110 protein-coding genes, 4 tRNA genes, 2 pseudogenes and 1 riboswitch (2 of these 117 cut by a window edge) are annotated in these 112235 nt (G+C 64.4%); of the genes and pseudogenes, 62 read left to right on the top strand and 54 right to left on the bottom strand.

From position 1 onward, the window contains the following. The 8 genes from CAG29_RS12595 to CAG29_RS12560 all read left to right on the top strand — a co-directional run. Positions 1–863, top strand: partial view of a 2-oxoglutarate dehydrogenase E1 component gene (locus tag CAG29_RS12595; protein WP_085577746.1) — the 3' end only. The gene continues 1969 nt to the left of window position 1, outside the view; 863 of the gene's 2832 nt are visible here — the last part of the coding sequence; its start codon lies beyond the left edge, outside the window; the stop codon is at positions 861–863. Between the two features lie 42 nt (positions 864–905). After that, positions 906–2129 (top strand): 2-oxoglutarate dehydrogenase complex dihydrolipoyllysine-residue succinyltransferase, encoded by a 1224-nt coding sequence (odhB, locus tag CAG29_RS12590; protein WP_085577745.1) that lies wholly within the window; start codon positions 906–908, stop codon positions 2127–2129. Between the two features lie 97 nt (positions 2130–2226). Continuing rightward, positions 2227–3663, top strand: a complete 1437-nt coding sequence (lpdA, locus tag CAG29_RS12585) for a dihydrolipoyl dehydrogenase (RefSeq protein WP_085577744.1) — start codon at positions 2227–2229, stop codon at positions 3661–3663. A gap of 200 nt (positions 3664–3863) precedes the next feature. Beyond that, entirely contained in the window at positions 3864–5030 is a 1167-nt protein-coding gene (gene sucC / locus CAG29_RS12580) for an ADP-forming succinate--CoA ligase subunit beta (protein WP_085577743.1), read from the top strand. Further along, on the top strand, positions 5030–5914 hold the full coding sequence (sucD, locus tag CAG29_RS12575) for a succinate--CoA ligase subunit alpha (protein ID WP_011333119.1): 885 nt from the start codon (positions 5030–5032) through the stop codon (positions 5912–5914). The genes sucC and sucD overlap by 1 nt, the downstream gene beginning before the upstream one ends. Before the next feature lie 379 nt (positions 5915–6293). Continuing rightward, on the top strand, positions 6294–7607 hold the full coding sequence (gene brnQ / locus CAG29_RS12570; protein ID WP_085631181.1) for a branched-chain amino acid transport system II carrier protein: 1314 nt from the start codon (positions 6294–6296) through the stop codon (positions 7605–7607). 207 nt (positions 7608–7814) lie between these two features. After that, on the top strand, positions 7815–8552 hold the full coding sequence (locus CAG29_RS12565) for a DUF599 domain-containing protein (protein WP_085577741.1): 738 nt from the start codon (positions 7815–7817) through the stop codon (positions 8550–8552). Continuing rightward, positions 8552–8953, top strand: a complete 402-nt coding sequence (locus CAG29_RS12560; protein WP_085577740.1) for an MAPEG family protein — start codon at positions 8552–8554, stop codon at positions 8951–8953. Before CAG29_RS12565 ends, CAG29_RS12560 begins: the two co-directional genes overlap by 1 nt. Positions 8954–9039: 86 nt before the next feature. Here CAG29_RS12560 and CAG29_RS12555 read toward each other — a convergent pair whose 3' ends face one another. Next, complete coding sequence (locus tag CAG29_RS12555) at positions 9040–9276, bottom strand: hypothetical protein (RefSeq protein ID WP_065260459.1); 237 nt, start codon at positions 9274–9276, stop codon at positions 9040–9042. A gap of 157 nt (positions 9277–9433) precedes the next feature. Here CAG29_RS12555 and CAG29_RS12550 point away from each other — a divergent pair, with 157 nt between their 5' ends. The 4 genes from CAG29_RS12550 to CAG29_RS12535 all read left to right on the top strand — a co-directional run bounded on the left by CAG29_RS12550 (position 9434) and on the right by CAG29_RS12535 (position 13135). Further along, positions 9434–9910 (top strand): PaaI family thioesterase, encoded by a 477-nt coding sequence (locus tag CAG29_RS12550; protein ID WP_085656702.1) that lies wholly within the window; start codon positions 9434–9436, stop codon positions 9908–9910. Beyond that, positions 9907–10356 (top strand): PaaI family thioesterase, encoded by a 450-nt coding sequence (locus tag CAG29_RS12545; RefSeq protein WP_085577738.1) that lies wholly within the window; start codon positions 9907–9909, stop codon positions 10354–10356. The genes CAG29_RS12550 and CAG29_RS12545 overlap by 4 nt, the downstream gene beginning before the upstream one ends. 81 nt (positions 10357–10437) lie before the next feature. Beyond that, positions 10438–12339 carry a molecular chaperone HtpG gene (gene htpG, locus CAG29_RS12540; RefSeq protein WP_085577886.1) on the top strand — a complete coding sequence of 634 codons (1902 nt, stop codon included), beginning with the start codon at positions 10438–10440 and terminating at the stop codon, positions 12337–12339. A 67-nt stretch (positions 12340–12406) separates the two neighbouring features. Further along, positions 12407–13135: a dienelactone hydrolase family protein gene (locus CAG29_RS12535; protein ID WP_085577737.1), complete on the top strand. Its 729-nt coding sequence runs from the start codon at positions 12407–12409 to the stop codon at positions 13133–13135. 179 nt (positions 13136–13314) lie between these two features. On the opposite strand, the gene CAG29_RS12530 is transcribed toward CAG29_RS12535, so the two are convergent. After that, positions 13315–14178 carry a pirin family protein gene (locus CAG29_RS12530; protein WP_085631183.1) on the bottom strand — a complete coding sequence of 288 codons (864 nt, stop codon included), beginning with the start codon at positions 14176–14178 and terminating at the stop codon, positions 13315–13317. A 60-nt stretch (positions 14179–14238) separates the two neighbouring features. Then, complete coding sequence (locus tag CAG29_RS12525) at positions 14239–14655, bottom strand: OsmC family protein (RefSeq protein WP_085577735.1); 417 nt, start codon at positions 14653–14655, stop codon at positions 14239–14241. Positions 14656–14974: 319 nt separating this feature from the next. Here CAG29_RS12525 and CAG29_RS29030 point away from each other — a divergent pair. Together CAG29_RS29030 and CAG29_RS29025 are read left to right on the top strand one after the other, a co-directional pair. Next, positions 14975–15697, top strand: a pseudogene (locus CAG29_RS29030) (MCP four helix bundle domain-containing protein); the annotation flags it as partial. A 39-nt stretch (positions 15698–15736) separates the two neighbouring features. After that, positions 15737–16600: a methyl-accepting chemotaxis protein gene (locus CAG29_RS29025; protein WP_371856084.1), complete on the top strand. Its 864-nt coding sequence runs from the start codon at positions 15737–15739 to the stop codon at positions 16598–16600. Positions 16601–16697: 97 nt separating this feature from the next. Here the strand turns inward: CAG29_RS29025 and CAG29_RS12515 are convergent, their stop codons facing one another. From CAG29_RS12515 to purM, 3 genes are read right to left on the bottom strand one after another with little or no spacing between them, the layout of a single operon-like run. Further along, positions 16698–17411, bottom strand: coding sequence for a DUF3108 domain-containing protein (locus CAG29_RS12515; RefSeq protein ID WP_085577733.1), 714 nt, complete (start codon positions 17409–17411; stop codon positions 16698–16700). A gap of 8 nt (positions 17412–17419) precedes the next feature. Continuing rightward, positions 17420–18070 carry a phosphoribosylglycinamide formyltransferase gene (purN, locus tag CAG29_RS12510; RefSeq protein ID WP_085577732.1) on the bottom strand — a complete coding sequence of 217 codons (651 nt, stop codon included), beginning with the start codon at positions 18068–18070 and terminating at the stop codon, positions 17420–17422. Further along, complete coding sequence (purM, locus tag CAG29_RS12505; protein WP_085577731.1) at positions 18070–19128, bottom strand: phosphoribosylformylglycinamidine cyclo-ligase; 1059 nt, start codon at positions 19126–19128, stop codon at positions 18070–18072. Before purM ends, purN begins: the two co-directional genes overlap by 1 nt. 375 nt (positions 19129–19503) lie before the next feature. On the opposite strand from purM, the gene CAG29_RS12500 reads away from it, so the two are divergent. The 5 genes from CAG29_RS12500 (at position 19504) to CAG29_RS12480 (ending at position 24176) form a co-directional block, all read left to right on the top strand. After that, positions 19504–20556 carry a DUF2066 domain-containing protein gene (locus tag CAG29_RS12500; protein WP_085694597.1) on the top strand — a complete coding sequence of 351 codons (1053 nt, stop codon included), beginning with the start codon at positions 19504–19506 and terminating at the stop codon, positions 20554–20556. A 36-nt stretch (positions 20557–20592) separates the two neighbouring features. Continuing rightward, on the top strand, positions 20593–21666 hold the full coding sequence (locus CAG29_RS12495; protein ID WP_085577729.1) for an AI-2E family transporter: 1074 nt from the start codon (positions 20593–20595) through the stop codon (positions 21664–21666). A 209-nt stretch (positions 21667–21875) separates the two neighbouring features. After that, positions 21876–22580 carry a DnaA regulatory inactivator Hda gene (gene hda, locus CAG29_RS12490; protein ID WP_085577728.1) on the top strand — a complete coding sequence of 235 codons (705 nt, stop codon included), beginning with the start codon at positions 21876–21878 and terminating at the stop codon, positions 22578–22580. A 223-nt stretch (positions 22581–22803) separates the two neighbouring features. Beyond that, the gene (locus CAG29_RS12485) at positions 22804–23421 is read left to right on the top strand and encodes a C40 family peptidase (protein WP_085577727.1); all 618 of its coding nucleotides are present in this window, start codon (positions 22804–22806) and stop codon (positions 23419–23421) included. A gap of 218 nt (positions 23422–23639) precedes the next feature. Next, positions 23640–24176: a C40 family peptidase gene (locus CAG29_RS12480; protein ID WP_085694596.1), complete on the top strand. Its 537-nt coding sequence runs from the start codon at positions 23640–23642 to the stop codon at positions 24174–24176. Positions 24177–24244: 68 nt separating this feature from the next. Here CAG29_RS12480 and CAG29_RS12475 read toward each other — a convergent pair whose 3' ends face one another. Both CAG29_RS12475 and CAG29_RS12470 read right to left on the bottom strand, forming a co-directional pair. Further along, positions 24245–25558 (bottom strand): sorbosone dehydrogenase family protein, encoded by a 1314-nt coding sequence (locus tag CAG29_RS12475; RefSeq protein WP_085694595.1) that lies wholly within the window; start codon positions 25556–25558, stop codon positions 24245–24247. Positions 25559–25624: 66 nt separating this feature from the next. Continuing rightward, the gene (locus CAG29_RS12470; RefSeq protein WP_085694594.1) at positions 25625–26209 is read right to left on the bottom strand and encodes a hypothetical protein; all 585 of its coding nucleotides are present in this window, start codon (positions 26207–26209) and stop codon (positions 25625–25627) included. 166 nt (positions 26210–26375) lie between these two features. Further along, a riboswitch (cobalamin riboswitch) is annotated at positions 26376–26608 on the top strand. An 80-nt stretch (positions 26609–26688) separates the two neighbouring features. On the opposite strand from CAG29_RS12470, the gene cobO reads away from it, so the two are divergent. The 14 genes from cobO (at position 26689) to CAG29_RS12405 (ending at position 38137) form a co-directional block, all read left to right on the top strand. Continuing rightward, on the top strand, positions 26689–27300 hold the full coding sequence (gene cobO, locus CAG29_RS12465; protein ID WP_085577723.1) for a cob(I)yrinic acid a,c-diamide adenosyltransferase: 612 nt from the start codon (positions 26689–26691) through the stop codon (positions 27298–27300). After that, positions 27297–28664 carry a cobyrinate a,c-diamide synthase gene (locus CAG29_RS12460; RefSeq protein WP_085577722.1) on the top strand — a complete coding sequence of 456 codons (1368 nt, stop codon included), beginning with the start codon at positions 27297–27299 and terminating at the stop codon, positions 28662–28664. The genes cobO and CAG29_RS12460 overlap by 4 nt, the downstream gene beginning before the upstream one ends. Then, positions 28661–29311 (top strand): 5,6-dimethylbenzimidazole synthase, encoded by a 651-nt coding sequence (gene bluB, locus CAG29_RS12455; RefSeq protein ID WP_085577721.1) that lies wholly within the window; start codon positions 28661–28663, stop codon positions 29309–29311. Before CAG29_RS12460 ends, bluB begins: the two co-directional genes overlap by 4 nt. After that, entirely contained in the window at positions 29308–30216 is a 909-nt protein-coding gene (gene cbiB / locus CAG29_RS12450; RefSeq protein WP_085694592.1) for an adenosylcobinamide-phosphate synthase CbiB, read from the top strand. The genes bluB and cbiB overlap by 4 nt, the downstream gene beginning before the upstream one ends. Continuing rightward, positions 30209–31216, top strand: coding sequence for a threonine-phosphate decarboxylase CobD (gene cobD / locus CAG29_RS12445; protein ID WP_085577719.1), 1008 nt, complete (start codon positions 30209–30211; stop codon positions 31214–31216). Before cbiB ends, cobD begins: the two co-directional genes overlap by 8 nt. Beyond that, a complete protein-coding gene (locus tag CAG29_RS12440; protein WP_085694590.1) occupies positions 31213–32664 on the top strand; it encodes a cobyric acid synthase in 1452 nt (483 codons plus the stop codon). Before cobD ends, CAG29_RS12440 begins: the two co-directional genes overlap by 4 nt. Before the next feature lie 78 nt (positions 32665–32742). Next, positions 32743–33264, top strand: coding sequence for a bifunctional adenosylcobinamide kinase/adenosylcobinamide-phosphate guanylyltransferase (gene cobU, locus CAG29_RS12435; RefSeq protein WP_085640207.1), 522 nt, complete (start codon positions 32743–32745; stop codon positions 33262–33264). Then, positions 33261–34316 carry a nicotinate-nucleotide--dimethylbenzimidazole phosphoribosyltransferase gene (gene cobT / locus CAG29_RS12430; protein ID WP_085631197.1) on the top strand — a complete coding sequence of 352 codons (1056 nt, stop codon included), beginning with the start codon at positions 33261–33263 and terminating at the stop codon, positions 34314–34316. Before cobU ends, cobT begins: the two co-directional genes overlap by 4 nt. Then, positions 34313–34888, top strand: coding sequence for an alpha-ribazole phosphatase family protein (cobC, locus tag CAG29_RS12425; protein ID WP_085577715.1), 576 nt, complete (start codon positions 34313–34315; stop codon positions 34886–34888). The genes cobT and cobC overlap by 4 nt, the downstream gene beginning before the upstream one ends. Before the next feature lies 1 nt (position 34889). Next, complete coding sequence (locus tag CAG29_RS12420; protein ID WP_085577714.1) at positions 34890–35621, top strand: adenosylcobinamide-GDP ribazoletransferase; 732 nt, start codon at positions 34890–34892, stop codon at positions 35619–35621. A 105-nt stretch (positions 35622–35726) separates the two neighbouring features. Further along, positions 35727–36131 carry a MarR family winged helix-turn-helix transcriptional regulator gene (locus CAG29_RS12415; protein ID WP_085577713.1) on the top strand — a complete coding sequence of 135 codons (405 nt, stop codon included), beginning with the start codon at positions 35727–35729 and terminating at the stop codon, positions 36129–36131. Between the two features lie 61 nt (positions 36132–36192). Further along, positions 36193–37392, top strand: coding sequence for an MFS transporter (locus CAG29_RS12410; RefSeq protein ID WP_170930047.1), 1200 nt, complete (start codon positions 36193–36195; stop codon positions 37390–37392). Beyond that, positions 37389–37511 (top strand): hypothetical protein, encoded by a 123-nt coding sequence (locus CAG29_RS28770; protein ID WP_256575694.1) that lies wholly within the window; start codon positions 37389–37391, stop codon positions 37509–37511. Before CAG29_RS12410 ends, CAG29_RS28770 begins: the two co-directional genes overlap by 4 nt. Positions 37512–37576: 65 nt before the next feature. Continuing rightward, positions 37577–38137, top strand: a complete 561-nt coding sequence (locus CAG29_RS12405; RefSeq protein WP_085656326.1) for a glutathione peroxidase — start codon at positions 37577–37579, stop codon at positions 38135–38137. A gap of 252 nt (positions 38138–38389) precedes the next feature. Here CAG29_RS12405 and CAG29_RS12400 read toward each other — a convergent pair whose 3' ends face one another. The 3 genes from CAG29_RS12400 to CAG29_RS12390 form a co-directional block, all read right to left on the bottom strand. After that, entirely contained in the window at positions 38390–39661 is a 1272-nt protein-coding gene (locus tag CAG29_RS12400) for an OmpP1/FadL family transporter (RefSeq protein WP_085577710.1), read from the bottom strand. 146 nt (positions 39662–39807) lie between these two features. Next, complete coding sequence (locus CAG29_RS12395; RefSeq protein WP_085577709.1) at positions 39808–40290, bottom strand: hypothetical protein; 483 nt, start codon at positions 40288–40290, stop codon at positions 39808–39810. Positions 40291–40563: 273 nt separating this feature from the next. After that, positions 40564–40785 carry a hypothetical protein gene (locus CAG29_RS12390; RefSeq protein WP_085640198.1) on the bottom strand — a complete coding sequence of 74 codons (222 nt, stop codon included), beginning with the start codon at positions 40783–40785 and terminating at the stop codon, positions 40564–40566. Between the two features lie 959 nt (positions 40786–41744). Here CAG29_RS12390 and CAG29_RS12380 point away from each other — a divergent pair. Beyond that, positions 41745–42068, top strand: a complete 324-nt coding sequence (locus CAG29_RS12380; RefSeq protein ID WP_085577707.1) for a hypothetical protein — start codon at positions 41745–41747, stop codon at positions 42066–42068. A 175-nt stretch (positions 42069–42243) separates the two neighbouring features. Continuing rightward, positions 42244–43608, top strand: coding sequence for a DNA recombination protein RmuC (rmuC, locus tag CAG29_RS12375; RefSeq protein WP_170930046.1), 1365 nt, complete (start codon positions 42244–42246; stop codon positions 43606–43608). Between the two features lie 151 nt (positions 43609–43759). On the opposite strand, the gene CAG29_RS12370 is transcribed toward rmuC, so the two are convergent. Beyond that, positions 43760–47230, bottom strand: a complete 3471-nt coding sequence (locus tag CAG29_RS12370) for a hybrid sensor histidine kinase/response regulator (protein WP_085577705.1) — start codon at positions 47228–47230, stop codon at positions 43760–43762. Positions 47231–47497: 267 nt separating this feature from the next. Then, positions 47498–48040, bottom strand: coding sequence for a TetR/AcrR family transcriptional regulator (locus tag CAG29_RS12365; protein ID WP_085577704.1), 543 nt, complete (start codon positions 48038–48040; stop codon positions 47498–47500). Positions 48041–48131: 91 nt separating this feature from the next. Here CAG29_RS12365 and CAG29_RS12360 point away from each other — a divergent pair, with 91 nt between their 5' ends. The 4 genes from CAG29_RS12360 (at position 48132) to CAG29_RS12345 (ending at position 52925) form a co-directional block, all read left to right on the top strand. Beyond that, positions 48132–49319, top strand: a complete 1188-nt coding sequence (locus tag CAG29_RS12360) for an MFS transporter (RefSeq protein WP_085656324.1) — start codon at positions 48132–48134, stop codon at positions 49317–49319. 52 nt (positions 49320–49371) lie between these two features. After that, entirely contained in the window at positions 49372–49683 is a 312-nt protein-coding gene (locus tag CAG29_RS12355; RefSeq protein WP_085577702.1) for a cupin domain-containing protein, read from the top strand. Between the two features lie 105 nt (positions 49684–49788). Then, the gene (locus tag CAG29_RS12350) at positions 49789–50940 is read left to right on the top strand and encodes a TDT family transporter (RefSeq protein ID WP_085577701.1); all 1152 of its coding nucleotides are present in this window, start codon (positions 49789–49791) and stop codon (positions 50938–50940) included. A gap of 107 nt (positions 50941–51047) precedes the next feature. Continuing rightward, positions 51048–52925: an MFS transporter gene (locus CAG29_RS12345; RefSeq protein ID WP_085577700.1), complete on the top strand. Its 1878-nt coding sequence runs from the start codon at positions 51048–51050 to the stop codon at positions 52923–52925. A gap of 38 nt (positions 52926–52963) precedes the next feature. Here the strand turns inward: CAG29_RS12345 and sugE are convergent, their stop codons facing one another. The 3 genes from sugE to rdgC form a co-directional block, all read right to left on the bottom strand. Next, a complete protein-coding gene (gene sugE / locus CAG29_RS12340) occupies positions 52964–53278 on the bottom strand; it encodes a quaternary ammonium compound efflux SMR transporter SugE (RefSeq protein WP_085577699.1) in 315 nt (104 codons plus the stop codon). Between the two features lie 118 nt (positions 53279–53396). Then, positions 53397–54359 (bottom strand): bile acid:sodium symporter family protein, encoded by a 963-nt coding sequence (locus CAG29_RS12335; protein WP_085694588.1) that lies wholly within the window; start codon positions 54357–54359, stop codon positions 53397–53399. 147 nt (positions 54360–54506) lie between these two features. Then, on the bottom strand, positions 54507–55427 hold the full coding sequence (rdgC, locus tag CAG29_RS12330; RefSeq protein ID WP_085631205.1) for a recombination-associated protein RdgC: 921 nt from the start codon (positions 55425–55427) through the stop codon (positions 54507–54509). A 159-nt stretch (positions 55428–55586) separates the two neighbouring features. Here rdgC and CAG29_RS12325 point away from each other — a divergent pair. From CAG29_RS12325 to CAG29_RS12310, 4 genes are all read left to right on the top strand, one after another. After that, positions 55587–55662, top strand: a tRNA-Val gene (locus CAG29_RS12325). 19 nt (positions 55663–55681) lie between these two features. Further along, positions 55682–55758: transfer RNA gene (locus tag CAG29_RS12320), tRNA-Asp, on the top strand. 195 nt (positions 55759–55953) lie between these two features. Further along, positions 55954–56029: transfer RNA gene (locus CAG29_RS12315), tRNA-Val, on the top strand. Positions 56030–56048: 19 nt separating this feature from the next. After that, positions 56049–56125, top strand: a tRNA-Asp gene (locus CAG29_RS12310). A 128-nt stretch (positions 56126–56253) separates the two neighbouring features. On the opposite strand, the gene CAG29_RS12305 is transcribed toward CAG29_RS12310, so the two are convergent. Then, positions 56254–57420: a catalase family protein gene (locus tag CAG29_RS12305; protein ID WP_085694586.1), complete on the bottom strand. Its 1167-nt coding sequence runs from the start codon at positions 57418–57420 to the stop codon at positions 56254–56256. Further along, entirely contained in the window at positions 57417–59225 is a 1809-nt protein-coding gene (locus CAG29_RS12300; protein WP_085577695.1) for a di-heme-cytochrome C peroxidase, read from the bottom strand. Before CAG29_RS12300 ends, CAG29_RS12305 begins: the two co-directional genes overlap by 4 nt. A 270-nt stretch (positions 59226–59495) precedes the next feature. On the opposite strand from CAG29_RS12300, the gene CAG29_RS12295 reads away from it, so the two are divergent. From CAG29_RS12295 to CAG29_RS12275, 5 genes are all read left to right on the top strand, one after another. Beyond that, complete coding sequence (locus CAG29_RS12295; RefSeq protein WP_085577694.1) at positions 59496–60212, top strand: FKBP-type peptidyl-prolyl cis-trans isomerase; 717 nt, start codon at positions 59496–59498, stop codon at positions 60210–60212. Between the two features lie 294 nt (positions 60213–60506). Further along, positions 60507–60962: a YkvA family protein gene (locus CAG29_RS12290; protein WP_085694584.1), complete on the top strand. Its 456-nt coding sequence runs from the start codon at positions 60507–60509 to the stop codon at positions 60960–60962. 114 nt (positions 60963–61076) lie between these two features. Next, a complete protein-coding gene (locus CAG29_RS12285; RefSeq protein ID WP_085577692.1) occupies positions 61077–61418 on the top strand; it encodes a helix-turn-helix domain-containing protein in 342 nt (113 codons plus the stop codon). Next, positions 61415–61786, top strand: a complete 372-nt coding sequence (locus CAG29_RS12280) for a hypothetical protein (RefSeq protein ID WP_003223109.1) — start codon at positions 61415–61417, stop codon at positions 61784–61786. The genes CAG29_RS12285 and CAG29_RS12280 overlap by 4 nt, the downstream gene beginning before the upstream one ends. Further along, positions 61787–62194: a sel1 repeat family protein gene (locus CAG29_RS12275; protein WP_085577691.1), complete on the top strand. Its 408-nt coding sequence runs from the start codon at positions 61787–61789 to the stop codon at positions 62192–62194. A 98-nt stretch (positions 62195–62292) separates the two neighbouring features. On the opposite strand, the gene CAG29_RS12270 is transcribed toward CAG29_RS12275, so the two are convergent. Next, positions 62293–64083 (bottom strand): bifunctional diguanylate cyclase/phosphodiesterase, encoded by a 1791-nt coding sequence (locus CAG29_RS12270; protein WP_085656319.1) that lies wholly within the window; start codon positions 64081–64083, stop codon positions 62293–62295. A gap of 132 nt (positions 64084–64215) precedes the next feature. Continuing rightward, positions 64216–66300: a carboxy terminal-processing peptidase gene (locus CAG29_RS12265; RefSeq protein ID WP_170929972.1), complete on the bottom strand. Its 2085-nt coding sequence runs from the start codon at positions 66298–66300 to the stop codon at positions 64216–64218. 180 nt (positions 66301–66480) lie between these two features. On the opposite strand from CAG29_RS12265, the gene CAG29_RS12260 reads away from it, so the two are divergent. Continuing rightward, positions 66481–67443, top strand: a complete 963-nt coding sequence (locus tag CAG29_RS12260; RefSeq protein ID WP_085694582.1) for a zinc-binding dehydrogenase — start codon at positions 66481–66483, stop codon at positions 67441–67443. A gap of 56 nt (positions 67444–67499) precedes the next feature. On the opposite strand, the gene CAG29_RS12255 is transcribed toward CAG29_RS12260, so the two are convergent. From CAG29_RS12255 to CAG29_RS12230, 6 genes are all read right to left on the bottom strand, one after another. Then, positions 67500–68153, bottom strand: a complete 654-nt coding sequence (locus tag CAG29_RS12255; protein ID WP_085577687.1) for an HAD family phosphatase — start codon at positions 68151–68153, stop codon at positions 67500–67502. Between the two features lie 34 nt (positions 68154–68187). After that, entirely contained in the window at positions 68188–69177 is a 990-nt protein-coding gene (locus tag CAG29_RS12250; RefSeq protein ID WP_085694580.1) for an ABC transporter ATP-binding protein, read from the bottom strand. Beyond that, positions 69174–69974 (bottom strand): ABC transporter permease, encoded by an 801-nt coding sequence (locus tag CAG29_RS12245; protein ID WP_085577685.1) that lies wholly within the window; start codon positions 69972–69974, stop codon positions 69174–69176. The genes CAG29_RS12250 and CAG29_RS12245 overlap by 4 nt, the downstream gene beginning before the upstream one ends. Then, positions 69961–70797, bottom strand: a complete 837-nt coding sequence (locus CAG29_RS12240) for an ABC transporter permease subunit (RefSeq protein WP_170930369.1) — start codon at positions 70795–70797, stop codon at positions 69961–69963. Before CAG29_RS12240 ends, CAG29_RS12245 begins: the two co-directional genes overlap by 14 nt. Positions 70798–70802: 5 nt before the next feature. Further along, positions 70803–71609 carry an alkaline phosphatase family protein gene (locus tag CAG29_RS12235; protein ID WP_085577683.1) on the bottom strand — a complete coding sequence of 269 codons (807 nt, stop codon included), beginning with the start codon at positions 71607–71609 and terminating at the stop codon, positions 70803–70805. 120 nt (positions 71610–71729) lie between these two features. Beyond that, the gene (locus CAG29_RS12230; RefSeq protein WP_085577682.1) at positions 71730–72794 is read right to left on the bottom strand and encodes an ABC transporter substrate-binding protein; all 1065 of its coding nucleotides are present in this window, start codon (positions 72792–72794) and stop codon (positions 71730–71732) included. 351 nt (positions 72795–73145) lie between these two features. Here CAG29_RS12230 and CAG29_RS12225 point away from each other — a divergent pair, with 351 nt between their 5' ends. Next, positions 73146–73859 carry a UTRA domain-containing protein gene (locus CAG29_RS12225; RefSeq protein WP_085577681.1) on the top strand — a complete coding sequence of 238 codons (714 nt, stop codon included), beginning with the start codon at positions 73146–73148 and terminating at the stop codon, positions 73857–73859. 112 nt (positions 73860–73971) lie between these two features. On the opposite strand, the gene CAG29_RS12220 is transcribed toward CAG29_RS12225, so the two are convergent. From CAG29_RS12220 to minC, 8 genes are all read right to left on the bottom strand, one after another. After that, positions 73972–76131: a mechanosensitive ion channel family protein gene (locus tag CAG29_RS12220; protein ID WP_085577680.1), complete on the bottom strand. Its 2160-nt coding sequence runs from the start codon at positions 76129–76131 to the stop codon at positions 73972–73974. A 75-nt stretch (positions 76132–76206) separates the two neighbouring features. After that, positions 76207–76383, bottom strand: coding sequence for a hypothetical protein (locus CAG29_RS28505; protein ID WP_007965354.1), 177 nt, complete (start codon positions 76381–76383; stop codon positions 76207–76209). Positions 76384–76574: 191 nt separating this feature from the next. Further along, the gene (locus CAG29_RS12215) at positions 76575–77864 is read right to left on the bottom strand and encodes a M18 family aminopeptidase (RefSeq protein ID WP_085577679.1); all 1290 of its coding nucleotides are present in this window, start codon (positions 77862–77864) and stop codon (positions 76575–76577) included. A 282-nt stretch (positions 77865–78146) separates the two neighbouring features. After that, positions 78147–79247, bottom strand: coding sequence for a hypothetical protein (locus CAG29_RS12210; protein WP_085577678.1), 1101 nt, complete (start codon positions 79245–79247; stop codon positions 78147–78149). 52 nt (positions 79248–79299) lie between these two features. Then, positions 79300–79935, bottom strand: a complete 636-nt coding sequence (locus CAG29_RS12205) for an RluA family pseudouridine synthase (protein WP_085577677.1) — start codon at positions 79933–79935, stop codon at positions 79300–79302. Positions 79936–80026: 91 nt separating this feature from the next. Further along, positions 80027–80281 carry a cell division topological specificity factor MinE gene (gene minE / locus CAG29_RS12200; RefSeq protein WP_007960071.1) on the bottom strand — a complete coding sequence of 85 codons (255 nt, stop codon included), beginning with the start codon at positions 80279–80281 and terminating at the stop codon, positions 80027–80029. Continuing rightward, the gene (gene minD / locus CAG29_RS12195) at positions 80281–81093 is read right to left on the bottom strand and encodes a septum site-determining protein MinD (protein ID WP_085577676.1); all 813 of its coding nucleotides are present in this window, start codon (positions 81091–81093) and stop codon (positions 80281–80283) included. Before minD ends, minE begins: the two co-directional genes overlap by 1 nt. 169 nt (positions 81094–81262) lie before the next feature. After that, complete coding sequence (gene minC, locus CAG29_RS12190; protein ID WP_085577885.1) at positions 81263–82000, bottom strand: septum site-determining protein MinC; 738 nt, start codon at positions 81998–82000, stop codon at positions 81263–81265. Positions 82001–82117: 117 nt separating this feature from the next. On the opposite strand from minC, the gene CAG29_RS12185 reads away from it, so the two are divergent. Together CAG29_RS12185 and CAG29_RS12180 are read left to right on the top strand one after the other, a co-directional pair. Further along, positions 82118–83050, top strand: coding sequence for a lipid A biosynthesis lauroyl acyltransferase (locus tag CAG29_RS12185; protein WP_085577675.1), 933 nt, complete (start codon positions 82118–82120; stop codon positions 83048–83050). Between the two features lie 36 nt (positions 83051–83086). Next, positions 83087–84259: a patatin-like phospholipase family protein gene (locus CAG29_RS12180; protein ID WP_085577674.1), complete on the top strand. Its 1173-nt coding sequence runs from the start codon at positions 83087–83089 to the stop codon at positions 84257–84259. A 222-nt stretch (positions 84260–84481) separates the two neighbouring features. On the opposite strand, the gene CAG29_RS12175 is transcribed toward CAG29_RS12180, so the two are convergent. The 8 genes from CAG29_RS12175 to puuE all read right to left on the bottom strand — a co-directional run bounded on the left by CAG29_RS12175 (position 84482) and on the right by puuE (position 92658). Continuing rightward, positions 84482–85267 carry an outer membrane protein OmpK gene (locus tag CAG29_RS12175; protein WP_085577673.1) on the bottom strand — a complete coding sequence of 262 codons (786 nt, stop codon included), beginning with the start codon at positions 85265–85267 and terminating at the stop codon, positions 84482–84484. A 385-nt stretch (positions 85268–85652) separates the two neighbouring features. Beyond that, positions 85653–86438, bottom strand: a complete 786-nt coding sequence (locus CAG29_RS12170; protein WP_085577672.1) for an outer membrane protein OmpK — start codon at positions 86436–86438, stop codon at positions 85653–85655. 159 nt (positions 86439–86597) lie between these two features. Next, complete coding sequence (locus CAG29_RS12165; RefSeq protein ID WP_085577671.1) at positions 86598–87956, bottom strand: nucleobase:cation symporter-2 family protein; 1359 nt, start codon at positions 87954–87956, stop codon at positions 86598–86600. 166 nt (positions 87957–88122) lie between these two features. After that, positions 88123–89436 (bottom strand): urate hydroxylase PuuD, encoded by a 1314-nt coding sequence (locus CAG29_RS12160; protein ID WP_085577670.1) that lies wholly within the window; start codon positions 89434–89436, stop codon positions 88123–88125. A 51-nt stretch (positions 89437–89487) separates the two neighbouring features. Next, entirely contained in the window at positions 89488–89991 is a 504-nt protein-coding gene (locus tag CAG29_RS12155; protein WP_085577669.1) for an ureidoglycolate lyase, read from the bottom strand. A 135-nt stretch (positions 89992–90126) separates the two neighbouring features. Then, positions 90127–91128 carry an allantoicase gene (alc, locus tag CAG29_RS12150; protein WP_085577668.1) on the bottom strand — a complete coding sequence of 334 codons (1002 nt, stop codon included), beginning with the start codon at positions 91126–91128 and terminating at the stop codon, positions 90127–90129. 91 nt (positions 91129–91219) lie between these two features. Beyond that, positions 91220–91735 carry a 2-oxo-4-hydroxy-4-carboxy-5-ureidoimidazoline decarboxylase gene (gene uraD / locus CAG29_RS12145; RefSeq protein WP_085577667.1) on the bottom strand — a complete coding sequence of 172 codons (516 nt, stop codon included), beginning with the start codon at positions 91733–91735 and terminating at the stop codon, positions 91220–91222. After that, positions 91732–92658: an allantoinase PuuE gene (gene puuE, locus CAG29_RS12140; RefSeq protein WP_085577666.1), complete on the bottom strand. Its 927-nt coding sequence runs from the start codon at positions 92656–92658 to the stop codon at positions 91732–91734. The genes uraD and puuE overlap by 4 nt, the downstream gene beginning before the upstream one ends. Before the next feature lie 429 nt (positions 92659–93087). Here puuE and uraH point away from each other — a divergent pair, with 429 nt between their 5' ends. Then, the gene (uraH, locus tag CAG29_RS12135) at positions 93088–93441 is read left to right on the top strand and encodes a hydroxyisourate hydrolase (RefSeq protein ID WP_011333195.1); all 354 of its coding nucleotides are present in this window, start codon (positions 93088–93090) and stop codon (positions 93439–93441) included. Between the two features lie 209 nt (positions 93442–93650). Here uraH and CAG29_RS12130 read toward each other — a convergent pair whose 3' ends face one another. The 3 genes from CAG29_RS12130 to CAG29_RS12120 form a co-directional block, all read right to left on the bottom strand. After that, on the bottom strand, positions 93651–94277 hold the full coding sequence (locus CAG29_RS12130) for a LysE family translocator (protein WP_085577665.1): 627 nt from the start codon (positions 94275–94277) through the stop codon (positions 93651–93653). Positions 94278–94349: 72 nt separating this feature from the next. Beyond that, a complete protein-coding gene (locus tag CAG29_RS12125; protein ID WP_085577664.1) occupies positions 94350–95699 on the bottom strand; it encodes an NCS2 family permease in 1350 nt (449 codons plus the stop codon). 368 nt (positions 95700–96067) lie between these two features. Next, positions 96068–96514, bottom strand: a complete 447-nt coding sequence (locus CAG29_RS12120) for a MarR family winged helix-turn-helix transcriptional regulator (RefSeq protein WP_085577663.1) — start codon at positions 96512–96514, stop codon at positions 96068–96070. 81 nt (positions 96515–96595) lie between these two features. Between CAG29_RS12120 and CAG29_RS12115 the strand changes: the two are divergent. Beyond that, a pseudogene (locus CAG29_RS12115) lies at positions 96596–97743 on the top strand (PLP-dependent aminotransferase family protein). Between the two features lie 98 nt (positions 97744–97841). Here the strand turns inward: CAG29_RS12115 and CAG29_RS12110 are convergent. The 6 genes from CAG29_RS12110 to CAG29_RS12080 all read right to left on the bottom strand — a co-directional run bounded on the left by CAG29_RS12110 (position 97842) and on the right by CAG29_RS12080 (position 102080). Further along, positions 97842–98213: a glutathione S-transferase N-terminal domain-containing protein gene (locus CAG29_RS12110; protein ID WP_085577661.1), complete on the bottom strand. Its 372-nt coding sequence runs from the start codon at positions 98211–98213 to the stop codon at positions 97842–97844. A 102-nt stretch (positions 98214–98315) separates the two neighbouring features. Continuing rightward, complete coding sequence (gene folE, locus CAG29_RS12105; protein ID WP_218189694.1) at positions 98316–98861, bottom strand: GTP cyclohydrolase I FolE; 546 nt, start codon at positions 98859–98861, stop codon at positions 98316–98318. 414 nt (positions 98862–99275) lie between these two features. Next, positions 99276–99806: a hypothetical protein gene (locus CAG29_RS12095; protein WP_085694576.1), complete on the bottom strand. Its 531-nt coding sequence runs from the start codon at positions 99804–99806 to the stop codon at positions 99276–99278. A gap of 599 nt (positions 99807–100405) precedes the next feature. Continuing rightward, the gene (locus CAG29_RS12090; RefSeq protein ID WP_085577658.1) at positions 100406–100963 is read right to left on the bottom strand and encodes a Smr/MutS family protein; all 558 of its coding nucleotides are present in this window, start codon (positions 100961–100963) and stop codon (positions 100406–100408) included. Positions 100964–101037: 74 nt separating this feature from the next. Next, positions 101038–101358: a hypothetical protein gene (locus CAG29_RS12085; RefSeq protein WP_085577657.1), complete on the bottom strand. Its 321-nt coding sequence runs from the start codon at positions 101356–101358 to the stop codon at positions 101038–101040. A gap of 131 nt (positions 101359–101489) precedes the next feature. Then, positions 101490–102080 (bottom strand): cysteine hydrolase family protein, encoded by a 591-nt coding sequence (locus CAG29_RS12080; protein ID WP_085577656.1) that lies wholly within the window; start codon positions 102078–102080, stop codon positions 101490–101492. Between the two features lie 239 nt (positions 102081–102319). On the opposite strand from CAG29_RS12080, the gene prmB reads away from it, so the two are divergent. After that, a complete protein-coding gene (prmB, locus tag CAG29_RS12075; RefSeq protein ID WP_085694574.1) occupies positions 102320–103228 on the top strand; it encodes a 50S ribosomal protein L3 N(5)-glutamine methyltransferase in 909 nt (302 codons plus the stop codon). Positions 103229–103280: 52 nt separating this feature from the next. Here prmB and CAG29_RS12070 read toward each other — a convergent pair whose 3' ends face one another. After that, entirely contained in the window at positions 103281–104072 is a 792-nt protein-coding gene (locus tag CAG29_RS12070; protein WP_085577654.1) for a hypothetical protein, read from the bottom strand. A 103-nt stretch (positions 104073–104175) separates the two neighbouring features. Then, the gene (locus tag CAG29_RS12065; RefSeq protein WP_085577653.1) at positions 104176–105126 is read right to left on the bottom strand and encodes an alpha/beta hydrolase; all 951 of its coding nucleotides are present in this window, start codon (positions 105124–105126) and stop codon (positions 104176–104178) included. Positions 105127–105256: 130 nt separating this feature from the next. On the opposite strand from CAG29_RS12065, the gene aroC reads away from it, so the two are divergent. The 5 genes from aroC (at position 105257) to mtnC (ending at position 109472) form a co-directional block, all read left to right on the top strand. Further along, positions 105257–106348 carry a chorismate synthase gene (gene aroC, locus CAG29_RS12060; RefSeq protein ID WP_085577652.1) on the top strand — a complete coding sequence of 364 codons (1092 nt, stop codon included), beginning with the start codon at positions 105257–105259 and terminating at the stop codon, positions 106346–106348. Between the two features lie 33 nt (positions 106349–106381). Continuing rightward, entirely contained in the window at positions 106382–107527 is a 1146-nt protein-coding gene (locus tag CAG29_RS12055) for an MFS transporter (protein WP_085577651.1), read from the top strand. Continuing rightward, the gene (locus CAG29_RS12050) at positions 107524–108144 is read left to right on the top strand and encodes a methylthioribulose 1-phosphate dehydratase (protein WP_085577650.1); all 621 of its coding nucleotides are present in this window, start codon (positions 107524–107526) and stop codon (positions 108142–108144) included. The genes CAG29_RS12055 and CAG29_RS12050 overlap by 4 nt, the downstream gene beginning before the upstream one ends. Positions 108145–108238: 94 nt before the next feature. After that, positions 108239–108784, top strand: coding sequence for an acireductone dioxygenase (locus CAG29_RS12045; protein WP_085638259.1), 546 nt, complete (start codon positions 108239–108241; stop codon positions 108782–108784). 4 nt (positions 108785–108788) lie between these two features. Beyond that, complete coding sequence (gene mtnC / locus CAG29_RS12040; protein ID WP_085577648.1) at positions 108789–109472, top strand: acireductone synthase; 684 nt, start codon at positions 108789–108791, stop codon at positions 109470–109472. Positions 109473–109542: 70 nt separating this feature from the next. Here the strand turns inward: mtnC and CAG29_RS12035 are convergent, their stop codons facing one another. Then, positions 109543–109821: a DUF3509 domain-containing protein gene (locus CAG29_RS12035; RefSeq protein ID WP_085577884.1), complete on the bottom strand. Its 279-nt coding sequence runs from the start codon at positions 109819–109821 to the stop codon at positions 109543–109545. A gap of 391 nt (positions 109822–110212) precedes the next feature. On the opposite strand from CAG29_RS12035, the gene CAG29_RS12030 reads away from it, so the two are divergent. After that, entirely contained in the window at positions 110213–112051 is a 1839-nt protein-coding gene (locus tag CAG29_RS12030) for a long-chain-acyl-CoA synthetase (RefSeq protein ID WP_085577647.1), read from the top strand. A 96-nt stretch (positions 112052–112147) separates the two neighbouring features. Continuing rightward, positions 112148–112235, top strand: partial view of an ankyrin repeat domain-containing protein gene (locus CAG29_RS12025; RefSeq protein WP_085577646.1) — the beginning only. The gene runs 431 nt beyond the window's last position; 88 of the gene's 519 nt are visible here — the first part of the coding sequence; it begins with the start codon at positions 112148–112150; the stop codon falls past the right edge of the window.

The raw sequence follows: 112235 nt of genomic DNA, 5'->3' as shown, positions 1-112235 counted from the left end.
AGCCGCGTTTCGAGCTGTACGACTCGTTCCTGTCGGAAGAGGCCGTGCTGGCGTTCGAATACGGCTACTCGACCACCACGCCGAACGCGCTGGTGATATGGGAAGCCCAGTTCGGCGACTTCGCCAACGGTGCGCAGGTCGTGATCGACCAGTTCATCACCAGCGGCGAGCACAAGTGGGGCCGCCTGTGCGGTCTGACCATGCTGCTGCCGCACGGCTACGAAGGCCAGGGCCCCGAGCACTCCTCGGCACGCCTTGAGCGTTACCTGCAGCTGTGCGCCGAGCACAACATCCAGGTGTGCATGCCGACCACCCCGGCCCAGATCTACCACCTCCTGCGTCGCCAGGTGATCCGTCCGCTGCGCAAGCCGCTGGTGGTCCTGACGCCGAAGTCGCTGCTGCGCCACAAGCTGGCCATCTCGACTCTGGAAGATCTGGCCGAAGGCTCGTTCCAGACCGTTATCCCGGAAATCGATGCACTGGACCCGAAAAAGGTCGAGCGCGTTGTCCTGTGCAGCGGCAAGGTCTATTACGACCTGCTGGAAAAACGCCGTGCCGAAGGTCGTGAAGATATCGCCATCGTGCGTATCGAGCAGCTGTACCCGTTCCCTGAGGACGACCTGAAGGAAGTCCTGGCGCCTTACACCAACGTGAAACACGCCGTTTGGTGTCAGGAAGAGCCTATGAACCAGGGCGCCTGGTACTGCAGCCAGCACCACCTGCGTCGCAGCGTCGGCAACCTCAACAAGTCTCTCGTACTCGAGTACGCGGGCCGTGAGGCATCTGCCGCACCTGCATGCGGTTACGCATCGATGCACGCCGAGCAGCAGGAACAACTGCTGCAAGACGCGTTTACCGTTTAACGCCTTCGCGCACCTGAAACCGAATTTAAGGAACCACAGACAATGGCTATCGAGATCAAAGCCCCCACTTTCCCGGAATCGGTCGCCGACGGCACCGTTGCCACCTGGCACAAGCAACCGGGCGACGCCGTCAAGCGTGACGAACTGATCGTCGACATCGAGACCGACAAGGTCGTGCTGGAAGTGCTGGCCACCGCCGACGGCGTGCTGGGCGCAATCGTCAAGAACGAAGGCGACACCGTTCTGTCCGACGAAGTGCTGGGCTCCATCGTTGAAGGCGGCGCCGCCGCCGCCGCTCCTGCTGCCGCTGCTGCTCCGGCCGCCGCTGCCGCTGCCCCGGCTGCCGCCGACGGCGAAGACGACCCGATCGCTGCACCGGCCGCACGCAAGCTGGCTGAAGAGAACGGTATCAACATCGCTTCCGTTGCCGGCACCGGCAAGGGCGGTCGCGTGACCAAGGAAGACGTGGTGGCTGCCGTTGCCGCCAAGAAGGCCGCTCCGGCCGCCGCACCTGCCAAGGCTGCCGCACCTGCCGCCGCCGCTCCGGTGTTCGCTGCCGGCGACCGCGTCGAGAAGCGCGTTCCGATGACCCGCCTGCGTGCCAAGGTCGCCGAGCGTCTGGTCGAAGCCCAGTCGAACATGGCGATGCTGACCACCTTCAACGAAGTCGACATGACCGAAGTCATGGCCCTGCGTTCGAAGTACAAGGATCTGTTCGAGAAGTCCCACAACGGCGTGCGCCTGGGCTTCATGTCGTTCTTCGTGAAAGCCGCCACCGAAGCCCTGAAGCGCTTCCCGGCCGTGAACGCGTCGATCGACGGTTCGGACATCGTCTACCACGGTTATGCCGACATCGGTGTCGCCGTTTCCAGCGACCGTGGCCTGGTGGTGCCGGTTCTGCGCAACGCCGAACTGATGAGCCTGGCTGAAATCGAAGGCGGCATCGCCACCTTCGGCAAGAAAGCCCGTGACGGCAAACTGTCGATGGAAGAGATGACCGGCGGTACCTTCACCATCACCAACGGTGGTACCTTCGGTTCGATGATGTCGACCCCGATCGTCAACCCGCCGCAGGCCGCGATCCTGGGCATGCACAACATCATCCAGCGTCCTATGGCCGTCAACGGTCAGGTCGTGATCCGTCCGATGATGTACCTGGCGCTGTCCTACGATCACCGTCTGATCGATGGCAAAGAAGCTGTGACCTTCCTGGTGACCATCAAGAACCTGCTGGAAGATCCGGCTCGTCTGTTGCTGGATATCTGATAGAAGCAGTCACGCGCTGCAGGCTTCAGGCTGCGAGAAAACGCAGCTTGGCTTGCGGCGCGCGGCTTGAAGCTTTTCGCTCAAGAGGATTTTTTGAATGTCGCAGAAATTTGACGTAGTAGTGATCGGCGCGGGCCCTGGCGGCTACGTGGCTGCCATCAAGGCCGCACAGCTGGGCCTCACCACTGCCTGCATCGAGAAGTACACCGATGGCGAAGGCAAGCTGGCCCTGGGCGGCACCTGCCTGAACGTAGGCTGCATTCCTTCCAAGGCGCTGCTGGACAGCTCCTGGAAATACAAGGAAGCGAAAGAGAGCTTCAACGTCCACGGCATCTCCACCGGCGAAGTCAAGATGGACGTCGCCGCGATGGTCGGCCGCAAGGCCGGCATCGTCAAGAACCTGACCGGCGGTGTTGCCACCCTGTTCAAGGCCAACGGCGTCACTTCGATCCAGGGCCACGGCAAACTGCTGGCCGGCAAGAAAGTCGAAGTCACCAAGCCTGACGGTTCGGTGGAAGTCATCGAAGCCGAGAACGTGATCCTGGCTTCCGGCTCCCGTCCGATCGACATTCCGCCGGCTCCGGTCGACCAGAAAGTCATCGTCGACTCCACCGGCGCCCTGGAATTCCAGACCGTGCCTAAGCGTCTGGGCGTGATCGGCGCCGGCGTGATCGGCCTGGAACTGGGTTCGGTCTGGTCGCGTCTGGGTGCTGAAGTCACCGTCCTGGAAGCCCTGGACACCTTCCTGATGGCCGCGGACACCGCCGTTTCCAAGGAAGCGCTGAAGACCCTGACCAAGCAGGGCCTGGACATCAAGCTGGGCGCCCGCGTGACCGGCTCCAAAGTGACCGGCGACGAAGTCGTCGTGAACTACACCGACGCCAACGGCGAACAGTCCATCACCTTCGACAAGCTGATCGTAGCCGTCGGTCGCCGTCCGGTGACCACCGATCTGCTGGCCGCCGACAGCGGCGTGACCATCGACGAGCGTGGCTTCATCTTCGTTGACGACCACTGCGCGACCAGCGTGCCGGGCGTTTACGCCATCGGCGACGTGGTTCGTGGCATGATGCTGGCGCACAAGGCGTCGGAAGAGGGCATCATGGTCGTCGAGCGCATCAAGGGCCACAAGGCTCAGATGAACTATGACCTGATCCCTTCGGTTATTTATACTCACCCGGAAATCGCGTGGGTCGGCAAGACCGAACAGGCCTTGAAAGCCGAAGGCGTTGAAGTTAACGTCGGCACCTTCCCGTTCGCGGCCTCCGGCCGTGCCATGGCGGCCAACGACACCGGCGGTTTCGTCAAGGTCATCGCCGACGCCAAGACCGACCGCGTCCTGGGCGTGCACGTGATCGGCCCGAGCGCTGCCGAACTGGTTCAGCAGGGCGCGATCGGCATGGAATTCGGCACCAGCGCTGAAGACCTGGGCATGATGGTATTCTCCCATCCGACCCTGTCCGAAGCCTTGCACGAAGCTGCTTTGGCCGTGAATGGCGGCGCCATCCACGTGGCCAACCGCAAGAAGCGTTAAGACACAATAAGAAACCACGGCGGTATCGGCCCGTCGTGAGCCTTGCGTGCAAGACTCACCGCGGAATGTCCGCTGGACGCAGTCTTGCGTAGCTGCACCGGGTATCCGGAAAGGCTGCGCAAGCAGCAGTCACAGGTGGCGCGGCACTCATAAAGAGCGCAGCGCCGAATGCGCAGTACCTAACGAAGACGGTAAAAAGCATGAATCTTCACGAGTATCAGGGTAAGCAGCTGTTCGCTGAGTACGGCCTGCCAGTATCCAAAGGCTACGCGGTAGACACCCCGGAAGAAGCGGCAGAAGCTTGCGACAAGATCGGCGGCAACGAGTGGGTCGTCAAAGCCCAGGTTCACGCCGGTGGTCGCGGTAAAGCGGGCGGCGTCAAGCTGGTTCGCAGCAAAGAAGACGCCAAGGCCTTCGCACAGCAGTGGCTGGGCAAGCGTCTGGTGACCTACCAGACTGACGCCAACGGTCAGCCGGTCACCAAGATCCTGGTTGAATCGTGCACTGATATCGCTAAAGAGCTGTACCTGGGCGCTGTCGTTGACCGTTCGAGCCGCCGCATCGTGTTCATGGCTTCCACCGAAGGTGGCGTGGACATCGAGAAGATCGCTCACGACACTCCAGAAAAAATCCTGAAGGCCACCATCGATCCGCTGGTCGGCGCTCAGCCGTTCCAAGGCCGCGAGCTGGCGTTCCAGCTGGGTCTGGAAGGCAAGCAAGTTGCCCAGTTCGCCAAGATCTTCACCGGTCTGGCCAAGCTGTTCAAGGATCACGACCTGGCCCTGCTGGAAGTGAACCCGCTGGTGATCAAGGCCGACGGCGACCTGCACTGCCTGGACGCCAAGATCAACATCGACGCCAACGCAATGTACCGTCAGCCTAAGCTGAAGACCTTCCACGATCCGTCGCAAGACGATCCGCGCGAAGCGCACGCCGCCAAGTTCGAACTGAACTACGTGGCCCTGGAAGGCAACATCGGCTGCATGGTCAACGGTGCCGGCCTGGCCATGGGTACCATGGACATCGTCAACCTGCACGGCGGCAAGCCAGCCAACTTCCTCGACGTAGGTGGCGGCGCGACCAAAGAGCGCGTGACCGAAGCGTTCAAGATCATCCTGTCCGACAGCAACGTCGCTGCAGTGCTGGTCAACATCTTCGGCGGCATCGTTCGCTGCGACATGATCGCCGAAGGCATCATCGGCGCCGTGAAAGAAGTCGGCGTGAAAATCCCGGTTGTTGTTCGTCTTGAAGGCAACAACGCTGAACTGGGCGCTAAAGTACTGGCAGAAAGCGGTTTGAACATCATCGCTGCTACCAGCCTGACCGACGCTGCTCAACAAGTCGTTAAAGCTGCGGAGGGCAAGTAATGAGCGTCCTGATCAATAAAGACACCAAAGTAATCTGCCAGGGCTTCACCGGCGCGCAGGGTACTTTCCACTCCGAACAAGCCATTGCCTACGGCACCAAGATGGTTGGCGGCGTGACTCCAGGCAAAGGTGGCACCACTCACCTGAACCTGCCTGTGTTCAACACCGTGAAAGAAGCTGTAGAAGCCACCGGCGCCACCGCCAGCGTGATCTACGTTCCGGCTCCTTTCTGCAAGGACTCGATCCTGGAAGCGGCTTTCGGCGGCATCAAGCTGATCGTCTGCATCACCGAAGGCATTCCTACCCTGGACATGCTGGACGCTAAAGTTAAGTGCGACGAGCTGGGTGTTACCCTGATCGGCCCTAACTGCCCAGGCGTGATCACTCCGGGCGAGTGCAAGATCGGCATCATGCCTGGTCACATCCACTTGCCAGGCAAGGTCGGTATCGTTTCCCGTTCCGGCACCCTGACCTACGAAGCTGTGAAGCAGACCACCGACGCCGGTTTCGGCCAGTCGACCTGCGTCGGCATCGGCGGTGACCCGATCCCGGGCTCCAACTTCATCGACATCCTGAAGCTGTTCCAGGAAGACCCGAAGACCGAGGCGATCGTGATGATCGGCGAGATCGGCGGTTCGGCTGAAGAAGAAGCGGCTGCCTACATCAAGGCCAACGTGACCAAGCCGGTTGTTTCCTACATCGCTGGTGTGACTGCTCCTCCGGGCAAGCGCATGGGCCATGCTGGCGCAATCATCTCCGGCGGCAAAGGCACTGCAGACGAGAAATTCGCTGCGCTGCAAGACGCAGGTGTGAAAACCGTGCGTTCGCTGGCGGACATCGGCAAGGCCCTGGCCGAGCTGACTGGCTGGGAAGTGAAGAAGTAAGCTTCGGCTGACCTTCTGGCTCCAGCAAACAAAGGCCACCTTCGGGTGGCCTTTGTCGTTGTGGGGATCCGGATCGACTCTGGGGCCTGAGAAGACGCCGGTTGGGCGCATTTCAATTCGTCAGCGTGATGGCGATTTATAAGCATCTGTCCAATTACATGCAAAAACGCGACACAGAAACGTCGCGTATCGGATAGTTCGCCCTCAAACAGTGCGTTTGTCAGACAAATTCGTTAGGCTAGCAGCCATTTTTGCGTCTGCCGCCCACAAGGCATGCAACGCGCTAAACGGGTCAGTCTCATACGGACTGACAGCATTTCCCTCACCCAACAGGGAAATCCCTCTCTAAATTCCGATTCAGTAGTGTGGTATTTCCTTGATGAAAGTTTTGAAAGGCCAGGACATCCTGGCACTTGGCTTCATGACATTTGCCCTGTTCGTCGGGGCCGGCAACATCATTTTCCCGCCTATCGTCGGCCTGCAGTCCGGACCCAACGTCTGGATGGCGGCGCTGGGCTTCCTGATCACGGCAGTCGGCCTGCCGGTGATCACCGTCGTGGCGCTGGCCAAGGTCGGCGGGGCGATGGATTCCTTGAGCAGCCCGATCGGCAAGATCGCCGGCGGACTGCTGGCGGCGGCCTGCTACCTGGCGGTGGGCCCGCTGTTCGCGACCCCGCGCACCGCGACCGTGTCCTTTGAAGTGGGCCTGGCGCCGTTGACCGGCGAGAGCCCGCTGGCGCTGTTCCTCTACAGCTCCGTCTACTTCCTGCTGGTGTTCTTCATTTCGCTCTATCCGGGCCGCCTGCTGGACACCGTGGGGCGCTTCCTGGCGCCGCTGAAGATCATCGCCCTGGCGGTGCTCGGCATCGCCGCGTTCGCGCTGCCGGCCGGCGACATCGGCCAGGCGACGCCTGAATACGTCGCGGCGCCGTTCTCCCAAGGGTTCATCAACGGTTACCTGACCATGGATACCCTCGGCGCGCTGGTGTTCGGCATCGTCATCGTCAATGCGATCCGTTCGCGCGGCGTCGAGTCGCCGGCGCTGATCACCCGCTACGCGGTGATCGCCGGTCTGATCGCCGGCGTCGGTTTGGCGCTGGTGTACGTCAGTCTGTTCCGCCTCGGCTCCGGCAGCCATGAAGTCGCGGTTGGCGCGACCAACGGCGCGGCGGTGCTGCATGCCTATGTGCAACACACCTTCGGTTCGCTGGGCAGCGGCTTCCTCGCGGTGCTGATCTCCCTGGCGTGCCTGGTGACCGCCGTGGGCCTGACCTGCGCCTGCGCCGAGTACTTCAGCCGCGTCGTGCCGCTGTCCTACAAGACCCTGGTGATTATCCTGGCGGCGTTCTCGCTGCTGGTGTCCAACCTGGGCCTGACCAAGCTGATCGCGTTCTCGATCCCGGTGCTGACCGCCATCTACCCGCCGTGCATCGTGCTGGTGGCCCTGAGCTTCTGCAAAGATTTCTGGCATGAGCACGGCCGCATCCTGGGTCCTGTGATGCTGGTGTCGTTCCTGTTCGGCACCATCGACGCGCTCAAGGGCGCCGGCCTGGCCGACTGGATGCCGTCGCAGCTGGCGCACCTGCCGCTGAGCGAGCAAGGCCTGGCGTGGCTGGTGCCGTGCGTGATGACGCTGGTGGTCGCCGTGGTGTGCGACCGTCTGCTGGGCAAGCGCAGCGAAGCGATCGCCTGACGCTGACCGGCCCGCCAAAAGCGGGCCTTGAGCGATTCAACAGAAATGCCCCGCATCAAAAGATGCGGGGCATTTTTTATGGGCGTGAGGCCGTGTCTTTTTCCTTGAGCTAACGTCGAAGCACTGCAACGCATTCCTGCGGGAACCTGCCGGCAGGCCGGCTCCCGCCGGAAACCGGTACTGCGCTCATACTCCACAGGGAATTGCATGTCGTTCATCCAAGCCAACCTGATCCACCTGCTCGCCGCGCTCTGGTTCGTCATCTGCTGGGGCGGCTATACCCGCTACGCCACCTGGAAGGGCCGCGACACCGCGTGCCTGGCCAGCGTCCTGCACCTTTACCGCGAAGACTGGATGCGCCGCATGCTGCTGCGCGACAACCGCATCGCCGACGCCAGCGTGATCGGCAACCTGGAGCGCAACGCGTCGTTCTTCGCCTCCAGCACCCTGATCATCTTGGCCGGCATCCTCACCGTGCTCGGCGCGTCCGAGCGTGCGGTGTCGCTGTTGGCGGACATCCCGATGGTGCAGCAGGCGTCCCAGGGCATGTCGGAAATCAAGCTGCTGTGCCTGGCGCTGGTGTTCGTCTATGCCTTCTTCACCTTCAGCTGGTGCATGCGCCAGTACAACTTCGCCGCGGTGCTGGTCGGCTCGGCGCCGATGATCGGCGAGCGGCAGGTGTCGGAGCAGGAGCGCAAGGCGTTCGCCTCGCGGGCGGCGCGGGTGATTTCGATGGCGGCGAACCAGTTCAACTTCGGGCTGCGCTCTTACTACTTCGGCATGAGCATGCTGGCCTGGTTCGTCAGCCCATGGCTGTTCATGTTGATGAGCGCCGGTGTGGTGCTGGTGCTGTATCGCCGGGAGTTTCACTCGGACGTCCTCGACGTGATGGTCTATACCCCTACAGAGGCACCATCGCCCGAGGCAACCAAAGAGGCCGCTTGATGAGTATTCCGTTCTGGTGTGTGTTTATCAGTGCGCTGCTGATTTATGTGGCGCGCATGCCGGTGGCCAAGGCCATGAAGGAGCAGGGCGGCTACGACAACCACCAGCCGCGCCGTCAGCAGGCGCAGCTGACCGGGCTCGGCGCCCGGGCGCTGGCGGCCCACCAGAACAGCATCGAGGCATTCATGCTGTTTGCGGTGGGGGTGCTGATGGCGCACACCACGCAAACGGCCGGATGGCTGATCGATACGCTGGCGATCGTCTTCGTGATCGCCCGAGTGGTTTACTTGTTGTGTTATTGGGCCGATCTGGCCTGGCAGCGCAGTCTGGTCTGGGTGATCGGTTTAGTGTGTTCCTTGTTGCTGATGATCAGTCCGACATTCAGGACAGTTTTGCTCTAACAAGGCACTTCGGCGTATGGCCGGAACATGACAGGCAAAAGAAAACCCGCACTTGGCGGGTTTTCTTTATTGCGGCGAAGAGCAGGTCATTGCTTCTTGGCGGCTTCGTCTGCGGCGGCTGCGTTCGATTCAGCCTGATCTTTGGCGGCTTCGGCGTTTTCTTTTGCCGCTTCGTTCACTTTATCCTGAGCTTCATTCATTTTCTGCTGAGCTTGTTCAGCGTGTTGGTTGGCATCTTGAGCTTTGTCCTCGGATTTTTTATCGCAGGCGGCGAGACCGAGGGAAGCGGTCAACATCAAGGCAATAGCTAAAGTCTTACGCATGGGGTGTTTCTCCTGGTGGAAAAGAACTACTGGCCTTAAGAACGCGCTGCCCAAGGTTAAGTTCCTCATTTCTCACAGATATATAAGTTTGTTATGAGAAGGAACTTTTCTTGTTCTTTCCAATACTGGCGACAGGCACTGACGAGAGCATTTATCCATGGGCGAAAACCCCGTTTTCGAGCGAGCGACAAGATTTCTCTCGGCCCTGCGCCACTGCCAGGTATTGGGGCTGCGCGTGCACAGCGCCGACAGCGAAGGCCTGACCGTGCTCTTGCCGTACAGCGCAAGCATCGTCGGCAACCCGCAGACCGGCGTCATCCATGGCGGTGCCCTGACATCGCTGATGGACACCGCGTGCGGCATGGCCACGCTGTGCGTGCTCCCGGAATTCGAAGTGTGTCCGACCCTCGACCTGCGGATCGACTACATGCACGCCGCGCAGCCGCACAAGGATGTCTATGGTTTTGCGCAATGCTACCGGGTCACCACGGACGTGATCTTCGCCCGGGGCTTCGCCTACCAGGACGACCCGCAGCAGCCGATCGCCCACGTCGTCGGCACGTTCATGCGCATGGGCAAGGGGCTCAAGGGCACCCAGGGCTTCGGCGGCAAGATCAAGGGGGAGGGGCAATGAGCGACCTCAAGCAACAACTGGAGCAGGCCCACGCGCAGGGCGACTACGCGCCCTTGCTGAAGCTGATCCCGTATGCCGGGCTGATCGGCATCGAATGTTCCCGGGTCGGCGACGAACTGCTGTTCCGGCTGCCGGCCAACAAGGACAACATCGGCAACCCGCTGCTGCCGGCGATCCACGGCGGGGTGATCGCCGGGTTCATGGAACTGGCCGCGGCCCTGCACCTGCTGATCTTCACCGGGGCGCCCGGCGTGCCGAAGATCATCGACTTCTCGCTCGACTATCTGCGCGCCGGGCAGTTTCGCGACACCTGGGCCAAATGTCAGGTCTGCCGCCAGGGCCGGCGGGTGGCGAACGTGGCCGTCACGGCCTGGCAGACCACCGAAGGCGAACCGATCGCCACGGCCCGCGCACACTTCAAGATCGATGACCCCTTGAAATCCTGACGCGCGTCCCCAACTCAGAGAACAACCCGCCGCCGACCGGCAAGGTCGCGGCCAATGCCATCTGATTGGAGTTTGATGACCATGAGTGTGGAAACTCAAAAGGAAACCCTGGGCTTCCAGACCGAGGTAAAGCAGCTGCTGCACCTCATGATCCATTCGCTGTATTCCAACAAGGAAATCTTCCTGCGCGAATTGATCTCGAACGCCTCCGACGCCGTGGACAAGCTGCGCTTCGAAGCGCTGGCCAAGCCTGAGCTGCTCGAAGGCGACGCCGACCTGAAAATCCGTGTGAGCTTCGACAAGGACGCCAAGACCGTCACCCTCGAAGACAACGGCATCGGCATGAACCGCGACGACGTGATCACCCACCTGGGCACCATCGCCAAGTCGGGCACCGCCGATTTCATGAAGAACCTCACCGGCGACCAGAAGAAGGACTCGCACCTGATCGGTCAGTTCGGCGTCGGTTTCTACTCGGCGTTCATCGTCGCCGACAAGGTCGACGTGTACAGCCGCCGTGCCGGCACCGCCGCCAGCGAAGGCGTGCACTGGTCGTCGAAGGGCGAGGGTGACTTCGAAGTCGCCACCCTCGACAAGGCCGAGCGCGGCACCCGCATCGTCCTGCACCTGAAGTCCGGTGAAGACGAGTTCGCCGACGGCTGGCGCCTGCGCAACATCATCAAGAAGTACTCCGACCACATCGCGCTGCCGATCGAGCTGCCGAAAGAGGCTGCCGCCGCCGAAGGCGAAGAGAAGCCGGCGCTGGAGTGGGAAACCGTCAACCGCGCGAGCGCCCTGTGGACCCGTCCCCGTACCGAGATCAAGGACGAGGAATACCAGGAGTTCTACAAGCACATCGCCCACGACTTCGAAAATCCGCTGAGCTGGAGCCACAACAAGGTCGAAGGCAAGCTGGAATACAGCTCGCTGCTGTACGTGCCGGCCCGCGCGCCGTTCGACCTGTACCAGCGTGAAGCGCCCAAGGGCCTGAAGCTGTACGTCCAGCGCGTGTTCGTGATGGATCAGGCCGAATCGTTCCTGCCGCTGTACCTGCGCTTCATCAAGGGCGTGGTCGACTCCAACGACCTGTCGCTGAACGTGTCGCGGGAAATCCTGCAGAAAGACCCGATCATCGATTCGATGAAGTCCGCGCTGACCAAGCGCGTGCTGGACATGCTGGAGAAACTGGCGAAGAACGAGCCTGAGCAATACAAAGGCTTCTGGAAGAACTTCGGTCAGGTCATGAAAGAAGGCCCGGCCGAAGACTTCGCCAACAAGGAAAAGATCGCCGGCCTGCTGCGCTTCGCTTCGACCAACGGCGACGACGAGCAGATCGTCGGCCTGGCCGACTACCTGGCCCGTGCCAAGGAAGGTCAGGACAAGATCTACTACCTCACCGGCGAGTCCTACGCGCAGGTCAAGAACAGCCCGCACCTGGAAGTCTTCCGCAAGAAAGGCATCGAAGTGCTGCTGCTGACCGACCGCATCGACGAGTGGCTGATGAGCTACCTCAGCGAATTCGACGGCAAGGGCTTCGTCGACGTGGCTCGGGGTGACCTGGACCTGGGCAGCCTGGACTCGGAAGAGGACAAGAAGGCCGCGGAAGAAGTCGCCAAGTCGAAGGAAGGCCTGGTCGAGCGCCTCAAGACCGCCCTGGGCGAGTCCGTGGCCGAAGTCCGCGTTTCCCACCGCCTGACCGATTCGCCGGCGATCCTGGCCATCGGCGAACAGGACCTGGGCCTGCAGATGCGCCAGATCCTCGAGGCGAGCGGGCAGAAGGTGCCGGATTCCAAGCCGATCTTCGAATTCAACCCGAACCACCCGTTGATCGAGAAGCTCGACAGCGAGGCCAGCGAGGAACGTTTCGGCGACCTGTCGCACATCCTCTTCGACCAGGCGGCCCTGGCCGCCGGCGACAGCCTGAAAGACCCGGCCGCCTACGTGCGCCGTCTGAACAAGCTGCTGGTCGAGCTGTCGGCTTGACCCCAACCTGAATAAACCCGCTTCGGCGGGTTTTTTCATTCCGGCGTTTAATCATCAGGAGTCAGAAATGAGCCAAATCACTGTGCGTTCCGTGGTCTATCAGATTGACGGCCAGGCCTATGAAGGCCGGTTGGCGTTCGACGCAGAACACAAGGGCACCCGTCCGGGCCTGTTGATGGCACCGAACTGGATGGGTGTCAGTGCCGGGGCCGAAGAGATCGCCAAGTCAGTGGCGGCCAAGGGCTATGTGGTGCTGATCGCCGACGTGTACGGGCAGGCCGTGCGTCCGCAGAACGCCGATCAGGCGGGCGCGGCGATGATGCCGCTGAAGAACGACCGGGCCTTGCTGCGCAAGCGTCTGCAGGTGGCCTTTGAACAATTGCAGAAGCAGGGCGAGGCGGCGGTGGACACCGCGAAGCTGGCGGTGTTCGGCTTCTGCTTCGGCGGTTGCTGCGCCCTGGACCTGGCCCGCACCGGCGCGCCGGTGAAGGCGGCGGTGTCGTTCCACGGCACACTGGATTCGCCGAACCCGGCGGACGCGAACAACATCAAGGGCTCGGTGCTGGTGCTGCACGGGGCGTCCGACCCGCTGGTGCCGAAGGAGCAGTTGCCGGCGTTCGAGGAGGAGATGAACGCGGCGGGCGTGGACTGGCAGTTGCTCAGCTATGGCGGCGCGGTGCACTCGTTCACCGACCCGCACGCCAATGTGCCGGGCAAGATGATGTACGACGCGAAGACCGCTGCGCGGGCGTTCAAGTCGATGCATGACTTGCTGGACGAAGTGTTCAAGGCCTGACCTGGCCTTCAAAACCGGTAGACCGGCCTCCGCAGGGAATTGCAGGTTCGCATCGCAAAGTACTGTGGGAGCTAGCCTGCTGGCGATGAGGCCAGTACCGTCGATGCTTCGGCGCCTGTCCCACCGCCATCGCCGGCAGGCCGGCTCCCCCAGGGGCCTTGCCTGCAAGCGCTCAAGACCTACGGCAATTCGATCCGCTCGGTTTCCCCCTGCACCGTCGGCCAATCCCCGGCCGCCCACTTGCGCCGTGCCTCGTCGATCGCCGCCGGATCGCTGGCGACGAAGTTCCAGTTGATCCGCCGAGGCCCGTCCAGCGATGCGCCGCCGAACAGCACGGCATGGGTGTCGCTGTCGGCGAACAGGCTCATTTCCTCGCCGGGCGGCAGCACCGCCAAGGCATGGGGCTCCAGACTCTCGCCATTGAGCTGCACATCGCCGCTCAACACGTACACCGCCCGCTCTTCGTGTTCGGTGGGGATCAGCAGCGTGGTCGCGGTCTGCATCTTCAGTTCCGCGTACAGCGTCGGCGACAGCACCGGCACCGGCGATTCAAGGCAGAAGCCTGAGCCGGCGATCATGCGGATCTGCACGCCCAGGCTGTCGCTGACCGGCAGCGTCGCCGCCGGGTGATGGCTGTAGTGCCCCGGCCCGTGTTCGTGGTGCTTGGGCGACGCCAGCCAGATCTGCAGGCCATGCATCTTGAAGCTTTGCTCCCACAGCGGCGCAGGCGTGCGCTCGACATGGGCGATGGCGCTGCCGGCGGTCATCCAGCTGACGTCGCCGGCGCTGACCACCTGATCGGAACCCAGGCTGTCCTTGTGCTGGATCTGGCCTTCAAACAGATAGGTGAGGGTCGACAGGCCGATGTGCGGATGCTGGCGGATGTTCATGCCTTTGCCGGCCGGGTAGACGGTCTCGAGCATGTGGTCGAAAAACACGAAAGGCCCGACGCTGCGGCATTTGGCCGACGGCAGCGGGCGCAGGATCGGCTGCCCTTCGACGTCTTCGGCGCGCGGGCGGATGATCAGGGGTTGCTTGTCCATGGTGCGTTCCAGGCTGGGCGGGTGACGCGAGGAGCATAACCCGCCGCGCACCCGGGAGGATCATTGGCTGTCGAAGCCTTGCGGCGCGTGGGTTTCGATGCTGACTTCGCTGGTGGTCATCAGTTTGTGGATCGGGCAGCGGTCGGCGACCCGCAGCAGTTCCTCGCGCTGGGCATCGGTGAGCACGCCCTTGAGGGTGAGGGTGACATGCAGGGCGTACTTGCCTTTCTGCTCCTGGCTGTTGTCGCGTTTGACTTCGACGCCGACGCCGGTCAGCGGAATGTCCTTTTTCTTGGCGTACAGCTTCAGGGTCAGGGCCTTGCAGGCGCCGAGGGCGGCGTCGAAGTAATCGTGCGGCTCGGGAGCGGAGCCTTCGCCGCCGACGCTTGCGGGCGCATCGGTGAACAATTCGTGGTCATCGATCTGGACGGTGTGGCGAAAACCTTCGGCGGAGACGGTATTGACGGTGACAGTCATGGGAACCTCGCAAGCGGTGGGAAAAGCCATTCGATCAAAAAGAACCTCGCAGGTATAGAACATGTGTGCTGAGTCGGCGTTCCACTTTATTGTCGTCGCGTAAGTTGGCGACGACATCGCATGAACCTTCCTATAGTGAACGTGCGGCGAACGGCGCTGAAGTCCGGGTAACCGTCGCTGAATCGTTCATGCCGAGGGTTCGAAGTATCAAGGCCTTTTGATATCACTTTTTCGTCTTACGCAAATTTCCGCCGGGCCGATACCTTCTAAAGCAGCCAGCTGCAGGGTTGATGCAGCGCTTTTGGAAGGAACCAGAGCAATGAGTATCCGTAGCCTCAATATCGCCCCCCGGGCCGGCCTCGGTTTCGGGGTGCTGGCGCTGATGGTGTTTGCGCTCGGGGCGTTCGCCCTGCTGCAGATGTCGAACATGCGCGCCCAGTCCGACGAGGTCGACAACAATTGGCTGCCCAGCGTGATGGCGGTCGGCGAGATGAGCCAGGACATGCTGCGCCTGCGGGCGCTGACCATGCGTCTGCTGCTCAACCGCGACCCGCAGGCGCTGGCGCAGAACGTCGCCAAGCTCAACGAGCTGCGCGGCGTGCTGAGCGAAGCCCAGCAGCGCTACGACGCCTTGATCGTGCTGCGGGAGGAGCGGGCGCTGTTCGACCGGTTCAAGGTCGCCGAGCACAAGTACCTAGAGTTCCAGGCGCAGGTGATGGCGCTGTCCGCGCAGGACAAGGTGGAAGAGGCGGCGGCCATCCTCAATGGCCAGATGAGCCCGTTGGCGGACGACATCGCCGTTACCCTCAGAGAGCTGGTCGAGCTGAACAAGCACAACGCCAACCTCGCCACCGAGGCGGCGCGGCTGGTGTTCATCAATTCGCGGGTGTGGGTCGGCGTGATGATCGGCATCACCGCGCTGATCACTGTTGCGCTCGCGCTGTTGCTGACCCGCAGTATCGTGCTGCCGCTCTCGCAATCGCTGAACGTCGCGGAGGTGGTGGCCGGGGGCGACCTGACCGGCGACATCAGCGTGTCCGGCAAGGACGAGCCGGCACGGCTGCTGCACGCGCTGCGCAGCATGCAGCACAGCCTGCGCGATACGATCCGGCGCATCTCCGAATCCTCCAGTCAGCTGGCGTCGGCCTCGGAAGAATTGAGTTGCGTGACCGAAGACGCCACCCGCGGCCTGCATCAGCAAAGCCTGGAGATCGAGCAGGCCGCCACGGCGGTGAACCAGATGACGGCGGCCGTCGAGGAGGTGGCCAGCAACGCCGTGGCCACGTCCGAGGCGTCGCGGGAGTCCGACCGGATCGCCCAGCACGGCCGCGAGCAGGTGCAACAGACGGTGTCCTCCATCGAATCCCTGGCCGAGGACGTCACGGCCAATGCGACACAGGTCGAAGACCTGGCCCAGCAGGTCTACAGCATCAGCAAGGTGCTGGATGTGATCCGCTCGATCGCCGAGCAGACCAACCTGCTGGCGCTGAACGCGGCCATCGAGGCAGCCCGCGCAGGCGATGCCGGGCGCGGTTTCGCGGTGGTGGCGGATGAGGTGCGGGCGCTGGCCCATCGCACCCAGCAGTCGACCCAGGAGATCGAGCAGATGATCGGCGGCATTCAGCAGGGCACGGATGCGGCGGTCAGTTCGATGCAGCAAAGCAACCTGCGCGCCCGCTCGACCCTGGAGCTGGCCAAGGCCGCCGGCACGGCGCTGGAGGAGATCGCCTCGGCGTTCACCCGGATCAACGAGCGCAATCTGGTGATCGCCAGCGCGTCGGAGCAGCAGGCGGCGGTGGCGCGGGAGGTCGACCGCAACCTGATGAACATCCGCGACCTGGCGATGCAGACCTCGGCCGGGGCCAACCAGACCAGTGCCGCCAGTCAGGAGCTGTCGCGGCTGGCGGTGGACCTGAACAACATGGTGGCCAAGTTCTCGGTGTGATTCGCCAGGCCCGGCGGGAGCAAGCGCCCTCGCCACAGGTGGAACGCCAGGCAAAGAAAAGCCCCGCATTTGCGGGGCTTTGCGATGGTGCGGCGGGTCAGCTGCCTTTGACGGTCTTGCCGTTGACGGTGCCGTCCTGGAGCATGATGTTGTACTCCTTGCCGTCGGTTTCGACCTGTTGCAGGCGAACCAGCAGGTAATCCCAGTCCTTGGCGAACCAGAGCACGGTGATGCGCTTGCTCTGCGTCGGATCGCGCACGCGTTCGACCTTGATCGCATCGATCTGGCCGGCCTTGGTCTCGACCTTCTCCGAGCCCAACACGCGGAAATCGTAGGTGTCGACTTCGCCGCCGTCGACCACCTGATAACTCATGGTCTTCTTGCCGGCGGCCACGTCATGCTGCAGCGCCAGCTGGTAGGTCGACTTGTCGACCATGCCGCGGTTCAGCGGGATCTTCACCGCGTCGCCACGATCGGTGCCGGTGACGAGCTTGTTGGCCCAGTCGAAGTCCAGGTCAGCCTTTTTCGCCTTGCCCAACCCGCCGCGCTCGAAGTGGTAGGACTGAGGCAGCAGCGTGTCCTTGTCCAGGGTCAGGGTGCTTTCCTCGGACAGGCTGGCGATCATCATCGACGCCTTGAAGCTGAGTTTCCAGGCGCCGTTGGCTTCCTTGGTCAGGCTGCGTTCGGCGGTGCCGCTCATGGGCAACTGCTTCCAGTCGGCGGTGTAGCTGGCGGAGAACGGTTGAAGGTCTGCAGCCTGCGCGAAAGGCAGGGCGAGCAGGGCGCAAGCGAAGAGCAGGGCGCGACGCATAGAATCTCCTAGTTTCGAATCAAGTGGCCGGTGGCCGCGAGTGCCTGGCCATCCAGTAAAGCACCTTGTTCGCCAAGGGCCAGCCGTCCTTCGGCAAACCAGCGCACGGCCATCGGGTAGATCAGGTGTTCCTGAACGTGGACCCGCTGCGCCAGGCTCTGCGGCGAATCGTGCAACTCTACCGGTATCACTGCCTGTACGACCAGAGGCCCGCCATCGAGTTCCTCGGTGACGAAGTGCACGGAGCAGCCGTGTTCGGCGTCGCCGGCCTCCAGCGCGCGCTGATGGGTGTGCAGCCCCTTGTACTTGGGCAGCAGCGACGGATGGATGTTGAGCAGGCGACCCTGGTAGTGGCGCACGAACCCTGCGCTGAGGATGCGCATGAAGCCGGCCAGCACCACGAGTCCGGGATTGAATTCGTCGATCAGTTCGATCAGTGCGGCATCGAAGGCTTCGCGGCCTTCGAAGGCCTTGTGGTCCAGGGAGCGGGTTTCGATGCCCGCGTCCCTGGCGCGTTGCAGGCCGTAGGCGTCGGCGCGGTTGGAGATCACCGCAGCGATGCGGACCGGGCTGTCGCCGGTCCGCGTGCTGTCGATCAGGGCCTGCAAGTTACTGCCGGTGCCGGACAGCAGCACCACGACATCACAGGTGCTCGGCATCAGTGAGCCTTGAGGTTCTTCAGTTCGACCTGGGCGGCGCCTTCGGCGGCCGCGGCGATCTGGCCGATGACCCAAGGCTGCTCGCCGGCTTCGCGCAGGACGTTCAGGGCCGACTCGACGTGTTCCTGGGCCACGCAGATCACCATGCCCACGCCGCAGTTCAGCACGCGGTGCATTTCGGTCTCGTCGACGTTGCCTTTCTCTTGCAGCCAGTCGAACACCGCAGGGCGGGTCCAGCTCGCCACGTCGACCACGGCCTGGGCGCCTTTTGGCAGTACGCGCGGGATGTTGTCCAGCAGGCCGCCGCCGGTGATGTGGGCCATGGCCTTGACGGCGCCGGTGTCCTTGATCAGCTTGAGCAGCGGTTTGACGTAGATGCGGGTCGGGGCCATCAGCAGGTCGGTCAGCGGTTTGCCGTCGAGCTGGGTGTTTTCGATGTCGGCGCCGGACACTTCGATGATCTTGCGGATCAGCGAGTAGCCGTTGGAGTGCGGGCCGGAGGACGGCAGGGCGATCAGGGCGTCGCCGGTGGCGACCTTCGAGCCGTCGATGATTTCCGACTTTTCCACCACGCCGACGCAGAAGCCGGCCAGGTCGTAGTCTTCGCCTTCGTACATGCCCGGCATTTCAGCGGTTTCGCCGCCGACCAGGGAGCAGCCGGACAGTTCGCAGCCGGCGCCGATGCCGGTCACCACCTGGGCGGCGGTGTCGACGTTGAGCTTGCCGGTGGCGTAGTAGTCGAGGAAGAACAGCGGCTCGGCGCCGCACACCACCAGGTCGTTGACGCACATGGCGACCAGGTCGATGCCGATGCTGTCGTGCTTGTTCAGGTTCAGCGCCAGGCGCAGCTTGGTGCCGACGCCGTCGGTGCCGGAAACCAGCACGGGCTGCTTGTAGCCGGCCGGGATTTCGCAGAGGGCGCCGAAGCCGCCCAGGCCTCCCATGACTTCCGGGCGCGCCGTGCGCTTGGCGACGCTCTTGATGCGTTCGACCAATGCTTCACCGGCGTCGATGTCTACACCGGCGTCCTTGTAGCTCAGGGAGGGTTGCTTGCTCATGATCCAGGCCTTTGTAAGGGAGGGATTTCTGGGTAACGACCGATTTCTGCGGGACACCGAAACCGGTGGGGCGGATGCCTCACGCGTCATTCGGGTGGCCCGGCGGTTGCCGGTCTGCGAAGGCGCGCGATTTTATCAGGCTTGAGGGGCAGCGGCCATCCTCGCGCCGACGGGCAGGGGCATATCGCCTGAAAAAAATTGCAATTGAATGGTCGGTGAGCGCGCCGCTGCCTGTATAAGGGAACCGTCTATCGTTAGGGCTGTGCAAAAACTTACCGCCAGCGTGTGAATGTTTTGCGGCGGCCTGTGGTCACAGGCTTGCTCTGGCCGGTTCACGCGGCCTGTTCCAGCCGCTCTTGTCGACGGGAATTCTCCATGCGTCTTTGCAAATTGCTGTTTGTGGGCTGTCTGTCTCTGGTCAGCCTGGCGAGTCACGCCGAAAACCTCAAAGGCCTGTATCAGGTGCGCGAGCCGGTCAACGGTCAGGCGCCCGAGGAGCGCGACCGCGCCACGCAGGCGGCGCTGGACACCCTCGTGCTGCGCCTGACGGGGGATCCGAAGGCGCCGCAGAATCCGGGGCTGGCGGCGATCCGCAAGGATCCGCAGCAGATCATCAGCCAGTACGGTTTCGATGCCGGCCCGCCGGAGGTGCTGAAAGTCGATTTCGACCCGGGCACCACCGAGCAGGCGTTGCGCCGTGCGGGGCTTTCGTTGTGGGGCGCCAACCGTCCTTCGATCCTGGGCTGGTGGCTGAACGATTCCGCTGAAGGTTCGAGCCTGGTGGGCGACGGCCAGACCAGTGCCGCGCCGTTGCGCCGGGCGGCCCAGCACCGTGGCCTGCCGCTGCGCTTGCCGCTGGCGGACCTGAGCGAACAGTTGGTGGCCACCGCGCCGACCCTGGAGGGCACCGACCCGGCGCCGTTGCGCGGCGCATCGGAGCGCTACGGCGCCGACGCCTTGCTGGCGGTGCATGCCCGCGAGGAGGGCGGCCAGTGGCAAGCCAAATGGCACCTGTGGCTCGGCGACCAGAAGGAGGCGGGCAGCGTGCAGGGCGCCGATCAGGCGGCGGTGGCCGATGCGGTCATGCTGGCGGTCGCCGGGCGGCTGGCGCCGCGCTTCGTCGCAAAACCAGGAGCCGCCGGGCAACAGACCGTGGATGTGCAGGGCATGAACCTTGAGCATTACGCCGCCCTGATGCGCTTGCTCGAACCGTTTGGCGTGCGTCTGCAGAGCGTCGATGCCGATCGCATCGTGTACCGGGTCAACGGCAGCGCCGATCAGTTGCGTGCGCAACTGGCGCTGGCGAAGCTGCAGGAGCTGCCGGCCGAGGCGCCGGCGCCTGCCGCGGCTCCCCAGCCGACGGCGCCGGGCGCGGCGCCCGTTCCGGCGGCGACCCCGGCGGCTCCGGCCCTGCGGTTTCGTTGGTAAGTCGTTCTTTCCTATATAAAAGCAATGGAGTTTTACATGGCCGATACGCGGCGTTGGTTCTGGTTGGGCGGGGTGGCCCTGTTGTGTGCGTTCGTCTGGTTGCTGCACCCCATCCTCACGCCGTTTCTGGTGGCGTTGCTGCTCGCGTACCTGTTCGACCCGCTGGTGGACCGCCTGGAGCGGATCGGGCTGTCCCGCACCTGGGGCGTGATCGCGGTGTTCGCGCTCTTTACCCTGATCGTGACCACGCTGTTGCTGGTGTTGGTGCCGATGCTGGCCCGGCAGTTGCTGCGACTGTACGAGCTGGCGCCGCAGATGCTCGACTGGCTGCAGCACACCGCGTTGCCGTGGGCCCAGGCGAAGCTGGGGCTGGCGGAAGGGTTCTGGAAGTTCGACAAGGTCAAGGCGGCGATCAGCGAGCACGTCGGGCAGACCACCGACATCGTCGGTGCGGTGCTGACGCAGGCGACGGCGTCGAGTCTGGCGTTGATCGGCTGGCTGGCGAACCTGGTGCTGATTCCGGTGGTGAGCTTCTACCTGCTGCGGGACTGGGACGTGATGATGGCCAAGATCCGCAGCCTGCTGCCCCGAGACCGGGAGGAGCGCATGGTGGCGCTGGCTGGCGAGTGTCACGAGGTGCTGGGCGCGTTCGTGCGCGGTCAGTTGCTGGTGATGGTGGCGTTGGGCGTGATCTACGCGGCGGGCCTGATGATCGTCGGCCTGGAGTTGGGCCTGTTGATCGGCCTGATTGCGGGGCTGGCGGCGATCGTGCCGTACATGGGCTTCGTGATCGGCATCGGTTCGGCGCTGATCGCCGGGCTGTTCCAGTTCGGCGGCGATCTGTATCCGATGATCGGCATCGTTGCGGTGTTCATGGTCGGCCAGGCGCTGGAGGGGATGGTGCTGACGCCGCTGCTGGTGGGCGACCGGATCGGCCTGCATCCGGTGGCGGTGATTTTTGCGATCCTGGCCGGCGGTGAGTTGTTCGGCTTCACCGGCGTGCTCCTGGCGTTGCCGGTGGCGGCGGTGATCATGGTGCTGGTGCGGCATGTCCATGACCTGTACAAGGACTCCGAGATCTACAGCGGCGTGGACGAGCCTGAATTGTGACGCAGGCGGCGGGCTGCCCGGCGGATCGCCGGGTTGGCCCGGCTCATGCAGGCGCAGCCGCCAGAGAAACTGCCATGAAACCAAGGTGTTAACGCAAACCTTTGATTTTGCTTGGGGTCTGTCGGATTGTGCGCTCCGCTTCACGGGTATAAACTTCGCACACTTTACACAGAGGTCACTAATGGTTCCCCGGGAACCGTTCAGTCAGCATGAAACCGATTCAGCTGCCCCTAGGTGTGCGTCTGCGTGACGATGCCACCTTCATCAACTACTACCCAGGCGCCAATGCCGCTGCACTCGGCTATGTCGAGCGCCTCTGCGAAGCCGACGCCGGTTGGACCGAAAGCCTGATCTATCTGTGGGGCAAGCACGGGGTAGGGCGTACGCATCTGTTGCAGGCCGCCTGCCTGCGTTTCGAGCAGATGGGGGAGCCGGCGGTCTACCTGCCGCTGGCGGAGCTGATGGATCGCGGCATCGAAATTCTCGACCACCTTGAGCAGTACGAGCTGGTTTGCCTGGACGACCTGCAAGCGGTGGCGGGCAAGGCGGACTGGGAAGAGGCGTTGTTTCACCTGTTCAACCGCCTGCGCGACAGCGGCCGGCGCCTGCTGATCGCCGCTTCGACCTCGCCTCGCGAACTGCCGGTGAAGCTGGCTGACCTGAAATCCCGCCTGACCCTGGCGCTGGTGTTCCAGATGCGCCCCCTTTCCGATGAAGACAAGCTGCGGGCGTTGCAACTGCGCGCATCCCGTCGCGGCCTGCACCTGACCGACGAAGTCGGCCATTTCATCCTGACCCGGGGCACCCGCAGCATGAGCGCGCTGTTCGATCTGCTCGAACAGCTCGACCAGGCTTCGCTGCAGGCCCAACGCAAGCTGACGATCCCTTTCCTGAAAGAAACCCTGGGCTGGTGAAAGCCTTCAAGGCCGCGGCTTTCAGCCTGGGTCGGCAGATTTCAGGCGCCAGAAAACCCGCTTTCCTGAGCGCTGCTCAGGCTGCGTATCGATTCAAATAGGCTTAAGCGCTTAGATGTAAACGAGAAACCGGGAAGTCACAAAAAGATCGATTGAATTTGCAAATGAGGCCGATAGCGGGCATAGTCTCGGCTTCTTTACAACTTCAGCCACGGTCGTGCCCATGCTAAAGCGCTTCGCACCCCTCGTGCCTCTCGCACTCGTCACCCTGCTGTTCGGTTGCGCTGCTCATTCACCTGTTCAAGAGCAGCAACAGCAGTACAAGAATTCCGCTACCGCCCAGTCTTCCGTCATTTACCAGGAAGAGCTGGACACCGAAAAGGAACTGGCCGACTTCAACGGCAAGAAGCCTTATCAGCTGCCGGTTCTGGCCGACAGCATCCTTGAGCGCGGCATGTCCCTGATCGGTACCCGTTACCGTTTCGGCGGCACCTCCGAAGCCGGCTTCGATTGCAGCGGTTTCATCGGCTACCTCTTCCGCGAAGAGGCCGGCATGAACCTGCCCCGTTCCACCCGTGAAATGATCAATGTGGATGCCCCGCAAGTCTCGCGCGGCAACCTCGAACCGGGCGACCTGCTGTTCTTCGCCACCAACGGCCGTCGCGGTCGTGTGAGCCACGCAGGCATCTACCTGGGCGACAACCAGTTCATCCACTCCAGCAGCCGCCGCAGCGGCGGTGTGCGCATCGACAGCCTGGGTGACAGCTACTGGAGCAAGTCCTTCATCGAGGCCAAGCGCGCCTTGGCGATGGCGCCGACCGTGGTCACCGCCCGCAAGTGATGCCTTCCTTGTCGCCACGTCCGTGGCGACAAACGGTCGCGGTCAAGCAGTAGACGTAAACTTTACAAGGTGAAGTTAAAGTCTTACTTGAAGTTTGCCGCGTAGCCGCTAGAATTCTGATCTACTTTGATGGCAAACCGCCTGCGTTCCGACGCAGGCGGTTTTGTTTTCTGTCGAATCGGCAGTGAAAGCCGCAGCCAGATCAGGATGTTCTGCTTATGACGATGTCGGCCCGCCTCGCCTTGATGATGTTCGCAGCGCTGCTCAGCGGCTGCGCCAGTCGCACACCGCCACCCGCGCCGGCGGTGCGCGCGCCGGTCGTGTTCGGCTCCTCCCAAAGCTTTTCTCCGGCTGCCGAAGACGTGCTGTTCCGCGCGCTCGGCCTGGTCGGCACGCCCTATCGCTGGGGCGGCAATACACCGGACTCGGGCTTCGATTGCAGCGGTCTGATCGGCTTCGTCTACCGCGACGCCGCCGGCATCACCTTGCCGCGCTCCACGCGGGAGATGATCGTGATGCAGGCGCCGAACGTCGGCAAGGAAGGGCTGCAGACCGGCGACCTGATTTTCTTCGCCACCAACGGTGGCTCCCAGGTCAGCCATGCCGGGATCTATGTCGGGGAAGGGCGCTTCGTCCATGCGCCGGCCACCGGCGGCACCGTGAAGCTGGACAGCCTGTCCAAGGCCTATTGGCAGAAGGCGTACCTGAGCGCCAAGCGCGTCCTGCAGCCGGAGCACCTGGCGCACAACCCTTAGTCGTCAAGACAACCTGTAGGAGCGAGCCTGCTCGCTCCTACAGTGGTTTTTGGGGTGGCCTCAGGGGATCACTGAGCTGCAGACACCCGCCACACCTTGTTCCCCACGTCGTCGGCCACCAGCAGCCCGCCTTGCCGGTCGACCGCCACGCCCACCGGCCGGCCCATGGCGTTCTCGTCCTTGTCGAGGAATCCGGTCAGCACATCCACCGGGATGCCGTTCGGCTTGCCGTTCGCGAACGGTACGAAGATCACCTTGTAGCCGCTGAGCGGCTTGCGGTTCCACGAGCCGTGCTGGCCGATGAACGCGCCTTCCTTGAACGCCGCCGGCAGGCGGTTGCCTTCGGCGAAGGCCAGGCCCAGCGAGGCGGTGTGCGGGCCGACGGCATAGTCCGGGGCGATGGCCTTGGCCACCAGATCCGGGTTCTGCGGCTGCACGCGCACATCGACGTGTTGGCCGTAGTAGCTGAACGGCCAGCCATAGAAGCCGCCGTCCTTGACCGAGGTGATGTAGTCCGGCACCAGGTCGCTGCCGATCTCGTCGCGCTCGTTGACGGCCGTCCACAGGGCGCCGGTCCGTGGTTCCCAGGCCAGGCCGTTGGGGTTGCGGATGCCTGAGGCGAAGATGCGATGGTTGCCGGTGGCGCGGTCCACCTCCCAAATGGCTGCCCGGCCTTGTTCCTGATCCAGACCGTTTTCGCCGACGTTGCTGTTCGAACCCACGGTGACGTAGAGCTTGCTGCCGTCCTGGCTGGCGATGACGTTCTTCGTCCAATGGTGGTTCAGCGTGCCGCCGGGCAGGTCCGCGACCTTGATCGGTTGCGACTTGATGTCGGTCGCGCCCGGTTCGTAGTGAAAGCGCAGCAGGCGATCGGTGTCGGCGACATACAGGTCGTTGCCGACCAGGGTCATGCCGAACGGTGAGTTGAGGTTTTGCAGGAAGACCGTGCGGGTTTCCGCCACGCCGTCATGATCGGCGTCACGCAGCAGGGTGATGCGGTTAGCGCTCGGCACGCCGGCGCCGGCACGGCCCATGACCTTTTTGGTGATCCAGCCTTTCAGGCCGCTGCTGTCATCGGGTTTGGGCGGGGCGTTGGTCTCCGCCACCAACACGTCGCCGTTGGGCAGCACGTAGAGCCAGCGTGGGTGGTCGAGGTTGTCGGCGAACGCCGCCACTTGGGTGCCTGCCGCCGGCGTCGGTTTGGCGCCGCTCGGCCAGCCCACCGCCGGAGCGATGTTCACCGTCGGGATCAGGGTCTTGTTCGGTTCGGGCAGTTTGGGCGACGGGCCGGTGCCGTCGGAGACTTGCAGGCTGGAGGTTTCGCCGCAGGCAGCGAGGCCTGCGGCGACCGCGATGACGAAAACGAACGGGGGCTTGCGCATTGCTTGTCTTCCCTATGAATGCATTCTCAATCATAGAGGCATGGGCGACCCCGATGGTTCAAGCGTTCAGCCGCGCGCCTCCTTGAACAGCACGGCGATGCCCGGATGGTAGTTGCCGGCTTCGCTGCGCAATTTTCGGTAGGCGTACGGGAAGTACCAGGCCACAGCGCAGGTGTGTTCCTTTTGCAGGTCGTCGACCATGTCCTGCAGTTCTTCGGGGCTGGCGCTGTGCTGGGCCTTTTGCGGCGAGACGAACAGGCAGCCGAGCTTGAGGTCGCTGGCGTAGCTGATGCGTTTGGCGTCGCTGGTGATGTCGTGCAGCGCCTGGGTCAGGTTGAGGCTGTTGACCCGGGGCCAGCGCTGGGTGGCCTGGATGTAGGCGCGGTCGTCGGTGCCGGCCAGGAACAGGTCGGCGCGGGCGTTGCGTTCGCCGTCCTCGTTCTGCTTGCGGGTGGCGGTGTCGCGCAGCGTCACCAGCTCGGCCATCCAGGCGGCGGCGGAGAGCAGACCCAGGTTGGCCTTTTCGTCGTGCCAGTAAGGGGTGTCGTTGTCGCCGCGCACGGCGTTGTAGCGGTCGATACAGTCAAACCAGCGTTCCAGCACCGGGCGCAGGAATTCCAGCCGCGGATTGCTGATGATCATGCCTTGCATGGTGCGCTCCCTTGTTATTGTGATGTGCTCTCTGCAGTCAAAAAGCATGGCTCTTTGATATCACTCATGGCAGTGTGGCACAAGATTGGCGTCAGTTAATTGATCGGCGGCATTTTTTCGTCGCCCCAGGCCCGCTTCATTTGACGCTCCACCCCCAACCCTCTAACCTTCGCGGCTTGTTTCAGGTGCTCTGTGGCGGCTGTCGACAGAGTGAAACAGGGAAGCCGGTGAGGGTCGCATGTCCACAGTGGAGCGACCGCGATCCCGGCGCTGCCCCCGCAACGGTAAATGAGTGAAAGCTGTGCCTGATGCCACTGCGTCCGACGACGCGGGAAGGCGCGCAGCCTGGCCTTGCGCCGCTCATGAGCCCGGAGACCGGCCTGATCCATCCAACGGCATCACGGTGGGCGATGCCAGGCTTGTCGCCGTCTATTCTTGTGCCCGCCCGCCGTTACCCAGCCTCAACGGAGAGCTCCCCCATGACTGATACCACCGAGCGTGACGAGCGCCACCTGGCGCGCATGCAGCGCAAAAAAGCCGTGATCGACGAACGCATCGCCAATTCGCCGAACGAGTGCGGCCTGCTGCTGGTGCTCACCGGCAACGGCAAAGGCAAGAGCAGCTCGGCGTTCGGCATGCTCGCCCGCGCCATGGGCCACGGCATGCAGTGCGGCGTGGTGCAGTTCATCAAGGGCCGCAACAGCACCGGTGAGGAACTGTTCTTGCGCCGCTTCCCCGAGCAGGTGCGTTTTCACGTGATGGGCGAAGGCTTCACCTGGGAGACCCAGGACCGTCAGCGCGACATCGCCGCCGCCGAAGCCGCGTGGGAAGTCTCCCGTCAGTTGCTGCGCGATCCGTCCATCGGGCTGGTGGTGCTCGACGAACTGAACATTGCCCTCAAGCACGGCTACCTCGACCTCGATCAGGTGCTCAGCGACTTGCAGGCCCGTCCGCCGATGCAGCACGTGGTGGTCACGGGGCGCGCGGCCAAGCCGGAAATGATCGAGATGGCCGACACCGTCACCGAAATGGGCATGGTCAAGCACGCCTTCCAGGCCGGCATCAAAGCCCAGAAAGGCGTCGAACTTTGAATCAGCCTCGTCACTGCCCGGCGGTGCTGATCGCCGCGCCGGCCTCGGGCCAGGGCAAGACCACCGTCACCGCCGCGCTGGCCCGCCTGCACCGCAATCACGGGCGCAAGGTGCGGGTGTTCAAGTGCGGCCCGGACTTTCTCGATCCGATGATCCTCGAGCGCGCCAGCGGTGCGCCGGTCTATCAGTTGGACATGTGGATGGTCGGCGAGCAGGAAAGCCGCCGCCTGTTGTGGGAAGCCGCCGCCGAAGCCGACCTGATCCTGATCGAAGGCGTGATGGGCCTGTTCGACGGCACGCCGTCCAGCGCCGACCTGGCGCGGCATTTCGGCGTGCCGGTGCTCGGCGTGATCGACGGCACCGCCATGGCCCAGACCTTCGGTGCGCTGGCCCTGGGCCTGGCGCGCTATCAGCCGGACCTGCCGTTCGCCGGGGTGCTGGCCAACCGCGTCGGCACCGTGCGCCATGCGCAACTGCTGGAAGGCAGCCTCACCGAAGGCCTGCGCTGGTACGGCGCGCTGTCCCGGGAAACCGGGATCGAGCTGCCGAGCCGTCACCTCGGCCTGGTGCAGGCCAGCGAGCTCAATGACCTGGACCTGCGCCTCGACGCCGCTGCGCAGGCCCTGGCGGACAGCTGCGAGGTCGCGCTGCCGCCGCCGGTCGAATTTGCCGCCCCCGAGCCGCTGGAGGTCGAACCCCTGCTGCAAGGCGTGCGGATCGCCGTCGCCCGGGACGAGGCGTTTGCCTTCACCTACGGCGCCAGCCTCGATCTGCTGCGGGCGATGGGGGCCGAGCTGCGCTTCTTCTCGCCGATCCGCGATGCGGCGCTGCCGGATGCCGACAGCCTCTATCTGCCGGGCGGCTACCCCGAACTGCACCATGAGGCGCTGGCGCAGAACACGCCGATGCTGGCGGCGATCCGCGCCCATCATGCCGCCGGCAAACCGTTGCTCGCCGAATGCGGCGGCATGCTTTATCTGCTCGATTCGCTGACCGACGTCAGCGGCACCCGTGCCGAACTGGCCGGCCTGCTCAGCGGCGATGCGGTGATGCAGAAGCGTCTGGCGGCGTTGGCCCTGCAGGCCGTCGACCTGCCGGAAGGCACGCTGCGCGGCCACACCTACCACCATTCCCTGACCACCACCGGGCTTGCGCCCATCGCTCGCGGCCAAAGCCCCAACGGCGGGCGCGGTGCCGAGGCGGTGTACCGGGAAGGGCGGATGACCGCGTCCTACGTGCACTTTTATTTCCCGTCCAATCCGTCGGCGATCGCCGCGTTGCTGGCGCCCGACCGCCAGGCTGCGGCCGTCCCCGGCGAGCCGCGATCCGCAGTGGGAGCGAGCCTGCTCGTGCAGCGGCCATGAGCGACAACGCCTACACCCCGGCCGAACGCGACGCCGTCTACCGCGCCATCGCCGAACGCCGCGACATGCGCCACTTCACGGGCGGCACGATCGAGCCCGAACTGCTGCGCCGCCTGCTGGAGGCCGCCCATCAGGCGCCCAGCGTCGGCCTGATGCAGCCGTGGCGCTTCATCCGCATCAGCGACCGCACGTTGCGTGGCCGGATCCAGGCGCTGGTGGAAGAGGAGCGGGTGCGCACCGCCGAAGCCCTGGGCGAGCGCAGCGACGAGTTCATGAAGCTCAAGGTCGAAGGCATCGGCGACTGCGCCGAAGTGCTGGTGGCCGCGTTGGGGGATGACCGCGAGCGGCACATCTTCGGCCGCCGCACGCTGCCGGAAATGGACCTGGCGTCGCTGTCCTGTGCGATCCAGAACCTGTGGCTGGCCGCCCGCGCCGAAGGCCTGGGCATGGGCTGGGTGTCGCTGTTCGAGCCCCAGGCCCTGGCCGACCTGCTCAACCTGCCGGCGGGGGCCAAGCCGTTGGCGGTGCTGTGCCTGGGGCCGGTCAAGACATTCTATCCGGCGCCGATGCTGGTGCTCGAAGGGTGGGCGCAGGCGCGTCCGCTCGATGAGCTGCTGTACGAAAACCAATGGGGAGTGAATCAATGAGTGTGGCGTTGTTGAGTGTCGCCGCCGTGGCGCTGGATGCGCTGCTGGGTGAACCGAAGCGCTGGCATCCGCTGGTGGCGTTCGGCCGTTTCGCCGGGCGCGTCGAACAACGCTTCAATGCCGCAGGCCGCGGCTGGCGTAGCCATGGCGTGACCGCGTGGGTGATCGTGGTGCTGCCGTTGACCCTGCTGGCCACGGCGCTGTCGTGGGCGCCTTACATGGGCTGGATCGTGGAGATCCTCGCGCTGTATTGCGCCCTCGGCATGCGCAGCCTCGGCGAGCACGTCGAGCCGGTGGCCAAGGCCTTGCGCAGCGATGATCTGGAGGAGGCGCGCAAGCGCGTGGGGTATCTGGTCAGCCGCCAGACCAGCGAGCTGGACAGCACCGCCGTCGCCCGCGCCGCCACCGAATCGGTGCTGGAGAACGGCAGCGATGCCGTGTTCGCCGCGCTGTTCTGGTTTGCTGTGGCCGGCGCGCCGGGCGTGGTGCTCTATCGCTTGAGCAACACCCTCGACGCCATGTGGGGCTACCGCAACGAACGCTTCGAGCGCTTTGGCTGGGCGGCGGCGAAAATCGACGATGTGCTCAACTACATTCCCGCGCGGTTGGTGGCGTTGACCTACGCGCTGCTGGGCAAGACCCGGTTGGCCCTCAAGTGCTGGCGCACCCAGGGGCCGAAGTGGGACAGCCCCAACGCCGGCCCCGTCATGGCCGCCGGCGCCGGTGCGCTGGGCGTGGAGCTGGGCGGCCCTGCGGTCTATCAGGGGGAACTGCACGAGCGCCCGCAGTTGGGCGAGGGCGTGCCGGCGGATGCCGATTCCATCGACCGTGGCTGGCAATTGGTGCAGCGCGGGGTATGGTTGTGGCTGCTGATCCTTTGCGTGGGGGCTGAATTCTATGCTTGAGCACGGCGGCCGGTTGCGCAGGGCGGCGATCGAGTACGGCATCGCCGAGCCGGAGTGGCTCGACCTGTCCACTGGCCTTGCGCCGTGGCCGTTTGCGGTGCCGGACATTCCGCTGCGGGCCTGGGCCCGGTTGCCGGAAACCGACGACGGCCTGGAGCAGGCCGCCTGCGATTACTACGGCGCCGCGCACGTGCTGCCGGTGGCCGGCTCGCAGATGGCCATCCAGTTGCTGCCGCGCCTGCGCCGGGCCGGCAAGGTCGGCGTGCTGTCGCCTTGCTACGCCGAGCACGCCGAAGCCTGGCGCCGCAGCGGCTACATCGTGCGGGAGGTGCTGGAGCAGGAAGTCGATTTCTTTCTCGACAGCCTCGATGTGCTGGTGGTGGTCAACCCGAACAACCCCACCGGGTTGAGCCTGACCCCGGCGCGGCTGCTCGACTGGCACGCCAGGCTGGCCCAGCGGGGCGGCTGGCTGGTGGTCGATGAAGCGTTCATGGACAACACCCCCCAGCTGAGCCTGGCGCCCCATGCCCATCAGGTCGGCCTGATCGTGCTGCGCTCGTTCGGCAAGTTCTTCGGCCTCGCCGGGGTGCGGCTGGGGTTTGTGCTGGCCGAGCGCAAGCTGCTCAGGCTGTTGGCCGAACAGGTCGGCCCGTGGGCGGTCAGCGGCCCGACCCGGGTGCTGGGCCAGGCGTGCCTGCTGGACACCGAAGGCCACACCCGCCAGCGCATCCGCAGCGACGAGGCCAGCGAACGGCTGGCCGCGCTGCTGGAGCGCTACGGCTTCAGGCCGCAGGGCGGTTGTGCCCTGTTCCAGTGGCTGATCACCGAACACGCGGCCGCGCTGCATGAGTTCATGGCCCGGCGCGGCATCCTGCTGCGCCTCTTCACCCACAACAGCAGCCTGCGATTCGGACTGCCCGCCGACGCCGCCGACGAGGCGCGGCTCGAACAGGCGTTGCAGGCGTTCGCCAAGGATCGCCCCATGGATACACCGGCATGACCACGCTCATGGTGCAAGGCACCACTTCCGATGCCGGCAAAAGCACGCTGGTGACCGCGCTGTGCCGCTGGGCGACCCGCCAGGGCGTGGCGGTGGTGCCGTTCAAACCGCAGAACATGGCGCTCAACAGCGCGGTGACCGCCGACGGCGGCGAGATCGGCCGTGCCCAGGCGGTGCAGGCGCAGGCGTCGCACCTTGAGCCGCACACTGACATGAACCCAGTGCTGCTCAAGCCCAACAGCGACACCGGCGCCCAGGTGATCATCCACGGGCGCGCCGTCACCACCATGAATGCCGTGGCCTACCACGACTACAAAGCCATCGCGATGCAAGCGGTGCTGGCCTCCCACGAACGGCTCAGCGCTGCGTATCCGCTGGTGATGGTCGAAGGCGCCGGCTCTCCGGCGGAGATCAACCTGCGGGCCGGCGACATCGCCAACATGGGCTTCGCCGAGGCGGTGGACTGCCCGGTGCTGCTGATCGCCGACATCAACCGCGGCGGCGTGTTCGCCCACCTGGTCGGCACGCTGGAGCTGCTCTCGCCCAGCGAGCAGGCGCGGGTCAAGGGCTTCATCATCAACCGCTTCAGGGGCGACCTGGCCTTGCTGCAGCCGGGCCTTGACTGGCTGGAGCAGCGCACCGGCAAACCGGTGGTCGGCGTGTTGCCCTACGTGATGGACCTGCACCTGGAAGCCGAAGACGGCATCGACCGGCGCCAGGCCGACAAGGCCGAACAGGTGCTGAAAGTGGTGGTGCCGGTGTTGCCGCGGATCAGCAACCACACCGATTTCGATCCGCTGCGCCTGCATCCGCAGGTGGATCTGCAATTCATCGGCCCCGGCCAGGCGATCCCGCCGGCGGATCTGATCATCCTGCCGGGCTCGAAGAGCGTGCGCAGCGACCTGGCTTATCTGCGTGCCAACGGCTGGGAAGCGGCTATCTGTCGGCACCTGCGTTACGGCGGCAAACTCCTGGGTATCTGCGGCGGCCTGCAGATGCTCGGCGAGCAGGTGCATGATCCGCTGGGCCTGGAAGGCGCGCCGGGCTCCAGCGCCGGGCTGGGGTTGCTGGCGTTCGAGACGCAACTCGAAGCCCAGAAGCAGTTGCGCAATGTCCGTGGACGCCTGGCGCTGGAAGACGCCGAGGTCAGCGGCTACGAGATCCATGCCGGCGTGACGACGGGGCCGGCCCTGGAACAGGCCGCCGTGCACCTGGACGATGGCCGTTGCGACGGCGCGCAAAGTGCCGACGGGCAGGTGTTCGGCACCTACCTGCACGGCCTGTTCGAGTCGCCGGCGGCCAGTGCGGCGCTGCTGCGCTGGGCGGGCCTGTGCGAGGTGCAGGCGGTGGATTACCACGGCTTGCGCGAGCGGGACATCGAACGGCTGGCGGACCTGGTGGACAAGCATCTGGATACCGCGTTGTTGCGCCAGCTCTGTGGGATCTGATTCGCCCGTGCCGGGCCTTTCGCGGGTGAGCCTGCGAAAAGCCCGGGTGCCTCACCGTACATTGTTCAGGATGTCCTCATGCTCCAACTGATCCTCGGCGGCGCCCGCTCCGGCAAAAGCCGCCTGGCGGAAAAACTCGCCACCGACAGCGGCCTGGCCGTCACCTACATCGCCACCAGCCAACCGCTGGACGGTGAAATGAGCGAGCGGGTGGCCCATCACCGCGCCCGCCGTCCCGCCGAATGGGGCCTGATCGAAGAGCCGCTGGCGCTGGCCCGCGTGCTGCGCGAGAACGCCGGCGCCGCGCGCTGCCTGCTGGTGGACTGCCTCACGCTGTGGCTCACCAACCTTTTGATGCTCGACGACGCCGAACGCCTGGCCGCCGAGCGCGAAGCCCTGCTGGACTGCCTGGCGACGTTGCCGGGCGACATCGTTTTTGTCAGCAACGAGACCGGAATGGGTGTCGTGCCGCTGGGCGAATTGACTCGCCGCTATGTCGATGAAGCCGGTTGGCTGCATCAAGCCCTGGCCGAACGTTGTCAGCGTGTGGTGCTGACGGTCGCCGGCCTGCCCCTGACTCTGAAAGGACCTGCCCTATGACCCAAGCCTGGTGGTGCGCCCCGTGCCGACCCGTGAATGCCGACACCGTTGCCGAGGCGGCGGCGCGACAACAGCAACTGACCAAGCCCGCCGGTTCCCTCGGCCGTCTCGAAGCGGTGGCGGTGCAGCTGGCCGGGCTGCAGGGGCAGGTCAAGCCGTGCCTCGACCGGTTGTGGATCGCGATCTTCGCCGGTGACCACGGGGTGGTGGCCGAAGGGGTTTCCGCCTATCCGCAGGAGGTCACCGGGCAGATGCTGCTGAACTTCGTCAGCGGCGGTGCGGCGATCAGCGTGCTGGCACGAAGGCTCGATGCGCAGTTGGAAGTGGTGGACCTGGGGACGGTGACGCCGGCCCTGGAGCTGCCGGGCGTGCGTCATTTGAACTTGGGTCCAGGCACCGCGAACTTTGTCGAAACTTCGGCGATCACCCGTGCCCAGGGCGAGCAGGCCTTGCAGGCCGGCCGCGACAGTGTGCTGCGGGCCAAAGCCGCAGGGACGCAACTGTTCATCGGCGGCGAAATGGGCATCGGCAACACCACGGCGGCCAGTGCGCTGGCCTGCGCCTTGCTCGATTGCCCGGTGGCGCACCTGACCGGGCCCGGCACCGGGTTGAACGCCGAGGGCGTCAGCCACAAGGCGCAGGTGATCGAGCGGGCGTTGGCCTTGCACAAGGCCCAGCGCGGCGATGCGCTGCAGACCTTGTTCAACCTGGGCGGCTTTGAGATCGCCGCGCTCGTCGGTGCGTACCTGGCGTGTGCCCAGGAAGGCGTCGCGGTGCTGGTGGACGGTTTCATCTGCACCGTCGCCGCGCTGGTCGCCGTCCGTGTGAACCCGGCCTGCCGCGAGTGGCTGCTGTTCGGTCATCGCGGCGCCGAGCCGGGCCACCGGCATGTGCTGGAAGCCCTTCAGGCCGAACCGCTGCTGGAACTCGGCCTTCGTCTGGGCGAGGGCAGCGGTGCCGCGCTGGCGGTGCCGTTGCTGCGCCTGGCTTGCGACCTGCACGGGCAGATGGCGACGTTCGCCGAAGCGGCTGTGGCGGATCGCCCCGCATGACCTTGCGCCTGGATCTGCTGCGCCACGGTGAAACCGAGCTGGGCGGCGGCTTGCGCGGCAGCCTGGATGACGCGTTGACCGACAAGGGCTGGGCGCAGATGCGCGCGGCGGTGGTTGGGCGCGGGCCGTGGGATCGCCTGGTGAGCTCGCCGTTGCAGCGCTGCGCGCGGTTCGCGCAAGAGCTGCGTGGGCAACTGGATCTGCCGCTGACGTTGGACGGGGCTGTGCAGGAACTGCACTTCGGCGCCTGGGAAGGGCAGAGCGCCGCAGCCCTGATGGAAACCGATGCCCAGGCGCTGGAGCGGTTCTGGGCCGATCCGTACGCATTCACGCCGCCGCAGGGCGAGCCGGTGAGCGATTTTTCGGCGCGGGTGCTGGCGGCGGTGGCGCGGTTGCAGGCGGCCCACGCCGGCGAGCGGCTGCTGCTGGTCACCCATGGCGGCGTCATGCGCTTGCTGCTGGCCAGGGCCCGTGGCTTGCCGCGTGAACAACTGCTTACCGTCGAGGTCGGTCATGGCGGCTTGTTTTCGTTGATCGTCGAGGCCGACGGATCGCTTCGGGAAGTGGACTGACATGCTGCCGTTCTGGATCGCCCTGCAATTCCTCAGCAGCCTGCCGGTGCGCTTGCCGGGCATGCCGGCGCCTCAGGCGCTGGGCCGTTCGCTGCTGTTCTATCCGTTGGTGGGCTTGCTGTTCGGCGTGATCCTGTGGGCGCTGGACCTGGCGCTGGCCGGTGCGCCGCCGCTGTTGCACGGTGCGCTGCTGCTGACGGCGTGGGTGCTGCTCAGCGGCGCCTTGCACCTCGACGGGCTGGCGGACAGCGCCGATGCCTGGCTGGGCGGTTTCGGCGACCGGGAGCGCACGCTGACGATCATGAAGGATCCGCGCAGCGGGCCCATCGCCGTGGTGACGCTGGTGCTGGTGTTGCTGCTCAAGTTCGCTGCGCTGCTGGCGGTGATCGGGCAGGAGCAGGGCTTGGTGCTGATCATCGTCCCGCTGATCGGGCGTGCTGCGTTGCTGGGGCTGTTTCTGACCACGCCTTATGTGCGTGCCGGCGGCCTGGGTCAGGCGTTGGCCGATTACCTGCCGCGCAGGGCCGGGTGGTGGGTGTTGGCGGCCTGCGCGCTGGCGTGCGTGGCAGTGGCCGGGCTTGAGGGCGCTGTGGCGCTGCTGGTGGCGGTCGGGGTGTTCGTCTGGGTGCGGCGCTTGATGGTGCGGCGGCTGGGCGGCACCACGGGCGATACGGCCGGGGCGTTGCTGGAATTGACGGAGATGGCGGTGCTGGTGGGGTTGGCGCTGGTCTGAAGGCCCCGCACCGGATCGATCGGCCCCTTCGCGGCCATCGGAAATGTTGTTGAACAAAACCACATGTAACTTGATTTAACAGAGTCGCGGGTATATACACGCATCATGCTTCCTTCCCAATGTTTGTGCACCAACCTGCGTCGCGCCGCCCGTGGCGTCAGCAGGCATTATGACGGCGCCCTCGACGGCTTCGGGATCAACGTTGCCCAGTATTCTCTGCTCTGCAACCTGCAGCGGCTGGATCAACCGAGCATCTCCGAACTGGCCGAGGCCATGGGCCTGGACCGCAGCACCCTGGGCCGCAACCTGCGGGTGCTGGAAGGCGAGGGCCTGGTGGCGCTCACCGAGGGCGAAGACATGCGCAACCGCATCGTCAAGCTCACCGACACCGGTGCGCAGCGGCTGGCGGCGGCGCTGCCGGCCTGGGAAGCGGCGCAGCAGCGGTTGATCGACCGACTGGGCGCCGAGAAGCGTGAAACCTTGCTGAGACTGCTGGACGAACTGGCGTGACGCCGGTTTTTCCGACTTTAAGCGGGTATATACCCGTGACTGGAGAACAACAATGAGTTCGATGTGGCGTGCGTGCGGTTGGGTGTTGCTGGGGAGTGCGCTGATTCTGGCGTTGTCGTTGGGCGTGCGGCATGGCTTCGGCCTGTTCCTGTCGCCGATGAGCGCCCAGTTCGGCTGGGGACGTGAGGTGTTCGCCTTCGCCATCGCCTTGCAGAACCTGATCTGGGGCCTGGCGCAACCGTTCACCGGTGCGCTGGCCGACCGCTTCGGTGCGGCGAAGGTGGTGCTGGTCGGCGGCGTGCTCTACGCGGTCGGTCTGGTGTGCATGGGGCTGTCCGACTCGGCGCTGAGCCTGTCGCTGAGCGCGGGGCTGCTGATCGGCATCGGCCTGTCCGGCACCTCGTTCTCGGTGATCCTCGGCGTGGTCGGCCGGGCCGTGCCGCCGGAAAAACGCAGCATGGGCATGGGCATCGCCAGTGCCGCAGGCTCTTTCGGCCAGTTCGCCATGCTGCCCGGCACCCTCGGGCTGATCGGCTGGCTGGGCTGGTCGGCGGCCTTGCTGGCGCTGGGCCTGCTGGTGGCGATGATCGTGCCGCTGGTGGCCATGCTCAAGGACAAGCCGCTTCCGGTCCACGGCCATGAGCAGACGCTGTCCGAAGCCCTGCGCGAAGCCTGTTCGCACTCTGGGTTCTGGTTGCTGGCGTTCGGCTTCTTCGTCTGCGGTTTCCAGGTGGTGTTCATCGGTGTGCACCTGCCGGCCTACCTGGTGGATCAGCATTTGCCGGCCACCGTCGGCACCACGGTGCTGGCGCTGATCGGCTTGTTCAACATCTTCGGCACTTACACCGCCGGTTGGCTCGGCGGGCGCATGTCCAAGCCGCGCCTGCTCACCGTGCTCTATCTGTTGCGCGCGGTGGTGATCGTGCTGTTCCTGTGGCTGCCGGTCACCACCACGTCGGCCTACCTGTTCGGCATGGCGATGGGCTTCCTGTGGCTGTCGACGGTGCCGTTGACCAACGGTACGGTGGCGACCTTGTTCGGCGTGCGCAACCTGTCCATGCTGGGCGGCATCGTGTTCCTGTTCCATCAGCTCGGCTCGTTCCTAGGCGGCTGGCTGGGCGGGGTGGTGTATGACCGTACCGGGAGCTATGACTTGATCTGGCAGGTGGCGATCCTCTTGAGTCTGCTGGCGGCGGCCCTGAACTGGCCGGTGCGCGAGCGCCCTGTGGCGCGCCTGCAAGCGGGCATGAGCGCCGCATGAAGCGCCTGTGGCCGCAGGTCGCCATCATCGCGCTCGGCGCCGCGCTGCTGGCGCTGGTGTGGTGGGGCTGGCTGCGGGGCGGCCTGGCGCTGATGCAGCTGGGCATGAGCGTCTGCTAGCGCTTGCGGGGAGGCTTGGTGGGCGAGTAACGTCGGGGTCTGACGACTGCCCGAGGAAGCCCGACATGCTGATGCGCTGGTGTGCTGTTCCTGCGTTGCTGATGGCGTTGACCGGAGTGGTTCGGGCGGCGGACTGCCCGGACCTGCTGCAAGGCTCCTTGCCCAAGCTGCGGGCCAAGGAGTCCATCGACCTGTGCCAACGCTATGCCGACAAACCGCTGGTGGTGATCAACACCGCCAGCTTCTGCGGGTTTGCCCCGCAGTTCGAAGGCCTTGAAGCCCTCAATCAACGCTACAAGGCGCAGGGCCTGGAGATGCTCGGCGTGCCGTCCAACGACTTCAAGCAGGAGTCCAAGGACAGCGCCGAGACCGCCAAGGTCTGCTACGCCAACTACGGCGTGACCTTCACCATGACCGAACCGCAGAAGGTTCGCGGCGACGGCGCCACCCACCTGTTCCAGGTGCTGGCCAAGCAGAGCAGTGCGCCGAAGTGGAATTTCTACAAGTACGTCGTCGACCGCCAGGGCAAGGTGATCGCCAATTTCTCCAGCCTGACCAAGCCGGATGATCCTGAGTTCCTGGCGGCGATCGAGAAGGCGATTGCGTCCAAGCCGCTTGGGCAGTGAGCTGCGGCTGCGCCCTGACTGACGCCATCGCCAGCAGGCTGGCTCCTGGAGTTTCGGGTGAATGCGGGGGGCTGTGGTCACCGCAGAACCCTGTGGGAGCCAGCCTGCTGGCGATGGCGGTCGGTCGCGGATCGAGGCCGGATCCACCGCCTCCAGCGCGAGCAGGCCAAACATCGCAGGCATGAAAAAGCCCCGCGTCCACAGGACAGCGGGGCTTTTTTGTGGGCGAGGGGTGAGCCTCGCCGCAGGCCATCAGAAGCGGTAGGTCGCGCCGATGCCGAAGCCGTTGGCCGAGTTGTCGTACTTGGAGCTGTAGGACTGGCCACGGTCGTTGCTGTTGTTGATCTTGACGGTCTCTTCCTTCAGGTAGGAGTACGCGACGTCGATGGTCAGGTCGTCGGTCGGGCTCCAGCCGGCGCCGATGCTGAAGATGGTCCGGTCGCCGGTCGGGATGCGTGGCGAACGGTCGACGTTGTTGGTCGGCGACTGGTCGAAGGTCAAGCCGGTGCGCAGCACCCATTCCTTGTTCAGCTGGTACGAAGTACCGATGGCGTAGGCCCAGGTGTCGTGCCAGTTCTGCTCTTCGGTGATTTCGCCGAACTGGCCGGCCAGCAGCGGCTGCACGCCGGAGTTCTTGACGGTGATCTTCTCCAGCTGGCTCCAGCGGGTCCAGGTGGTGCCGGCGTAGACGTTCCACTGATCGTTGATCGCCTGGGTGACCGAGAGGTCGGCGGACTCAGGGGTGGTGATCTTCAGCGAAGCGTCGTACTTCTGGCTGGCGCCCAGGCCGATTGCGCCCAGCACGCCGTAGTTGACCTTGGTGTCGCCTTCGAGCTTGTAGTCGACCTTGGAGTGGTAGGTCAGGCCGACGCGGGTGCTGTCGGTGGCCTGCACCAGCACGCCGATGTTGTAGCCCAGCGCGGTGTCGTCGCCCTTGATCTTGACCTTGCCGTCCGGCGCAGCCTGGGTGATCGACAGGTTGGATTCCAGCGAGCCGTCGATGCGGTTGATGGTCGGGCCGAAACCGATCGACACCTTGTCGTTGAAGGCGTAGCTGACGGTCGGCTGCAGGGTGATGACCTTCACTTCCGACTTGCTGCCGAAGTAGCGGCCGGCGAAGCCGTTTTCGTAGTCGGTGATCAGGCCGAACGGCACGTACATGCCGAGGCCGAAGGCCCAATGCTCGTCGATCGGCTTGACGTAGTAGCCCATAGGTACGGAGGTGAAGGGCACCATGTCGCCTTTGTTGCTCCCGCTGTTCGGGCTGGAGCTGCCGTGGCTGATGTCGGTCGAGGCGTCGAGGAACGCAACGCCGCCGGTGACCTGTTCGCGCTTGATGCGCGACATGCCGGCAGGGTTGCCGTAAACGGTGCTTGCGTCGTCGGCAGAAGAAGATCGCCCGGCGTACCCAGTCCCCATCCCGCTGATGCTGTGTTCGTTGATGGCGAAGCCACTTGCGAAAAGCTGGGTGGATGCCAAGGAAACGGCAAGGCTAAGGGTGGTTTTGAGCATGACTTTTTTCATTATTAGAACTCCTGGTGATCACCGGGGCGAAAATTACCAACATTTTCGTCCGGGCGCCAGAGCCCGTATACCTTGAGTTAGAGCGGTTTTGTAGGACAATCCGACCAGATTGGCGTCGTGATGGACGATCTTCCGGAACCGGCGGGTCAGCAAGCGACTTGATTCAGCGGTGAAACACAGGCCTGCCAGGCGCAGGTGAAATCCCGCAGGCGACCCTGGGGCTGGAAGGTCTGGCGCCAGATGCGCGCCATGCCCAGCAGGTCGTCCGGGTCGGGGAGGGTAGGGTTCTGTTCTTCCACCAGCAGCCAGGCGATGGCGGTGGCATAGCGCAGGTTGACGGTCAGTTCCAGGTGCGGCCCGCTGAGGAAGGCATGCTGGCTGGCCAGGCCGCGCACCAGGCTGGCGCGTTCCGGATCCAGCGCCAGGTAATGATCCCAGAGGGCCTGGTGACGGTGCTCGGCGATCCGGTAGAGCCCGTGGCCCCGGCGGTCATGCAGGGCGGAGCCGAGGGCGGACTGGCTGGCGGCGATGCCCAGCAGCAGGGATTCGGCGGTGGCGCAGTGGCGTCCCAGGTAAATCAGCGTGGGACGGATCACGAAACGGCACAGTTCGCTTGCGGCGATACCCATAAAGCCCTCGGATCGTTGGAGTGGCGGCGGGCCTGACCGGGTGCTTGGCAGCTGTGGAACGAATCAGGCCCGCCGGAAGCGGTTCATGCCGCTTGAGTTGAAGTGTAGTGTCATATTCAGGGCGTAAAGGCCTGTTTTTACAATATTTCCGAACGGCCGTTATAACCGTTATGCCGGATCGGACTTAACCGGTTCGGCCCCATCGGGAAACATCGGGCAATAAAAAGCCCCGCGTTATCGGCGGGGCGTTGGCTTTTGCGGCGTTGCGACCGTTCAGGCGATCAGTGCCTGGCGGGTGCGGTCGATCACGGCCTGCAGCGGTTCGGCGCTGGAGTATTGATCGGGGTACAGACGCTCGCTGTGGCGGGCGATCCCGTGTTCGTTGACCAGGGTGAAACTGAAGCAGCCTTTGCGGGCGGCCAGGATCAGGCAGTTCATCGGTGCAAAAGCGTTGGTGAGGGTGCGAATGGCATCCTGAGTCTGGATATGAGACATGTTATGGGTGTTCCTGCATATGACACGGATCAGATCCGTGCAACGTTAAAACGTTCCAGTAACGACGACCGCCATCGGTCGAACGAAGAACCCGGCTGGAACAAGGCAGCCAGTTTGAAGCGCTATACGGTTTGGCGCGCTCGGGCTGGCAGGTAGGTACTTAGGAGGACAGGCAACACAGCAAGGGCAGAGGTCCATGGCCCAGGGTGAAGATCCTGATCAATCTGCAGGTTGGTTCGGTCAGAGTAACGCTGTGTCGCGACACGCTTGGCCTTCGTTCGAGGCTGTGCCGGCGCAGGATTTACCTGGAAACCATCGAGGGGTCGATCCTGTTTTTTCGGTGGAGGCTTCTTTGGGAGAAGGCTGACCGCGAGGATGTGTTCGACCGGAATTGACTTTCAGCTTGGTACTAACGGCGCGGATGCTAACCGAACCGGTCGCGCAATGCAAACCGAAAGACACAAAAAAGTCCTTGCGCAGGTCAGCCAGCGCCCATTCCGGAAAGGCTCGCCCCGAAATCGCCCGCCTTCCGACCGGCGGTCGCGCAAAGGCGTCGCGCGAACGAGCGGGCCAGAGCGGTCGCGAAGGCCCGGCTGCCGAAACGACCCGAAACGGCGCATCCATATAACCGCCCAACCGGTACTTGTGCACATTAGTTGCGCAGACTGTCACCGCGCTGTCACAACGATCCTGACCCCGGTGGCTGCCTGCGTCGAAAGTTTAAGTCAATGAAAAACATCGCTTTTTTTTGCTGGTGAAAAAATCGTCAGTTTGACTGCGAGCCCCGTTCCACAAGGCTTTGCGGGGGTTGGAGGGCGGTTGTCCACTGAGTTATCCACAGCTTCTGTGGATTGTCCCTAGCGCTTGCTCTAGCACGGGCGTGCCGGGATTTTTTCGGCTTTACCTGTGCGAAAAAAAGAGTAGAGTGGCGCGCCTTCCGATTCGTCCCACAGTGCTTTATGAAGTTTCGCTCAGTATCAGACGCCGTTCCTTCCCCATCTCCCCGTGTCACCGCTCCCAAGCGATTTTCCGTCCGTGTGGCCGAATGGCTGCTGGACAGCCCGCGCCTGAGCGACAGCCGCAACGCCAAGCACCTGGCCGGCCGCTTGCTCAAGCAGCCGGCGCGCGAAGGGGTGGTGGCCGCGCAGAGCCGGCTCGGCCAGTTGATGTGCCGCGAGTGCGGCAATGCCCGGGACCGTCGCATCGGCCAGGACCTGTTGCGCCAGGCTGCCCGCGCCGGGGATCGCCGCGCGCAGCGCGAGCTTGGCTTGCTCGAAGACTGAGCTGTCCAAGACCGGACGCCTTGGTTAACCTTCAGGCTTTATCTGATCGGCGGGAATGACGATGGCGATGGACGTGACCAGCCTGCTGCTGGGCCTTGCGGGCGCAGGCCTGCCGCTGCTGGCGCTGGCCTGGCGGCTGCAGCGCCGGGCCAGTATCGGTCAGGCGGATATCGCGCTGCTCGAGGAACGGTTGGCGATGGCGCAGATGGCCCAGGACGGCCTCAACGCGCAGCTCGATGCCTGCCGTGACGAAATCGTCGACCTCGGCCAGGCCAACACCGCCAAGCAGGTGGAACTGGCCGCGCTGCGCCGGGAAGTCGAACTGTTGCAGATCGACCGCGACGACGCTCGTGACGCCGCCCATGCCTGGAACCTCGAACGCGCCGGCAAGGACGCCGAGCTGCGCCGCCTGGACGCCCAGGCCGCCTCGCTGGGCGCCGAGCTGCGCGAACAGCAGGACAGCCACCAGCAACGCCTCAATGACCTGCAGGGTTCCCGCGACGAGCTGCGGGCGCAGTTCGCCGAACTGGCGGGCAAGATCTTCGATGAGCGCGAGCAGCGCTTCGCCGAAACCAGCCAGCAGCGCCTGGGCCAGCTGCTCGATCCTTTGAAGGAGCGCATCCAGTCCTTTGAGAAGCGCGTCGAGGAAAGCTATCAGGCCGAGGCCCGCGAGCGTTTCTCGCTGGCCAAGGAACTGGAGCGGCTGCAGCAGTTGAACCTGCGCCTGAGCGACGAAGCCACCAACCTGACCCGCGCCCTCAAGGGCCAGAAGACCCAGGGCAACTGGGGCGAGCTGATCCTGGAGCGGGTGCTGGAGCACGCTGGGCTGGAGAAGGGCCGCGAGTACCAGACCCAGGTCAACCTCAAGGGCCCCGACGGTGAACGGTTCCAGCCGGACGTGATCATCTACCTGCCGGGCGACAAGCAGGTGGTGGTCGACTCCAAAGTCAGCCTGACCGCCTATCAGCAGTCCGTCGCCGCCGACGATGAGGGCCTGCGCCAGGCCGCCATGAAACAGCACGTCCTGTCCCTGCGCAGCCATGTCAAAGGCCTGGCCGGCAAGGACTACAAGCGTCTGGAGGGCCTGCACAGCCTCGATTTCGTTTTGCTGTTCGTGCCGATCGAAGCGGCGTTCTCCGCTGCGTTGCAGGCCGAGCCTACGCTGTTCCAGGAGGCCTTCGACCGCAACATCGTGATCGTCAGCCCGACCACGCTGCTGGCCACCCTGCGGGTGATCGACAGCCTGTGGAAGCAGGAGCGCCAGAGCCAGAACGCCCGGGAAATCGCCGAGCGCGCCGGGTGGCTGTACGACAAGTTCGTGCTGTTCATCCAGGACCTGGACGAGGTCGGCAACCGCCTGCAGCAACTGGACAAGGCCTACAGCGCCGCGCGCAACAAACTGACCGAGGGCCGGGGCAACCTGGTCAGCCGCAGCGAACAGCTCAAGCTGCTCGGCGCCCGGGCCAGCAAGAGCCTGCCGGCGGACCTGCTGGAACGCGCCATGACCGACGCGGACGGCCTGGTCGAATTGCCGGAATAGGCCCACAGGCCTTCGCCGCCGCCATCGCTGGCAAGCCAGCTCCCACAGGGATTAGTGGTGTGCAGGAACCCTGCGGCCACCCGCGGTCCCTTGTGGGAGCCAGCCTGCTGGCGATGGCGTCCGTACTGCCGCCACCTAACCCGGCTGACCGCTACAGCGGCAGGTACCGACTCAACAACGCCCGCAGCGCCGCCGGCTTCACCGGTTTGGCCAGGTAATCCAGTCCCGCTGCATGCACCTGCGCCACCGTCTCCGGATGGCCGTCGGCGCTGATCACCACGCCGGGCACCGGTTCGCCCAGGTTCGTGCGCAGCCACGCCATCAGGTCGGTGCCGGTGTCGCCGTGATCCAAGTGGTAATCCACCAACGCCAATTGCGGGCGGATGCCCTCGCGCAGCAGCGCTGCGCACTCATCGCGGTTGCGCGCCGTCCACACCTGGCAGCCCCAGCGGGTCAGCAGGCTGTTCATGCCGATCAGGATGCTGTCCTCGTTGTCGATGCACAGCACCTGCGCGCCGCCGAGCGGCTTGCCGTTGAGCTCGGGCACGACGCCCGGTTGCGCCGCTTGCGTGCGGGCCAGCGGCACGCTGACGCTGAACACGCTGCCGCGTCCAGGCCAGGAGCGCACGCGCAGCGTGTGGCCGAGCACCCGGCACAGGCCGTCGGCGATCGCCAGGCCCAGGCCCAGGCCCTTTTCGGCGCGGGTCTGGTGGCTGTCGAGGCGCTTGAATTCCTCGAAGATCACTTGCTGCTTGTCCAGCGGAATGCCCGGCCCGCGGTCCCACACCTCCAGGCATACTTCGTCCGCCTGGCGGCGCACGCCCAGCAGCACCGGGCCCTTGGCGTAGCGGAAAGCGTTGGTGAGGAAGTTCTGCAGGATCCGCCGCAGCAGCTTGCTGTCGCTGTCGATGCGCAGGCGGCTGCCGCGCACGCGGAAATTCAGGCCTTGTTCCTGGGCCAGCGCCTTGAACTCGGCGCCGAGGGTGTCGAACAGTTCGTTGACCGCAAACGGCTTGCGGTCCGGATTGATCTTGCCGTTCTCCAGGCGGGAAATGTCCAGCAGGTCGCTGATCAGGTCCTCGGCCGAGCGCAAGGAGCTGTCCAGGTGCTGCACCAGTTTCTGCGCCTCCGGGCTCAGGCCGTCGTCCTGGTGGGAGAGGGCGGCGGAGAACAGCCGTGCCGCGTTCAGCGGCTGCATCAGGTCGTGGCTGACGGCGGCCAGGAAACGGGTTTTCGACTGGTTGGCCGCCTCGGCGGTGCCCTTGGCTTCGGTCAGCGCCACGTTGAGCTGCGACAGCTCCTGGGTGCGCTCGCTGACCCGCTGCTCCAGCCATTCGTTGGATTTGGTCAGGGACTGTTCGGCTTCGCGGAACGCGGTGATGTCGGTGAAACTCATCACGAACCCGCCGCCGGGCATCGGGTTGCCGATCAGTTCGATCACCCGGCCGTTGGGGAACAGGCGCTCGGAGGTGTGGGCGCGGCCCTGGCGCATCCAGTGCAGGCGCCGGGCGACGTGGACTTCCGCCTCGCCTGGGCCGCACAGGCCGCGCTCGGCGTTGTAGCGGATGATGTCGGCGATCGGCCGGCCGACGCTGATCAGCCCGTCCGGGTAGTTGAACAGTTCAAGGTAGCGACGGTTCCAGGCCACCAGTTTCAGGGACTGGTCGACCACGCTGATGCCCTGGGTGATGTTCTCGATGGCGCCTTGCAGCAGCGCACGGTTGAACTGCAGGACTTCAGAGGCTTCGTCGGCGATACGCACGACGTCCTCCAACTGCATCTCCCGGCCTTCGATGGCCGCCTTCACCACCGCCCGGGTCGATGAGGCGCCCAGCACACCGGCCAGCAGGCGCTCGGTGTGGGCGATCCATTCGCCGTCGGCGTTCTGGTTCGGGTTGAAGCCCTTGCCCTGGCGATAGGCGAAACGGATGAAGCTCTGCCGCGCCCGCTCTTCGCCGACGAACCGCGCCGCCAGTTTCAAGAGGTCGTCGATCTGCACCGCCAGCATCGAGCGGGCGCTCTGCCGTGCGCTGATTTCCTGGCCGATGAAGCGTCCGGCCTGCCAGTGTTCCGACACCCGCGTGCGGGACAGCACCGAGACCCAGGCGAACAGGGTGAAGTTGCCCGCCAGCGACAGCACCACGCCTTGGGTGAGCGGGGTGATCGGCAGGTTCAGCGGGTTGCTGGCCAGCCATGCAAGGCCCGGAAAGCTGTCCAGCGACCAGCCCAGGCTGCGGGCGGCGATGGGCAGGATCAAGGTGTAGAACCACAGGAATGTGCCGGCGGCGAGGCCGGCGAACACGCCGCGGCGGTTGGCCTGCTTCCAGTACAGCGCGCCGAGCATGGCCGGGGCCAGTTGGGTGACGGCGGCGAAGGCGATCTGGCCGATGGTGGCCAGGCTCGCGGTGGAGCCGAGCAAGCGGTAGCTGACGTAGGCCAGTAGAAGGATCGCCACGATGCTGACCCGCCGCACCGACAGCATCCACTGGCGGAACACTTCGAACGGCCGCTCGGCGTTGTTGCGGCGCAGCAGCCAGGGCAGCAGCATGTCGTTGGAGACCATGGTCGACAGCGCGACGCTGGCGACGATCACCATGCCGGTGGCCGCCGACGCGCCGCCGATGAACGCCAGCAGCGCCAGCGCCGGGTGCGCCTCGGCCAGCGGCAGGCTGATGACGAACGAGTCGGGAATGACCGAGTTCGGCAGCATCATCTGACCGGCCAGGGCGATCGGCACCACAAACAGCGCCGCCAGGGCGAGGTAGGCCGGGAACACCCATTTGGCCAGGCGCAGGTCCTGCGGGTCGATGTTCTCCACCACCGTGACGTGGAATTGCCGGGGCAGGCAGATGATCGCCATCATCGCCACGCCGGTCTGCACCACCATCGACGGCCAGTTGATGGTTTCCTTCCAGTATTCCTCCAGGCGCGGGGCGAGCATGGCCTGGTTGAACAGGTCGTCGAAGCCGTCGTACAGGCCGAACGTGACGAACGCGCCCACCGCCAGGAACGCGAACAGCTTGACCAGCGACTCGAACGCGATCGCCAGCACCATGCCGCGGTGGTGCTCGGTGGCATCGAGGTTGCGCGTGCCGAACACGATGGTGAACAGCGCCAGCACCAGCGACACGATCAGCGCGGTGTCCTGGGCGCGGGTGCCCATGGCGTCGGCGCCGGCGCCGATCAGCAGGTTGACGCCCAGCACGATGCCTTTGAGTTGCAGGGCGATGTAGGGGAGGACGCCGACCAGACAGATCAGCGCCACGACCACCGCCAGAGATTGGGATTTGCCGTAGCGGGCGGCGATGAAGTCGGCGATGGAGGTGATGTTCTCCTGTTTGCTGATCATCACCATTTTTTGCAGCACCCACGGGGCGCCCAGCAACAGCAGGATCGGCCCCAGGTAGATCGGCAGGAACGACCACAGCTGTTCGGCGGCCTGGCCGACCGCGCCGAAGAACGTCCAGCTGGTGCAATAGACCGCCAGCGACAGGCTGTACACCCAGGCCCGCATCCGCGGCGGCAGCGGCGCGCTGCGGCGGTCGCCGTAGAACGCGATGGCGAACATGATGGCCATATAGGCCAGGGCGACGATGGCAATCAGCCCGGTGGACAACGACATGAGCACTCCCGACAGAACACGCCCGGACCTGTGCCCGGTCAGACAGTCTGGCACGAGTGCCGCGGTTAGTCAGTGTCGACCAAGGTCGTGGCGCGGCGGGGTGTCGCAGGCGGGGAACCGGGCGGTTCTGCGGTGAGCGCATCGACACGTGCGCGCCGCATTTCAATGTGGGAGCGAGCCTGCTCGCGATGGCGGCGGCCCATCCGGCATCGATGTGTCAGGCAGGCCGTCATCGCCGGCAGGCTGGCTCCCACAGATTCTGCGGTGTCAGTCCTGGCGCAGCGCGATGTCGATCAGCCGGTGCAGTGCTTCCACTTCCAGCGGCTGGGCCGCGAACAGGATGCGGAACACCGTCGGCGACACCACCAGGTTGATCAGGTGATCCACCGAGGGCGGCGAGTCGTCCGGATAGCGGTCGACGATGGTCTGCAACTGGTCGGCGATGATCGCGATGCAGAACCCCGGCGTGGCGCTGGCCTGCACGTCGCGCATGACGTTGCGCCCCGGCTCGGAGCTCATCTCGTCCAGATACTGCTCGGCCCACGCGCGGAGGTCGCCGCGCAGGCTGCCGGTGTCCAGCGGATCGCTTTCGGGGCGCAGGCGGGCGAGGGCGACGTCGGCCAGCAGGGCCGCCAGGTCGCCCCAGCGCCGGTAGATGGTGGAGGGCGTGACCCCGGCCCGCGCAGCGATCTGCGGGACGGTCACGGTGGAGCGCTCCTGTTCCTGGAGGAGCGCGCGCACGGCGCAGTGGATCGATTCCTGCACCCGGGCGCTTCGGCCGCCGGGGCGGCTGCTTTCTTTGATAGGCATGGCGGCGACCTTAACACAAAGAATTTGCTTTAAGCGAAAACCGGGCGCACACTCCGCAAAAGCAAAAAATTAGCTTTTAAGGAGCGTGCCCATGACCAGCCCTGTTTCGAACCGTTCCAGCCTGTGGTTTCTGGCGATCACCCTGCTCAGTTTTCTCGCCGCTTCCACGGCGCCGACGCCGCTGTACCACCTGTACCAGGATCACCTGCACTTCTCGGCGGCGGTGCTGACCCTGATCTTCGGCGTGTACGCCTTGAGCCTGCTGGCGGCGCTGCTGACCGTCGGCTCGCTGTCGGACCACTTGGGACGCAAGCCGGTGATCTTCGCCGCCGCCGTGCTCAACGCCCTGGCGATGCTGGCGTTCATCTATGCCGACAGTGTGGCCTGGCTGATCGGTGCGCGGGTCTTGCAAGGCTTCGCCACGGGCATGGCCACGGCGGTGTTGAGCGCCACGTTGCTGGACACCGACCGCGTGCAGGGGCCGCTGATCAACAGCGTGGCGCCGTTGCTGGGCATGGCGGCAGGCGCCATGGGCTGCGGCGTGCTGGTGGAGTTCGCCCCGGCGCCGTTGCAGCTGACCTACTGGCTGCTGCTGGCGCTGTTTGTGTCGCAGGCCGCGTACGTCTGGCGCCTGCCTGAGAGCGTCACCCCGCAGGCCGGGGCCTGGGCTTCGCTGCGGCCGACCCTGCATGTGCCGGTCCAGGCCCGGTCGACCTTGTGGCGGGTGCTGCCGCTGAACACCGCCACCTGGGCGCTGGGCGGCTTCTACGCTTCCTTGGCCCCGTCGCTGGTGCGCACGGCGACCGGTTCCACCTCCAACCTGATCGGCGGGGCAACCGTGGCCGCGTTGACCGTGACCGGCGCCCTGATGATCTTCACCCTGCGCAACCGGCCCGCAGGCCGGGCGCTGCAGCTGGGCGCCAGCCTGTTGCCGAGCGGTGTGGTGCTGATGCTGCTGGGGGTGCACAGCGCCAGCCTGTCGCTGTTCTTCTTCGGTACGTTGGTGGCCGGCTGCGGATTCGGCGCAGGTTTCCTCGGCGCAGTGCGCAGCCTGGTGCCGCTGGCGTTGCCCCACGAGCGGGCCGGGCTGATGTCGTCCTTTTATGTGCTCAGCTATTTGGCGTTCTGCCTGCCGGCGCTGTTGGCGGGGCACTTCACCCGCAGCCTGGGCCTGCTGGCCACCACCGACGGTTACGGCGCGGTGCTGATCGTGCTGGCGGTGGGCGCGCTGCTGGTCAGCTTCCGTCCCCAGGCGGTGAAGGCGTGCGGCGTTCCATAAGCGCGGCGGATTCGGTTAGCCTTGGCCGGCCACTTCTCTCACGGAACGACCCATGAAGATCATCCGCAGCAAGGCGTTCACCGCCGAACGCGCCTGGGGCGCCCTGGACATCGCCAGCATGAACGGCATCACCACGCGCCTGCACTGGACGGATCAGCCCTACAAATGGCACGTCAACGATGGCGAGGAAGTGTTCGTGGTGCTCGATGGCCGCGTGCAGATGCGCTACCGCGAACAGGGCCAGGAGCAGCAGGTGCTGCTGGAGGCGGGCGACATTTTCTACGCCTCGGTCGGCACCGAGCATGTCGCCCATCCTCAGGGCGAAGCGCGGATTCTGGTGATCGAAACGGAAGGCAGCGTCTGATTGCTTATCTGTAGAACAGATAACAGATAGAGAAATTACCCGTTATATAGATATTCGATCCGGATCTATCATGGTTCCAACCTCACCAGAGGACAGGAGTTCATGATGACTTGCCCCAACACCGCCAAACCCGGCATCAAACCCTTCAGCCACCTGCAGCACCCGCGTGAGGCGATCCGCCAGTTCACCCCGAACTGGTTCGCCGCCACCATGGGCACCGGCGTGCTCGCCCTGGCGCTGGCGCAACTGCCGGTGTCCGTTCCCGGCCTGCACGCCGTGGCCGAAGGGCTGTGGCTGTTCAACATCCTGTTGTTCACCTTGTTTACCGTTGCCTACGCCGCGCGCTGGGTGCTGTTCTTCGACGAGGCACGGCGGATCTTCGGGCACTCCACGGTTTCGATGTTCTTCGGCACGATTCCCATGGGGCTGGCGACGATCATCAACGGTTTCCTGGCGTTCGGCCTGCCGCGCTGGGGCGAGGGGGTGATCCACCTGGCCGAGGCGCTGTGGTGGCTGGACGTGGCGATGTCGCTGGCCTGCGGTGTGCTGATCCCGTACATGATGTTCACCCGCCAGGAACACAGCATCGATCAGATGACCGCCGTCTGGCTGCTGCCGGTGGTGGCGGCGGAAGTGGCGGCGGCCAGCGGCGGCCTGCTCGCGCCGCATCTGGCCGACGCCCACGCGCAACTGGTGGTGCTGGCGACGAGCTACGTGCTGTGGGCGTTTTCCCTGCCGGTGGCGTTCAGCATCCTCACCATCCTGCTGCTGCGCATGGCTTTGCACAAACTGCCCCACGAAAGCATGGCCGCGTCGAGCTGGCTCGCCCTCGGTCCGATCGGCACCGGCGCTTTGGGCATGCTGCTGTTGGGCGGCGATGCGCCGGCGATCTTCGCCGCCAACGGCCTGCCGGGCGTCGGCGAGGTCGCCTCGGGGCTGGGCTTGGTGGCCGGCATCACCCTATGGGGCTTCGGCCTGTGGTGGATGCTGATGGCGCTGCTGATCACCGTGCGTTACCTGCGCGACGGCATCCCGTTCAACCTCGGCTGGTGGGGTTTCACCTTCCCGCTGGGTGTGTACTCGCTGGCGACCCTGAAACTGGCCGGCACGCTGCACCTGGGCTTTTTCAGCGTGGCGGGCTGCCTGCTGGTGGCGCTGCTGGCGGTGATGTGGCTGATCGTCGGCAAACGCACCCTGCAGGGCGCCTGGCGCGGCGAGCTGTTCGTGTCGCCCTGCATTGCAGGTTTGAAGAAATGACCGGCAAAGTTTAGGTAAGGTGTGGCCTGGATCGCGGTTCGAGACTCCAATAACCGTATCCAGGCCGTTCTCTACCTACTCCCTACAAAAAACAGGTCACACGGAAGATGAGTCACCCCTCACAGTTCAACCTGCTGCGAACCCGGCGCTTCCTGCCGTTCTTCATCACCCAGTCGTTGGGGGCCTTCAACGACAACGTGTTCAAGCAATCGCTGATCCTGGCGATCCTCTACCGGCTGACCATCGAAGGCGACCGCTCGATCTGGGTCAACCTGTGCGCGCTGCTGTTCATCCTGCCGTTTTTCCTGTTTTCGGCGCTGGCCGGGCAGTTCGGGGAGAAGTTCGCCAAGGATTCGCTGATCCGTCTGATCAAACTCGCGGAAATCGCCATCATGGCTGTGGGATCGGTCGGCTTCCTGTTCGATCACCTGTCGCTGATGCTGGTGGCGCTGTTTGCCATGGGCACCCACTCGGCGCTGTTCGGGCCGGTGAAGTACTCGATCCTGCCCCAGGCCCTGCACGAGGACGAGCTGGTGGGCGGCAACGGCCTGGTGGAGATGGGCACGTTCCTGGCGATCCTGGCCGGCACCATCGGCGCCGGGATCATGATGTCGTCGGCGCACTATGCGCCGGTGGTGTCGGCCGCGATCGTCGGCATCGCCGTGCTGGGCTATCTGGCCAGCCGCAGCATCCCCAGGGCGGCGGCCGCCGACCCGCAGCTGCGCCTGAACTGGAACATCTTCAGCCAGTCCTGGGCCACCCTCAAGCTGGGGCTGGGCCAGACGCCGGCGGTGTCGCGCTCCATCGTCGGCAACTCGTGGTTCTGGTTCGTCGGGGCGATCTACCTGACGCAGATCCCGGCCTACGCCAAGGAGTGGATGCACGGCGACGAAACCGTGGTGACCCTGATCCTCACGGTGTTCTCGGTCGGCATCGCCGTCGGTTCGATGCTGTGCGAGCGGCTTTCCGGGCGCAAGGTCGAGATCGGCCTGGTGCCGTTCGGCTCGTTCGGGCTGACCGTGTTCGGCCTGCTGCTGTGGTGGCACTCCGGCGGGATCCCGGACAGCGCGAGCGGGCACAGCTGGACCCAAGTGCTCGGCTTCGGCCACGCCTGGGCCGTGCTGATCGACATCCTCGGCCTCGGCATCTTCGGCGGTTTCTACATCGTGCCGCTGTACGCACTGATCCAGTCGCGCACCGCCGAGAACGAGCGGGCGCGGGTTATAGCCGCCAACAACATCCTCAATGCGCTGTTCATGGTGATTTCGGCCATCGTGTCCATCGTCCTGCTGAGCCTGGTGAAACTGTCGATCCCGCAGCTGTTTCTGGCGGTGTCGCTGCTGAACATCGGCGTCAACGCCTACATCTTCAAGATCGTGCCCGAGTTCAGCATGCGTTTCATGATCTGGCTGCTCAGCCACTCCATGTACCGCGTCGAGCACCGCAACCTTGAAGCGATCCCCGATGAAGGCGCGGCGCTGCTGGTGTGCAACCACGTGTCGTTCGTCGATGCCTTGCTGATCGGAGGCGCGGTGCGTCGGCCGATTCGCTTCGTCATGTACTACAAGATCTACAACCTGCCGGTGCTGAACTTCATCTTCCGCACGGCGGGGGCGATTCCCATCGCCGGCCGCCAGGAAGACATCCAGATCTACGAAAAGGCCTTCACCCGCATCGCCCGGTATCTGAAGGACGGTGAGCTGGTGTGCATCTTCCCGGAAGGCAAGCTGACGGCGGACGGCGAAATCAACGAGTTCAAGGGCGGGCTGACGCGGATTCTCGAAGAGACGCCGGTGCCGGTGATCCCGATGGCGTTGCAGGGGCTGTGGGGGAGTTTCTTCAGCCGGGATCCGGACAAAGGGTTCTTCCACCGTTTGTGGTCGCGGGTGACGCTGGTGGCGGGGGCGCCGGTGGCCGTGGAGGCGGCGCAGCCGGCGCAGTTGCAGGCGTTGGTCGGGGAGTTGCGCGGGACGGTCAGGAAGTGACGCCCGCGCCCGTCATGCACCGGGAAGGGGCCAGTGCTTTAAGCGCTGGCCTTGAGCCCGATCAGCCCGGCCACGATCAGCGCAACGCTGATCAGGCGCACCAAGGCCATCGACTCGCCGAACAGGATGATGCCCGCGATCACCGTGCCCACGGCGCCGACCCCGGTCCAGATCGCATAGGCCGTGCCCAGCGGCAGTTCCTTCATCGCAAGGCCGAGCAGGCCCAGGCTGATGGCCATGGCGGCGACGGTGAGGGCGGTGGGGAGCGGGCGGCTGAAGCCGTCGGTGTACTTCAGGCCGACGGCCCAGCCGACCTCGAACAGGCCGGCGAAAAACAGAATGATCCAGGACATGCGGGACCTCCATCGATTGACGGGGTCGTCCCCAGGATGATGACTCGTGCGAGCCGCAGGGTCGTCCCTGCTTTGGGCGCTATAGTGCCCAGCATCGACCGGGGGATCAAGTTCGCGCTCAGTCGGTCTGCTGGACGAGTGTCTCGCGCCCATCCTTCTCGTCCATGCGCCGGAACCAGGTGGCCAGCAGCGCCCCGGAAATGTTGTGCCACACGCTGAACAACGCGCTCGGCACCGCCGCCAGCGGCGAGAAGTGCGCGCTGGCCAGGGCGGCGCCGAGGCCGGAGTTCTGCATGCCGACCTCCAGCGCCAGCGATTTGCGCTGGGCCAGCGGCAGGTTGAACAGGCGCCCGGTGAAGTAGCCCAGCAGGTAACCGAAGCTGTTGTGCAGCATCACCACCGCCATGATCAACAGGCCGGATTCGGCGATCTTCGCCTGGCTGGCGGCCACCACCGCGGCCACGATGACCACGATGCTCACCACCGACACCAGCGGCAGCACCTCCACCGCGTGACGGACCTTGTTGCCCAGCAGGCGTTGGGCAACCACGCCCAGCACAATCGGCAGCAGCACCACCTGCAGGATCGACCAGAACAGCTCCATGAACGACACCGGCAGCCAGGCCGACGCCAGCAGCCAGATCAGGGCCGGGGTCAGCAGCGGGGCGAGGAGGGTGGTCACGGCGGCGATGGCCACCGACAGCGCCAGGTCGCCGCGGGCCAGCCAGGTCATCACGTTGGAGGCCGTGCCGCTCGGGCAGCAGCCCACCAGGATCACGCCGACGGCGATTTCCGGCGGCAGGCGGAACACCTGGCACAGCAGCCACGCCATGCCTGGCATGATCACGAAATGCGCCACCACGCCCAGCGCCACCCGCCACGGATGACGGGCGACGGCGGCGAAGTCGTCGAGCTTGAGGGTCAGGCCCATGCCGAACATCACCAGGCCCAGCAGCGGCACGATCGCGCCCTTGAGGCCCAGGAACCAGGCCGGCTGCAGGAAGGCGAGCACCGCGAAAGCCAGTACCCAGTAGGCGAAGGTGTTGCCGACGAAACGACTCAGTGCTGCCAGTGCGCGCATGGCCTGATCCTTATTGTTTATGTGCACCACAAAACGACTGCAGGAGCGAGCCTGCCCGCGATGGCGGACGTTCAGTCAACCCTTTCGTTGAATGTCGATCGCCGATCGCGAGCAGGCTCGCTCCTACAGGTTGTACATCGTCCGGCCTCAGATGCCCTGCGGCGTCTCTTCACCGCCCAACGCCTCGACCAGCGCCGGCAGGAAGTCGCCGAAGGTCAGCATCATCAGGGTGAAGCTGGCGTCCAGTTGGCCCAGGGCCTCGTCGCCGCCGTCCTGTTCCGCCTGATCCTGCAGCAGGTCTTCGAACTTCAGGCGCTTGACGGTCATCTTGTCGTCGAGCATGAACGACAGCTTGTCCTGCCAGGCCAGCGACAGTTGGGTGACCACCTTGCCGGTGCTCAGGTGCAGCTGGATCTCTTCGCTGGTCAGGTCCTGACGCTTGCAGCGCACGATGCCGCCGTCTTCGTGGGTGTCGCGCAGTTCGCATTCGTCGAGGACGAAGAAGTCCGGGGCGGCCTCTTGGGTGGTGACCCATTGGGTCATCACGGCGGTCGGTGCGGTTTTCACGGTCAGCGGGCGGACCGGCAGGGTGCCCAGCACTTCACGCAGGGTGGACAGCAGGTCTTCGGCGCGTTTCGGGCTGGCGGAATTGACCAGGATCAGGCCTTGCTTCGGCGCGATGGCGGCGAAGGTCGACGAGCGGCGGATGAAGGCGCGCGGCAGGAACGCCTGGATGATCTCGTCCTTGATCTGGTCGCGTTCCTTCTTATAGACCTTGCGCATCTGCGCCGCTTCGATCTCTTCGACCTTCTCCTTCACTGCGTCGCGCACGACGCTGCCCGGCAGGATGCGTTCTTCCTTGCGGGCGGCGACCAGCATGAAATCACCGCTGACGTGCACCAGCGGCGCATCCTCGCCCTTGCCGAACGGTGCGACGAAACCGTAGGTGGTCAACTCCTGGCTTGCACATGGACGCGCCAGTTTGGTGGCCAGTGCGGTTTCCAGCGCCTCGGCATCGACAGGCAGGTCTTGGGTCAGGCGATAGATAAGCAGGTTCTTGAACCACATGGGGTGAATCTCTCCTTTATACAAAGGAGGGCATTATTGTCTTCGCCGTGCCATAGGCCAACCCTTCTCTAAGCCTTTGGAAGGCCTGAAAAAATTAATTGAAAAAGTGCTTGCCAGAGGTTGGGTCGCTCCGTAGAATGCGCGCCACACCGAAGCGAAGGGTGATTAGCTCAGCTGGGAGAGCGTCTGCCTTACAAGCAGAATGTCGGCGGTTCGATCCCGTCATCACCCACCATTCGTTTCAAGTGTTTAGCGCAGCGGTAGTTCAGTCGGTTAGAATACCGGCCTGTCACGCCGGGGGTCGCGGGTTCGAGTCCCGTCCGCTGCGCCATATTCGGTAACCTGGAACACTGAACGCCAGGTCACCACGGAAAACCCGCTGAGGCGGGTTTTTTTCTGTCTCAAGTTTGTACGTTGTTCCTCGGGTTGCATCGTTTCACGGGTTTTCAGGTTTTTTTGAAAAAAACTTCAATTAAATCAACACTTTACGAAAACTTGTGGCATAATGCGCCCCGTAACGAAGCAAGGGTGATTAGCTCAGCTGGGAGAGCGTCTGCCTTACAAGCAGAATGTCGGCGGTTCGATCCCGTCATCACCCACCATTCGTTTCAAGCGTTTCGCGCAGCGGTAGTTCAGTCGGTTAGAATACCGGCCTGTCACGCCGGGGGTCGCGGGTTCGAGTCCCGTCCGCTGCGCCATATTCGGTAGCCTGGAACACTGAACGCCAGGTCACCACACGGAAAGCCCGCCTAGTGCGGGCTTTTTGCTGTCTGCGATTTACTTTTTTGCACATCCCCTGTGGCGAGGGATCTCGCCACAGTGCGTTTCATTGGTTGGCGTTGCGGCTGTGCCGGTAGTCGCTCACCGCCTCATACACCGCCTTGCGCAAACGGTTGATCCCGCCGATCGGCCGATGGGCCTCGATGCCGAACCACGGGTTGAAGGACAGGTTGTCGCATTGCAGGTTCTGCGCCGGGGTGTCGAAATCCTGGGGCGGCAGGGTAATGCGCGCCACGGTCTCGAACGGTGCATCCTGCTCGCGCCATTCGATGCTGGTGTCCTCGATGGGCATGAACGCCCGGGCGTCCTGGCGCTGGATCTGCAGCGCGAAGCAGGCGGGCACGCGATCCGTCGACAACTGCTGGTTCAACGCGCTGCGCAGGAAGTTCGGCAGGTCCCGGTTCTGCTTGGGCAAGGTGTAGGCGGGGCAGTTGTCCGGATCCGGCGTCACCCGGAACTTGGCGTTGGCGTCCCCGAACCGATACGGCGACACCGAAAAGTACGTCGTGCGCGTCGGGCTTTCCGGCGGCGCAGACAGCGTCGCCAGGGCGATGAACAAATGACGGACCTGCCAGTTACGCGGATCCCAGCCCGGAAAGAACGCCATCACCTGCTTGCCGTCCGCCTGCGCCGCCACGTTCTGACGGTATTCGGCGACATCGCTGACAAAGAAGTTCGGGTGGCTGAACATCACGAAATCCTGTTCATGCAGATCCCGGCGGTCGTCCAGCAACTGCTTGCCCGGCACATCGTGCAGCTTGATCGCCATGCCCCGGGCGTCGCGGATGCTGTCGAACTGCGGGTAGGCGTTGCCGTTAGACAGGCGCACCGTCGCCTGCCAGACCTTGCCCGGCTCACTGAATACGCCGCGGCGCAGGTTCTCGGCCAGATCCGGCAACACCTGCACCTGCGCCTTCACGCAGCCGTGGGCCTTGGCGTGGGCATCACGCAGATACCGGGTGCTTTCCCGGTGCTGATCGACGATGCGCACGGCGGTCTGGATGACGTCCTGGGTCATGGCCGCTTCACCCGGCGGAATCTGTTCCAGCGCCGAGACCGGGCCACGGTGCTGCCAGGCGAACCAGGCGGTGGCCAAGGCCCAGCCGATCAGGCCGAGCGCCAGCAAGAGCAGCAGGGTCTTGCCCAGGATCCGCCCCAGCCACAGCCAGAGGCGCGCCAGCGCGGACGGTTTTTTGTCGGTCTTGAAGATCATGGCAGTTGCGCCTCCAGCGGGCCGCCCAGCACTTTCAGGTATTCCAGCAGGGCCCAGCGTTCCTCGGGCTGGAGCAGCCGGCCGATCACGCCGTTGCCCCGTTCGCCGGCGCGGAATTCGTGGCCGCTGTTGTGGTTGCCGGTGATTCGGGTGTCGAACAGGAAGCCGTTGGTGAAGGCCTCGGTGCGGTAGCCCAGATGCCGCGGGTCGTACTCGAACGTGCCTTTGTAGAAGGTGGTGGCGCGTTCGTCCTGCGGCGACAGCAGTTGAAAGAGGCTGGGCACCGAGCCGTTGTGCAGGAACGGCGGCGTGGCCCAGACGCCGGCCAGCGGGCGGGCCTTGTAGGCGACTTTCTCGCGTACGCCGATAGGCAGGCCGAAACCGTCGAGTTGCGGTTTTTCGGCCGGGGTGACGCCGGCCTCGCGATAGGCACGGTTTTCCACGAAGGCCGTCACGTAGGCCAACCCCTTGGCCACCGACAGCCGGCTCAAGTCCAGCGGCTCGGTGGGATCGGGGTGCAGTTTTACGTCCATCTTGGCCAGTTCCGCCGGATCCCATTGCAGGGCGGTCAGATCGAAGCGGTGGTTGGCGATGTTGGTGGCGGCGCCGGGATCGGTGCCGATGACCTCCACCGGCAGCATGGGCAGGTGCTGCACCCAGCGTCCGCCTTCCTGGGTCTGGCGCGGCACGTGGCAGCCTGCGCAGTTTTCGGCGAACAGGGCCCGGCCCTTGGCGGCCAGCGGCTTGTCGACGGCACCCAGCAGATCTTCGGGCCAGGTCGGCGGCTGCAGCTTCTGCAGCGTCTGTTCGATCGTGTGCAGGTCGCGCACGCGGACGCTGGAGGGGTAGCGCGCGTCGCCTTGCAGCGGCTGGCCGTCGGCATCGAAGAAGTTCAGCGTGGCGCCGACGCCCAGCGCCTCACCGACGTTGCGTGCCATCGGCTGCTGCGCCGAGCCGTTCCACTGCACCCAGTCGAACGTCCACATGTCCCACAGTTGCGGGTAATCGACGGGAGCGTCGGCCACGCGGTAGTTGTCGGGCGTGATGGCATCGCCGAAGGTGGCGTTGGCGATCCGGCCGAACGCATCGGTACGGCCCGGGCCTTCTTCGGTGGGGTAGAGGCCGCGGTGGGTGTCGTTCCAGGCGACGCTGAGGAAGGTGTCCAGCGATTGCTTGAAATCCTTTCTCAGCTGCCCGTGGCGGCTGTCGTAGTCGTCGCCCAGCACGGTGCGGGCGAAGCGTTCGAATTTCCACGGGTTGTAATAGGTGGACGCCAGACTTGCCACCAGCGCCTGTCCGAAACTGCCGCCACGCAATGTAGGAACGCTGGAAGGCAGCACGTGTTGGGCGGATCCGCCGTCGATGCGCACGGCCTGGCCGTTGAAGCGCAGCTCGCCGGTGTGGCAGGCGGAGCAGGTGATGTCGAGGTATTGCTCGGAACTGCCGGGGTTCTGGTGCCGGGCAAAGCCCACGGGCAGGTTGCCGGGGTTCTGCGGCGTGGCCTTCTGCTGGGGATCCACCAGGAAACCGAAACGCGCCAGGTATTCCGGTGACGCGAAGCGCTGCTGGGAGAACGGCAGTTCCAGCGCCTGGAACCACGTGTAGCGCAGGCCTTTGACTTGCGTGCCTTGGGGCGTGAAGTAATAGGCCTGGCGTTCTTCCTCCGTCCACTGCTTCAGGTAATGCACTTGCTGCACGGGGGTGTAGAAGGGCAGTTTCGGGTTGGCGACGTAGTACAGCACTAACGCGAGGGCAAGAGCTGCCAGCACGGCGATCAGGATCAACAGTCGGTAAAAGAGGCGCAAGATGTACATCCTTGTCGAATTGTTGCGCTGTTATGCCTGAGCCGGGCAGGGTGGGGCAAGTGGCCATTACGACAAGCATTGTGAGAAGCGTCGGCAGTGATCGTCAGGCCAAGATGACAGAAGCTTCATCCCGCTCTGGATCAAATGCGTTTTAATCCCTGAACTTATCGCAGGTTTCCTGCTCTCATGCCGGTAGCCATTGGTCGTGGCGGCCTGATAAGCTCGCGGCTTTACTCGATTGCCCATTCGGCGCATGAACAAGGAAATAGCATGAAACAGCATCGGTTGGCGGCGGCGGTTGCCCTGGTTAGCCTGGTACTCGCAGGTTGCGATTCGCAGACCAGCGTGGAGCTGAAAACCCCGGCGCAAAAAGCTTCCTACGGCATCGGCCTGAACATGGGCAAGAGCCTTGCCCAGGAAGGCATGGATGACCTGGACTCCAAAGCGGTGGCCCAAGGCATCGAAGACGCCGTCGGCAAGAAAGAACAGAAGCTGAAAGACGAAGAACTGGTCGAAGCCTTCGCGGCGCTGCAGAAGCGTGCCGAAGAGCGCATGGCCAAGATGAGCGAAGAGTCGGCGGCCGCCGGCAAGAAATTCCTCGAAGAGAACGGCAAGAAGGCCGGCGTGGTCACCACCGCATCCGGTCTGCAGTACGAAGTGGTCAAGAAGGCCGACGGCCCGCAGCCTAAGCCGACCGACGTGGTGACCGTTCACTACACCGGCAAGCTGACCAACGGCACCGTGTTCGACAGCTCCGTGGAGCGCGGCAGCCCGATCGACCTGCCGGTCAGCGGCGTGATCCCGGGTTGGGTCGAAGGCCTGCAACTGATGCACGTCGGCGAGAAGTACAAGCTGTACATCCCGAGCGACCTGGCCTACGGCGCGCAGAGCCCGAGCCCGGCGATCCCGGCCAACTCGGTGCTGGTGTTCGACCTGGAACTGCTGGCCATCAAGGATCCGGCCAAAGAAGACGCCGCTGCCAAGTAAGCAGCGTCGGTTTCGCCCACAACGCCTCGCTCATGCGGGGCGTTGTTGCATCTGGACGGCGGCAAGCGTAAACAGAACGAACCCCTGCCGGTGCCGGCAGTCCCAGACATTGAGCCACCGGCGGTAACTGTCCTGGCTCGCCAAGTCAATGAAATATTGGGGTTTTTTAGGTGAGTAAAAAACGCCCGATCTGAGCGCAGCCCTTGTGAAACGGGGCTCTCAGCGTCGAAATGCAGCTCTGTTCACAAGGTTATCCACAATTTGTGTGGATAACATTTCAACGGGAAAAATCAGATGAAAACGCCGTGGAACTTCGCCCGATTCCTGCCCCTGGCCGGACGCCTGCTCGCCCGCGGGCGTTTGCCGACGTTGCTGTTCGCCGTGGCCAGCAAGGGTGCCGCCCAAGGCGACCGGCTGGGCAAGCTCAAGGATGACCTGCGCCTGCTTCAGGCGTTGTGCCTGGCGTGGTGGCGCGGCGAATACCGGGCGATCAGTCCCAAGGCGATCGTATCGGTGGTGGCCGGGCTGATGTACTTCCTCAGTCCTGTCGACGCCATCCCTGACTTCATTCCGGTGTTCGGCATGCTGGATGACATCGCTGTGCTCGCCTGGCTGATGAAGACCCTCGGTGACGAACTCGATGCGTTCCGCCGGTGGCGCAACCAACAGGCTCCGGAGAAGCTTCGTGTGGTCGAGCGCCTGCCCGATACCCCCGAGCAGCTTCAGCTTCAAGGCCCGAAAAAAAAATGATCGGCGACGGTCGCTCATTCAGATAGATGCCCCCCACGACCTTGGCCGCTGTTAGGATTACACTTCAAGGGAAAAGTGCTGACTCGCTAAGTGGTGTAGTCCTACGGGGTAGTCATGGATATTCAGATCATTACACGCGAAGGCGAGCCCGAGTATGCGGTTCTGCCATGGGCTCAGTATCAGGCTCTACTGAAAGCAGCAGGCATCAACGAAACACCGTCGCGGCCGGCACCGGCGCCGGTCGCGGCCACCCCGGACCCGATTCTTCCAGGTCTGGACCAATTACGCAGTTTGCGCGAAGGGAAGGGCATCGCCATCGAGGCGCTCGCCCGCACGGTAGGCATCAGCCCGTCTTACCTGGCCATGATCGAAAACGGCGAGCGTCAGCCCGACGCCGCGATTCGCCGCAGCCTGGCCTGGGAACTGACGGTGCCAGGGTGGAGGGAACAATCGTGAGCGTACGCATCAGCCGTCAACATTGGGACGGATTGCTGGGGGAGCTGGATCAGGCGCGCAGGCAGCGCCACCTTTTGACCTATCGGGCCTTGCTCGAACGACTGCAACTGCCCACGCCGGCGATGCAGACGCTGACTGCGGCACTGGAGCATCTCGCCGCCCTGGACGCCAAGGCCGAACAACCGTTGCGCAGTTCGCTGGTGATCAGCCAGGGCGCCAGCCGCCTGCCGCGCACCGGTTTCTTTGAATGCGTCGAGCGGCTGGGGCGTTTCTCCGGGCCGTCCGACGGCGTTGCCGCCGCTTCCTGGCACGCCTCCGAAGTGGTGCGGGTGTTCGAGTACGAATACCCCGAATCGGCGGAGGCCTGAGTGTTTCTCAAGTTCAAGGCGCACGCCGGTTACTGGCTGGCGCGCAGGTTGTTCCACTGGTCATGGTTCGTCCGCCAGCCCCGAGGCTGGCATTGGCTCGAAGGGCAGTTCGCCCGGATGGCGAACCTGGGCGATGTCGGCGCGCAGAGCTTCTACGGGCACATCCTGACGTTTCGCGGCGTGGGGCTGGGGGCGCGTGAAGAGGGCGTGCGGTTGCTGCGCCTGGCCGCGTTGGCCGGTGACGGCAAGGCGGCCTACCAGGTCGGGGCCATCAGCCTGGCCGGCACGCCGTCCAAGGCGCCGGATCCGGCGGAGGCCGAGCGCTGGTGGGGGATCGCCGCCAAGGCCGGGCATCCGTTGGCGGAGGTCAAGCTCAAGGAACTGGCGGCGCGCGGACGATCCGAGTGACAGGCCTGTCTCAACGAATGAGCGGGGCGTGAGGGCAACCTCCCGCCCCGTTTTTTGCGCCTGTCGTTCGAGCCTGCCCGCACCCACAGGAGACGGTCTCAGCGTTGCCCCATCAGCAACGCCGGCCCTGCGTCAGGCACGGCCCCGCAGTCGATGACGTGCACGCTGTAGCCCGGCACATTCTTGGCGTGGTGCTTGGCCTGCGACGCCATTTCCGCGAGCTGGCTGGCGTCCAGTTGCCCGCACGCCTCGGGGTGCAGGTGCACCACGCCGATGGACAGCGACAGCAGCGGGAATTCCTGGCGCACCCCCTGACGGTTCGGTGCGGTGAAGCAGCCGGCGTCGAGGTGTTCGGGGCGGTAGAAGCGCCGGCACTGGCTCTGGAAGTCGTCGAGCAACTGGTTGAGGCGCTTGCGCCAGTCTTCAGGTCCCAGCACCAGCAGGAAGTCGTCGCCGCCGATGTGGCCGACGAAGTCGCGGGTGGGGTCGACGCGCTCGTTCAGGCATTGGGCCAGGCACAGCAGCACTTCGTCGCCCCGGCCGTAGCCGTAGATGTCGTTGAAGGGCTTGAAGCTGTCGATGTCGACGTAACAGATGATCGACTCGCGGCCCTGCTGCAGCAGGCGGGTCAGGCACTGCTGGATCGGCACGTTGCCGGGCAGCAGGGTCAGGGGGTTGGCGTAGCGGGCCTGCTGGATCTTCAGCTCGGTGATCAGCTTGAGCACGTCGATCACCCGGCCCAGGCCCAGGTAGCTGCCGTTGAGGGTGATGATGAAATCCTCTTCGATGCGTTGCCGGGCGCGGCTGGTGATCAGGCGGCTGACCTGCTGCAGCGACTGGTTCATTTCCACGGCCAGGAAATCTTCGCTCATCAGGCGGCTGATCGGCTTGCGGGCGAACAGGTCGGTGGCGAACGGCTTGAGCAGCGCATCGGACAAGGAATGCCGGTGGACGATGCCGCAGGGCTGGTCCTGGGCGTCGAGCACCGCCAGCGAATTGAGGTTGGCCTGGCGGCGGAAGGCTTCCAGCACGTTGGCGGTCGGGGTGTCGCGGTTGACCGCCGGCTGGTCGTTGAGCAGGGCGCTGAGGTCGCTGCCTTCGTCGTTCAGGGCGACGGCGCTGCTGTCGTGCTTGGGCATCAGGGCCCGGGCGTCCCGGGGCGGATGTTCCTGGGGACGGCCCAGCAGGTAGCCCTGCACCAGGTCGATGCCCATCTCCGTGAGCACGGCGAGCTCTTCCGGCAGTTCGATGCCCTCGGCGATCACCTGGGCCCTGGAGGCCTTGGCGATCTGCAGGATCGAGCCGACGAACTCGCGCTTGAGCGCATCCTGATGGATGCCGTCGATGAAGTGGCGGTCGATCTTCACGTAGTCCGGACGCAGCTCGGACCAGAGCCGCAGGCTCGAATAGCCGGCGCCGAGGTCGTCCAGCGCAATCGAGAAGCCCATGGCCCGGTAGTGGTGCAGCGCCGTTTGCAGCAACTGGAAGTCGTCGGTCGGCGTCTGCTCGGTCAGTTCGATCACCACTTGGCTGGGCGGGATGCCGAAGTCCTGAAGCAGTTGCAGCGTGCGCCCCGGTTGATGCGCGGCCTCAAGCAGCGACTCCGGCGAGACGTTGAGGAACAGCTTGCCCGGCAGCCGCTGTTCGTTGAAGCGCCGGCAAGCGCTTTGCCGGCAGGCGATCTCCAGTTCGCTCAGGCGGCCGGCCTGGCGGGCCACGGCGAACAGGGCGATGGGGGAGTGCAGCGGGCTGTTGGACGGGCCCCGGGTGAGGGCCTCGTAGCCGAGGATGCGCCGTTGCGAGAGGCAGATGATCGGCTGGAACAGGCTGTGCAAACCGCTTTGAGTCAGGATCGAGCTCAAGGCACTCAGCTGTTCGGTCGTGGTCATGGCATTCTCGGGCGATAAAAAAAGGACTGGGAGCGCTCTTGTTCAAGAGTCGCTCCCAGTCCTTTATTGCACGACAGAATGATGACTGTTTGATGACGATCCGGGGATCGTCACCATTAAATTGCCATCACCTTACTTCTTGGCGACCTGGTTGCTCAGCTTCAGGTAATCCAGCAGCACCCGCCCGGTCTCGCTCAGGTAGGCGTCGTCTTCCGGCTTGACCTTGTCCGGCTCGGCGGCGGCCAGGGCGTCGTCGTCTTCTTTCTTCAGTTCCTTGAGCGGTTCTTCGCCCTTGGCCTTGCGGCGGATGTTTTCCATCGCCAGCTGCTTGGCGTCGATGTCGGCGTGCTGGGCGCGGCGGTCGGCTTCGTTGAGGCTGACGGTCTTCTCTTCCAGCAGCTTCTGCGCCAGGGCCAGCTTGTCGCGGATGAACACGAACTCCGCATCCTTGGCGGTGCGGGTGTCATGCTCGGACTTGAGCTGCGCCAGGAACGGCTTGAACGGATCCACCGCCGGCTTGATCGCCGCGCGGATGGTGTCCCACGGCATGGCTTCCGGCAGGGCGCTTTCGCCGATTTCCTTGGTGTCGATCAGCGACGGGTAGTCGATGTCCGGCAGTACGCCCTGGTGCTGGGTGCTCTGGCCGGAGACGCGGTAGAACTTGGCCAGGGTCAGTTTCAGCTCGCCGTGGTTCAGCGGCTGGATGGTCTGCACGGTGCCTTTGCCGAAGGTCTGGCCGCCGATGATCAGCGCACGGTGGTAGTCCTGCATGGCGCCGGCGAAGATCTCCGAGGCCGACGCGGACAGGCGGTTGACCAGCAGCGCCATCGGCCCTTTGTAGAAGGCGCCCGGGTTTTCGTCTTCGAGCACGTCGACACGGCCGTCGGCGTTGCGCACAAGCACGGTCGGGCCCTTGTCGATGAACAGGCTGGTCAGCTCGGTGGCTTCCTGCAGGGAGCCGCCGCCGTTGTTGCGCAGGTCGATGACCACGCCGTCGACTTTCTCTTTCTGCAGTTCGGTCAGCAGTTTCTTGACGTCGCGGGTGGTGCTCTTGTAGTCCGGGTCGCCGGCGCGGAATGCCTTGAAGTCGAGGTAGAAGGCCGGGATCTCGATCACGCCGAGCTTGTAGTCCTTGCCGTCCTGTTTCAGGCTGAGCACGGACTTCTTCACGGCCTGGTCTTCGAGCTTCACCGCTTCGCGGGTGATCGGCACGATCTTGCTGGTCTGGTCGTTAGGCGCATTACTGGCCGGAATCACTTCCAGGCGCACCACGGTGCCTTTCGGGCCGCGGATCAGCTTGACCACTTCGTCCAGGCGCCAGCCGACCACGTCGACCATTTCCTTGTTGCCCTGGGCGACGCCGATGATCTTGTCCGCCGGGGCGACCTGCTTGGTCTTGTCGGCAGGGCCGGCCGGCACCAGGCGCACGACTTTCACCTGGTCGTTGTCGCTCTGCAGCACGGCGCCGATGCCCTCGAGGGACAGGCTCATGTTGATGTCGAAGTTTTCCGCGTTGTCCGGCGACAGGTAGTTGGTGTGCGGATCGTAAGACATCGCGAAGGTGTTGATGTACGCCTGGAAGATGTCTTCCGGGCGGGTCTGGTCCAGGCGCGCCAGCTGGTTCTTGTAGCGCTTGGTCAGGGTTTCCTGGATCTGCTTGGGCTCTTTGCCGGCGATCTTCATCCGCAGCACTTCGTCCTTGACGCGCTTGCGCCACAGGTCGTCGAGCTCGGCGGTGGATTTGAGCCAAGGCGCATCCTTGCGGTCGATCAGCAAGGTTTCCTTGGTGGTGAAGTCCATCTTGTCGACGCCCTTGCCCAGTTCGCCGAGGGCGAAGTCCAGGCGCGCCTTCACGCGGTCCAGGTAGCGCTTGTAGATGGTGAACCCGGCGTTGAGGTCGCCGCTCTTGAGGAAGTCGTCGAACTGGGTCTTCCACTTGTCGAATTCGGCGATGTCGCTGGCCATGAAGTAGCTGCGCGACGGATCCAGCAGCTTGATGTAGCTGTCGTAGATGATCACCGAACGGGCGTCGTCCAGCGGCGGCTTGCTGTAGTGGTGGCGCTTGAGCAGTTCGACGACGTTCAGGCTGGCGATCACTTCGTCACGGTCGGGCTGCAGCTTGTCCCAGCTGTTGGCTGCGAATGAGCTGCCCGAGACCGGCAACAGACCGATACCGATGATGAGGGCGAGGGCGGAGCTGGGGAGCAGATGCTTCATGCTGATTCGACGCGGGGACAATTGATAACGCATATTAGGCCGTCTTTGAAGTCGCCGGTACCTCTGCGCTCTGCCCGAACACAATCGTTCAGTGTTCGTTCAGACCCAGGGCCGGTCGCATAATGCAAAAAGCCCGGCGCTACAGCTTCGGGCTCAGTCCAGACTCACTATGGAGGCAGTGTGAAGGCATTGCAAGGCGTTGACGGTCAAGTGGCATGGGTAGATGAGCCGAGTCCTGCGTGCGATGCGGGGCAAGTGCGCATCCGGGTGGCGGCGGCGGGGCTCAACCGCGCCGATCTGTTGCAGAAAGCCGGGCTCTATCCGCCGCCGCCGGGGGTGAGCCAGGCGCTCGGCCTTGAGTGTTCGGGGGTGATCAGCGAAGTCGGCGCGGGGTCGTCCTGGCAGGTCGGCGACCGGGTGTGCGCGCTGCTGGCCGGCGGCGGGATGGCCGAAGAAGTGGTCGTCGACGGGCGGCACGTGCTGGCGGTGCCGGAGGGCCTGTCGCTGGCCGAAGCCGCCGCGCTGCCCGAGGTCTACGCCACTGTCTGGCTGAACGTGTTCCGGCTGGCGGCGCTCAAGCCGGGCGAGAAGGTCTTGCTGCATGCCGGCGCCAGCGGCATCGGTTCGGCCGCCATCCAGCTGTGCAAGGCGTTCGGCAACCCGTGCTGGGTCAGCGTCGGCTCGGCCGAGCGCCTGTCCTACTGTGAAGCGCTGGGGGCCCAGGGCGGCGCGGTGCGCACCGATGACCTGGAGAGCCTGCGGGACTTCGGCCCGTTCGATGTGATCCTGGATCCGGTGGGCGGCCATTACTCGGCGCTGAACCTCAAGCTGCTGGCGCAGGATGGCCGCTGGGTGCTGATCGGCCTGATGGGCGGGCGCGAGGCGAAGCTGGATCTGGCCCAGGTGCTGAGCAAGCGCGTGCAGTTGCTGGGCTCGACCCTGCGCAGCCGCGACGACGGGTTCAAGGCCGATCTGTTCGCCGACCTGAACCAGCATGTCTGGCCGCTCTTCGCCGAAGGACGGTTGAGCCCGCAGTTGGCGAAGACGTTCGCGGCCAAGGACGCCGAAGCGGCGTTTGCGGAGCTGGCGAGCAACACGGTGGCGGGGAAGGTGGTGCTGCTGATCGACGAAAGCCTGGCCTGACGGCCCGCACATTCTGCGGGAGCGGCGGTGCGGATCGACGCTCCCGCAGGAGGCGGTCAGGTCCAGAGGTGGATCGGCCAGCCGGCCTGTTCGGCGTGTTCGCGCAGCACCGGATCCGGGTTCACGATGTGCGGGTAGTCCACCTTCAGCAGCAGCGGCAGGTCGTTGCGCGAGTCGGAATAGAAGCTTGCGCCCTCCAGGTTCTCTTCTTCGGCGTCCAGCCACTCCAGCAGACGGGTGATCTTGCCTTCGCGGTAGGTCAGGATGCCGGTGGTCTGGCCGCTGTACACGCCATGGGCGACCTCCAGCTCGATGCCGAGGATTTCGTCGATGCCCAGGCGTTCGGCGATCGGCTTGACCAGGTGCGTGCCCGAGGCCGAGATCACCAGGATCCGGTCGCCGGCCTTGCGGTGGGCGGCGATGGCCTTGGTCGCGTCGCTGAAGATGATCGGTTCGATGAAGTCTTCCACCCACGGTTCGACCAGGTGTTCCACCTCCGCCGGGGTGCGGCCGATCAGCGGCTCAAGGCTGAACGCCATGTAGTCCTCCATGCGCAGCTTGCCATGGCTGTAGGCGTCCATCAGTTCGTTGTTCCTGCGCATGAACGACTCGGGATCGACCCAGCCCAGCCGTCCCATCTGCTCGCTCCAGAGGGAGGCGCAGTCGCCGTGGATCAGGGTTTCGTCCAGATCAAAAATTGCCAGGGCCATCAGTGCGGTTCTCTCTTCAACGTCAGCAAAGTCATCAGGCTACCTCACGCAGGGCCGTCGGATCGATGGAAAGCTTGAGGCGGCGGCCGTCGGGGTGCAGATCGGCCGCCGAACGGTTGAGCACGTCCACCACCAGTTCCACGCCCCGGGCCTCGACCCGGTAGCGGATCACGTTGCCCAGCAGGCTGTGGCTGCGGATCTGCGCGTCGGGCTCGCCGTCCACGCGCAGTTCGATGGCTTCCGGGCGGATGGCGATGCGGTGGTGGACCGGGCGCTGCAGCAGCTTCGAGGCGCTGTCGGCGTCCAGCAGGTTGTAGTTGCCGATGAAGCCGGCGGCGAACACGTCCACCGGGGCGGTGTACAGGGTTTCGGCATCGCCGCTCTGTACGATCTTTCCCTGGTTCATCAGGAAAATCCGGTCGGACATGGTCAGCGCTTCTTCCTGGTCGTGGGTGACGAAGATCGTGGTCAGGCCGAGTTCGCGCTGGATCTGCCGGATCTGCTCGCGCAGGTGCTTGCGGATCCGCGCATCGAGGGCTGACAGCGGTTCGTCCAGCAACAGCAGGCGGGGCCGGGTGACCAGGGAGCGGGCGAGGGCCACGCGCTGGCACTGGCCGCCGGACAACTGATGGGGGTAGCGGCCGGCGAAGTCGTTCAGCTCCACCAGTTTCAGCGCTTCGGCCACGCGCTTGTGGCTGTCGTCGGCGTTGACCTTCTGCATGCGCAGGCCGAATGCCACGTTCTGCTCCACGGTCATGTTGGGGAACAGCGCGTAGCTCTGGAACACCATGCCGATCCCGCGCTTCTGCGGGCTCAGCGGCACGATGTCGACGCCGTCGAGCAGGATCTTGCCGCCGTCCACCGGCGTCAGGCCGGCGATGCAGCGCAGCAGGGTGGACTTGCCGCAGCCGGACGGGCCGAGCAGGGTGACGAACTCGCCCTTGTTGATTTCGCAGTTGATGTCGCTGAACACCGTGGTGCCCGCGTAGTGCTTCTGCAGATGTTGGACGCTGACATAGCTCATTGGCTTTTGTCCTTGTTCAAGATGTTGGCGACCCAGGTCAGGACCAGCACGAAAAAGAAGTAGGAGATCACCAGCGCACTGGTGAAGTGGCCGCTGCTGTTGCGCATGTTGTTCAGGTACACCTGCAGGGTTTCGTAGCGGGTGCCGACCAGGATGTTGGCGAACACGAACTCGCCGAACAGGAACGAGAACGACAGCAGCAACGCCACCATCAAGCCCTTGCGCAGGTTCGGCAGCACCACCAGGAACGCCGCCTGCCAGGTGCTGGCGCCGAGCAGTTGGGCGGCGTCCATCAGGTCGCGCAGGTTGATCGCCTGCAGGTTGTTGGTGATCGCCCGGTACATGAACGGCAGCGCCACGGTGAAGTAGCAGCCGATCAGGATCCACGGCGTGCCGACCATCGCCAGCGGCCCGGAGCCGTAGAGCTGCAGCAGCCCCACCGACGACACCACCGGCGGCACCGCGAAGGGCAGCAGGATCAGGATGTTCATCAGCGCGTCGAGCTTGGGGAAGTGGTAGTGCACCACGAACAGCAGCGGCAGGATCAGCACCACCGACAGCGCCAGCGCGCCCACGCACACCAGCAGCGACTGGCCGAAGGCGTGCAGGAAGCGCGGATCGCTCCACAGCTGGATGTACCACTTGAAGGTGAAGCCGCTGGGCAGCACGGTGGCCGACCAACTGCTGGCGATCGAGTAGACCAGCGTGCCCGCCAGCGGCAGCAGCAGAATGGCGAACAGCAGGCAGACCACGACGCGGTGGTAGAGGCCGGCCGGGCCGGATTCAGCGCGAGACATGGTAGCTCCTCTTGAGCAGCAGTTGATGCACGACGGTCACCAGGGTCATCAGGACGACCAGCACCACGGCCAGGGCGCTGGCCAGGTTCGGGTCGAGCGAGATGTCGCCGGAGACCATCGCCGCGATGCGGATCGGCAGCACGTTGAAGTTGCCGGTGGTCAGCGCGTAGACCGTGGCGTAGGCGCCCAGGGCGTTGGCCAGCAGGATCACGAAGGTGCCCAGCAGCGCCGGGGTCAGCACCGGCAGGCCGATGTGGCGCCAGAACTGCCAGCCGCTGGCGCCGAGCAGCGCGGCGGACTCGCGCCAGTCTTCGCGCAGCGCATCGAAGGCCGGATAGAGCAGCAGCACGCCGAGGGGGATCTGGAAGTAGGTGTAGAGGATGATCAGCCCGGTCTTGGAGTACAGGTTGAAGTCCTGGATGATCCCGGCCTGCTTCAGCATGATCGTGAAGCTGCCGTTGAAGCCCAGCAGGATGATGAACGCGAAGGCCAGGGGCACGCCGGCGAAGTTGCTGGTCATGTTGGCGAAGGCGTTGACGAAGTTGCGCAGTTTGCTGTCGACCCGGCGCAGCGAGTACGCGCCCAGCACCGCAATGAGGATGCCGAACACGCTCGACCAGAAACTGATCTCCAGGCTGTACTGGATCGCCTGCAGGTAGAACTTGGAGCTGAAGATCCTGGTGAAGTTGGCCAGGCCCCAGCCGGACTCCTCCGATTGCAGGCTGTTGATCATCACCCAGGCCAGCGGTGCGATCTCGAACACCATGAAGAACAGGGCGAAAGGCACCAGGCACAGGGCGGCCAGCCATTTGCTGCGGGTCATCGGATTCACTTGAGCAGCTCCCGGCAGACGGGTTTGTCGTGGGGCACGCCGAGCAGTTCGCAGACGGTGCCGCACAGGTCGGTCTGCTTCGGCCGGGCGCCCGGATCCAGGCTGAAGGCGTCGCCCAGCACGAACAGCGGCACCCGGCGCTCCTCCGGCAGCAGGCCGTTGTGCGAGCGGTCGTTGTTCATGCCGTGGTCGGCGGTCACCAGCACCTGGTAGCCGGCGTCGAGCCAGCCTTGCAGGTAGTCGGCGAGGATGATGTCGGCGCTGCGGGCGCTGTTGCGGTACTGGGGCGAGTCGAGGCCGTGCTTGTGGCCGGCGTCGTCGATGTTCATCGGATGGATCAGCAGAAAGTTCGGGCGGTGGCGCAGGCGCAGGTGCTCGGCGTCGGCGAACAGGTGCGAGTCCGGGTAGTGGTCGTTCCAGTAGAAGTGGCCGTGCTGGATCGGCAGGGCCGGGTCGTCGGTGTGACGGTCGCGCGCCGCCACGAACGGTGAGCGGTTGTACAGCTCGCTGACCCAGTGGTAGGCCGCGGCAGCGGTGGTCAGGCCGGCGTCCCTGGCGTAGTGGTAGATGCTGCGCTGGTTGGACAGGCGCGAGACGTTGTTGTGGACGATGCCGCTGTCGATCGGCGGCACGCCGGTGAGGATGCATTCGTACAGCGGTCGGGACAGGGCCGGAAGCTCGCACTCCAGTTGATGGAGCGCGGCGCGTCCTGCGCCGACATAAGCTTGCAGATGCCCCATGGCGTGACGGGCGACCTCGTGGCTGAGGCCGTCGAGCACGACAAGGATGACGTTGTGCTTCATAGGGGCAGAAACTCCGCGAAACAATAAGAACGGGAAACTCGAAATCGATACGGATCCTGTGGGAGCGAGCAAGCCCGCTCCCACAGGGTTTTGTGCCAGACCCAGTGGGGATCTATCGGCTTACTTCATCTCGACGATGACTTCTTCGTTCCACTTCTGCGGCAGGGCCTTGGAGGTCTTCTCCCACGCATCGGCGTCCTTGATCGGGGTGACCTTCTTGTACTGCTCGTTCGGCAGCAGCTTGGCCTTCACGTCTTCCGGCAGGGTCAGGTGCTCGGCGCGGATCGGACGGGCGTTGCCGCGGGCCAGGTTGATCTGGCCGGCGTCGCTGAAGATGTATTCGCGGGTCAGCTTGGCCGCGTTCGGGTTCTTCGCGTACTTGTTGATGATGGTGGTGTAGCCGGAGATCACCGAGCCGTCGGACGGGATCAGCACCACGAAGTCATCCGGGTTGGCCATCTTGGCCTTGTAGCTCAGGCCGTTGAAGTCCCAGACCACGCCGACTTCCACTTCACCCTTCTCGATGGTGGAGATGGTCGGGTTGGACATCGACAGGCGACCCTGCTTGGCGATGTCGGCGAACAGCAGCAGCGCCGGCTGCAGGTTCTTCTCGTCGCCGCCGTTGGCCAGCGCGGCGGCCAGCACGCCGTTGGCGGCTTGCGCGGCGGTGCTCACGTCACCGATGGAGACCTTGTACTTGCCGCCCTTGAGGTCGGCCCATTTGGTCGGCACTTCGGAGCCGTGCAGCAGCTTCTTGTTGACGATGAAGGCGATGGTGCCGGTGTAGGCCAGCGCCCAGTTGCCGTCCTTGTCCTTGGCCCAGGCAGGCACCTGCTCCCAGGTGCTCGGCTTGTACGGCTGCACCACGCCTTGCTTGACCGCGATCGGGCCGAAGGCCGCGCCGACGTCGCCGATGTCGGCGGTGGCGTTGTCTTTCTCGGCGGCGAACTTGGCGATTTCCTGGGCCGAGCTCATGTCGGTGTCGACGTGCTTGAGGCCGTAGTTCTTGGCCAGGTCTTCCCAGGTGCCTTTCCAGTTGGCCCAGTCGTCGGGCATGCCCACGCTGTTGACGGCGCCTTCCGCTTTCGCAGCGGCTTCCAGGGTTTTCAGGTCGTCGGCCGCCATGGCGGCGGTGCACATTGCAATGGTCGAGCCTAACAGTGATGCCAGGAAAAACTGTTTCATTCCGAAGCTCCTTGGGTCGTGTTCAACGCTGCGATTGCGGTGTGTGTTGGTCTAGGTCAGCAATACCTGAGCCAATCTAAGGGGGCTGGATGACACTTTGATGTCGGCGACTGTCCGGCGGCGCTTTTTTCTGCGGGCCGTCGCAGGCTGCCCGGTAAGCGTAGACCATGGCCGGAGCCCGGTCCGTAAAGGACTTGGCCGATGTATTGCAGGCTGTGAGCGTGACCGTCGGGCGGTTTTGTCATCTCCCGGTCATCTGCGCTGCCTAGGCTTTGTGTTCAGTGATGAGCCGGTTTTGCAGCGCGGTTCTGCCCCGAAACAGTGCTGGTCTAGTCCAGATAGGTAACGTTGATGCGCGATGAGGCAACAAAAGCGGTGACAGCCATTTGCCTGATCCTTCAGGAGCAGATGAACCACGGCCTGCTGGCGCCCGGCAGCAAGCTGCCGGCCGAGCGCAAGCTCAGCGAGCTGTTCGGCACCACCCGGATCACGGTGCGCGAGGCGTTGCTGCAGCTGGAGGCCCAAGGGCAGATCTACCGCGAGGAGCGCCGTGGCTGGTTCGTGTCACCGCCGCGCCTGGCGTACAACCTGATGCAGCGCAGCCACTTTCACGCGATGGTCAGCGCCCAGGGGCGGGTGCCGTCGACCGAGGTGATTTCGGCGCGGCTGCAGCCGGCGTCGGCGGCGGTGTGCGCCTGGCTGCAGTTGCCGGCGCTGTCGAGCGTGATCCAGATCTGCCGGTCGCGGCGCATCGACGGGCGGCTGGTGCTGTATGTGGAGCACTACCTGAACCCGCAGTATTTCCCGGGCATCCTGGACTGCGACCTGAACCAGTCGATCACCGAGCTGTACGCGCGCAACTACGACCTGCACTACGGCCGGGTGCGGTTCGAGATCGTGCCGACCTCGCTGTCGGTGGATGCCGCGGCGGCGCTGCGGGTGTCGGTGGGCAGTCCGGGCTTGCGGATCGCCCGGGTCAACTACGATCAGCACGAGCGGCTGATCGACTGCGACCTGGAGTTCTGGCGGCATGACGCGATCCATGTCGGCGTCGACGTGTTCTGAGCTGTTGGCTGGCCGTGACTGGATCGGTGCGCCTGCCTACGTCATCGACAGCAGGCTGGCTCCCACAGGGATTCGGGGGGAGTGCGGGGAGTGAGCCTGCTTGCGATGACGGTCACTCCGGTTTCGGCTCTCCACCGCCGGCCGTCACCACCTGCACGCTCATGCGCGGCGTCGCCAGGTCCAGCCCGGCTTCGTCCAGGTGGCGCTTGAGCGACAGGTTGAACGCCCGCGAAACCTCCCACTGCTTGATCGGCGCGGTCTTGAAGCGCGCCCGCAGGATCGCGTTGCCGGACTCGAAACTCTCCACTCCCTGAAACTCCAGCGGCGACCAGATGTTGCGGCGCTGCAGGGGATCGGTGCGCATCTTCTGGCCGACCTCGCGCATCAGCTTCATCGCCTCGTCGATGTCCATGTTGTACGGCACCGCGACCCGGAAGATCGCGTAGCCGAACTCACGGGAGTAGTTCTTGATGCTCTTGATTTCGCTGAACGGGATGGTGTGCACGATGCCGTCGATGTCCCGCAGGCGCACGGTGCGGATGGTCAGCCCTTCGACGGTGCCCAGGTGGCCGCCGACGTCCACGTAGTCGTCGATGGCCAGCGAATCTTCGATGATGATGAACAGCCCGGTGATCAGGTCCGCCACCAGCGACTGCGCACCGAAGCCGATGGCCAGGCCGATCACGCCCGCACCGGCCAGCAGCGGCGTGACGTTCATGCCCATGTTGGCCAGGGCGACGATCAGGGCCACGATGAAGATCGCCACGAACAGCACGTTGCGGATCAGCGGCATCATCGTCTGCGCCCGGGTGTTGGCCAGGCCCTTGCGCGAGCGGGTGAGGGCGTGGTGCACGGCGGTGTCGCTGAGGATCCAGATCAGCCAGGCGAAGATCAGGGTGCCGATCAGGCTGAACAGCTTGACGCTGACGTCGTGGCCTTCGCCTTCGGTGAAGCCGATCAGCGACTTGCCCCACACCCGCAGGCCCAGCTCGATGAACGCCAGCCATACCGCCAGGTGGGCGAGGGTGTAGAAAAAGGCTTTGAGGCGTTCGGAATAGAACGCGTGGCGCTTCGGCCCGCGCTGCGGCTTGAGCGCATGGCGACGCACCAGACCGTTGATGACCATGCACAGCACCAGCAGCACGGTGCAGATCAGCGACTGGCGCAACGCGGTGCTGGTGTCGCCGGCGGAAATGAACGTGGCGAACAGCGAAATGCCGACCAGCACCAGCGCCGGGACGTACCAGAACGTGCCCAGGATCTCGATGGTGTCGCTGAGGGCGCGGCGGGTCAGGCGGCGGGACAGCGGCTGGTTGCGGATCAGATGGGCGATGGGCCGCCGGAAGCGCAGGATGAACAGCGCGGTGAACAGGGCGGCGAGTACGTTGGCGACCGTGGCGGCGGTGTGCGCCAGGTGCACGCCGAGGCTGGCGATCAGGCGCGGATCGTTCAGGGCCTCGCCGAACGCGGCGAAGCTGCCGATCAGCCACAGCGGGCGGAACGCCTGGTGCCGCAGGATGTACAGCGCGCGGTGGCGGTGCGGCCCGTCGAGCAGGGAAAAGGCGATCACGCAGATCGCCGAGAAACAGGTGCCCACCACCAAGGCATAGGCCAGCACCATCGCCAGGCTCTTGCCCAGCGACGACGGCAGGGCGTAACTCATGTAGACGGTCATCACCAGCGCGATCATCCATGGCCCGAGCTTGCGCAGGGCGAAGCGCAGCATGTCGAGGGCCTTGGGGTGTTGCGGCAGTTCCTCGGTGAGGCCGAAGCGCAGGCGCACCCGGTGCCCGAGCCAGATCAGCGCGGCGGCGAGCAGGCTCCAGACCGCGAGGATCACGGCGAAGGCGAAGACGATCGGCACCCACTCGCTGGCGGGCACCATCAGGGCGGCCAGTTCGTCCTGGGCCTGGTCGAATTCGGCGAGCCAGCGGCTGAGCGGGCTGTCGGCGCCGGAAAACTGCTTTTCGAAGTTGGCCAGGGTGCCGCCGATCAGGCCCAGCACGCCTTCTTCCGGGGTGGCCTGGGCCTTTTGGGTGGCGTCGCGCAGTTTCTTCAGATCCGCCAGCAGGCGGGCGCGCTGCTGATCGTTCTCCAGCGACTTGATGACCTCGTCCAGCGACTGGCCCAGCGGTTCCTGGGCTTCGGGCTGAGCCTTGTTCGCGCCGTTGAGGATGCCCGGCAGGCCGACCGCCTCGGCCGGCGCCAGCGGCATCAGGGAAATCAGGCAGACGAGAAACAGGCAGGGCAGGGTGAAGAGACGGGCGAACACGGGGCAGTCAACCTCGCAAGGGGCGGATCGGGCGAGTGTACGAGCCCGCCGGAGCCAATGCGAGCGCAGCGCGGCTCATTCGTTGAGTTTGGCCAGGATCTTGTAGACCACGGTGGCCAGGATCATCAGCATGCCGACCCACATGGCGAACACGCCGGCGTTCTTGTCGCGGAAGTTGAAGCCGATGGCGAGCAGGATCATGCCCGACAGGATCGGAATGAGCATGGCGTGGAACGATGACATCGAGATCATGGCGACTGCCTTGTCGAAGGGGATGGTTCAAGTCTAGGTGGGATTTTGCCCGGTGGGGGTGATGCGGGTCAGAACCGGGCCGCTCCGGACGGGGGCGGCGTCTGTTCGATAGCCATCGCCAGCAGGCTGGCTCCCACACTGGAACGCATTGCCCATGTGGGAGCCCGTCTGCCGGCGATGTTCTCGCAGGGTTACGGCAGTTCGCGGCTGGCGTAGAACGCGCTCAGCACCTTGACCAGGTGCGCCAGGTCATGGCTGCCGCACAGTTCGCGGATCGAGTGCATGGCGAACGTCGGCAGGCCGATGTCGACGGTGCGCACGCCCAGGTGGCTGGCGGTGATCGGGCCGATGGTCGAGCCGCAGCCCATGTCGCTGCGCACCACGAAGCTTTGCACCGGCACTTCTTCGGCCATGCACAGGTGGCGGAAGAACCCGGCGGTTTCGCTGTTGGTGGCGTAGCGCTGGTTGTTGTTGACCTTGATCACCGGGCCGGCGTTGAGTTTCGGGCCGTGGTTGCCGTCGTGCTTCTCGGCGTAGTTGGGGTGCACGCCGTGGGCGTTGTCGGCCGAGACCAGCAGGGATTTCTGGATGGTGCGCACGAACTCGTCGCCTTCGGGCAGCAGGCGGCGCAGGGTCTGCTCCAGCATCGGGCCGTCGGCGCCGCAGGCCGAGCAGGAGCCGACCTCTTCATGGTCGTTGCACACCAGCACGCAGGTCTCTTCGGTGTCGGCGTTGAGCAGGGCCTGCAGGCCGGCGTAGCACGACAGCAGGTTGTCCAGGCGGGCGCCGGCGATGAAGTCGCCGTGCAGGCCGATGACGGCGGCGCTCTGGGTGTCGTAGAAGCTCAGCTCGTAGTCGAGCACCACATCGGCGTTGAGGCCGTGCTCGCGGGCCAGCTGGTCGGTGAGCACGGCGCGGAAGTCCACGCGCTCGTCGCCGGCGAACTGCGCCAGCACCGGCGGCAGCTCGGTCTGTGCGTTGATCGCCCAGCCCTGGTTGGCTTCGCGGTTGAGGTGGATCGCAAGGTTGGGGATGATCGCGATCGGTGCCTTGAAGTCGATCAGTTGGCTTTCGACCTTGCCGTCGCGGCGGAAGGTGACGCGGCCGGCCAGCGACAGGTCGCGGTCGAACCATGGCGCCAGCAGCGCGCCGCCGTAGACTTCGACGCCCAGTTGCCAGAAGCCCTGGCGCTGCAGTTCCGGTTGCGGCTTGACCCGCAGGCACGGGCTGTCGGTGTGGGCGCCGACCAGGCGGATACCGTCGTGGAGCGGCGAGTGGCGGCCCATCTTGATGGCGATGATCGAGGAGTCGTTACGGGTGACGTAGTAACGGCCGTTGGCTTCGGTGTGCCACGGCTCGCGCTCGTCGAGGCGCACATAACCGGCGGCCTCCAGGCGTTGGGCAAGGCTGGCGGTGGCGTGGAACGGGGTAGGTGAGGCCTTGAGGAAGTCGATCAGGCCTTGGTTCAACTCTTCGCGCATAGGAGGCTCCAGACAGCGATGGGCGGGAGTTTAACCCATCGGTCCGAGGCTGGGGACATGCGGGCGCTACTGTCTTGGTCCGGTCTTGCGGTGCCTGGGCCGGCGCCATCGCCAGCAGGCTGGCTCCCACAGAAGGGCGGCCGGCAGGAGGGTGTTGCCGGGGCCGGCCCTTTCGCGGGCAAGCCCGCTCCCACAGTGGTCTTCGGTGATCTGCGATAACTGTGGGGAGCTGGCCTGCCGGCGATGGCGTCAGCCAAGGCGTCGCGGAGCCGGAGAGGTGCCTCAGCGGGCCGCCGACACCCGTTTCTTCAGGTAGCTCATGATGATCTTTTCGTCTTCGGGCTTGTCCGGACGCGGCAGTTGCTGCGGCCAGCGGGGATGGTCCAGCAGCTTTTTCCGGCGGCTTTCGTCCCAGCGCAGGATCTCCCGCGAGGCGCATTCCCACCACTCATGGCGGCAAGCGGTGTAGTACGGATGGTCCGGCGCGGCGCTGCCGTACAAAAGGTCGCGGCCGACCTTGCGCAGGGTGCCGCTCTGGTTGCGCAGTTTCCATTTGATCTTCAGGCGCTGCCAGGCCGACGGGAACGGCTTGGCCCGCGGCACGTCGGTGCACAGGTCCACCAGGCGCTGGCTGAACGCTTCGCCGTGCTGGGAGAAGAAGTACGCCTGCATCGCATGGAAGAAACGCTTCTCCGCGAAGTAGTGGTAGATGTGCTTGCGCGCCTCCACCACCGGACGCTTGCGCATGGCGTACGACAAGGCGATCTGCTCGATGGTGTGGATCTCGAAGCCGCCGGCGGTCCATTCGTCGATCAGGCGGATCGATTCCTCGAACAGCGCCGAGTCGCTGTCGGTGACCCCGCACAGTCCGCTGTTGTAGAGCTTGAAGCCGTTGTCGGGCGTCACGCCGTGGGCAACGAGGTCGCGGGCGAGCTTGAGGTAGTCCTGGCGCTGGTGCACGTCTTTCCAGTCGTACTCGAAGCGGTCCATCACCGATTGGCCGGGGGTGATGTGCTGGAACAGCCGGTTGGGGTCGCTGGTGAACAGCGTGTCGGTGTCGACGAACAGGGTCTTCTGCGCCAGTTGCAGGCCGGCGGCGATCGCACAGGCCTTGCGCCGGTGGTGGTAGCCGTGGCTGCCTTGCCAGCGGGTCAGGGTCTGTTCGTCCAGCAGAATGGTGTCCACCGGCCAGCCGGCATAGTCCTGCGGCCGGTCGGTGAGGATCCGGATCGCCGGGCGCTTGCCGTTCTTGGCCTGGGACAGGGCGGTGAGGATGCTGAACTTGGCTTCGCGCCGGTACACATCCTGGTTGCCGTAGATCAGGTAAAGCAGCTGGTGACGGGTTTTCTTGACGGGTGTTGCCAGGGAATCGATACCGCTCATCCGGAACAAAAATCCTTGTCTCAATACAGGCGACTGCCCCTCTGGGCAGTGCTCAGAACGGCGCCGGGCACTCGAAGCGCAAGCGTTCGCCGGACTGGGGGTGGGTGAAGCTGAGCATGCTGGCGTGAAGGCACAGGCGCGGCCAGGCCGCCAGGGCCTGCGGATGGGCATAGAGCCCGTCGCCCAGCAGCGGATGCCCGATGGACAGCATGTGCACGCGCAACTGGTGCGAACGGCCGGTGATCGGCGTCAGCTCGACGCGGCACCAGTCGCCGCAACGCTCCAGCACGCGCCAGAAGGTCAGGGCGTGCTTGCCGAACTCGTGGTCCACGACGTGGCGCGGCTTGGTCGGCGGGTCGTAGCGCAGGGGCAGGTCGATGCTGCCGCTGTCCAGTTCCGGTTGGCCCCAGCACAAGGCGGTGTAGGCCTTTTCGGTTTCCCGGTCGTGGAACTGGCGCGACAGTTCGCGGTGGGTGTCGGGGTCGCGGGCCAGCAGGATGATGCCGGACGTTTCCCAATCCAGCCGATGGACGATTCGCGCTTCCGGGTAGCCGTTTTCCTGCAGGCGGGTGATCAGGCAATCCTTGTTGTCCTCGGCCCGGCCGGGCACCGAGAGCAGCAGGGTGGGCTTGTCGACCACCAGAATGGCGGCGTCCTGATGGATGATGCGGATGTTGGACAGCGGCATTAAAACAGTCTCGTGACAAATGCCGACGGCGGCTTCAGGCCGTTCCATCGCTGGAAGGGCCTGAAGCCGCCGTCGTTCCCGCCAGGCCGGATCAGCGGTCTGGCAGGGTGATGTTGAGTTCCAGGATCGAGCAGCTGCCCTGGCTTTCCAGCGCCACGTGCACGTCGTCGTTGCCGATGTTGACGTACTTGCGGATCACTTCCACCAGTTCCTTCTGCAGGGACGGCAGGTAGTCGGGGGTGCTGCGCTGGCCGCGTTCATGCGCCACGATGATCTGTAGACGCTCTTTCGCTACCGAGGCGGTGCTGGGCTTCTTGTTGGCACGAAAGAAGTCAAAAAGGTTCATTACCTACCTCCAAACAGACGCTCGAAGAATCCCTTCTTCTCGACATTGAGGAACCGGTGTTCTTTTTCCTTGCCCAGCAGACGGTCGACGGTGTCGCTGTAGGCCTGGCCGGCATCGCTCTGGTCGTCGAGGATGACCGGGACGCCCTGGTTGGAGGCCTTGAGCACGGCCTGGGATTCCGGAATGACGCCCAGCAGGCGGACGGCGAGGATTTCCTTGACGTCTTCGACGCCGAGCATTTCGCCCTTCTCGACACGCTCCGGGTGGTAGCGGGTGATCAGCAGGTGTTCCTGGATCGGCTCTTCGCCTTTTTCGGCGCGGCGCGACTTGCTGGCCAGCAGGCCCAGCATGCGGTCGGAGTCGCGCACCGAGGAAACCTCAGGGTTGGTCACGACGATCGCTTCGTCAGCGAAGTACATGGCCAGGTGCGCGCCTTTCTCGATGCCCGCCGGGGAGTCGCAGACCACGAAGTCGAATTGGTCCTTGAGTTCCATCAGGACCTTTTCCACGCCTTCCTGGGTCAGCGCGTCCTTGTCACGGGTCTGGCTGGCGGCCAGCACGTACAGGTTCTCCAGGCGCTTGTCCTTGATCAGGGCTTGCTGCAGGTTGGCTTCGCCGTTGACCACGTTGACGAAGTCGTACACCACGCGACGCTCGCAACCCATGATCAGGTCGAGGTTACGCAGGCCCACGTCGAAGTCGACGATGACTGTTTTGTGCCCGCGCAGTGCGAGGCCGGTACCGATAGCGGCGCTGGTGGTGGTCTTACCCACACCACCCTTGCCGGATGTAACCACGAGAATCTTGGCCAAGGTGTTTCACCCCTAAGGAAGAAGGACTGTTCAGCCCCTGAAAAACATCTCTTGAAAACTAATGCAGTCGGACAGCCTTGGCTGGAATTCGGCTTTTGGCCTTTTTCCTACTTCGTTTGAGCCGTTTTCGCTATGTTTCAGAGATGCTTGGAAAATGCGGCAGTATCCGTTAAAGCCGAATGATGTTCAACACGTCGCCCGACAGGCTGACCTGCACGCCGGCGCCCCACAGCGGGTCGCGGCGCAAATCTTCGGAAACCTTGTAATGGCCCGCGATGGAGATCAGTTCAGCGCTCAATTGCTGACAGAAAATCCTCGCCTTGGTGTCGCCCTTGACGCCGGCCAGCGCACGTCCGCGCATCGGGCCGTATACATGGATGTTGCCGTCGGCCAGAAGTTCCGCCCCGGGGCTGACCGAGGAGACCACCACCAGATCGCCGCCCTGGGCGTAGATCTGCTGGCCGCCACGTACTGGCGAGGTGATGACGCGGGTCGGCTTGACGGTCGGTTCCGGCGCCTTTTCCGGTTGTTTCTTCACCTCTGGCTCAGGCGCCTCCAGCGGCCGCTCGCGGGCGCCGGACGGCGGCAGCACCGGGATGTCGATGGCGATGGCGGCGGCGATGTCCTCGATGCGGCTGGCGCGGATCGCCAGGGTGCGCAGGCCGTGCTGGCGGCACACGCGCATCAGTCCCGGCAGGTCGACCGCGCCTTCGCCCGGCGGCAGTTTGTCCAAGGCCAGGACCAGCGGCGCGTTGCTGAAGAAGTTCGGGGCCTGGGCCACTTTGGCCGCCAGTTGCCGGTCGAGGCTGTCGAGGTCGTTGCGGGACAGCTCCAGCACGGTGATGGCCAGCATGCTGCCCTTCAACTGGAACACGGGATCCTGGTCTAGCGGTTCGGTTTGGCTCATGTCGGGATACAACGGCTTGTCACTAAAAGTGCCGAGACTTATAACGAGAACGCCGGCCAGCCGCAAGCCGGGTCGAACGATGTAGAATGCGCGGCCACTGCATTGACGGAAGCTTTAATGGAACGCCCGCGTTTTCGAACCGCCTTTCTTTCCCCGCGCTTCTGGCCGCTCTGGTGCGGCTTGGGGCTCTTGTGGCTGATCGTGCAGCTGCCGTACCCCGCCTTGCTGGCCATCGGTCGGTTTCTCGGTGCCGTGATGTATCGCCTGGCCGGCGACCGGCGGCGCATCGCCAAGCGCAACCTGGAACTGTGCTTCCCGGAGAAGTCCGCCGCCGAGCGCAAGCGCCTGCTCAAGGAGAACTTCGCCTCCACCGGCATCGCCTTCTTTGAAATGGCGATGAGCTGGTGGTGGTCGCGCCAGCGCCTGGCCAAGCTGGCCCATGTCGAGGGGCTGGAGCACCTGCAGAAGGCCCAGCGCGAGGGCAAGGGCGTGATCCTGATGGCCGCGCACTTCACCACGCTTGAGATCGGCGCGGCGCTGCTCGGCCAGCAGCACACCATCGACGGCATGTACCGCGAGCACAAGAACGCGCTGTTCGATTTCGTCCAGCGTCGCGGCCGCGAACGGCACAACCTCGATTCGCTGGCGGTGGAACGCGACGACGTACGCGGCATGCTCAAACTGCTGCGTTCGGGCCGGGCGATCTGGTATGCGCCGGACCAGGACTACGGCGCCAAGCAAAGCATTTTCGTGCCGCTGTTCGGCATTCAGGCGGCGACCGTTACCGCCACCACCAAATTCGCCCGGCTGGGCAAGGCGCTGGTGGTGCCGTTCACCCAGGAACGCTTGGCCGACGGCAGCGGCTACCGGCTGGTGATCCACGCCCCGCTGGAGGATTTCCCCGGCGAGACCGAAGAGGCCGACTGCATCCGCATCAACCAGTGGGTCGAAGGCGTGCTGCGCGATTGCCCCGAGCAATACCTGTGGGCCCACCGGCGCTTCAAGAGCCGTCCGCCGGGCGAGCCGAAGCTGTACGCCAAGCGCGGTTGATGTTCCCTTTCCCTTAAGGCACCACGGAGCGTTGCGATGAGCCCAGCTGAACCGGTCACAGGTTTGATTCTTTCCGGCGGCGGGGCTCGGGCGGCCTATCAGGTCGGGGTGCTGGCAGCCATCGCCGAATTGCTGCCGCCGGGGGCGGACAACCCGTTCCCGGTGATCGTCGGCACGTCCGCCGGGGCGATCAACGCGGTCAGCCTGGCCAGCGGCGCCACGGATTTTCGCGCCGCCGTCGAGCGTCTCACCCAGTTCTGGCAAGGGTTCCGCAGCCACCGGGTGCTGCGCAGCGACTGGCCGGGGGTGATCCGCCAGGCCGCCCGGTTCGTGTTCCACAGCCTGCTGGGCCTGGGCCGGCGGGTGCCGGTGGCGTTGCTCAACAGTTCGCCGCTGCGCTCGCTGCTGCACGACAAGCTGCACATGCCCGGCATCGCCGAGTCCATCGCCCGCAAACAGCTGCATGCGGTAGCGGTGACGGCGTTCGGCTACGAGTCCGGCCAGGCCGTCACGTTCTATCAGGGCGGCGGCGCCATCGATGCGTGGCTGCGGCACCGGCGCATCGGCGTGCCGACCCAATTGTCGGTGGACCATCTGCTGGCCAGTTCGGCGATCCCGCTGCTGTTCGCCCCGGTGAAGATCGGCGCCGAGTTCTTCGGCGACGGCGCGGTGCGGCAGTCGGCGCCGATCAGCCCGGCGCTGCACCTGGGGGCGAGCCGGGTGCTGGTGGTGGGCGTGAGCGGCAACCCGCGCGGCGTCGATCCGCAGCAGCCGCTGGAACGCACCTACACCGGCCAGCAGCCGACGCTGGCGCAGATCGGCGGGCACATGCTCAACAGCACGTTCATCGACAGCCTGGAAAGCGACATCGAACTGCTCCAGCGCCTGAACCAGTTCAGCCATCTGCTGCCCGACGGCACGCCGACCCGGGCGTTGGGCGCGGCGCCGGTGGAGGTGCTGGTGATTTCGCCCAGCCAGCCGATCGACGAAATCGCGGCGCGGCACCGTCAGGAGCTGCCGGCGGCGTTGCGGGTGTTCCTGCGCGGGCCGGGCGCGACCAAGACCAGCGGGGCGGGGGTGCTGAGCTATCTGTTGTTCGAGGCGGGGTACTGCAGCGAGCTGATCGACCTGGGGCGGCGCGATGCGTTGGCCAAGCGCGATGAGCTGTGCCGGTTCCTGGGGATCGGCGAGGCGGTGGTGCCGGCCTGAGGCGTTCTCGGATGCAGGGTTGAACCCAAACCCTGTGGGAGCTGGCTTGCCAGCGATGACAGTGTGTCAGGCGGTGAAGCTGTCAGCTGTGCCAGCCTCATCGCCAGCAGGCTGGCTCCCACAGGGGATCCGGGTTGAATGCAGATTCTGTTGTCTCTGCAATGCCCTGTGGGAGCGAGCTTGCTCGCGATGGCGTCCGCAAGGACGCCGCTTAGGCCTGAATCAGAAGTGGAACTTCACCAGGAAGCTGGTCACGTTCTGATTGGTGGTGAACGCACGGGTGTCGTCGATCCCGTACTTGTCTTTCCAGTAGTCGTACTCGACGCCCACGTACAGCTGCTTCTCGCCGAAGCTCAGCGCCTTGCCCAGGTCGTACTTGATCTGCGGGTTGAAGTGCAGGTTGGCGTGGTAGTCGCCCTTGGAATTGGAGTCGTTGTCGACCACCCAGTCCATGAAGCCGTCGATCAGCACGTCCGACTTGCCGACCGGAATGGTGTAGGACCAGACCGGGGTGATCTGCCAGACGTTGTCACCGGCGCGCGGGCCTTCGGTGTGGCGCTGGTAGAAGTTCAGCTGGAAGTAGTCGAAGCCTGGGATCGCCAGGTCGAAGCCCGGGCCGATCAGGTAGGACTCGACGTCGCCTTCACCGAACTCGTAGGTCATCGCCAGCAGCACGTCCTTGACCGGGCCGAACTCGATCTTCTGGTCGAGGATCTTGCCCAGCGACAGGCGCGGGCTGAACTCGCCGTAGTAGGTGTTGTTGCCGACGCCGCCATCCGGCTTGCCGTTGTAGAAGATCTTGTCGATGAACAGGAAGTTGTCCCCGTACTTCCACGCATCGGCGTGCTCGAAGGTGACGGTCTGCTGAATGGCCGGGTTGACCTTGAAGTCTTTGCCGTACAGGTAGGTCAGGCTGTTGTTCTGCCATTGCAGCAGGTCGCCGGCCATGGCCTGGCCGCCGGCCAGCAAGGATCCCGCGAGCATCAGGCTGGTGCAGGTGCGTTTCATTCGGTTGCTCCCAAAGTAGGTGTTCCACGTTATTTTTTTAAGGTCGGCGCTCTGGTGTGGCGCCTTTTCTCGTTACTGCGAAAATCGTCCGTCCGGTCAGCTCCGCCGCTTGTGGCAGGTGCGTTCAGCAAGAGCTGCGCCAAGGCTTTCGGAAAGCAAAAAAACGCCCGTCCGGCTGCTGAAAAACAGTCGGATGAACGTGTTTTCGGATTGCCTCGGCACTGACCGCGGCCTGGATAAGTTGGCTTTTCGGTCAGGAATTAAATTCGGGCTTTTTTTTAGACCGAATTCAGGAGGCCGCGGAGAATACTGACTCGACGGCCAGGCCTCAAGTGCCCCGCAACAGAGCACCGACGACAGGTAAGGGGCGCGGTTGCGGGCCATCTCAGAAGTGCACCTTCACCAGCAGGCTGGCGGTGTTCTGGTTGGTGTCGAAACTGTGGCTGCTTTCGACGCCGTACTTGTTCTTCCAGTAGCTGTACTCGGTGCCCACGTACAATTGCTTTTCGCGCCAGCCGAGGGCCTTGCCCAGGTCGTACTTGATCTGCGGGTTGATGTGCAGGTTGGCGTGGTAGGTGCCGCGCGCGTTCTCGTCGTTGTCCACCACCCAGTCGAGGTAGCCGTCGATCAGCACGTCGGAGTTGCCCACGGGAATGCTGTACGACCAGCCCGGCGTGATCTGCCAGACGCCGTCGCCGGGGCGCGGGCCTTCGGTCTGGCGGCGGTAGAAGTTGAGGGTGAAATAGTTGAAGCCCGGCACCTTGAGGTCGAAGCCGGGGCCGATCAGGTAGGCCTCGCTGTCGCCTTCGCCGTATTCGTAGGTCATCGCCAGCAGCACGTCCTTGACCGGGCCGAATTCGATCCGCTTGTCGAAGATCTTGCCGAGCGACAGGCGCGGGCTGAATTCGCCGTAGAACGCGTGAGGGCCTTTGTTGCGGTCTTCCTGGCCGTTGTAGAAGATCTTGTCGACGAACAGGAAGTTGTCGCCGTACTTCCATTTGTCGGCGTGCTCGAACGTCACCGTCTGCTGGATCGACGGGTTGATCGCGAAGTTCTTGCCGTACAGGTAGCTCAGGCTGTTGGTCTGCCACAGCAGCAGGTCGCCGGCCATGGCCTGGGTGGCGGCCATCAGGCCACCGCTCAACAGCAATCCGGATTGCGTGCGAATCATCTGGTGCTCCCTCTTGTTATTGTTTTTCAGGCGCAGGGTTGCCCATCCCCTGTAGGCGCGAGCCAGCTCGCGAAGAGGGCGTGTCAGTCGCCGTCACTGTTGAATGACACACCGCTATCGCGAGCAGGCTCGCTCCCACAAGGGAGCTTCGTGTTGCCGTCAATGCGGGTGAGCGTGGCAGTCGTTGATCGTTGCGCGTTCGGCGCCGCCGAGGATGTTGAACAGCAGGTTCAGCACCAGGGCGCTGAGGGTGGCCATGGCGATGCCGCTGTGGGTGATCGGGCTCATCCACACCGGCAGGTGGGCGAAGAACTCCGGACGCACCACCGGGATCAGGCCCATGCCGATGCTCACCGCCACCAGCAGCTGGTTGCGCCGGTCGCCGATGTCGGCCTCCTGCAGGATCTTGATCCCGGTGGCCGCCACCATGCCGAACATCGCGATGGCCGCGCCGCCCAGCACCGCCGGCGGAATCGACGCCACCAGGAACGCTGCCTTGGGCAACAGGCTCAGCACGATCAGCAGGCCGCCGGCGACGATGGTCACCGAGCGGCAGCGCACGCCGGTCATCTGCACCAGGCCGATGTTCTGGGCGAACGAGGAATGGGTGAACGTGTTGAAGAAACCGGCGAAGAACGAGGCGGCGGCGTCGCACATCAGGCCGCGCCGCAGCCGGCGCGGGCAGACGTCTTCGCCGGTGATCTTGCCCAGCGCCAGGAACATGCCGGTGGACTCGACGAAGATGATCACCACCACCAGGCACATGGACAGGATCGGCGCCAGCTCGAACTTCGGCAGACCGAAATGCAGCGGGGTGACGAACTGCACCCAGGGCGCATTGGCCATGCCGCTCAGGTCGACCATGCCGAGGGCGCCGCAGAGCACATACCCCAGGCACATGCCGATCAGCACGGAGATGTTGACCCAGAAGCCGCGCATGAAGCGGTGGATCAGCAAAATGGTGGCCAGCACCAGGGCGGCGATGGCCAGGTAGACGGGTGAGCCGAACTGCGCGGCGGCGGCACCGCCGCCGGCCCAGTTCACGGCCACGGGGAACAGCGAAAGGCCGATCGAGGTGATGACCGTGCCGGTCACCAGCGGCGGGAAGAAGCGCACGACCTTGGACATGAACGGCGCGATGAGCATGCCGAAGAACCCGGCGGCGATGGTCGCGCCGAAGATCCCCTGCAGGCCGATGCCGGGCATGCCGGCCATGGCGACCATGCTGCCGACGGCGGCGAAGCTGGCGCCCATCATCACCGGCATGCGGATGCCCATCGGGCCGATGCCCAGGGACTGGACGATGGTGGCGATGCCGGCGACCAGCAGGTCGGCGTTGATCAGGAAGGCGATTTCCTCGCGACTCAGGCCTGCGGCCTGTCCGATGATCAGCGGAACCGCGATGGCGCCGCCGTACATCAGCAGAACATGTTGCAGACCGACCAGGATCAGTTGCAAAAGGGGCAAACGCTGAATGGCGGGTGCGTCGGGGATGCGCGCTTTGGACAGCTCGGACATGCAACACCTCGGATCTTTTTATTCTTGTGATTGAACAGCGGTGGTGGTGCGCACCGCTGTCATTTGCATCAGGCTGACCGCGTTGCGGTCAATCGCGAGCAGGCTCGCTCCTACAGGTTTTGTATGACCTGTGTAGGAGCGAGCCTGCTCGCGATGCTTTTACTGCTTAGTTGGTCTGGGCTCCCTGGGCGATCCATGCACCGATCAGGTCACGTTCCTGCTGGGTCATCTGGGTGATGTTGCCCAGCGGCATGATCTGCGTGGTGATGGCCTGGGCCTGGATCCGCGCCGCGTTCTGGCGGATCTGTTCAGGGGTGTCGAACATCACGCCGGCAGGGGCTGCGCTGAACAGCGGACTGGTCGGCTTGGCCGAGTGGCAGACCGCGCAACGTTCCTGGATCACGCTGTGCACCTTGTCGAACGCAGGGCCGGCATTGGACGCCTGGGCCGGTGCGGCGGCAGGGGCTGCGGGTGCGGCCGGCTGCGCGGCCTCGGCCGGTTTGGCGCCGCCGCCCAACGCCGTTTCCGGCAGGGGCTGGTACTCGATCTTCGCCGGAGCCTTGGCCACGTCCGGGGCGGTCGGGGCGGTGGCGGGGCCGGTCACGTAGGCCAGGCTGATCATGCCCACCGCTGCCACCGGCAAGGTCCAGGCGAACTTGTGGCTGTCGTGGCGGGTGTTGAAGTAGTGGCGCACCAGCACCGCCAGCACCGCGATCCCGGCCAGGATCAGCCAGTTGTACTGGCTGCCGTAGGTGCTCGGGAAGTGGTTGCTGATCATGATGAACAGCACCGGCAGGGTGAAGTAGTTGTTGTGGCGCGAGCGCAGCAGGCCTTTGGCCGGCAGGGCCGGATCCGGCGTGCGGTTCTCGGCGATCGCGGCCACCAGGGCGCGCTGGGCCGGCATGATGATGCGGAACACGTTGCCGACCATGATGGTGCCGATGATCGCGCCGACGTGCAGGTACGCGCCGCGGCCGCTGAACACTTTGCTGAAGCCGTAGGCCGCGCCGATGATCAGCACGAACAGGATGAAGCCGAGCAGGGCGGGTTTCTTGCCCAGCGGCGAATCGCACAGGAAGTCGTAGATGAACCAGCCTGCGATCAGCGCGCCGACGCCGATGGCCACGCCTTCAGGGCCGCTCAGGCCGCTGCCGGGCGCCACGAGGTAGAGCACGGGGTTGGAGTAGAACACCACGCACAGCAGCGCGATCCCCGACATCCAGGTGAAGTAGGCTTCCCACTTGAACCAGTGCAGGTTCTCCGGCATCGACGGCGGGGCCAGCTTGTACTTTTCCAGGTGATAGATGCCGCCGCCGTGGATCGCCCACAGATCGCCCGCAAGACCGGTTTTCGGGTTGACGCGGTTGAGGTTGTTCTCCAGCCAGACGAAGTAGAACGACGCGCCGATCCAGGCCACGCCGGTGATCATGTGAACCCAGCGCACGCTCAGGTTCAGCCATTCCAACAGATGTGCTTCCACAGTCGTTACCTCTCGCCCGTCACGCTTGTCGTCGCGTGATCGGACCTTCTCTTATTGGTGGGGGGCGAGGATCAGACGCTCATCCTCTTTGAAGAAATGCTCATCGCAGTTGTTGCCTGAGCCACTGCGATCAACCACCAGGAAGTCATCCCGCTTTTCGATCGTCAGCACCGGGTGGTGCCAGACGCCGCGATGGTAATTGATGCCCTGCCTGCCGTTGGTGACGAAGGCGCGGACCAAGCCTGATACAGGTGCATCGCCAAGTGGCGCGACCACGATCAGAAAGGGGTTGCCGAGCAGCGGAATGAAAGCCTGGCTGCCCAGCGGATGGCGTTCCAGCATGCTCACGGTCAGCGGCATGTCCAGCGCGTCGGCGCGGAAGATGCTGATGATCGCGTTGTCCTCTGGCGTGGCGGTCTCGACCGTGGCCAGTTTGTGAAAGCGCATGGTCGAACCGTTGTTGATCATGAAGTGATCGCTGCCGTCGGTTTCGATGACGTCACCGAAAGGGGCGAAGGCTTCTTTGGTCAGCGGTTCAATCGTCAGTGTGCGCATGCTGTTCTTCTTATCCAAGATTCTGTGTTGTTAGAACTGTCGCCATCGTCGGAACGCCGCCCGGGGCAAGCCCGCTCCCACAGTGAGCTGTGGCGTTCACAAGACCTGTGGGAGCTGGCTTGCCAGCGATGGGGTTCAGCCTTGTTTAGCGACCTTGCCGAACAGGCGCAGACGGCTCACGCCACCGTCCGGGAACACGTTCAGGCGGATGTGGGTGATCGGGCCCAGTGCCTTGATCTGCTCGACGAAGGTGTGTTCGGCGTGCATCTCCAGCTTCTGGCTCGGCAACAGTTCACGCCAGAACAGCGACTGGGTCTCGATCTGGCTGTCGGTGCCGCCCTTCACGAAGGCGCCCTGGATCGAGCAGCTGTCGGGGTAGTTGCCCTTGAAGTGCAGGGTGTCGACGACGATCTTCTCGATCTCGCCCGGATGGCCCAGGGCGACGATGACCCAGTCGTTGCCTGGCGTGCGGCGGCGTGCGGTTTCCCAGCCGTCGCCCATGTTGATGCCGCGGCCCGGGTTGAGGATGTTGCTCATGCGGCCGAAGTGTTCGTCGGAGCAGGCGAGGGCGCGACCGCCGTTGAGGGCGGCGGCCAGGTCCACTTGCTCGTTGTCGCCGACGGCGGACCAGTCACGGAACGGAATGCCGTACACGCGCAGACGGGCCACGCCGCCGTCCGGGTAGATGTTGAAGCGCAGGTGGCTGAACGCCTGGTCGTTGCTGATTTCATGGTAGTGGTGGCTGTTGCCTTGCAGCTCGACGGCCGACAGCACTTCGGTCCACTGGGTGTTCTCGTCCGGCTCGCCGGAGGCCAGGAAGCAGGCTTCCAGTGAGGCCGACGGCGGGAAGTTGCCGGTGAAGAATGAGGTGTCGATGTCCACGCCCTTGATCGAGCCCGGCACGCCCAGGCGGATCACTGCGCTGTCGTAGCCTTCGAAGCGCTTGCGGCGGGATTCCCAGCCGTCCATCCACTTGCCGTTGTCATCGAACACGCCCTCCTTCCACACGGCCGGGGTCGGTTGGAACAGACGGTTGGCGTCTGCGAACCAGTCATCGGTGACCGAGATGATCTTGGTGCCCAGGCGGGCGTCGGCCAGGTTGACGAACTTCTCGAAAGGTACGGCGTAAGCTTTCATTCTTCTTGTCTGCCTTTAAATAGTTGGCTGGGGATGCTTGCGGGGCCCTGGGAAACACAAGCGTTCTAGAGGTTTCTCGGGCCAGGCTCGCTCAAAGAGTCAGTAAACGGAACAGGGCGATCTTGTTGATCTCCGCCAGCGCGCACTTGAACTCGGTGTCCACCGGGTTGTGGATGCGCGTTTCGAACGCCGCGAGGATCTGATGCCGGTTGCTCCCCTTTACCGCCATGATGAAGGGAAACTTGAACTTGGCCTTGTAGGCGTCGTTCAGCTCGGTGAAGCGCTGGAACTCTTCGGCCGTGCATTGGTGGATACCGGCGCCGGCTTGTTCGTTGGTGCTGGCTTCGGTCAGTTGGCCCTGGACGGCGGCTTTGCCGGCCAGGTCCGGGTGAGCGTTGATCAGGGCAAGCTGGCTTGCGTGATCGGCGCTCAACAGGATATCGCTCATGCGCTGGTGCAGGGTCTCGATCTCGTCGAGCGAAGCGTCCTGGCCCAGGTCGAAGGCCTTTTCGGCCACCCATGGCGAATGTTCGTAGATGTCGGCGAAGGCCTTGACGAAGGCGTCGCGGCCCAGGGCCGACGGCTTGACGGTCTGGAAGGTACTCATTTGGCGGCCCCTTGGTACGGGTGGGTCGCGTGCCAGTGGCGTGCGATGTCGACGCGGCGGCTGAACCACACCTGCTCATGGCTCTTGGCGTATTCGAGGAAGCGCTTGAGCGAGGCCAGGCGCGCCGGACGGCCCACCAGGCGGCAGTGCAGGCCGATCGAGAGCATCTTCGGCGCCTCGGCGCCTTCGGCGTAGAGCACGTCGAACGCGTCCTTGAGGTATTCGAAGAAGTCGTCGCCCTTGTTGAAGCCCTGCACCTGGGTGAAGCGCATGTCGTTGGTGTCGAGGGTGTATGGGATCACCAGGTGCGGCTTGCCGGTCGGGTTGTTCGGTTCCCAGTAGGGCAGGTCGTCGTCGTAGGTGTCGCTGTCGTAGAGGAAACCGCCTTCTTCCATCACCAGCCGGCGGGTGTTCGGGCCGGTGCGGCCGGTGTACCAGCCCAGCGGGCGTTCGCCGGTGATTTCGGTGAGGATGCGGATCGCTTCGAGCATGTGCTCGCGCTCCTGGGCCTCGTCCATGTACTGGTAGTCGATCCAGCGGTAGCCGTGGCTGCAGATCTCGTGGCCGGCCTGGGCCATCGCGCGGATCACGTCCGGGTGGCGCTGGGCGGCCATGGCGACGGCGAACACGGTCAGGGGAATGTCGAATGCCTTGAACAGTTTCAGGATCCGCCACACGCCGGCGCGGCTGCCATACTCGTAAAGGGATTCCATGCTCATGTTGCGCACGCCCTGCAGAGGCTGCGCCGCGACCATCTCGGAAAGGAAGGCTTCGGATTCCTTGTCGCCGTGCAGGACGTTGCGCTCGCCGCCTTCTTCGTAGTTGAGCACGAAGGACAGGGCGATCCGGGCATTGCCCGGCCAGTGTGGGTGAGGAGGGTTACTGCCGTAACCGATCAGGTCGCGTGGATAGTCAGCGCTCACTGCAGTCTTCCTTCTTATTCGTTGACAGGTGGTGTGGCGCCCTGGCGTGAGGTGGCAGGCTGGCGTCACAGCGATGGGATGATTGTATACAACTTTATTCTCAGTTTGTAAGCCTGAATTTTCGCATTTTTCGCCGGCCGTCATCTTTTCCTGATAAAGGCGTGAGCCTGCAAGAAATCTGCCTGACCGGTCAGCTAATGGATCAGAGGTTCAATGAAGGCAGGGTTTGCCGGTGGATCGGCGGGAAATCGGCGGATGGCGGGGGTGGACGGAAAAATGTCGTTTTTATTGTGTACAATTTTTCTTAAAAGTGTCTTAATCAGTCGCTCGCCGCAGCTTTTCGGGCTCCGAAACGGTGCGGCCTCCTTTTCAACTGACTTCGGGAGGCGCGAGGCCTGACTGCTTCCGGCAGGCAGGCGCGCAGAATCAATGGGACGTTTGACGACACACGTTTTGGACGCTGCACACGGTTGCCCGGGCAGCTCGATCAAGGTCGAGCTGTACCGCGTTGAGGGTTCGCACCTGGAATTGGTCGCCAGTGCGCTCACCAACAGCGACGGCCGGGTCGATGCGCCGCTGCTGCAGGGCGATGACTACCGCACCGGGGTCTATCAGGTGCAGTTCCATGCCGGCGACTACTACCGCGCCCGTGGCGTCCAGCTGCCGGAGCCGGCGTTTCTGGACGTGGTGGTGCTGCGCTTCGGCATCTCTGCCGAGCAAGACCATTACCACGTGCCGCTGCTGATCTCGCCGTACAGCTATTCCACCTATCGGGGCAGCTGACCCCCAAGCAACTGCCCCCGCCGGGAAGCGACTGCGCATATAGCTTCTTTGGTCTTTCGCCCGCTCACACTGCGGGCTTTTTTTTGCCTGCAGAAAAGTTGTGCCTGTGCTGATGCCATCGCTGGCAAGCCAGCTCCCACAGTGTCCAGGTCGTGCGCAATAAATCTGAACACCCCGAGCCTGTGGGAGCTGGCTTGCCAGCGATGCTTTTACCGGCTAAGCAGAGACGCCGCCCCTGCGCCGCTGAACAGCCCGGCGCTGACTCGGTTGAACCAGCTCTGGCCCTTGCCGCTGCGCAGGTAACGCGCCGCGCCGTGGGCCCCGAGGCCGTAGGCCAGCTTGCAGCACAGGTCGAGCACCACCCAGGTCGCGATCATGATCAGCAGCTGCGGCAGGAACGGCTGCTGGGCGCTGAGGAACTGCGGCAGGAAGGCGGCGAAGAACAGGATGTCCTTGGGGTTGCTGGCGCCCAGCACGAAAGCGCGCCCGAACAGCGTGCGAAAGCGCGGAACCGGCGCGGCCTGGGGCACTTCGGCGCCGACCGACGGCAGGCGCGATTGCTGCCAGCTCTGCCAGGCGAGGTAGAACAGGTACAGCGCACCGACGATCTTCAAGGCGCTGAACAGTTGCTCCGAGGCCAGCAGCAACGCGCCGAGCCCCAGCGCCGAGGCGCTGAGCAGGCAGATCGAGGCGATCACGCCACCGAGAAACGCCGGGTAAGAGCGGCGCAGCCCATAGTTCAGGCTGTTGCTGATCATGAGCAGCGACAGCGGCCCGGGAATGAGGATCACCACCAATGCAGCGCCGCTGAACAGCAACCAGGTTTCCAGACTCATCACTTTCCTCCATTTGCGCAAAAGCCTCACCCGAAGGGGTGAGGCCGGTTCGTAGCCAGATCCGCGTGACGCTTACAAGAAGATGAACTTGGCGATGAAGATCGCGCAGAGCACCCACAGACTGACGGAAATTTCCTTGTACTTGCCGGTGCCGGCCTTCAGCGCCACGTAGGTGATGAAGCCCAGCGCGATGCCGTCGGCCACCGAGAAGGTCAGCGGCATCATGATCGCGGTGACGATCGCCGGAATGCTGTCGGTCGCCTCGTCCCATTCGATGTGGGCCATGCCGCCCATCATCAGCATCGCGACATAGATCAGCGCGCCGGCGGTGGCGTAGGCGGGAATCATGCCGGCCAGCGGGGCGAAGAACATGGCGGCAATAAATAGCACACCCACGGTGACGGCGGTAAGACCGGTCCGACCGCCAGCGGCCACGCCGGCGGCACTTTCCACGTAACTGGTGACCGGCGGTACGCCGACCACGGCACCGAACACGCTGGAGGCGCTGTCGGCTTTCATGGCGCGGGACAGGTTTTCGATGCGCCCGTCAGCCCCCACCAGGTTGGCCCGCTGGGCAACGCCCATCAGGGTGCCGGCGGTGTCGAACATGTGCACGAACAGGAAAGCGAGCACGACGCTGATCATGCTGACGTTGAACACGCCGGCCACGTTCATGGCCATCCAGGTCGGGGCCAGGCTCGGCGGGGCCGACAGGATCCCTTCGTAGTGCACCAGGCCCAGGCCCCAGCCGGCGAGGGTCACGGTGATGATGCTGATGAGGATCGCGCCGAACACCTTGTGGTAGCTGAGGATCGCGATCATCAGGAAGCACAGGGCGGCGAGCAGCGGGCCCGGCTCGCGCAGGGAGCCGAGCTTGATCAGGGTGGCCGGGCTGTCGACCACGATGCCGGCGGTCTTCAGGCCGATCAGCCCCAGGAACAGGCCGACGCCGGCGCCCATCGCAAAACGCAGGCTGACCGGAATGCTGTTGAGCAGCCATTCGCGGATGCGCGAGAAGGTCAGGATCATGAACAGCACGCCGGAGACGAACACCGCACCGAGCGCGGTCTCCCAGTTGTAGCCCATGGTGCCGACCACGGTGTAGGTGAAGAACGCATTGAGGCCCATCCCCGGCGCCAGGCCCACCGGCCAGTTGGCGTACAGGCCCATCAGCAGGCAGCCCAGCGCCGCCGCGATGCAGGTGGCGACGAACGCCGCACCGTGGTCGATGCCGGCGTCGGCCATGATGTTCGGGTTGACGAAAATGATGTAGGCCATGGTGATGAAGGTTGTCAGACCGGCAATCAGCTCGGTCTTCACCGTGGTGCCGTGCAAGCTGAGTTTGAAGATGCGCTCCAACAGGCCGTTGCGTAACGGCGGCGAGAGATCCAGCGTCGATGCTTCGGATTTGCGGCTTTCCACAGCGGTACTCCTCAAGAGTTTTATTGTTATTTCCAGGGCCGGACCCAGGAGGGGTGGCAGCGGCCCTTTGAGGCTTACGCGAATTTGTTGACCGTTAGGTCAGGAACTCGCACGCAGTGGATTATGCTTTTGTATACAAATAAAGCAAATAATGTTTTTGGCTTTGTCGACGAAAGATCTGGCGATAGGGCTATATCGCCATTGCCGAGCCTGCGGGCGCTGCCGACATCTTTGTTGTCTGGCCCACCGTCATCGCCGGCAGGCCGGCTCCCACAGGTATCCCAGCCGTGTGCAAGATGCAGGTACACCACAAAGCTGTGGGCGCTGGGGTGCGAGGATTCGACTGGCCAGCGATGGGGCCGGTCGGATCAGTCGGGATGAGCCTGACTGTTCCCCAATGCCAGGTTCACCGCCAGCCAGCCGTTCACCGCTGCCTCTCCGGCTTCGCCGAACACCCGCTCCAGCAGTTTCACTTGCTCGCGCCGCAGCGCCTGTTCGAACTTCGCGCCTTCGGCCGTGAGTTCCAGCAGGCGCTTACGCTTGTCGGTCTGCGACGCCACGCTGTCCACCAGGTGCATTTCCTGCAACTGCCGCAGCGGCATGTTCAGCGCCTGCTTGCTGACGCCGAGCAAGGCCAGCAGCTCCTTGACGCTCAGGTTGGGGTAGCGGGCGATGAAAAACACGATGCGCTGATGCACCCGGGACAGACCCCGCCGTTCAAGCATTTCGTCAGCCTTGGCGGTGAACGCCTGATAGCCGAAGAAAAACGCTTCCATGGCCTGTTGCTGGCTGACGGGGCTTTTAAGGTCAATCATGTTGACGTACTCGCTCGGACTGTCGTAGTTTCGGTCAAGCAGTTTGACTCAACTCCCTCAACCCTCGCCAGCGGTGATTCCATGGCTTTTTCCGAACGTGTCTCGCGCCTCAAAAGTTCTCTGATCCGTGAAATCCTCGCCGCCGCCCAACGGCCGGAAGTGATGTCGTTCGCCGGTGGCCTGCCGGCCGAAGCCATGCTGCCGAACGTCGAATGGAGCGACATGCCGGTGACCCTCGGCCAATACGGCATGAGCGAAGGCGAACCGGCCTTGCGCGAAAGGCTCGCGGCCGAGGCGAGGGCGCTGGGCCTGCCGTGCGCGGCGAGCCAGGTGCTGGTGGTCAGCGGCTCGCAGCAGACCCTCGATCTGGCGGCCAAGCTGTACATCGACAAGGGCACGCCAATCCTGCTCGAAGCACCGACCTACCTGGCGGCGCTGCAGATTTTCCAGCTGTTCGGCGCTGACTGCCTGACCGTTCCGCTGGAGGCGGACGGCCCGGATCTTGGGCAACTGCGTCAGCGCCTTGAACGGCATCGTCCGGCGTTCGTCTACTTGATCCCGACCTTCCAGAACCCGTCGGCCGTGCGTTACAGCGAAGCCAAGCGCGAAGCCGTCGCTGCGCTGCTGGACGAATTCGGCGTCACGCTGATCGAGGACGAGCCCTACCGCGAGCTGACCTTTGACGGCGGCAGCGCCCGGCCGATCGCCGGACGCTTGAAGAAATCCAGCTGGATCTACACCGGCACGGTGTCCAAGACGCTGCTGCCGGGCTTGCGCGTCGGTTACCTGATCGCAAGTCCGGACCTGTTTCCCCACCTGCTCAAGCTCACACCAACCGCATCGGCCAGTGGCAAGCCCTGCAATGGATCGGCAGCGAGCACTACCGGGCGCACCTGGCCCGGTTGCGCGATTTCTACCGTGAGCGCCGCGACGCGTTCCAGTCGGCGCTGGAGAGGCACTTTTCAGACCTGGCGGACTGGAACGCGCCCCAGGGCGGGCTTTTTTTCTGGCTGACCCTCAAGCGGCCGCTGGACACCCGCACCTTGCTCGACGCTGCGCTGGCCGATGACGTGGCGTTCATGCCGGGGGAGCCGTTCTTTCCGGAGCCAGAGCGCAACCTCGGTCATTTGCGGCTGAACTTCAGCCACATCGATCCGCAGCGGCTGGATGAAGGGATCAAGCGATTGGCGGCGGTGGTTCGGCGGGCGCAGGCGGACGAGGCGGCCTGAAAACGAACAAACCGGCTCAGGGCCGGTTTGTTTTTTCTGGAACATGTGGCGATCCGGCAGGCCTCATCGCCAGCCTGCTGGCGATGGCCAAACCGCGGTCAGGCTGCGGCAAACCGCTTGTCCAGATATTCGATGATCACCTTGGACTCATACATCCAGGTGGTCTGGCCGTTCTCTTCGATGCGCAGGCACGGCACCTTGATCTTGCCGCCCTGTTCCAGCAGGGCCTGGCGGTGCTGCTCGTCGTTCTTCGCATCGCGCAGGGCCACCGGCACGTTCAGGCGGCGCAGGGTGCGGCGGGTCTTCACGCAGAACGGGCAGGCGTGGAACTGGTACAGGGTCAGCTCTTTGGCGGCGGCATCCACCTGGGCCTGGGCGGCGGCAGGGCGCTGTTTCTTGCTTGGGCGGGTCAGGAAGTCGATGAAGATGATCAGTTGGCCGAGGCCGACACGAAGCGCTTTGACGAACACGTTACAAGCCTCACAGGGACATTGGAGAAGGCGCGCAGCTTACCCGATTTTTCGCGCACGAAAAAAAACCGGCGATCAACGCCGGTTTTCCTGAATCGCGGATCACTTGATCAGGCTGAGGAACTCGCTGCGGGTCGCCGCGTTCTCGCGGAACTCACCCAGCATCACCGAGGTGATCATCGACGAATTCTGCTTCTCCACACCGCGCATCATCATGCACATGTGCTTGGCCTCGATCACCACCGCCACGCCCAGGGCGCCAGTGACTTGCTGCACCGCGTCGGCGATCTGGCGGCTGAGGTTCTCCTGGATCTGCAGGCGGCGGGCGTACATGTCGACGATCCGCGCCACCTTGGACAGGCCCAGCACCTTGCCGCTCGGGATGTAGGCGACGTGGGCCTTGCCGATGAACGGCAGCAGGTGGTGTTCGCACAACGAGTACAGCTCGATGTCCTTGACCAGCACCATTTCGCTGTTGTCGGAGCTGAACAGGGCACCGTTGGTGACCTCTTCGAGCGTCTGTTGATAACCGCGGCAGAGGTACTGCATGGCCTTGGCTGCACGTTTTGGGGTGTCGAGCAGGCCCTCGCGGGACACGTCTTCGCCCAGTTGGCCGAGGATCGCGGTGTAGTTCTGTTCCAGTGTCACAGAGGCTGATTCCATAAGGGTTTCAGTGGGGTACTGTTTCTGTCCGTACCGATTGTGTGCCGCTCAAGCCACTGTCGGGCCGTCCGGGTCTCCTCGACCAGGGCTCAGGTCAAAGGCTACGTCTGGACGTGACCGGGCTGAGTGGCGATAAACGCAGGGTTCATACCCGCCATGCGGCACATGGTAGCGTAAGTGGGTGGGCGTTTGTATGGCCGACGGGCGTGAATCCCCAATTCGATTGGCTGCGCCGGGCGGTGCCCGACGTTCAGGCCACCCTGCGTAGGGGGCGGAAGCCTTGACCGACCGAAGGTGCTCTTTCTGGGTGAAGGCGGCTGGCGGTGCGCGGGTGAAAGGTTTGGAACGCCGTGTGCAGCCGCAGGAACCGGAACGTCAGGCCCTGCGGCCGCAGGTCGGTCAGCCAATCTGGACGATAGGCCCGGGAGACGTCTTGCTCGGATCCAATTTGATTGGGCCGAAGGTGAGCGACACCAAGCTCACGCTGTTGGAGAACGAAGCGGTGCCGTGGCCGTTGTTCGCCATGGTCGCCCAACGGATGCGGGAGTACCCGATCGTGGAAGGCGTACTGGTGACTTTGTTCCCGTTACTGACCGGTCCGCACACGAACTCCATGGCCTGTTGACCCTCCAGAAGGTCCATGTTCCACCACCGGACGTTTGCGATGACGTTGTTTGCATCCATTACGTCGTTGAGAACGATGCTGAACGTCGCCTTAACAATGTCGAAGCCCGTTTCATTCACCAGAACCGGCGCGACAGATTGAACAGAGCCTGAGAGGGGAGGGTAGATTTCCTGGCTGTTCTGGTTGAACTGCAGGGTGCCGGGCAGATCCAGCGTGAGGGAAATGCCGTTCTGTTTGAAGATGGTGAAGGTCTTGACCTGTCCTTGATATTTTTCCGACGCTTGTTCCTTGAGTGCTTGTGACATTTTAATTTCCTTTTTTTATTTACCTTGAAGTTCGGTAGTTGAACTTCTCCCTGTTGCGCGCATCCGGCCTTGGAAACGCGCTCGGCAATTTTTGTAGGACAATTCCACTCTGTCAATGTTTGCCATGGTCTTTTTGTTTAAAGTTGGTTGCTGCGGTTTTATATTTCGAAGTTAACTAAAAACAGTGTGGCCCTTTAACTATTGGCTATTTGTGGAATGGGAAGGAAGGGCTTTTCACGCAGGTCAGGTGGATAGAAGGCACCCGTGGATGTGCCTTTGGCAATGTGTAGGTGCGAAACATATATCGCGATTGGCTATATATAAGAAGTGGGTTTGGCGAGAGAGGTGTTTGCGTTTAATGCCACCGACAGATCAATACATTGATGGTCAAAGTATTGACTGGTGCGCAGACGGGAAAGGTAAAAGACTGAGTGTCCTACAGATAATGAAGTTTGCGCAGACGTGTTTGGCGTGCAGAAGAGCCAAGAGTTGCGCAGCAATTGATGAAAAGGCGTTCGCCGCACTTCCTTGGCAATCGTCTGTTTCGAAATGGACGGGGCGGCGGCTTGCACCGCTCCCGCCGCATCGGCCGGACGACGCTATTCGTCGCGGCCTTCCATCATGGTGCGTTTGAGCATCACGTACACCGAGCCTGCGCCGCCGTGCCGGGGCTGGCACGAGGTGAAGCCGAGCACCTGCGGATGCTGGCGCAGCCAGGTGTTGACGTGGCTCTTGATCATCGGCCGCTTGCCGTCCAGCCGCACGGCCTTGCCGTGGGTGACGCGCACGCAGCGGATTTCGAGCTTCGTGGCTTCGGCCAGGAACGCCCACAGGGTCTCCCGGGCCTTTTCGACAGTCATGCCATGCAGGTCGAGGCTGCCCTCGAACGGGATCTGGCCGGCCTTGAGCTTGCGCACCTGGCTTTCCTGGACGCCGTCGCGGGCCCACATCAGCTCGTCTTCCGGGCCGACGTCGATCACGAACTGATCCGACAGACCGTCGACGGTGGTGGCATCGGTGCGCACGGTCGCGGATTGGCGCAGCTTGGCGATCTGTGCGCGGTCGGCCTTGGGTTTGCCGGTGTCGGCGCGGTCGTGCTTGATCGGCTTGACGCCTTGGATCGCACTTTTGAACAGGGAAAAATCGTCGTCTTGCATGTCAGCCTCCGCGAAGGGCGGCCAGTTTACCCAAGTCGACGCAAAACGGCCCGGCAAAAAGCCGGGCCGTCGGGTCAGTCGTGTTTTTTCATCAGGTGCGGGGACATGTTCAGTTCCCGCGATTGCCGGGCCCGGCGTCGGCAGCGGCGCCACAGGGCCACGCCGAAGTACAGGAACAGCAGGCCGAGCGCCAGGACGATCGCCGAAGCGGCGGGCGTGGCGTTCAGGTCGCCGAGCGCCGGCGGGCGTCCCAGCAGGCTGGCGGCCCCGGCCATCGCCAGCAGCACCCCGAACGTCGCCAGGATGGCGGCGAACGCAGCGCCGAACCGAAAACGCCAGTTGCGTTGGCCCTTGGGCCGCAAGCGGCGTGCGTCAAATCCATCGGATAACTTCATTCCGACCTTCCTCAATGGTATCGGCCCTTCGACCGGGAGTTGACCGGGTTGTTCCTGAGGCTAGGGTAATTGAAGCGAATGCGAGGCTTTTGCGGATGAGCGGCGCGGCGGGCCGCTCACCGAAGGGGTTTTCAGATCAGATCCTGGGTCAGCGCGAGGGTGGCGAAGTTGTCGGCCATGATCGCCATTTCCGCCTCCTGCACCTGTTCGGCGCTGAGCACGCGACCCTTGAACGGCAGGTCGCGGGTGGCGCAGGCGTCTTCGACCAGGGTGCAGCGGAAGCCCAGGTTCTTCGCCGCGCGCACGGTGGTGCTGACGCTGGAGTGGCTCATGAAACCGCAGACGATCAGGTCCAGCGAACCGAGGGTCTGCAGGCGGTCGTAGAGTTCGGTGCCGTGGAAGGCGCTCGGCAGCAGTTTGCCGATGATGGTCTCATCGCCCTGGGGTTCCAGGCCGGGGATGAACTCGCCGCGTTCGCCCTGCGGGTCGAACAGGCCGCCGACGGTGCCGAGGTGGCGCACATGCACGATCGGACGACCGGCCGCACGGGCGGCGGCGACCAGTTGCTTGATGTTCGCGACAGCCGCGTCCATGCCGCTCAGGGCCAGCGGGCCGCTGAGGTATTCCTTCTGGGCATCGATGATGACCACGGTGGCATGGCTCAACGTGGCCGCTGCGTAACCGCGGCCGCTGAGTTGAAACATCGTTTTTGGAACGGACATTCTGGGGCTCCTTGGGAGGGGGCTTTTGCGACATTGTCCTCTGGCTGAGCGGTTCTGTGAATCGCTACCATCGTAGGCACCGTCGTTACTGGGCTGCAGCCTTGTCAAGTGACACGTTCTGTTCAATAGCTGGCGTGAAAAATAGAAAAGTCCTACCGATGAGCCAGAGTTTTTCCTGCGTCGTCGTGGCGCGTTTTGGCTGGTAGAATCGCCAGTCGTTTTTTCTGGAGTTCTGCCCCGTGATCACTTCCCGACTTCGTACCCTGCGTGACCATATCCGTTGGGCCGTCAGCCGCTTCCATGGGGAGGATCTGTTTTTCGGCCATGGCACCGACAACGCCTGGGACGAAGCCCGGCAACTGGTGTTGGGTGCGCTGCACCTGCCGTGGGAAATCGCCGACAGCTACCTCGACTGCGCACTTGAAGACGATGAGCTGGTCCATCTTCAGCATCTGCTCAAGCGCCGCATCGTCGAGCGCATCCCGACCGCCTACCTGCTGGGCGAGGCCTGGTTCTGCGGGCTGTCGTTCATCGTCGATTCCCGGGTGCTGATCCCGCGTTCGCCGATCGGCGAGCTGATCGAAAACCGCTTCGCGCCGTGGATCGGCAACACGCCTGCGCGGATCCTCGACCTGTGCACCGGTTCCGGCTGCATCGGCATCGCCTGCGCCTACGAGTTCCAGGACGCCGAAGTGGTGCTGGCGGACCTGTCGTTCGAGGCGTTGGAGGTGGCGAACCAGAACATCGAGCGCCATGGCGTCGAAGAGCGCGTGTACACGGTGCAGGGCGACGGCTTCGACGGTCTGCCGGGGCAACGCTTCGACCTGATCGTGTCGAATCCGCCCTACGTCGACGCGGAAGATTTCGCTGACATGCCGGACGAGTACCAGCACGAACCGGAACTGGGCCTGGCCTGCGGTGATGACGGCCTGAATCTGGTGCGGCGGATGCTCGCCGAGTCGGCGGACCATCTGACCGAGAAAGGCTTGCTGATCGTCGAGGTGGGCAACAGCCAGGTGCACGTCGAGGCGCTGTACCCGGAAGTCGATTTCGCCTGGCTGGAGTTCGAGCGCGGCGGGCACGGTGTGTTCATGCTCACCGCCGAACAGTGCCGCGCCCATCAGGCGCTGTTCGCTTCGCGCGTCTGACCTGACGGCGCAGCGTGTGGCGGGGGCGTGAGTGCCCTCGCCACGACACCTGTCAGCGGTGGGTGGCGATCCAGATCAGCAGGCCGGCCTGGAACACCGCGAACGCCACCAGGCACGTGATGGTGAAGCGCAGCCCGGCGTCTTCGCGCTTGAACTTGCTGACCTTTTCTTCCTGTTTCTTCAGTTTGACTTCCTGCTCGGCCAGGTTCTGCTCGGCCTGCTGCAGCATCTGCGCGGCCTCCAGAATCTCGACGATCTGCAGCTTTTCCGTGTTCCAGTCGCCGCGCAGGTCGCCGACCTCGACGTCCTTGACGCTGCCCTTGAGGTGCTGGGCGTCGGCGTAGGCCACTTCAAAGCCGTGTCCGCGCAGGAAATGGTCGCGGCGCAGGCGGGTGTCTTCGTTCAGCGCGTCCTTGTTGTTCAGGTCGGTGCCGTCGACGGTGTAGCCGGGCCAGCGCTTTTTCGCCCACGTAATGCCCTGGGCGGCCATGAAGCGGCCGATGCCGCGGTTCACCGGCTCGATCTGCAGGCCGGTGTCCGGGCCGAAATGCACGCGTTTGGCCGTGTGGTCGACCCACACGTCCAGATGGTTCTGTTCCTTGCGCACGCGCTGGCCGGGCAGCTTGATGGCCATGCGCATCAGGCTCTTGTCCTTGCCGTGGCGTTCGGCGTAACCGAACTCGACAAAGCGCAGCGGCCTTGCGCCGGTGTTCCGGTCGGTCTGCTGGGGGGCCAGGCGGAGCATCTTGTGGTGCTCGACGTGGACATCCGCCCATGGCAGCTCGACCGCTGGCGGTGCGTCTTTTTCAGCGGTGGTGTCGGGTGAAGTCTGGGTTTCAGTCATAACGGCGAGATCCTGTCCAAGCGCTGCTTGCCGCCAGCCGATACGCGGGCGACAAACGCTTATCGGCCGTTTTTCCGAGGACTGGAGGGCAAACGCCGCTTAATCAGGTGCGAAGCCCGTCAATGAATTCGAGCAGCCGCGCGCCGAGCTCGGCCGCCAGCGGCAGATTCGGGTCCTTGTAGGAGGCCAATTGCCGCTTCACGTCGTTGGGAACGATGCGCAGCACATGGTTCATGCCTTCGATCAGCGCCAGTTGCGCATCCGGTTTGGCGGCCTTGAGCAGACGGGCGTCATCGACCTGCACCTGGATGTCGTGGCTGCCCTGGACGATCAGCGCCGGCATCTTCAGCGCCGCGAAGGCCGCCGCCGGATCCTGGCGGAACAGGGAAATCAGGTAGGGCTGTACGCTCGGCCGGAAAATCACCTGCAACGGCGCCGGCACGCGGTCGTCGGTGTGACCGGCCTTGAGGCTGTCGAGCAGTTCGTTGCTGCGCAGCATCAAGGCCGGCGGCAGGCTGCGGGCCAGTTGCTGGCGCAGCACCTGATCGATGGGGCGGGCGCTGCCGGACAGGGAAATCACCGCCGCCGCATCGACTTTCGGCGCAGCGAGGCTGGCGATCAGCGCGCCTTCGCTGTGGCCGAGCAGGATCAACGGGCCGAAGCGCGGGTCAGCCTTGAGCTGGCGGCCCCAGGCCACGGCATCTGAAACGTAGGCCTCCACGGTCAGGTTGCGCTCGTCCGGCGTGGCCGCCAGGCTCGCGGCCACGCCGCGCTTGTCGAACCGGACGCTGGCGACATTGTGCTTGGCCAGCACCCACGCCAGCCGCTTGAGGCTGTCGTTGCGCCCGCCGTCGGGGTTGTTTCCGTCACGGTCCGTAGGCCCCGAGCCAGAAAGGATCAAGACGACGGGCACAGGCTTGTCGGACTTTGGCAGCAACAGCGAGCCGAAAAGTTCGCCGCTGTCGGTGGTCAAAGTGACCGGGCGTTGCAGGACGGTCGCCTGGGCAAAGCCGGTCAGAAGGGTCAGGCTCAAGATCAAAACTCGCAGCATCATCACGCCATCATTTGCAAAGGTGCCGGTTGGACTCGGCATCACCCGTAAGGTTCGAGGATGAACTAGTCGGTTAGCCTGCGTATACTGGCGCGCATCACGAATTTGGGTTCGATTTCACGGAGCGTCCTGCATGTCCGGCAATACCTACGGCAAGCTGTTCACTGTCACCACCGCAGGCGAGAGCCATGGACCGGCGTTGGTCGCCATTGTCGACGGCTGCCCGCCGGGCCTGGAGATCTCCCTGGACGACCTGCAGCGCGACCTCGACCGGCGCAAGCCGGGCACCAGCCGCCACACCACCCAGCGCCAGGAGGCCGACGAGGTCGAGATCCTGTCCGGCGTGTTCGAGGGCCGCACCACCGGTTGCGCCATCGGCCTGCTGATCCGCAACACCGACCAGAAGTCCAAGGACTACTCGGCGATCAAGGACCTGTTCCGCCCGGCCCACGCCGACTACACCTACCACCACAAGTACGGCGAGCGCGACTACCGCGGCGGCGGCCGCAGCTCGGCGCGGGAAACCGCGATGCGCGTGGCCGCTGGCGCCATCGCCAAGAAGTACCTGGCCAGCCAGGGCATCGTCGTGCGCGGCTACATGAGCCAGCTCGGCCCGATCGAAATCCCGTTCAAGACCTGGGACTCGGTGGAGCAGAACGCCTTCTTCAGCCCGGATCCGGACAAGGTGCCTGAGCTGGAGGCCTACATGGACCAGCTGCGTCGCGACCAGGATTCGGTCGGCGCCAAGATCACCGTCGTGGCCGAAGGCGTGATGCCGGGCCTGGGCGAGCCGATCTTCGACCGCCTCGACGCCGAACTGGCCCACGCGCTGATGAGCATCAACGCGGTGAAGGGTGTGGAGATCGGCGCCGGGTTCGCCTGCGTGGCCCAGCGCGGCACCGAGCACCGCGACGAGCTGACCCCGGAAGGCTTCCTGAGCAACAACGCCGGCGGCATCCTGGGCGGCATCTCCTCCGGCCAGCCGATCGTGGCGCACCTGGCGCTCAAGCCGACGTCCAGCATCACCACGCCGGGCCGCTCCATCGACATCCACGGCAACCCGGTGGACGTGATCACCAAGGGCCGCCACGACCCGTGCGTCGGCATCCGAGCCACGCCGATCGCCGAGGCGATGATGGCCATCGTGCTGATGGACCACCTGCTGCGCCACCGCGGGCAGAACGCCGACGTGAAGGTGAGCACCCCGGTGCTGGGCCAGCTCTGATGGGCCGCCTGACAGCCGCCGTGGCCTGACGGCATGGCGGCGCTCCCGTACTGGCGGCTGTCCAGTTTCTATCTGTTCTATTTCGCCTTGCTCGGCTCGACGGCGCCGTTCCTGGCGCTGTACTTCGATCATCTGGGGTTCAGCGCCGCACGCATCGGCGAGCTGGTGGCGATCCCGATGCTGATGCGTTGCGTGGCGCCGAACCTCTGGGGCTGGCTGGGCGACCACACCGGCAGGCGCCTGGCCATCGTGCGCTTCGGCGCGGTGTGCACGCTGCTGACGTTCTCGCTGATCTTCGTCAGCAAGAGCTACGCGTGGCTGGCGATGGTCATGGCGCTGCACGCGTTCTTCTGGCACGCGGTGCTGCCGCAGTTCGAGGTCATCACCCTGGCGCACCTGCAAGGCCAGACCTCCCGCTACAGCCAGATCCGCCTGTGGGGCTCCATCGGCTTCATCATCACCGTGGTCGCGCTGGGCCGGCTGTTCGAATGGCTGAGCCTGGACATCTATCCGGCGGCGTTGGTGCTGATCATGGCGGGCATCGTCCTCAGCAGCCTGTGGGTGCCGAACGCGCAGCCCGCCCAGGGCGACCGGCCGACGGGGGAGGGCTTTCTCAAGCAATTGCGCCGCCCCGGCGTGCTGGCGTTCTACGCGTGCGTGGCGCTGATGCAGATGAGCCACGGGCCGTACTACACGTTCCTGACCCTGCACCTGGAACGCCTGGGCTACAGCCGCGGCGTGATCGGCATGCTGTGGGCGCTGGGCGTGGTCGCCGAGGTGCTGATGTTCATGGCCATGAGCCGGATCCTGGCGCGCTTCTCCCTGCGTCGAGTGCTGATGGCCAGTTTCCTGCTGGCGGCGCTGCGCTGGCTGCTCTTGGGTTCGTTCGCCGAATTCCTCGGGGCGCTGCTGTTCGCCCAGGTGCTGCACGCCGCCACGTTCGGCAGCTTTCACGCCGCTGCCATCCAATTCGTGCAACGTAGCTTCGGCGCCCGCCAGCAAGGCCAGGGCCAGGCGCTGTACGCGGCGCTGGCCGGCACCGGCGGCGCGCTCGGCGCGTTGTACGCCGGGTACAGCTGGAACGCCCTCGGCGCGACATTGACCTTTAGTATCGCAAGCCTCGCAGCGTTCGCCGCTGCCGTTATCATTGCCACTCGCATGCAAGAGGACAGGCCATGAGCCTTACCCGTGAACAGCTCGCCCAGCAGATCATCGACGCCGGGCGCTTCCTTTATGGCCGCGGCTGGTCGCCGGCCACCAGCAGCAACTACTCGGTGCGCCTGTCGCCGAGCGAGGCGTTGCTGACCGTGTCCGGCAAGCACAAGGGCCAACTGGGCCAGGACGACGTGCTCGCCACCGACCTTTCCGGCAATAGCCTGGAGCCGGGCAAGAAACCGTCCGCCGAAACCTTGCTGCACACCCAGCTCTACACCTGGCGCCCCGAAGTCGGCGCGGTGCTGCACACCCATTCGGTCAACGCTACGGTGCTGTCGCGCCTGACGCCGGGCGACTTCATCGATTTCGAAGACTACGAACTGCAGAAGGCCTTCAGCGGCGTTTCGACCCACGAGTCCCGGGTGCGGGTGCCGATCTTCGATAACGACCAGGACATTGCACGCCTGGCCGCCAAGGTGCAGCCTTGGCTGGACGCCCACCCCGACTGCGTCGGGTATCTGATCCGCGGCCACGGCCTCTACACCTGGGGCGCGCAGATGAGCGACGCGCTGCGCCAGATCGAGGCCTTCGAATTCCTGTTTGAATGCGAGCTCAAGACCCGCAGCGTATTGAACCGTTAACGGCAGACGCCGACGTCGCCGACCGCCTGATGCAGCGCTGCGCCCACCGGTGTCCACAAGCCGGACGGCGTGGCCGAAACCGAGGAATTGCCCCATGAGCAGCCTGTCCGTCTACCACGTTTCCAGCCCTGAGATTCCGAACAAGGTGCTGACCCATTTCGAAGACATCGCCGCGACCCTGGCCGAGCAGGGCGTGCGCTTCGACCGCTGGCAGGCCGCCACGAAGATCGAGCCCGGCGCCAGCCAGGACGAAGTCATCGGCGCCTACCGCGAGCAGATCGACAAACTGATGACCGAACGCGGTTACATCACCGTCGATGTGGTCAGCCTCAACAGCGACCACCCGCAGAAGGCCGAACTGCGCGCCAAGTTCCTTGACGAGCACCGCCACGGCGAGGACGAAGTGCGTTTCTTCGTCGCCGGCCGAGGCTTGTTCACCCTGCACATCGACGACTACGTGTACGCGGTGCTGTGCGAAAAGAACGACCTGATCTCGGTGCCCGCCGGCACCAAACACTGGTTCGACATGGGCGAGCACCCGCATTTCGTCGCGATCCGCCTGTTCAACAACCCCGAAGGGTGGGTCGCCAACTTCACCGGCGAAGACATCGCCGGCCGCTTCCCGCGCCTGGAGGACTGAGCCGATGTCGATCAAAGTCATCCTCACCGACATCGAAGGCACCACCAGCGCGGTGAGCTTCGTGTTCGACGTGCTGTTCCCGTATGCGGCCGAACATTTGCCGGATTTCGTCCGGCGCAACGCCGCACGGGCGGACGTCGCCGAACAGCTCGACGCCGTGCGCCGTGACAGCGGCGAGCCGCAGGCCGATGTCGAGCGCGCCATCGCGATCCTGCTGGGCTGGATCGCCGAAGACCGCAAGGCCACGCCGCTCAAGGCGTTGCAGGGCATGGTCTGGGAGCAGGGCTATCAGGCCGGGCAACTGAAGGGCCATGTCTATCCGGATGCCGTCGAGGCGCTCAAGCGCTGGCATCAGGCGGGCCATCAACTGTTCGTTTATTCCTCCGGCTCGATCCAGGCGCAGAAACTGATCTTCGGCTGCTCGGAGGCGGGGGATCTGACGCCGCTGTTCGACGGCTACTTCGACACCACGTCGGGGCCCAAGCGTGAAGAACAGTCCTACCGCAACATTCAACAGGCCATTGGCGCCCGGCCGGAGCAGATCCTGTTCCTGTCGGACATCGTCCAGGAACTCGATGCCGCCCAGGCCGCCGGCCTCAAGACCTGCGGCCTGGCCCGCGACGGCGGCGAACTGGAAGGGCACGTGACCGTCGACAGCTTCACCGGCATCGAACCGGAAGCGTTCTGACCTTTAGTCCGCGCATAAGCAAACAGGCCGTGAAGCGAACCTTCACGGCCTGTTTGCTTATGCGGTCGGGTTACAGCGAGTGATACGTCGGCAGGGCAAAGCGCTGCTGGCTCTGCAGCATGGAGATCTGCGGAAGTTCGCTGGCCTGTTCGGCCAGGTCGCGGCGGATCGCGCTGATCGCCCACGACAGTTGGTCGCCGTTGTGCAGTTGCTGATACGTGAGCGCCCGTTTGAACACTTTGCCTTCACCATCGCGCAGCGTCAGCAGGATGCCGCCGTCGGGGCGTGCCTGGGTGGTGACGTTGTACTGGGAGAACAGGGAGGAGAATTTTTCTTGGATCAGGCTCATGTCGTTCAGCTCCGTATGCACATGAATGGCAAGCATGCACAGAGGGTTGCAGCGATTGTGCCAGCATTTCTTTTTTGTAAAATTACTTATAAATCAATAACTTAAAAAATATCTGTGATTCGGTTGTCGTGCAATCTGCATGAATGGCCATCGTGCATCCTGCATTTTGCGGGATCGCGACCGATGGGAAGGAACCTTTGCGCCGCCACCGTGATCGCGTCCCGGCCGGGGCGGACGACGGATACAAAACATTGCAAAAACCGCGTGTACAGCCCGAGAAGCGCTGACGTATTTTCGGTCTCGGCCCTCGCTGCCCAAGCGCCGGTCGCCGCACAGGATTGCCCGACAATAAAAAAGCCGGCCTGCACGCCAAGGCCGAACGGGAGCTGCCATGAGTCACGCGCCAAGCGACACGATCACCTGGAGCATGATGCTCCGCAAACTGCCGGCCATCGCCAAAGCCCTCCCGCGGGTGGTGAAGGGCATGAAGGCGGCCAACGTCAAGGATCCGACCCAGACGTGTGGCTTGGGCTGGACGTTCGAGCAAGCGGCCCTGCGCAACCCCGACGGCCCCGCGCTGCTGTGCGGCGACGTCGTGCTCAGTTATGCCCAGACCAACCGCTGGGCCAACCGCATCGCCCACTACCTGATCGGGCAGGGCATCGGCAAGGGCGACGTGGTGGCGGTGTTCATCGAGAACCGTCCGGAGCTGCTGGTGACCATTCTGGCGCTGGCCAAGGTGGGCGCCGTCAGCGCGCTGCTCAACACCTCCCAGACCCGCGACACGCTGATCCACAGCGTGAACCTGGTGGCGCCGGTGGCGATCGTCGTCGGCGCGGAACTGTTGCCGGCCTATGCGGCGGTGCGCGAACAGGTGTCGATCCCTGCGCCGCGCACCTGGTTCGTGGCCGACCAGGACACCTCCCGCCATCCGGGCATCGCGCCCGACGGCTACGTCAACCTCATCAGCGCCAGCGCCGATGCCTGCAGCGACAACCCGGCCAGCAGCCGCGACATCCATTTCGACGACCCGTGCTTCTATATCTACACCTCCGGCACCACCGGCCTGCCCAAGGCCGGGGTGTTCAAGCACGGCCGCTGGATGCGCAGCTCGGCCAGCTTCGGCATGATCGCCCTGAACATGGGCCCCGACGACGTCGTCTACTGCACCTTGCCGCTGTACCACGCCACCGGCCTGTGCGTGTGCTGGGGGTCGGCGGTCAACGGCGCCTCGGGCTTCGCCATCCGCCGCAAGTTCAGCGCCAGCCAGTTCTGGGGGGACGTACGCCGCTACCGGGCGACCACCATCGGCTACGTCGGCGAGCTGTGCCGCTATCTGGTGGACCAGCCGGCCAGCGCCGACGACGGCCGCCACGAGGTGCGCAAGATGATCGGCAACGGTCTGCGCCCAGGTGCCTGGGCCGAGTTCAAGACTCGGTTCGCGGTGGAGCACATCTGCGAACTGTACGCGGCGAGCGACGGCAACATCGGCTTCAGCAACATCCTCAATTTCGACAACACCATCGGGTTCTCGCTGATGGCCTGGGAGCTGGTCGCCTACGATCACGACAGCGGCCAGCCGGTGCGCGGCGGCGACGGCTTCATGCGCAAGGTCGGCAAGGGCGAGCAGGGCCTGCTGCTGGCGCGGATCGACGACAAGGCGCCGCTGGACGGCTACACCGACCCGCAGAAGACCGCCAAGGTGGTGCTGCAGGATGTGTTCGCCCGCGGCGACCGCTTCTTCAACACCGGCGACCTGCTGCGCAACATCGGTTTCGGCCATGCGCAGTTCGTCGACCGGCTCGGCGACACCTACCGCTGGAAGGGCGAGAACGTCTCGACCACCGAGGTGGAGAACCTGCTGCTGCAGCACCCGAACATTTCCGAGGCGGTGGCCTACGGCGTGGAGATCCCCAACACCAACGGCCGTGCCGGCATGGCGGCGATCACCCCGGCCGAATCGCTGGCCACCCTGGATTTCGCCGAACTGCTGGCCTTCGCCCGCCAGCGCATGCCGGCCTATGCGGTGCCGCTGTTCTTGCGGGTGAAGGTGAAGATGGAAACCACCGGCACGTTCAAGTACCAGAAGACCCGCCTCAAGAGCGAGGGCTTCGACCCGGGCCTGACGGGGGACGATCCGGTGTACGCGTGGCTGCCCGGCAGCCAGACGTATGTGCAGGTCAGCGGGCAGGTATTGGCCGACATCGGCGCCGGGAAATACCGTTATTGAGTTTGGCTATTGGCTGGCTTGGAAAAAAGAGGGTGACAGCTATCGTTCGGCTCGGGAAACTGTCGCCATTCCGATCGACCGAAAGTGGAGTTTCCCATGTCCGACCAAAACCGCCAGATGACCCCGGAAGAGGCCGCCGCCTTCACCGAGCAGGTGTTCAACAAGGCCCGCGAGGGCGACGCGG

Source organism: Pseudomonas sp. B7(2017) (assembly GCF_002112745.1).
Taxonomy (GTDB): domain Bacteria; phylum Pseudomonadota; class Gammaproteobacteria; order Pseudomonadales; family Pseudomonadaceae; genus Aquipseudomonas; species Aquipseudomonas ekonensis.
The sequence above is the reverse complement of the archived record's forward strand: the minus strand, read 5'-3'. Positions and strand labels throughout refer to the sequence as shown.

Bases quoted from the DNA above. Each gene is read 5' to 3' on its own strand.
- odhB (WP_085577745.1), top strand. From the start codon at position 906: ATGGCTATCGAGATCAAAGCCCCCACTTTCCCGGAATCGGTCGCCGAC.
- lpdA (WP_085577744.1), top strand. From the start codon at position 2,227: ATGTCGCAGAAATTTGACGTAGTAGTGATCGGCGCGGGCCCTGGCGGC.
- sucC (WP_085577743.1), top strand. From the start codon at position 3,864: ATGAATCTTCACGAGTATCAGGGTAAGCAGCTGTTCGCTGAGTACGGC.
- sucD (WP_011333119.1), top strand. From the start codon at position 5,030: ATGAGCGTCCTGATCAATAAAGACACCAAAGTAATCTGCCAGGGCTTC.
- brnQ (WP_085631181.1), top strand. From the start codon at position 6,294: ATGAAAGTTTTGAAAGGCCAGGACATCCTGGCACTTGGCTTCATGACA.
- CAG29_RS12565 (WP_085577741.1), top strand. From the start codon at position 7,815: ATGTCGTTCATCCAAGCCAACCTGATCCACCTGCTCGCCGCGCTCTGG.
- CAG29_RS12560 (WP_085577740.1), top strand. From the start codon at position 8,552: ATGAGTATTCCGTTCTGGTGTGTGTTTATCAGTGCGCTGCTGATTTAT.
- CAG29_RS12555 (WP_065260459.1), bottom strand. From the start codon at position 9,276: ATGCGTAAGACTTTAGCTATTGCCTTGATGTTGACCGCTTCCCTCGGT.
- CAG29_RS12550 (WP_085656702.1), top strand. From the start codon at position 9,434: ATGGGCGAAAACCCCGTTTTCGAGCGAGCGACAAGATTTCTCTCGGCC.
- CAG29_RS12545 (WP_085577738.1), top strand. From the start codon at position 9,907: ATGAGCGACCTCAAGCAACAACTGGAGCAGGCCCACGCGCAGGGCGAC.
- htpG (WP_085577886.1), top strand. From the start codon at position 10,438: ATGAGTGTGGAAACTCAAAAGGAAACCCTGGGCTTCCAGACCGAGGTA.
- CAG29_RS12535 (WP_085577737.1), top strand. From the start codon at position 12,407: ATGAGCCAAATCACTGTGCGTTCCGTGGTCTATCAGATTGACGGCCAG.
- CAG29_RS12530 (WP_085631183.1), bottom strand. From the start codon at position 14,178: ATGGACAAGCAACCCCTGATCATCCGCCCGCGCGCCGAAGACGTCGAA.
- CAG29_RS12525 (WP_085577735.1), bottom strand. From the start codon at position 14,655: ATGACTGTCACCGTCAATACCGTCTCCGCCGAAGGTTTTCGCCACACC.
- CAG29_RS29025 (WP_371856084.1), top strand. From the start codon at position 15,737: ATGCAGCACAGCCTGCGCGATACGATCCGGCGCATCTCCGAATCCTCC.
- CAG29_RS12515 (WP_085577733.1), bottom strand. From the start codon at position 17,411: ATGCGTCGCGCCCTGCTCTTCGCTTGCGCCCTGCTCGCCCTGCCTTTC.
- purN (WP_085577732.1), bottom strand. From the start codon at position 18,070: ATGCCGAGCACCTGTGATGTCGTGGTGCTGCTGTCCGGCACCGGCAGT.
- purM (WP_085577731.1), bottom strand. From the start codon at position 19,128: ATGAGCAAGCAACCCTCCCTGAGCTACAAGGACGCCGGTGTAGACATC.
- CAG29_RS12500 (WP_085694597.1), top strand. From the start codon at position 19,504: ATGCGTCTTTGCAAATTGCTGTTTGTGGGCTGTCTGTCTCTGGTCAGC.
- CAG29_RS12495 (WP_085577729.1), top strand. From the start codon at position 20,593: ATGGCCGATACGCGGCGTTGGTTCTGGTTGGGCGGGGTGGCCCTGTTG.
- hda (WP_085577728.1), top strand. From the start codon at position 21,876: ATGAAACCGATTCAGCTGCCCCTAGGTGTGCGTCTGCGTGACGATGCC.
- CAG29_RS12485 (WP_085577727.1), top strand. From the start codon at position 22,804: ATGCTAAAGCGCTTCGCACCCCTCGTGCCTCTCGCACTCGTCACCCTG.
- CAG29_RS12480 (WP_085694596.1), top strand. From the start codon at position 23,640: ATGACGATGTCGGCCCGCCTCGCCTTGATGATGTTCGCAGCGCTGCTC.
- CAG29_RS12475 (WP_085694595.1), bottom strand. From the start codon at position 25,558: ATGCGCAAGCCCCCGTTCGTTTTCGTCATCGCGGTCGCCGCAGGCCTC.
- CAG29_RS12470 (WP_085694594.1), bottom strand. From the start codon at position 26,209: ATGCAAGGCATGATCATCAGCAATCCGCGGCTGGAATTCCTGCGCCCG.
- cobO (WP_085577723.1), top strand. From the start codon at position 26,689: ATGACTGATACCACCGAGCGTGACGAGCGCCACCTGGCGCGCATGCAG.
- bluB (WP_085577721.1), top strand. From the start codon at position 28,661: ATGAGCGACAACGCCTACACCCCGGCCGAACGCGACGCCGTCTACCGC.
- cbiB (WP_085694592.1), top strand. From the start codon at position 29,308: ATGAGTGTGGCGTTGTTGAGTGTCGCCGCCGTGGCGCTGGATGCGCTG.
- cobD (WP_085577719.1), top strand. From the start codon at position 30,209: ATGCTTGAGCACGGCGGCCGGTTGCGCAGGGCGGCGATCGAGTACGGC.
- CAG29_RS12440 (WP_085694590.1), top strand. From the start codon at position 31,213: ATGACCACGCTCATGGTGCAAGGCACCACTTCCGATGCCGGCAAAAGC.
- cobU (WP_085640207.1), top strand. From the start codon at position 32,743: ATGCTCCAACTGATCCTCGGCGGCGCCCGCTCCGGCAAAAGCCGCCTG.
- cobT (WP_085631197.1), top strand. From the start codon at position 33,261: ATGACCCAAGCCTGGTGGTGCGCCCCGTGCCGACCCGTGAATGCCGAC.
- cobC (WP_085577715.1), top strand. From the start codon at position 34,313: ATGACCTTGCGCCTGGATCTGCTGCGCCACGGTGAAACCGAGCTGGGC.
- CAG29_RS12420 (WP_085577714.1), top strand. From the start codon at position 34,890: ATGCTGCCGTTCTGGATCGCCCTGCAATTCCTCAGCAGCCTGCCGGTG.
- CAG29_RS12415 (WP_085577713.1), top strand. From the start codon at position 35,727: ATGCTTCCTTCCCAATGTTTGTGCACCAACCTGCGTCGCGCCGCCCGT.
- CAG29_RS12410 (WP_170930047.1), top strand. From the start codon at position 36,193: ATGTGGCGTGCGTGCGGTTGGGTGTTGCTGGGGAGTGCGCTGATTCTG.
- CAG29_RS28770 (WP_256575694.1), top strand. From the start codon at position 37,389: ATGAAGCGCCTGTGGCCGCAGGTCGCCATCATCGCGCTCGGCGCCGCG.
- CAG29_RS12405 (WP_085656326.1), top strand. From the start codon at position 37,577: ATGCTGATGCGCTGGTGTGCTGTTCCTGCGTTGCTGATGGCGTTGACC.
- CAG29_RS12400 (WP_085577710.1), bottom strand. From the start codon at position 39,661: ATGAAAAAAGTCATGCTCAAAACCACCCTTAGCCTTGCCGTTTCCTTG.
- CAG29_RS12395 (WP_085577709.1), bottom strand. From the start codon at position 40,290: ATGGGTATCGCCGCAAGCGAACTGTGCCGTTTCGTGATCCGTCCCACG.
- CAG29_RS12390 (WP_085640198.1), bottom strand. From the start codon at position 40,785: ATGTCTCATATCCAGACTCAGGATGCCATTCGCACCCTCACCAACGCT.
- CAG29_RS12380 (WP_085577707.1), top strand. From the start codon at position 41,745: ATGAAGTTTCGCTCAGTATCAGACGCCGTTCCTTCCCCATCTCCCCGT.
- CAG29_RS12370 (WP_085577705.1), bottom strand. From the start codon at position 47,230: ATGTCGTTGTCCACCGGGCTGATTGCCATCGTCGCCCTGGCCTATATG.
- CAG29_RS12365 (WP_085577704.1), bottom strand. From the start codon at position 48,040: ATGCCTATCAAAGAAAGCAGCCGCCCCGGCGGCCGAAGCGCCCGGGTG.
- CAG29_RS12360 (WP_085656324.1), top strand. From the start codon at position 48,132: ATGACCAGCCCTGTTTCGAACCGTTCCAGCCTGTGGTTTCTGGCGATC.
- CAG29_RS12355 (WP_085577702.1), top strand. From the start codon at position 49,372: ATGAAGATCATCCGCAGCAAGGCGTTCACCGCCGAACGCGCCTGGGGC.
- CAG29_RS12350 (WP_085577701.1), top strand. From the start codon at position 49,789: ATGACTTGCCCCAACACCGCCAAACCCGGCATCAAACCCTTCAGCCAC.
- CAG29_RS12345 (WP_085577700.1), top strand. From the start codon at position 51,048: ATGAGTCACCCCTCACAGTTCAACCTGCTGCGAACCCGGCGCTTCCTG.
- sugE (WP_085577699.1), bottom strand. From the start codon at position 53,278: ATGTCCTGGATCATTCTGTTTTTCGCCGGCCTGTTCGAGGTCGGCTGG.
- CAG29_RS12335 (WP_085694588.1), bottom strand. From the start codon at position 54,359: ATGCGCGCACTGGCAGCACTGAGTCGTTTCGTCGGCAACACCTTCGCC.
- rdgC (WP_085631205.1), bottom strand. From the start codon at position 55,427: ATGTGGTTCAAGAACCTGCTTATCTATCGCCTGACCCAAGACCTGCCT.
- CAG29_RS12305 (WP_085694586.1), bottom strand. From the start codon at position 57,420: ATGATCTTCAAGACCGACAAAAAACCGTCCGCGCTGGCGCGCCTCTGG.
- CAG29_RS12295 (WP_085577694.1), top strand. From the start codon at position 59,496: ATGAAACAGCATCGGTTGGCGGCGGCGGTTGCCCTGGTTAGCCTGGTA.
- CAG29_RS12290 (WP_085694584.1), top strand. From the start codon at position 60,507: ATGAAAACGCCGTGGAACTTCGCCCGATTCCTGCCCCTGGCCGGACGC.
- CAG29_RS12285 (WP_085577692.1), top strand. From the start codon at position 61,077: ATGGATATTCAGATCATTACACGCGAAGGCGAGCCCGAGTATGCGGTT.
- CAG29_RS12270 (WP_085656319.1), bottom strand. From the start codon at position 64,083: ATGACCACGACCGAACAGCTGAGTGCCTTGAGCTCGATCCTGACTCAA.
- CAG29_RS12265 (WP_170929972.1), bottom strand. From the start codon at position 66,300: ATGAAGCATCTGCTCCCCAGCTCCGCCCTCGCCCTCATCATCGGTATC.
- CAG29_RS12255 (WP_085577687.1), bottom strand. From the start codon at position 68,153: ATGGCCCTGGCAATTTTTGATCTGGACGAAACCCTGATCCACGGCGAC.
- CAG29_RS12250 (WP_085694580.1), bottom strand. From the start codon at position 69,177: ATGAGCTATGTCAGCGTCCAACATCTGCAGAAGCACTACGCGGGCACC.
- CAG29_RS12245 (WP_085577685.1), bottom strand. From the start codon at position 69,974: ATGTCTCGCGCTGAATCCGGCCCGGCCGGCCTCTACCACCGCGTCGTG.
- CAG29_RS12240 (WP_170930369.1), bottom strand. From the start codon at position 70,797: ATGACCCGCAGCAAATGGCTGGCCGCCCTGTGCCTGGTGCCTTTCGCC.
- CAG29_RS12235 (WP_085577683.1), bottom strand. From the start codon at position 71,609: ATGAAGCACAACGTCATCCTTGTCGTGCTCGACGGCCTCAGCCACGAG.
- CAG29_RS12230 (WP_085577682.1), bottom strand. From the start codon at position 72,794: ATGAAACAGTTTTTCCTGGCATCACTGTTAGGCTCGACCATTGCAATG.
- CAG29_RS12225 (WP_085577681.1), top strand. From the start codon at position 73,146: ATGCGCGATGAGGCAACAAAAGCGGTGACAGCCATTTGCCTGATCCTT.
- CAG29_RS28505 (WP_007965354.1), bottom strand. From the start codon at position 76,383: ATGATCTCGATGTCATCGTTCCACGCCATGCTCATTCCGATCCTGTCG.
- CAG29_RS12215 (WP_085577679.1), bottom strand. From the start codon at position 77,864: ATGCGCGAAGAGTTGAACCAAGGCCTGATCGACTTCCTCAAGGCCTCA.
- CAG29_RS12210 (WP_085577678.1), bottom strand. From the start codon at position 79,247: ATGAGCGGTATCGATTCCCTGGCAACACCCGTCAAGAAAACCCGTCAC.
- CAG29_RS12205 (WP_085577677.1), bottom strand. From the start codon at position 79,935: ATGCCGCTGTCCAACATCCGCATCATCCATCAGGACGCCGCCATTCTG.
- minE (WP_007960071.1), bottom strand. From the start codon at position 80,281: ATGAACCTTTTTGACTTCTTTCGTGCCAACAAGAAGCCCAGCACCGCC.
- minC (WP_085577885.1), bottom strand. From the start codon at position 82,000: ATGAGCCAAACCGAACCGCTAGACCAGGATCCCGTGTTCCAGTTGAAG.
- CAG29_RS12185 (WP_085577675.1), top strand. From the start codon at position 82,118: ATGGAACGCCCGCGTTTTCGAACCGCCTTTCTTTCCCCGCGCTTCTGG.
- CAG29_RS12180 (WP_085577674.1), top strand. From the start codon at position 83,087: ATGAGCCCAGCTGAACCGGTCACAGGTTTGATTCTTTCCGGCGGCGGG.
- CAG29_RS12175 (WP_085577673.1), bottom strand. From the start codon at position 85,267: ATGAAACGCACCTGCACCAGCCTGATGCTCGCGGGATCCTTGCTGGCC.
- CAG29_RS12170 (WP_085577672.1), bottom strand. From the start codon at position 86,438: ATGATTCGCACGCAATCCGGATTGCTGTTGAGCGGTGGCCTGATGGCC.
- CAG29_RS12165 (WP_085577671.1), bottom strand. From the start codon at position 87,956: ATGTCCGAGCTGTCCAAAGCGCGCATCCCCGACGCACCCGCCATTCAG.
- CAG29_RS12155 (WP_085577669.1), bottom strand. From the start codon at position 89,991: ATGCGCACACTGACGATTGAACCGCTGACCAAAGAAGCCTTCGCCCCT.
- alc (WP_085577668.1), bottom strand. From the start codon at position 91,128: ATGAAAGCTTACGCCGTACCTTTCGAGAAGTTCGTCAACCTGGCCGAC.
- uraD (WP_085577667.1), bottom strand. From the start codon at position 91,735: ATGAGTACCTTCCAGACCGTCAAGCCGTCGGCCCTGGGCCGCGACGCC.
- uraH (WP_011333195.1), top strand. From the start codon at position 93,088: ATGGGACGTTTGACGACACACGTTTTGGACGCTGCACACGGTTGCCCG.
- CAG29_RS12130 (WP_085577665.1), bottom strand. From the start codon at position 94,277: ATGAGTCTGGAAACCTGGTTGCTGTTCAGCGGCGCTGCATTGGTGGTG.
- CAG29_RS12120 (WP_085577663.1), bottom strand. From the start codon at position 96,514: ATGATTGACCTTAAAAGCCCCGTCAGCCAGCAACAGGCCATGGAAGCG.
- CAG29_RS12095 (WP_085694576.1), bottom strand. From the start codon at position 99,806: ATGTCACAAGCACTCAAGGAACAAGCGTCGGAAAAATATCAAGGACAG.
- CAG29_RS12090 (WP_085577658.1), bottom strand. From the start codon at position 100,963: ATGCAAGACGACGATTTTTCCCTGTTCAAAAGTGCGATCCAAGGCGTC.
- CAG29_RS12085 (WP_085577657.1), bottom strand. From the start codon at position 101,358: ATGAAGTTATCCGATGGATTTGACGCACGCCGCTTGCGGCCCAAGGGC.
- CAG29_RS12080 (WP_085577656.1), bottom strand. From the start codon at position 102,080: ATGTCCGTTCCAAAAACGATGTTTCAACTCAGCGGCCGCGGTTACGCA.
- CAG29_RS12070 (WP_085577654.1), bottom strand. From the start codon at position 104,072: ATGACTGAAACCCAGACTTCACCCGACACCACCGCTGAAAAAGACGCA.
- CAG29_RS12065 (WP_085577653.1), bottom strand. From the start codon at position 105,126: ATGATGCTGCGAGTTTTGATCTTGAGCCTGACCCTTCTGACCGGCTTT.
- aroC (WP_085577652.1), top strand. From the start codon at position 105,257: ATGTCCGGCAATACCTACGGCAAGCTGTTCACTGTCACCACCGCAGGC.
- CAG29_RS12055 (WP_085577651.1), top strand. From the start codon at position 106,382: ATGGCGGCGCTCCCGTACTGGCGGCTGTCCAGTTTCTATCTGTTCTAT.
- CAG29_RS12050 (WP_085577650.1), top strand. From the start codon at position 107,524: ATGAGCCTTACCCGTGAACAGCTCGCCCAGCAGATCATCGACGCCGGG.
- CAG29_RS12045 (WP_085638259.1), top strand. From the start codon at position 108,239: ATGAGCAGCCTGTCCGTCTACCACGTTTCCAGCCCTGAGATTCCGAAC.
- mtnC (WP_085577648.1), top strand. From the start codon at position 108,789: ATGTCGATCAAAGTCATCCTCACCGACATCGAAGGCACCACCAGCGCG.
- CAG29_RS12035 (WP_085577884.1), bottom strand. From the start codon at position 109,821: ATGAGCCTGATCCAAGAAAAATTCTCCTCCCTGTTCTCCCAGTACAAC.
- CAG29_RS12030 (WP_085577647.1), top strand. From the start codon at position 110,213: ATGAGTCACGCGCCAAGCGACACGATCACCTGGAGCATGATGCTCCGC.